Origin of the sequence: Pseudomonas ulcerans (genome assembly GCF_036324125.1) — a bacterium.
Lineage (GTDB): Bacteria > Pseudomonadota > Gammaproteobacteria > Pseudomonadales > Pseudomonadaceae > Aquipseudomonas > Aquipseudomonas ulcerans.
This window is the reverse complement of sequence record NZ_JAZDQN010000002.1, coordinates 226,545-341,887: the sequence shown is the minus strand read 5'-3', so window position 1 is coordinate 341,887 and position 115,343 is coordinate 226,545. Positions and strand designations below refer to the sequence as shown.

Sequence of the window (115,343 nt, the reverse complement as noted above, 5' to 3'; positions counted from 1 at the left end):
CTCAGTGCACCACCGGCACTGACCCAGCGCTGCGGCAGTGGCTCCGCCTGCACCGGGTTGAAGACAAGCCCGATACAGAGGGCGATCAGGCTGGCACATCGGCGCATAACGAAGCTTCCTGTTCATGACGGTATGTAGGGAGGCAACGGACAGGGTATAAAGACGCCCGGCGCCTTCTGAGCCCGCAATTTGATAATTATTTGCATTTGAGCGTCAAGCGATCTGCACCCCGCCACGGAATCCCTTCATGCACTTTCTTTGTCACTCCGCCGACCTGGGTGAAGGCCAGAGCCGTGGTTTCAATAGCCAGGGCATGGAGTTGCTCGGCGTCCGCCGCCAAGGCCAGGTCTACCTGTTCCGCAATCGCTGCCCGCACCGCGGTATCCCGCTGAACTGGCAACCAGATGCCTTTCTAGACAGCAGTGCCAGCCTGATCACCTGCGCCCATCACGGTGCGCTGTTCCTGATCGAAAGCGGAGAATGCGTCGCCGGCCCTTGCGAGGGCGACGCCTTGCAGGCCCTCGGCTGTCACGAGGACAGCCAAGGTATCTGGCTCACGGATTGAGCAGCACCGGCAACGCTCGATCGATGCGCACCTGCTCGTTGTCCAGCGTTACACCGTAGGCCAGCACCTCGACACCGTCGAGCACCGCCGCACGCAGGGCGATGGCGTAGCCTGGATCGATCTCCTCGGCCGGGCGCACAGCCTCGATGCCGCTCAGGTTCACGCAATACAGCTGCACCGCCCGAACGCCCTGGCGAGCCAGCGCGGCCAGCTCGCGCAGGTGCTTGGCGCCGCGCTGGGTGACCGCATCGGGAAAGGCGGCGATGCTGCTGCCGTCAAAGCCGAGGGTCACGCTTTTCACCTCGACATAGGCCAGGCCGCTTTCGAAGGTGAGCTGGAAGTCGATGCGGCTGTTTTCCTCGCCATAGGGCACTTCGCGGCGCAGTGTGGTGAACCCGGCCAGTTCGCTGATAACCCCGGCATGCAGTGCCTCCTCGACGATGGCATTGGCCCGCCCGGTGTTCACGCAGGCCAGGCGACCCTGCGGGGTCTCGCTGATTTCCCAGGTGCCCGGCAGCTTGCGCTTGGGGTCGTTGGAGCGACTGAACCAGACCTGACCGCCCTCCTTCATGCAGTTGAGCATCGACCCGGTGTTGGGGCAGTGGATGGTCAGTTGCTCGCCGTCGAGGGTCTCGATATCGGCGAGAAAACGTTTGTAGCGGCGCAGCAGGCGCGCCTCTTCGAGCAAGGGAGAAAACTGCATCAGCCTTGCCAGCTCCGCAGGCCACGGGCAATCCGCTCAACCGCTTCCTGCAGGCGCGGCAGGCTCTGGGTATAGGCGAAGCGCACGTGGTGGCTGGCCTGGTGCCGACCGAAGTCGATACCCGGAGTGAAGGCAAGATGCTCGGTTTCGAGGAAATGCCGGCAGAACGCGAAGGCGTCACCGCCGAACTGGCTGATATCGGCGTACAGATAGAAGGCGCCTTGCGGCTCCACGCTGATGCCGAAGCCCAGCTCCCGCAGCGCGGGCAGCAGGAAATCGCGACGACGGGCGAATTCGGCGCGGCGTTCCTCGAGGATTTCGATGGTGCGCGGTTCGAAACACGCCAGCGCGGCATACTGGGCCATGCTCGGAGCGCTGATGTAGAGGTTCTGCGCCAGCTTCTCCAGTTCCGGGATCGCCGCCGGCGGTGCCACCAGCCAGCCAAGGCGCCAGCCGGTCATGCCGAAATATTTTGAGAAACTATTCAGGATGAAGGCCTGGTCGTCGACTTCCAGGGCACTCGGCGCATCCATGCCGTAGGTCAGGCCATGGTAGATCTCGTCTACCACCAGGTGGCCGTTGTGCGCGCGGGTCGCCCGGGACAGGCCGGCCAGCGCCTCGCGATCGAGCACGGTGCCGGTAGGGTTGGCCGGCGAGGCGACCAGGGCACCGACGGTATCGTGATCCCAGTAACGCTCGACCAGGTCGGCGTTCAATTGATAGTTGACATCCGGCCCCACCGGCACCAGTTGCGCGCCGCCTTCCACCAGGCGCAGGAAGTGGCGATTGCAGGGATAGCCCGGATCGGCCAGCAGCCAGTGCTTGCCCGGATCCACGAGCAGGCTGCTGGCCAGCAGCAAGGCACCGGAGCCACCGGGGGTAACAAGGATGCGTTGCGGATCGATGTTCAGGCCGTATCGCGTGGCATAGAAGCCGGCGATCGCTTCGCGCAGCGCCGGCAGGCCGCGGGCCGCAGTGTAGCGGGTATGCCCGGCCGCCAGTGCAGCCTGGCCGGCCTCGACGATGGGGGTGGCCGTGGTGAAGTCCGGCTCGCCGATTTCCAGGTGGATCACATCGTGACCGGCCGCCTGCAATTCGTTGGCCCGCGCCAACAGTGCCATCACGTGAAAGGGTTCGATGGCGCGACTGCGCGCACTGTAAGGCTGAGCCATTGGCCTTCTCTCAATTGGGACTAGACTGATGATTCTACCCCTGCGCCGCAGCGAACGTATGGGTAAACCTCGCTGTCCTACCGGAGATAACCGGGAGTAGCGCACCCCGATCCTATCTGGTAAGTTCGGCGGCTCGCAGTCGCAGGGCCGGCGGTCGCCGGAGATGGAAGCAATCCTGCGCATTGGATCAGATGAGTGAGAGGCGGTCTATTCATGTCCACCGTAGAAAAGCAAAAAGCCGGTCATTCCATGTACGGTGTCGATGCCTATGTGGAGACCAAGGGCGAGGAGTACATGGGTGCCCCCATGAAGGCCCACTTCACCAAACTGCTCAACGCCTGGAAAGGCGACCTGATGCAGAGCGTGGACCGCACCGTGGACCACATGAAGGACGAAGCCGCCAACTTCCCCGACCCGGCCGACCGCGCCAGCCAGGAAGAAGAGTTCGCCCTGGAGCTGCGCAACCGTGACCGCGAGCGCAAGCTGATCAAGAAGATCGACAAGACCCTCGACAAGATCAAGGAAGACGAATACGGCTGGTGCGATGCCTGTGGCGTCGAGATCGGCCTGCGTCGCCTGGAAGCACGCCCGACCGCGGACCTGTGTTTCGACTGCAAGGAAATCGCGGAGAAGAAGGAAAAGACGATCGGCAAAGGCTGATTCTCACTCCGACAGAACGGGGCGCATCATGCGCCCCGTTTCATTTATACAGCCCGCACAGATCATGACCGACTCCCGCTATATTGGGCGCTTCGCCCCCACCCCCAGTGGTTTCCTGCACTTCGGTTCGCTGGTCGCGGCCCTCGCCTCCTGGCTCGATGCCCGTGCCGTCGGCGGGCGTTGGCTGCTGCGCATGGAAGACATCGACCCGCCACGGGAGGCTCCCGGCGCCCAGGCGGCGATCCTCAAGACCCTGGAAAGCTACGGTCTGGAGTGGGACGGCGAGGTGGTCTACCAGCATGACCGCCACGAGGCCTACGCCGAAGTGGTCGAGCGCCTGTTCCGCCAGGGCCTGGCCTATGCCTGCACCTGTTCGCGCAAGCAGCTGGAAGGCTACAACGGCCTCTACCCCGGCCTGTGCCGCAATCTCGGGCACAGCCAGGAAGACGCGGCGATCCGCATACGGGTACCGGAACTGACCTACACCTTCGACGACCGCGTCCAGGGCCGTTTCCAGCAGCATCTGGGGGGCGAGGTGGGCGATTTCATCATCCGCCGTCGCGACGGCCTGTATGCCTATCAACTGGCGGTGGTGCTCGACGACGCCTGGCAGGGCGTGACCGATATCGTCCGCGGTGCCGACCTGCTGGACAATACGCCGCGCCAGCTGTACCTGCAGGAGCTGCTGGGCCTGTCGCAACCGCGTTACCTGCATGTCCCGCTGATCATCCAGCCCGACGGCCACAAGCTGGGCAAGACCTACCGCTCCGCACCGCTGCCCGCCGAACAGGCCACGCCGCTGATCCTGCGAGCCCTGCGCGCGCTGGGCCAGGGCACCGACGCCAGCATGCTCGACGCCCGGCCCGGCGAAGTCCTGGCCCACGCCGCCCGACACTGGGATGCGAAAGCGATTCCGCAGCGCCTGACCGTCCCTGAAGCGGATCTGCACTGAATGCTTGCCGGGGAATAGAAAGGCCAATAGATTCAATCCCTTGGGCCATGAGCGCCAGCCCGTTTGCAGGCGCCGGCCCTTCCGTTACCATCAGCCGCGTTTTGCGCCAATAATAAATCCAGTTCGCAGCGCGCAATTCCAGTGAGGCCAGCATGTACATCTATCGTTTGGTCCTGCTTCTGGTCGTGGGGATCTACCTGTTCTCCCCGGCCATCATGGACTGGTGGATCGAGCCGACCGGTGCCTGGTATCGCCCCTACCTGCTCTGGCTGATCCTGATCGTCGTGACCTTTATCCTGCAGAGCCAACGTGATGCCGATGAGCTTTAGCCTGACCCAGATGATCCTGATCAGCGCCGCCTACCTGCTGGTGCTGTTCGGCGTGGCCTGGATCAGCGAACGCGGCATGATTCCGCGGGCGATCATCCGCCACCCGCTGACCTACACCCTGTCGCTCGGCGTCTACGCCAGCGCCTGGGCCTTCTATGGCACGGTAGGCCTGGCCTACCAGTACGGCTATGGTTTCCTTGCCTGCTACCTCGGTGTGTCCGGGGCCTTCCTGCTGGCGCCGGTGCTGCTCTATCCGATCCTCAAGATCACCCGCACCTACCAGCTTTCGTCACTTGCCGACCTGATCGCCTTCCGCTTCCGCAGCACCTGGGCCGGCGCCCTGACCACGGTGTTCATGCTGATCGGCGTGCTGCCGCTTCTGGCCCTGCAAATCCAGGCGGTGGCCGACTCCATCAGCATCCTCACCGGCGAGCCAGTGAAAAGCCGCGTGGCCCTGGCCTTCTGCGCGATGATCACGCTGTTCACCATCTTCTTCGGCTCGCGGCATATCGCCACCCGCGAGAAGCACGAAGGCCTGGTCTTCGCCATCGCCTTCGAGTCGGTGGTCAAGCTCCTCGCCCTGGGCGGGATCGGCCTGTATGCGCTGTACGGCGTGTTCGGTGGTCCGCACCAGCTGGAAGTCTGGCTGCTGCAGAACCAGACCGCCCTCGCCGCCCTGCACACGCCGCTGCAGGAAGGTCCGTGGCGCACCCTGCTGCTGGTGTTCTTCGCCTCGGCCATCGTCATGCCGCACATGTACCACATGGCCTTTACCGAGAACCTCAACCCGCGCTCGCTTGTCAGCGCCAGCTGGGGCCTGCCGTTGTTCCTGCTGCTGATGAGCCTGGCGGTACCGCTGATCCTCTGGGCCGGCCTGAAGCTCGGCGCCAGCACCAACCCGGAATTCTTCACCCTTGGCCTGGGCATCGCCGCCAACAACCAGGCACTGGCGTTGCTGGCCTATGTCGGCGGACTGTCCGCCGCCAGCGGCCTGATCATCGTCACCACCCTGGCCCTCTCCGGCATGGCGCTGAACCACCTGGTGCTGCCGCTGTACCAGCCGCCGGCCGAAGGCAACATCTACCGCTGGCTGAAGTGGACCCGCCGGGCGCTGATCGTCGCCATCATTGCCGCCGGCTTCGGCTTCTACCTGCTGCTGGGTGCGCAACAGGACCTGGCCAACCTCGGCATCGTCGCCTTCGTCGCCACCCTGCAGTTCCTTCCGGGCGTGCTCTCGGTGCTGTACTGGCCGACCGCCAACCGGCGCGGCTTCATCGCCGGCCTGCTGGCCGGCATCACCGTGTGGATGGTGACCATGCTGCTGCCGCTGGTCGGCAACCTGCAGGGCTTCTACATCCCGTTGCTGAACATGATCTACGTGCTCGACGACACCAGTTGGCACATGGCGGCAATTGCTTCGCTGGCGGCCAACGTGCTGCTGTTCACCCTGATCTCGCTGTTCACCAATGCCAGCACCGAGGAAGTTTCCGCCGCCGAAGCCTGCGCGGTGGACAACGTGCGCCGGCCACAACGCCGGGAACTGCACGCCGCCTCACCGCAGGAGTTCGCCACCCAACTGGCCAAGCCACTGGGGGCCAAGGCCGCACAGAAGGAAGTCGAGCAGGCCCTGCGCGACCTCTACCTGCCGTTCGACGAGCGCCGCCCTTATGCCCTGCGCCGCCTGCGCGACCGTATCGAGGCCAACCTGTCCGGTCTGATGGGCCCGAGCGTGGCCCAGGACATCGTGGAAACCTTCCTGCCCTACAAGTCCGGCAGCGAGAACTACGTCACCGAGGACATCCACTTCATCGAGAGCCGGCTGGAGGACTACCACTCGCGCCTCACCGGCCTTGCCGCCGAACTCGATGCCCTGCGCCGCTACCACCGGCAGACCTTGCAGGAGTTGCCGATGGGGGTCTGCTCGCTGGCCAAGGACCAGGAGATTCTCATGTGGAACAAGGCCATGGAGGAGCTCACCGGGATTCCCGCCAAGCGCGTGGTCGGCTCGCGCCTGACCACCATCGTCGAGCCCTGGCGCGGCCTGCTCTTGGGCTTCATCAACGTCCCCGACGAACACCTGCACAAGCAGCGCCTGGGCCTGGACGGCCAGACCCGCTGGCTGAACCTGCACAAGGCGGCTATCGACGAACCGCTGGCCCCCGGCAACAGCGGCCTTGTCCTGCTGGTGGAAGACCTCACCGAAACCCAGATGCTCGAAGACAAGCTGGTGCACTCCGAGCGTCTGGCCAGCATCGGCCGCCTGGCCGCAGGGGTCGCCCACGAGATCGGCAACCCGGTGACCGGCATAGCCTGCCTGGCGCAGAACCTGCGCGAGGAACGCGAGGAAGATGGCGAGATCACCGAATTGAGCAGCCAGATCCTCGAACAGACCAAGCGTATCTCGCGCATCGTCCAGTCGCTGATGAGCTTCGCCCACGCCGGCAGCCACCAGCACAGCGACGAGCCGGTGTGCCTGGCCGAAGTGGCGCAGGACGCCATCGGTCTGCTGGCATTGAACCGGCGCAATTTCGAAGTACAGTTCTTCAACCTGTGCGATCCCGAACACTGGGTCGAAGGCGATCCGCAGCGCCTCGCGCAAGTGCTGATCAACCTGCTCTCCAACGCCCGTGATGCCTCGCCCGCCGGTGCCGCCGTGCGGGTACGCAGCGAGGCCAGCGAACACACCGTCGACCTGATCGTCGAGGACGAAGGCAGCGGTATCCCGAAGAACATCATGGACCGCCTGTTCGAACCCTTCTTCACCACCAAGGACCCGGGCGAAGGAACGGGACTGGGGCTCGCTCTGGTCTATTCCATCGTGGAAGAGCATTATGGACAGATCACCATCGACAGCCCGGCCGATACCAAGAGCCAACGTGGCACGCGGATCCGTGTGACCCTGCCACGACATGTCGAAGCGACGTCCGCTGTGAACTGAGACCGTCGAGAGAATTGAATCAATGCCTCATATTCTGATCGTCGAAGACGAAACCATCATCCGTTCCGCCCTGCGCCGCCTGCTGGAGCGCAACCAGTACCAGGTCAGCGAAGCCGGTTCGGTGCAGGAAGCCCAGGAGCGATTCAGCATCGCCACCTTCGACCTGATCGTCAGCGACCTGCGCCTGCCCGGCGCGCCCGGCACCGAGCTGATCAAGCTGGGCCAGGGCACGCCGGTGCTGATCATGACCAGCTACGCCAGCCTGCGCTCGGCGGTCGACTCGATGAAGATGGGCGCGGTGGACTACATCGCCAAGCCGTTCGACCACGACGAAATGCTCCAGGCCGTCGCGCGCATCCTGCGTGACCGCCAGAACGCTCCGGCAGCCCCGGCCGAGCAGCGCACCAACGGCAAGGCACCGGCAGCCGACAAGGCCGCCGCCGGCAATGCCAACGGCGAGATCGGCATCATCGGCTCCTGCCCGCCGATGCAGGACCTCTACAGCAAGATCCGCAAGGTCGCACCCACCGATTCCAACGTGCTGATCCAGGGCGAGTCCGGGACCGGCAAGGAACTGGTGGCCCGAGCCCTGCACAACCTTTCGCGTCGGGCCAAGGCACCGATGATCTCGGTGAACTGCGCGGCGATTCCGGAAACCCTGATCGAATCCGAGCTGTTCGGTCACGAGAAAGGTGCGTTCACCGGTGCCAGTGCCGGTCGCGCCGGCCTGGTGGAAGCGGCGGACGGTGGCACGCTGTTCCTCGACGAGATCGGCGAACTGCCGCTGGAAGCTCAGGCCCGTCTGCTGCGTGTGCTGCAGGAAGGCGAGATCCGCCGGGTCGGTTCGGTGCAGTCGCAGAAGGTCGATGTGCGCCTGATCGCCGCGACCCACCGCGACCTGAAGAACCTGGCCAAGGTCGGCCAGTTCCGTGAAGACCTGTATTACCGACTGCACGTCATCGCCCTCAGGCTCCCGGCCCTGCGCGAGCGCGGCGCCGACGTCAACGAGATCGCCAACGCCTTCCTCGCTCGCCAGGCGGCGCGCATCGGACGCAACGACCTGAAGTTTGCCCACGACGCCGAACAAGCGATCCGCCATTACTCCTGGCCAGGTAACGTGCGCGAGCTGGAGAACGCCGTGGAGCGTGCGGTGATTCTCTGCGAGAGCCCGGAAATTTCCGCGGACCTGCTGGGCATCGATATCGAGCTGGGCGACCTGGAGGACGACGAGACCTTCGACAATCTGCCGGCCATCGCCGCACAGGCTAACGCGGCCAGCCACGAACCGACCGAGGACCTGTCGCTGGAGGACTACTTCCAGCACTTCGTCCTCGAACACCAGGACCACATGACCGAGACCGAGCTGGCACGCAAGCTCGGGGTCAGCCGCAAGTGCCTCTGGGAGCGCCGCCAGCGCCTGGGTATCCCGCGACGCAAGAGCGGAGCCACCAGCGAGAGCTGAACGAGGGGCTGCGACACGGTGTCACCCTCAAACGGGTAACACCGCGTTTCAGCCAAAAACTGTTACCTCACCGCGAGGTCGTAACAGAAACCGGGGTTATCGGTAACGAAATCCCGGTTTTTTTTCGTTCTCAAAACACCCCGAATCCCGCCTAACCCCTTGTTTTACTGGGCTTTGCAAAAGTTGGCACGGCACCTGCTATATGTTCGGTACAAGAACAATAACAAGCACTGCAAAACACAATAAAAATAAGACGAATCGGCTCACGCACAATAAGAACAAGACGGCGGAGGCGCAGCTAACTGATTCTTTTGGAGAGGAGTTGTGTTTGGGGCTCGCCCCACAACCAGGCAGAGAACAACAAAAACTGCACTCAAGCAGAGCCTGAACTGGTTGGATCGAAAGATCATCGCAACATCGGCGATCAAAGCAATCCGTTTGCTCTTGTACTCCCGGTTAGGGAGACAGTCCACCAGCCTCGCGGCATTTGGTGGCCAGGGCACTCAATAAAAACAAGAAGCCCGACAAAAAAACAATAAGAGCACGCAACTACTTCTTGGGGAGCTTCGGCTCCCCTTGTAGTTTCCGCCTCCCGGTGATCCCACCCGCGTCATTTCATCCCCCGTTTCTCGGGTGCCTACACCCTTTTCCGACTAAATGCTAGAATCCGTGCCCATCATGCGGCCTTTCTCTATTTCTGGCCGAAAATTCCTTCAAACAGTGCATCCCATGCTGAAGAAGCTGTTCCAGTCTTTCCGTCCCCCGGCGCGCGTCCAGCACCACATTCGCACCACGCCCGAGGTGATCAACCACTCGCAGCACTCGCTGCAGCGCCATCAGTTCAGCCGCCACGCGGTGAACATCGTCGAGCGCCTGCAAAGCGCCGGCTACCAGGCCTACCTGGTCGGTGGTTGCGTGCGTGACATGCTCCTGGGTATCACGCCCAAGGACTTCGACGTCGCCACCAGCGCCACGCCGGAGCAGATCCGTGCCGAGTTCCGCAATGCACGGGTCATCGGCCGGCGCTTCAAGCTGGTCCACGTGCATTTCGGTCGCGAGATCATCGAGGTCGCCACCTTCCGCGCCAACCATCCGGTCGACGAAGAAGAAAACAGTCACCAGTCGTCCCGCAACGAAAGCGGACGGATCCTGCGCGACAACGTCTACGGCACCTTGGAAGAAGACGCCCAGCGCCGTGACTTCACGATCAACGCGCTGTACTACGATCCGGTCAGCGAGCGCATCCTCGACTACGCCAACGGTGTGCACGACATCCGCAACCGTCTGATCCGCCTGATCGGCGACCCGACCCAGCGCTATCAGGAAGACCCGGTGCGCATGCTGCGCGCAGTGCGTTTCGCCGCCAAGCTCAACTTCGGCATCGAGAAGCACACCGTACTGCCGATCCGCGAGCTGGCGCCGATGCTCCGGGAAATCCCGGCGGCGCGGCTGTTCGAGGAGTCGCTGAAGCTGTTCCTGTCCGGGCACGCCGCCGACACCTTCGAGATGCTGGTCGACCTGCAACTGTTCGACCCGCTGTTCCCGGCCAGTGCCCAAGCCCTGGAAGAACACCCGACCTACACCCACACGCTGATCAGCCAGGCGCTGATCAACACCGATCTGCGGGTCAGGCAGGGCAAGCCGGTAACCCCGGCATTCCTCTTCGCCGCCCTGCTCTGGCCAGCCCTGCCGGGCCGCGCGCTGTACCTGCAGAGCCGCGGCATGCCACCGATCCCGGCGATGAACGAAGCGGCCCACGAGCTGATCTTCGAGCAGTGCCAGCGCATCGCCATTCCGAAGCGCTTCACCCTGCCGATCCGCGAGATCTGGGACATGCAGGAGCGCCTGCCACGGCGCAGCGGCAAACGCGCCGACCTGCTTCTGGACAACCCGCGCTTCCGCGCCGGCTACGACTTCCTGCTGTTGCGTGAAAGCGCCGGCGAGGAAACCGATGACCTCGGCCAGTGGTGGACCGACTACCAGGAGTGCAACGAAAGCGAGCGCCGCGAGATGATCCGCGAGCTGGGCGGTCGTGAAGAAGGTAGCAGCGCAGGTCCGCGCAAACGCAAGCGCAGCCCGGCCAAGCGCCGTCGCGCCGACGGCGGCGCAGGCGAGTGAGCCCGGTGCAGCGAGCCTATATCGGCCTTGGCAGCAACCTGGCCAACCCACGGGAACAACTGCGCAGTGCCCTCGACGCGCTGGCGCAGTTGCCGGGTACGCAACTGGCCGGCGTCTCTTCCTTCTATGCCAGCGATTCGCTGTCCCCGGGCCAGCCACGCTACACCAATGCCGTCGCCGCGCTGAATACCACGCTTGCGCCTATCGCCCTGCTCGACGCCCTGCAAGGCATCGAGGCCGACCAGGGCCGCGAACGCAAGGAGCGCTGGGGCCCGCGTACCCTGGACCTGGATATCCTGCTGTACGCCGACCAGGTGATCGACGAACCGCGCCTCAAGGTCCCGCACTACCACATGCAGGCCCGTCCTTTCGTGCTCTATCCTCTTGCCGAATTGGTGTCCGAGGACTTCTGCCTGGCGGACCAACGGCCCCTCGCACAACTGCTGGCAGACTGCCCGTTCGTCGGTCTTGAGCGCCTGTAGCCGGGCGCTTCCCCCCACGGTAACGCCCGTAACACCGCAGACGTAACAATGCGGTAACACGGTAATTGACTTCCCTCCCCGCCCTCACGACTATAGGCGTCCCGTGGCACGCCCGTGCCGTAAAACAAGGCGTAACCAGGACTGGAACGGGTCCAACCCAAACACCACGCTCGATGATGTGCCGTTCCAGAAGTTGAATACATGCGTTGTACGCAGTGATTGTTCACAGCGCCTGAACGAGGATTGCTTTTCATGCCAGACGTAACCCTGACCACCCTGCAGGCCCTCAAGGCCAAGGGTGAGAAAATCGCCATGCTGACCTGCTACGACGCGACCTTCGCCCAGGTCGCCGCCCGTGCCGGCGTCGAGATCCTGTTGGTAGGCGACTCCCTGGGGATGGTCCTGCAGGGCCATGACAGCACCCTGCCCGTGACCAATGCCGACATGGCCTACCACATCGCCAGCGTCAAGCGCGGCAACGAAGGTGCACTGATCCTCGCCGATGTGCCGTTCATGGCGTATGCCACCGCGGAACAGGCTTTCGCCAGCTGTGCCGAGCTGATGCGTGCCGGTGCGCACATGGTCAAGCTCGAAGGCGCCGCCTGGCTCGCCGATACCGTGCGCCAGCTGGCCGATCGCGGCGTGCCGACCTGTGTCCACCTCGGCCTGACCCCGCAGGCGGTCAATATCCTCGGTGGCTACAAGGTCCAGGGTCGTCAGGAAAACCAGGCACGGCAGATGCGCGCCGACGCCATCGCCCTGGAACAGGCCGGTGCGGCCATGCTCCTGCTCGAATGCGTGCCCAGCGAGCTTGCGGCGGAAATCACCCAGGCCGTGGGCATCCCGGTGATCGGCATCGGTGCCGGCAGTGCCACCGACGGTCAGGTACTGGTCATGCATGACATGCTCGGCCTGTCCCTGAGCGGTCGCGCGCCGAAGTTCGTAAAGAACTTCATGACCGGCCAGGCGGATATCGCCAGCGCCTTCCAGGCCTACGTCAAGGAAGTCAAGGACGTGACCTTCCCTGGCAGCGAACATGGGTTCAGCGCATGAATACCGTCAAGAGCGTTCTTGAGCTGCGCGCCGCGGTCGCACGCGCCCGTGGCGAGGGCAAGCGCATTGCCTTCGTGCCGACCATGGGCAACCTGCACAGCGGCCATGCCGCGCTGGTGACCAAGGCCGCGCAGCGTGCCGATTTCGTCGTGGCGAGCATCTTCGTCAACCCGCTGCAGTTCGGCCCAAGCGAAGACCTCGACAAATACCCCCGCACGCTCGCCGCCGACCAGGAGAAACTCCTCGAAGCCGGCTGCCACCTGCTGTTCGCCCCCACCGTCGAGGAAATGTATCCGGACGGCACGGGCGTGCAGACCCGGGTCAGCGTCCCGCAACTCTCCGAAGGCCTCTGCGGCGCCAGCCGTCCCGGGCATTTCGAAGGCGTGGCGACAGTGGTCAGCAAGCTGTTCAACATGGTCCAGCCGGACCTCGCCGTGTTCGGCCAGAAGGACTTCCAGCAACTGGCGGTGATCCGCGCCATGGTTCGCGACCTGAACATGCCGATCCAGATCATCGGCGAGCCGACCGTGCGTGCCGAGGACGGCCTGGCGCTGTCCTCGCGCAACGGCTATCTGACCGCCGAGCAGCGCGCCACCGCGCCCGTGGTGTACCGCACCCTGAGCCAACTGGCCGAAGCGATCCGCCAGGGTGGCCGTGACTACTCGGCGCTGATCGCCGAAGGCCAGCAAGCGCTGGTCGCCGCCGGTCTCAAGCCCGACTACCTGGAAGTCCGCCACGCCCTCAACCTGCGCCCCGCCAGCGCAGATGACCGTGACCTGGTGATCCTGGTCGCGGCCTACCTCGGCAACACCCGCCTGATCGACAACCTGCACCTGAATCTCGACGCCAGCTAAGCTGCAGGGATGCCCCGCTTCATCGGCGCGGGGCCAGGCTGTTAGCGAAATGACATATCTCAATGGCTTTTACCGGCCCGTCGCGAAATAATCCGCGACGGGCCGGTAACGGCTACGCGTTCCCCGTGTCCAAGGCAGTTCAAGCAATCAAGGATCCCTGCAGCGATGGCGTATTACCGTACTCCTCATGATGTCACCGCTCTGCCAACCTGGCAGGCACTCCAGCAACACCGCGAAGCCATGCAGGATTTCAGCATGCGCGAGGCGTTCAACGCCGACCCGCAACGTTTCAACCAGTTTTCCCTGAGCAGTTGCGGCCTGTTCCTCGACTACTCGAAAAACCTGATCAGCGCCGAAACCCGCGAAAAGCTGGTCGGCCTGGCCAATGAAGTCGGCTTGAAGGAAGCCATCCAGGCGCTGTTCGCCGGCGAGATCGTCAACGCCTCGGAAGGCCGCCCGGCGCTGCACACTGCGCTGCGTCGTCCGGTGGGCGACAAGCTCAGCGTCAACGGCGCCAACGTGATGCCGGAAGTGCACAAGGTGCTCAACCAGGTCACCGAGCTGGTCGGCAAGATCCACGACGGCCTGTGGCGCGGCTACAGCGAGAAGCCGATCACCGACGTGGTCAACATCGGCATCGGCGGCTCCTTCCTCGGCCCGGAACTGGTTTCCGAAGCGCTGCTGCCCTACGCCCAGCGCGGCGTGCGTTGCCACTACCTGGCGAACATCGATGGCAGCGAGTTCCACGAACTGGCGGCCAATATTCGCGCCGAGACCACCCTGTTCATCGTCTCGTCGAAGTCGTTCAACACCCTGGAAACCCTGAAGAACGCCCAGGCAGCCCGCGCCTGGTACCTGGCCCAGGGCGGCTCGGAAGCCGAGCTGTACCGGCACTTCATCGCCGTTTCCAGCAACAAGGCAGCAGCCGTCGCCTTCGGCATTCGCGAAGAGAACATCTTCCCCATGTGGGACTGGGTCGGCGGGCGCTATTCGCTGTGGTCGGCGATCGGCTTGCCAATCGCACTGGCCATCGGCACCGCCAACTTCAAGGAACTGCTGTCCGGTGCATACACCATGGACCAGCATTTCCAGAACGCCCCGTTCGAACAGAACATGCCGGTCCTGCTGGCCCTGCTCGGCGTCTGGTACGGCAACTTCTGGGGCGCGCAGAGCCACGCGATCCTGCCGTACGACCATTACCTGCGCAACATCACCAAGCACCTGCAGCAGCTGGACATGGAATCCAACGGCAAGCACGTACGTCAGGACGGCACGCCGGTCAACCATGACACCGGTCCGGTGATCTGGGGCGGCGTCGGCTGCAACGGTCAGCATGCCTACCACCAGTTGCTGCACCAGGGCACCCAGTTGATCCCGGCAGACTTCATCGTGCCGGTGGTGAGCTTCAACCCGGTCTCCGACCATCACCAATGGCTGTATGCCAACTGCCTGTCGCAGAGCCAGGCGCTGATGCTCGGCAAGACCCGCGCCGAGGCCGAGGCCGAGCTGCGCGACAAGGGCCTGAGCGAGGCGGACGTGCAGAAGCTGGCGCCGCACAAGGTGATCCCGGGCAACCGTCCGAGCAATACCCTGGTGGTGGAGCGGATCAGCCCGCGGCGTCTGGGTGCGCTGGTGGCGATGTACGAGCACAAGGTGTTCGTGCAGAGCGTGATCTGGGGCATCAACGCCTTCGACCAGTGGGGCGTGGAGCTGGGCAAGGAGCTCGGCAAGGGCGTCTACCAGCGCCTGACCGGCGGTATCGAGGAGCCCGCCGAGGATGCCTCGACCCAGGGTCTGATCAACTACTTCCGCGGCCGTCACCGCGGCTGACCCCCGGTCGCTGCCCCCGAACATGGCCGGGGGCAGCGACTACACTGTCCTGACCCGGCTACCCTCGAAGTCACGGCACAGGCTGCTTCGCCGTCGATGAAGGCACGCCGTCCCCATAACAACAGGACAGGTTGCGTGCCCATGTTCGATATCAGTCAATTCCCCAAAGCCGATGCCGTCAGCCGTGCCGCCGAACTGAGCCAGGGCGACTACGATCGGCTCTACCGCCAATCCATCGAGCAACCGGAGCAGTTCTGGAGCGAACAGGCGCGCCGCCTGGACTGGATCAGCCCATGGAGCATGATCCAGGATTGCGACATCCGCAGCGGCAAGGCCATCTGGTTCAAGAACGCCAGGCTCAACGTCAGCTACAACTGCCTCGACCGTCACCTGGAAGCCCGCGGCGACCAGCCGGCATTCATCTGGGAGGGCGACGACCCGAACCGTTCCGCCTCCCTCAGCTACCGCCAGGTGCATGAGCAGGTCTGTCGCCTGGCCAACGTGCTCAAGCAGCGCGGGGTCAAGAAAGGCGACCGGGTGTGCATCTATATGCCGATGATTCCCGAGGCCGCCTTCGCCATGCTCGCCTGCGCACGCATCGGCGCCATCCATTCCGTGGTGTTCGGCGGCTTCTCGCCGGATGCCCTGCGCGACCGCATCCTCGATGCCGACTGCCGCACCGTGATCACCGCCGACGAAGGCGTGCGCGGCGGCAAGACCATCGCCCTCAAGCAGAACGTCGACAAAGCCCTGGCCAGCTGTCCGAACGTCAGCAGCGTGGTGGTGGTGCGGCGTACCGGCGGCAAGGTGGAATGGAACGACGCCCGCGATCTCTGGTACCACGAGGCCATCGCCGCAGCCAGCGACGACTGCCCTCCCGAGCCGATGGACGCCGAAGACCCGCTGTTCATCCTCTATACCTCCGGCAGCACCGGCAAGCCCAAGGGTGTGCTGCATACCACAGCCGGCTACCTGCTGCAGGCGACCCTGACCTTCAAGGTGGTCTTCGACTACCGCGACGGCGAAGTATTCTGGTGCAGCGCCGACGTCGGCTGGGTCACCGGGCACAGTTACATCGTGTACGGCCCGCTGGCCAACGGCGCCACCAGCCTGATGTTCGAAGGCGTGCCGAACTACCCGGACGCCTCGCGCTTCTGGCAGGTGGTCGACAAGCACAAGGTGAATATCTTCTACACCGCGCCCACTGCCCTGCGTGCGCTGATGCGCGAGGGCGAAGGCCCCTTGAAAGGCACTTCGCGGCAGAGCCTGCGCCTGCTCGGCAGCGTGGGCGAGCCGATCAATCCGGAAGCCTGGGAGTGGTATTTCAACGCAGTCGGCGAGCAGCGCTGCCCCATCGTCGATACCTGGTGGCAGACCGAGACCGGCGGCATCATGCTCACTCCGCTGATCAGCAACCGGCATATCAAGCCCGGCTGCGCGACCCGACCGATGTTCGGGGTGCAGCCGGTATTGCTGGACGAAAAGGGCAAGGTCATCGAGGGTGCCGGGGCCGGGCTGCTGGCGATCAAGGCCAGCTGGCCGGCGCAGATCCGCAGCGTGTATGGTGATCACCAGCGGATGGTCGACACCTACTTCAAACCCTTCCCCGGCTATTACTTCACCGGCGACGGTGCGCGCCGCGACGAGCAGGGGGACCTGTGGATAACCGGCCGCATCGATGACGTGATCAACGTCTCCGGGCATCGCATCGGCACGGCGGAAGTGGAAAGCGCGCTGGTATTGCACGACAGCATCGCCGAGGCCGCGGTGGTGGGGTATCCCCACGATGTGAAAGGCCAGGGAATCTATGCCTTCGTCACGCCAATGAAAGGGGTCGAGCCGGACGAAGCGCTGCGCCAGGAATTGCTGGCGCTGGTCAGCAAGGAAATCGGCAGCTTCGCCAAGCCCGAGCTGATCCAGTGGGCACCGGCGTTGCCCAAGACACGCTCGGGCAAGATCATGCGGCGGATCCTGCGCAAGATTGCCTGCAACGAGCTGGACAACCTTGGGGATACCTCGACCCTGGCGGACCCGGGGGTCGTGCAGGGGTTGATCGATAAGCGCCTGAATACCTGATATACCGGCTGCTTTTGACCGTGGGAGCGAGCTTGCTCGCGAAGGACCGCAACGCGGTCCCCACTAGAACAAGGTATTCATGGAAATCCTACGCCGCCGCATCGAAACCCAATTGATGAGCCTCACCGGCCTCGCCCTCGGCCAGCTCGACCTGGAAAACCCCAAGGGCGATCCCGGCCTGTTCGGTCCGCAAAGCGTGTGCTGGCGCGTCCACGGCGATTTCCCCAGCATGCTGGTCGGCGGCATCAGCGCCCTGCTCCTGCAAGCCCTCCACCCGCTCGCCCTGGCCGGGGTCTGGGACCACTCCAATTTTCGCCAGGACATGCTCGGCCGCCTGCGCCGCACCAGCCAGTTCATCTCCGGCACCACCTTCGGTGCGACCGGTGACGCCAACTGGCTGATCGAACGGGTCAAGACCATCCACCTGCAGGTGGTTGGCAACACGCCGGACGGCCAGCCCTATGCCGCCAGCGACCCGGACCTGCTGACCTGGGTGCATGTCGCCGAGGTACGCAGCTTTCTCGCGGCGCACCTGCGTTACCGCAATCCACACCTCAGCGATGCGGCGCAGGATGCCTACTACAACGAGATCGCCCTGATCGCCGAGCGTCTCGGCGCGCGCAATGTACCGCGGTCACGCCAGGAGGTGGCGGATTACCTGCGCAACATGCGCCCACACTTGCGCTGCGACGAGCGCAGCCTGGAAGTGGTCCGGGTGCTGCTGGCGGCACCGGCGCCGAGCCGGCTGGCGCAGCCGGTTGGGAACCTGATGATGCAGGCGGGGATCGGGCTGTTGCCGAAGTGGGCCGGCAACATGCTTGGGCTCAGGCAGTCGGGTGTGAAGCAGGGGGTGATAGACATCGGCCTGCATTCGGTGGCCCCGGTGCTGCGCTGGGCCATGCGCGATGGTTCGGCACATCGCGCGCGACGGCGGATGGGGATCGCCTGACGGTTCTTCGGTGCTCTCAACGACACTGCTCCAAGTTCCCTTCATCTGTGCGACTATGCGCGAGCCCACCGCAGACTCAATGTCGAAACGAACAATACAGAGGACTAGAGCATGCAAGATGTCGTAATCGTCGCCGCCACCCGAACTGCGGTCGGAAGCTTCCAGGGCGCGCTGGCCAATATCCCCGCCGTAGACCTTGGCGCCGCCGTGATCCGCCAGCTTCTGACCCAGACCGGCCTGGATGGCGAACTGATCGATGAAGTGATCCTCGGCCAGGTACTCACCGCCGGCGCCGGGCAGAACCCCGCCCGCCAGGCCGCGATCAAGGCCGGCCTGCCCCACGCCGTACCCGCCATGACCCTGAACAAGGTCTGCGGCTCCGGCCTCAAGGCCCTGCATCTGGCGACCCAGGCCATTCGCTGTGGCGACGCCGAGATCATCATCGCCGGCGGCCAGGAGAACATGAGCCTGGCCAACTACGTCATGCCCGGCGCCCGCACCGGCCTGCGCATGGGCCACGCCAGCCTGATCGACAGCATGATCACCGATGGCCTGTGGGACGCCTTCAACGACTACCACATGGGCATTACCGCCGAGAACCTGGTGGAGAAGTACGGCATCAGCCGCGAGGAGCAGGACGCCTTCGCCGCTGCCTCCCAACAGAAAGCCGCCGCCGCCATCGAGGCACGGCGCTTCGTCGATGAAATCACCCCGATCCTGATCCCGCAGCGCAAGGGCGATCCGGTCGCCTTCGCCACCGACGAGCAACCCCGCGCCGGAACCACCGCCGAAGCGCTGGGCAAGCTCAAGCCAGCCTTCAAGAAAGACGGTACGGTCACCGCTGGCAACGCTTCGTCGCTCAACGATGGCGCCGCCGCAGTGCTGCTGATGAGTGCCGCCAAGGCCCAGGAACTGGAGCTGCCGGTCCTGGCGCGGATCAAGGCCTACGCCAATGCCGGCGTCGACCCTGCGATCATGGGCATCGGCCCGGTCAGCGCCACCCGCCGCTGCCTCGACAAGGCCGGCTGGACCCTCGACCAGCTCGACCTGATCGAAGCCAACGAAGCCTTCGCCGCCCAGGCCCTGTCGGTCGGCAAGGAGCTGGGCTGGGATGCGTCGAAGGTCAACGTCAACGGCGGCGCCATCGCCATCGGCCACCCGATCGGTGCTTCGGGCTGCCGCGTGCTGGTGACCCTGCTGCATGAAATGATCAAGCGCGACGCCAAGAAAGGCCTCGCCACCCTGTGCATCGGCGGTGGCCAGGGCGTGGCCCTGGCGATCGAACGCTGATCCCCGCGGGAGGGGCCGCCCTGGCCCCTCCCCGTCCTGTAGCTGGTAAACTGCACGCCCGCAACCAAGGCCACGTGCATGTCCTCCTTGAACCAGGCGCTGCGCGCCGCCCTCGACGCCCGCCACCCCCTTCTCGCCGAACTGCATGCCCAGGGCACCGATTGCTATCGCCTGTTCCATGGCAGCCAGGAAGGCGCCCCCGGCCTGACCGCAGACCGCTACGGCCCGCAACTGCTGGTGCAGAGCTTCCACCAGACCCTCGACCGTGACGCCCTGCTGGACCTGCACGGGAGCATCGAGCAGCACCTCGGCCAGCCCTTGCCGCTGGTCTACAACGATCGCTCCAAGGGCAACAGCCGGGTTGACCGGCATGACGCCGTGTACCAGGCCAACGACGAAGCACTGGTCGACATGGTCGGCCATGAATGGGGCCTGAACTACCGCGTCCGCGGCCGCCACGCGGGCCAGGACCCGCTGCTGTTCCTCGACCTGCGCAATGCCCGTGGCTGGGTCAAGCGCCACAGCGCCGGGAAAAGCGTGCTCAACCTGTTCGCCTATACCTGTGGCGTCGGCCTGGCGGCCGCAGCCGGCGGCGCCCGCGAGGTATGCAACCTGGACTTCGCCGAGGGCAACCTGGCCGTAGGCCGCGAGAACGGTACGCTGAACCCGCAGCTGGCGCCGATGGACTTCTTCCAGTCGGACTACTTCCCGGCGATCCGCCAACTGGCCGGGCTGCCGATCAGCCAGCGCCGCGGGCAGAAGCTGCCATCCTATCCACGCCTGGAAGCGCGCCAGTTCGACCTGGTGTTCCTCGATCCACCGGCCTGGGCCAAGAGCGCCTTCGGCACCGTCGACCTCCTGCGCGACTACCAGAGCCTGCTCAAGCCCGCCTTGTTGACCACAGCCGAAGAAGGCGTGCTGATCTGCAACAACAACCTGGCAAAGGTGGACATGGATGACTGGCGTGAGCTGGTTCTGCGCTGCGCGGAAAAAGCCGGGCGCCCGGTCCGCGAATGGCAGGTGATCACCCCTGCCGACGACTTCCCCTCCCAGGATAATCGTCCCCCCCTGAAGACCCTGGTATTGCACCTGTAGACCACGTGACACCCCTGGCTGTCGGCCCCGTCCGACAGCCATCGGAACTCGATTAACGTGCCATACTCTAAGCGTCCCGCTCTTCACGCAGATGCCGCACATGTCCAAGGGATTGACCCGCGCCCTCGGCGCCTTGCTGATTGCACTGGCCCTGTACAGCCTTCTCGGCTTTTTCATCCTTCCTGGCATTGCCCTTCGTATTGCCAACCAGCAACTGGCGCAGTACGCCACCGTTCCCGCGCAACTGCAGCGTATCGAACTCAACCCGTTCAGCCTTGAACTGAGCGTCTGGGGCCTGCAGATCGGCGAGCCGGGCAAGGAGCAGATCGCTTTCGAGAAGCTCTACGCCAACCTGCAAGTGGACAGCCTGTGGACCAAGGCCCTGCACCTGAAGCAGGTCGAACTGGTCAAGCCGCGCACCGAGGTGCTGTTCGCCAAGGACGGCCAGCTCAACCTGGTCAACCTGTTCAAGTTGCCGCCCAGCGAGCCCAAGCCCGAAGAGCCGGCCAGCGATCCCTTCCCCGTGCGCATCGACAGCATCAAGCTGGTCGGTGGCTATGTGCATTTCGAAGATGCCCGCCCCAGCGAGGCGATCGAGTTCCTATACGACGACATGAACCTGGAGCTGAAAAAACTCAGCACCCTGCCTGACGACAACACCGACATGACCCTGGTGGCCACTGGCCCCAACGGTGGTCAGATCGACTGGAAGGGCACGTTCAGCCTCTCGCCTATCGCTTCGAAAGGCTCGCTGAAGGTCAGCGACGCCAAGATGAAGGCCTTCTGGCCCTATGTCCGCGACGCGGTGCCACTGGTCCTGGAAGACGGCACCTACAACCTGCAGAGCGACTACAGCTTCAGCCTCGGCCAGCAGACCGAACTGCTGCTGGAGAACACCGCGCTGAGCGTGTCGGCTTTCGCCATCAAGGCTCCGGACGGGCGCCCGCTGGCGCGCCTGGCGAAGCTGGATGTCAGTGAGACCTCCATCGACCTGGCCAAGCAGCTGGTCACCGTCGGCAAGATCCGCAGCGAGCAGCTGGAAACCTGGGCCGCCCTGGAGTCCGACGGGCAACTGGACTGGCAGAAGCTCTTTGCCAGCCAGCCACCCAAGGCCACCCCGAAAGAAAAGGCCGAGCCGGCCACCGCCGAACCCACACCCAAGGAAAAGGCCGTCGAGGACAAGCCCTGGCAGGTGCTGCTGAAAGACACCCAGGTGCGCAACTACCAGGTCCACCTGGCCGATCGTACGCAGAAGGAGCCGGTCACCCTCGACGTCGGCCCGCTGAACGCCGACCTGCAGAATTTCGACAGCCTGAACAAGTCGCCCTTCACCTTGAAGCTGGACAGCGGCATCGGCAAGCAGGGCAAGCTGCAAGCCTCCGGAGAGGTCAACCTGGCACCGGTCACGGCGAAGCTCAAGGTCAGCACCCAGGACATCGACCTGCGTATCGCCCAGTCCTACATCAGCCCCTTCATCCGCCTCGAACTGCGCAGCGGCATGCTCGGCAGCGACCTCGGCATCGACCTGAAGAGCACCGCGCCACTGGCCTTCAACATCAGCGGCAAGGCACGGGTAACCCAGCTGCACACCCTCGACACCATCAAGGACCGTGATTTCGTCAAATGGCAGCAGCTCGACCTGGACGCCATCGAGTACCGCCATGGCGACGCCCTGAGCATCGGCAAGGTCAGCCTGCTACAGCCCTATGCGCGCTTCATGATCAATGAAGACCGCACCACCAACGTCGACGACCTGCTGATCCCTCAACCTGCGGGTAGCAGCAGCAAGCCCCAGGCCAAGGCTGCCCCGGGCAACGACAAGCCCCTGGGCATCCATATCGGCCAGATCGACATCAACGACGGCTCGGCCAACTTCGCCGACTTCAGCCTGACGCCGAACTTCGCCACTGCGGTCCAGCAACTCAACGGGCAGATCGGTACCATCGACAACCGCCAGCCAAAACCGGCCAAGGTGGATGTGAAAGGCAAGGTCGACCGTTATGCCCCGGTCACCATCAAGGGCGCGCTCAACCCGTTCAACCCGCTGGCCAGCCTGGACATCGCCACCAGTTTCCGCCGCGTCGAACTGACCACCCTGACCCCCTACTCCGGCAAGTTCGCCGGCTTCCGCATCCGCAAGGGCCGGCTCAACCTCGACCTGCACTACCTGATCACCAACGGCCAGCTCAAGGCCGAGAACAAGGTGGTGGTGGAACAGCTGCAACTGGGCGAGAAAGTCGACAGCCCGGACGCCGTGGACCTGCCGATCCGCCTGGCGGTGGCCTTGCTCAAGGACACCGAGGGCAAGATCTCCATCGAGCTGCCGGTCAGCGGCGACCTCAACAACCCGCAGTTCAGCGTGATGCCGATCGTCTGGCAGACCCTGCGCAACCTGGTGCTGCGCGCGGCGCAGGCACCCTTCAAGTTCATCGGCGGGCTGATCGCCGGCGGTGGTGCCGAAGACCTTGGCAATGTCGCCTTCGCACCTGGCTCAAGCGACCTGGGTACAGACGCCCAGGGCGCCCTCGACAAGCTGGCGGCGGCGCTCAAGGAACGCCCGGCCCTGCGCCTGGAGATCGAGGGCACCAGCGCCCAGAGCAGCGACGGCCCATTGATCGCCGCCCAGCGCCTGGAGCGGGAATACCAGAGCACGTACTACAAGATGCTCCAGCGCCGCGGCGACAAGGTGCCAGCACAGGCGTCGATGCTGCAGGTGCCGGAAGACGACAAGCCGGCCATGCTTGAAGGCATCTACCGCACCCGCCTGAAACAGCAGCCGCCAAAGGAATGGGAGCAACTGGACAGCAAGCAGCGCATCGCCAACATGCGTGATGCGGTGCTCAAGACCTGGGCGGAAAGCGCCGTGCTTCTGCGCCAGCTGGGGCAGGCACGGGCCAGCAGCATCAAGGACTACCTGGTGGACAAGGGCCAGTTGGAGGACGACCGGGTGTACTTCGTCGACGCTACCCTGGGTCAGGCCGAGTCCGATGGCCGGGTGATTTCCCCGCTGCACCTGGACGCCGAATAAGCGTTACCGGAAAAAGGTGAGCCCCGGCGCATGGCCGGGGCTCGGGTCGCCCAAGTCCTTTTGGGCTGTCGCATGAACCGTCAGGATCAGCGAGCGGGACAAACCATCAGTTGGTTTTCAGGCCATCAGCCGAGACGGCCTGTACGCCTTTGATTTTCTTGGCGATGGCGACTGCAGTGTCTTTCTGCGCCGAGCTCACGGCGACATCGGAAGACAGGGAGACCACGCCTTTGTTGGTTTCGACCTTGATGTCGGTACCAGGAATGCCTTTCTCGGTAACCAGATCAGCTTTGACCTTGGTGGTGATCCAGGTGTCGGAAGTGGCTTCCTTGGCCTTGGTCACTTCACCCGCGGCAACCATCAGCGGCGCCTGGGTAGATTGTTGAGCGAACGCTACGTTGGCCATGGTCAGGGTCAGGGCGGTAGCGGTGGCAGCAGCAATAGCGAACTTCTTCATACGAGACACTCCTGTTTTTCGAAAAGTCTGCGCCAAGGTTTCTGGCAGCAGGGGTACTCTGATCATTGCGAAGGCTGTGCCAATTTTTCCTTCAAATAAAATCATTTAAAAACAACTACTTATAAAATCACGTCGTTAACTTGATCGTGCAATTTGCAAAGTAGCCTGCCGTTTCGCTTGCAAGTTGCAAGTTGCGTCGGGACGAGGCAACGCATAAAAAAAGGGCCCCGAAGGGCCCTTTCTTTCAACTCAAGTCGGCGAGGACTCAGACGCCCGAAGCCTTGGCTGCGGCAACGTCCTTGATCGACAGCTTGATACGGCCGCGGTTGTCCACGTCCAGTACCAGCACTTCGACCTCCTGACCTTCCTTTAGCACGTCGGTGACTTTCTCGACGCGGGAATCGCTCAGCATCGAAATGTGCACCAGACCGTCCTTGCCCGGCAGGATGTTGACGAAGGCACCGAAGTCGACGATGCGCTCGACCTTGCCGACGTAGATCTTGCCGATCTCGGCCTCGGCGGTGATGCCCAGGACGCGCTGACGAGCAGCTTCAGCGGCTTCCTTGGTTTCGCCGAAGATCTTGATCGAGCCATCGTCTTCGATGTCGATCGAAGCCTTGGTCTCTTCGCAGATGGCGCGAATGGTGGCGCCGCCCTTGCCGATGACGTCGCGGATCTTGTCGGTGTCGATCTTCATCGCGATCATGGTCGGAGCATTTTCCGACAGTTCGCTGCGGGACTGGGCGATGATCTGGTTCATTTGGCCGAGGATGTTCAGGCGCGCTTCCAGGGCCTGGCCCAGGGCGATTTCCATGATCTCTTCGGTGATGCCGTTGATCTTGATGTCCATCTGCAGCGCGGTAACGCCTTTGGCGGTACCGGCAACCTTGAAGTCCATGTCGCCCAGGTGGTCTTCGTCACCGAGGATGTCGGTCAGGATGGCGAACTTCTCGCCTTCCTTGACCAGACCCATGGCGATACCGGCAACCGGCGCCTTCATTGGCACACCGGCGTCCATCAGGGCCAGGGAAGCGCCGCAGACCGAAGCCATGGAGCTGGAACCGTTGGATTCGGTGATTTCCGATACGACGCGGATGGTGTACGGGAATTCGTCAGCAGCTGGCAGCATGGCCTGGACCGAACGACGGGCCAGGCGGCCGTGACCGATTTCGCGACGACCAGCACCGCCCATGCGACCACACTCGCCCACCGAGAACGGAGGGAAGTTGTAGTGCAGCATGAAGGGATCTTTCTTCTCGCCTTCCAGGGTGTCCAGCAGTTGCGCGTCACGGGCAGTACCGAGGGTCGCAACGACCAGGGCCTGGGTTTCGCCGCGGGTGAACAGTGCAGAACCGTGGGTCTTCGGCAGAACACCGACTTCGATGTTCAGCGGACGAACGGTGCGGGTGTCGCGGCCGTCGATACGTGGCTTGCCGTTGACGATGTTTTCGCGAACGGTGCGGTATTCGATCTCGCCGAAGATGTCCTTCACTTCACCAGCACTTGGCTGGCCTTCTTCACCGGAGAACTTGGCAACCGCCTGGTCGCGCAGCTCGCCCAGGCGAGCGTAGCGGTCGGCCTTGACGGTGATGGTGTAGCCCTGGGAAACAGCCTCGCCGAATTCGGCACGAACAGCGTTCAGCAGTTCGGTGTTGGCAACCGCTGGTTTCCAGTCCCAGGTCGGCTTGGCGGCTTCGGCGGCGAATTCCTTGACGGCCTGAATGACGGCCTGGAACTCGTCGTGAGCGAACAGCACGGCGCCCAGCATCTGGTCTTCGGTCAGCTCTTTGGCTTCCGATTCAACCATCAGCACGGCATCGGAAGTACCGGCGACGACCATGTCCAGGCTGGAGGCAGCCAGTTGCTCGTAGGTCGGGTTCAGCAGGTAGCCGGTGCTTTCGTGGAAGGCAACGCGGGCGGCGCCGATCGGGCCTTCGAACGGAATGCCGGAAACGGCCAGGGCAGCCGAGGTACCGATCATCGCAGCGATGTCCGGATCGGTCTTCTTGCTGGTGGAGACGACGGTGCAGACGACCTGCACTTCGTTCATGAAACCTTCAGGGAACAGCGGGCGGATCGGACGGTCGATCAGGCGCGAGGTCAGGGTCTCTTTCTCGGAAGGACGGCCTTCACGCTTGAAGAAGCCACCAGGGATCTTGCCGGCAGCGTAGGTCTTTTCCTGATAGTGCACGGACAGCGGGAAGAAGCCCTTGCCCGGATCTGCTTGCTTGGCACCGACGACGGTGACCAGCACGGTGACATCATTGTCGACGGTGACCAGGACGGCACCGGACGCCTGACGGGCAATGCGGCCCGTTTCGAGGGTTACGGTCGATTGACCGAACTGGAATTTCTTGATTACCGGGTTCACGGTTTCCTACCTTCTCTTCAGTTGCACTTGGGGGAACTGGTTTCTTGCGAATTCTTGGGCAGCACGGGGAATCGGCCCCATTGACCGTCCAGATAAAACTAGAGGTTGGGAGCCTGCCCCGCCATTGCGCAAAGCGCTCCGGCGAAACAGCCAACCAACCTCTCGGATACGCGGGGTGCGTTCGCCTGCCGAGAAACCGAAGCCCCCGGCTGACGACCGCAGCACGCCGCGCACACCACTGGTCGGGCCGCTATTAGCGACGCAGACCCAGACGACCGATCAGGGCGCTGTAACGGGTGGTGTCTTTGCCTTTCAGGTAGTCCAGCAGCTTGCGGCGCTGGTTAACCATGCGGATCAGACCACGACGGGAGTGGTGGTCCTTGCCGTTGGCCTTGAAGTGGCCTTGCAGCTTGTTGATGTTGGCGGTCAGCAGGGCAACCTGCACTTCCGGGCTACCGGTGTCACCGGCGGCTTGTTGGTAGTCGGCAACGATCTGAGCTTTTTCTTCGACGCTGAGTGCCATTTGGCTTTCTCCAATAAACGGAAACCCGAAGGTTTCCAACAGGCCAGGGACAAGCCCTGTATTAAGAAAATGAGATGTGACCGTGCCTGTTGACAGCCACCCTCGTATCCACCAGTACCGGGCCGTGGCCCTGCACTGATGGGTTCGATCATTCCGACCGAATCAGTCGACGCGGCGCAATACGCCCGTCTTCGCTCACTTCACCGATACCGATGAAGCGACCGTTGTGATCCTGTACGCGGACCATGCCGAATTTCGGCGCGTCCGGCGAACGTACCGGCTGACCATGCAGCCAGTAGAAAGCACTGTGCTCGGAGAACTGCAGCAGAGGCCAGTCCTGCAGACCGCTGTCGGACGGCATCAGGAAGCGATCGATCGCTTCGTTGCCACCTTCGGCGTGGGCCGCCTCGAGCTCCTCGAGGGTCACGGTCTGGGCCAGTTCGAACGGGCCGGCCTGGGTCCGGCGCAGCTCGGCAACGTACGCGCCACAGCCCAGAGCCTCGCCGATGTCCTCGACCAGGGTACGGATGTAGGTGCCTTTGCTGCAGCCTACCGACAGGCGAACCCGGGTGCCTTCGCACTCCAGCAGTTCCAAGCGGCCAATAGTAACAGAACGCGCTTCACGCTCCACTACTTCCCCTGCACGGGCTAGCTTGTACAGTGGCTGGCCATCACGCTTGAGAGCCGAGTACATCGGCGGTATCTGGCTGATTTCACCACGGAATCGTGGCAGAACCGCTTCAATCTCGGCGCGACCAACGGTCACCTCGCGGGTGCGCAGGATCTCGCCTTCGGCGTCCGCGGTGCTGGTGGTCTGCCCCAACTGCATGACCGTCTCGTAGCCCTTGTCGGAATCGAGCAGGTACTGCGAGAACTTGGTGGCTTCGCCGAAGCACAGCGGCAGCACGCCACTGGCCAGCGGGTCGAGGCTACCGGTGTGTCCGGCCTTCTCGGCGTTGAGCAGCCAGCGGACCTTCTGCAGTGCCGCGTTGGAGGTAAACCCCAGCGGCTTGTCGAGCAGGATGATGCCGCTGACATTACGGCGGATGCGTTTGACCTGGGCCACCGCTTACTCCTTGTCGCTGTTCGGAGCGTCGGCGCTCTGGTGCAGGCTGTCCTCGGCAACGGCGCGTTCGATCAGCGCCGACAGGTGGGCACCGCGGCTGACGCTCTCGTCATAGTGGAAATGCAGTTGCGGCACGCTGCGCAGCTTCATTTCACGGCCGAGCTGCATGCGCAGGAAACCGGCGGCCGAGTTCAGGACCTTGAGACTTTGCTGGATCTCGTCGCCACCTTCCTGGCCCATGACGGTGATGAACACCTTGGCATGGCCAACGTCGCGGCTGACGTCGACGGCGGTGATGGTCACCAGGCCGACGCGGGGATCTTTGACTTCACGACGGATCAGCTGGGCCAGCTCGCGCTGCATCTGATCGCCGATGCGTTGGGTACGGCTATATTCTTTTGCCATGTCTTGCTACCTGTAACTAAAGCGGCAAACGCCCGGCCAGGCATGAAGCCGGACCGGGCGTTGCGTTCAGAGCATCCAGCGGGGCCTCGCAGCCACCTGCCCGGTGCTTCCAAGCTCGCGCATCAGAGCGTACGAGCCACCTGGACTTTCTCGAAGACCTCGATCTTGTCGCCGATCTTGACGTCGTTGTAGCTCTTCACGCCAATACCGCACTCCATGCCGTTACGGACTTCGGAGGCATCGTCCTTGAAGCGACGCAGCGATTCCAGCTCGCCTTCGAAGATCACCACGTCTTCGCGCAGTACGCGGATCGGGCGGTTACGGTAGACCGTACCTTCCACGACCATGCAACCGGCGATGGCGCCGAACTTCGGCGAACGGAACACGTCACGCACTTCGGCGATACCCAGGATGTTCTCGCGAACATCGCTGCCGAGCATGCCGGTCAGGGCCTTCTTGACGTCTTCGATGATGTCGTAGATCACGTTGTAGTAACGCATATCCAGACCTTCCTGCTCGACGATCTTGCGCGCGCCGGCATCGGCACGGACGTTGAAGCCGAACAGGACCGCATTCGAAGCCAGCGCCAGGTTGGCGTCGCTCTCGGTGATACCACCGACACCGCCGGCGACCACGCGAACCTGTACTTCGTCGTTGCCCAGGCCACCAAGGGAGCCTTGCAGGGCTTCGAGAGAACCACGAACGTCGGCCTTGAGGACGATGTTGAGGGTCTTCTTCTCTTCCTGGCCCATGCTTTCGAAGATGTTTTCCAGCTTGCCGGCGTGGGCGCGAGCCAGTTTGACTTCGCGGAACTTGCCTTGACGGAACAGCGCGACTTCACGTGCCTTCTTCTCGTCAGCGACAACGCTCAGCTCGTCGCCAGCGTCCGGAGTGCCGTCCAGGCCGAGGATCTCGACCGGGATCGACGGGCCGGCTTCCTTAACAGGCTTGCCGTTCTCGTCGAGCATGGCGCGCACGCGGCCGTAGTTCGAACCGCACAGGACCATGTCGCCCTGACGCAGGGTACCGTCCTGAACCAGCACGGTAGCAACCGGGCCACGGCCCTTGTCCAGACGCGACTCGACCACCACACCACGACCTGGAGCGGTCGGCATGGCCTTGAGCTCGAGGATCTCGGCCTGCAGCAGCACGGCTTCGAGCAGCTCGTCGACACCCGTACCCATCTTCGCCGAAACCTTGACGAATGGAGTGTCGCCACCCCAGTCCTCGGAGGTTACGCCGTGAACAGACAGTTCGTTGCGGATACGATCGAGGTCGGCACCCGGCTTGTCGATCTTGTTCACCGCGACCACCAGCGGAACGCCAGCAGCCTGGGCGTGCTGGACGGCTTCGACGGTCTGCGGCATCACGCCGTCGTCCGCCGCGACCACCAGGATCACGATGTCGGTAGCCTTGGCACCACGGGCACGCATGGCGGTAAACGCGGCGTGACCCGGGGTATCGAGGAAGGTGACCATGCCGCGGTCGGTTTCCACGTGGTAGGCACCGATGTGCTGGGTGATGCCACCGGCTTCGCCAGCAGCAACCTTGGCACGACGGATATAGTCGAGCAGCGAGGTCTTGCCGTGGTCGACATGACCCATGACGGTCACTACCGGTGCACGGGAGACGCTCTCGCCTTCGAACTTCAGCGATTCAGCCAGGGAGTCTTCCAGGGCGGTGTCGCTGATCAGGGTGACCTTGTGACCCAGCTCTTCGGCGACCAGTTGAGCGGTCTCCTGGTCGAGCACCTGGTTGATGGTCACTGGAGTGCCCAGCTTGAACATGAACTTGACGACTTCAGCGGCCTTGACCGACATCTGTTGCGCCAGTTCGGAAACCGTGATGGTCTCGCCGATGGTCACGTCGCGGATAACCGGACCGGTCGGGTTCTGGAAACCATGGGCATTGCGCTTCTTCGGCTTGCCCTTGCCACCACGACCGCCACGACGGAAGCCATCGCTTTCTTCGTCGGTGGTGCGTGGCGCGGCACGTGGAGTCGGAGCCTTTTCCTTCTCCTTGACCTTGACCGAAACGCGCGGTGCTTCGTTGCGACGTTCGCCACCGCGACGGTCGTCGTCACGGCTGCGATCGTTGCGACGGGCGTCGTCTTTCTTGCGTTCGGCGGCAGGAGCCGGAGCGGCTGCGGGCTCGACGGCAGCCGGGGCTGGCGCCGGAGCAGCGGCCGGGGCAACTGGCGCCGAGACAGCAGCAGCCTTCTCGGCAGCAGCCTGGCGACGCGCTTCTTCGTCGGCACGCTGACGTGCTTCGGCTTCGCTCTTCTCGCGTACAGCGTTTTCGGCGGCGCGGCGCTCTTCCAGCTCGCGCTTCTGCTCAGCCTGGATCTCTTCAGGGCTGCGCTGAACGAAAACTTTCTTCTTGCGTACTTCTACGCTGATGCTCTTGCTGCCGGCAACACGCAGGGTGCTGGTGGTCTTGCGCTGCAAGGTGATCTTGCGCGGTTCTTCCACTTTCGCCTTGTGGCTGCTCTTCAAATGGGTCAGCAGAGCCTGCTTTTCACTATCGCTCACCAGCTGACCGGCGTCGGTGTGCGGCAGACCTGCCTCACGCATCTGCTGCAGCAGGCGCTCTACCGGTGCAGCGACCTCTTGGGCCAGTTCTTTCACCGTGACTTGCGTCATGCACTTCTCTCCTCAGGCCAGCCTGCTTACTCGAACCAATGGGCTCGGGCGGCCATGATCAACTTGCCGGCACGTTCTTCGTCGATGCCGTCGATGTCGAGCAGATCGTCAATCGACTGCTCGGCCAGGTCTTCGCGGTTAACCACGCCGCGCACCGCCAGTTCCGCTGCCAGGTCCTTGTCCATGCCCTCAAGGGAGAGCAGGTCTTCGGCCGGGTGGGCGTCTGCCAGTTTTTCCTCGGTAGCGATGGCTTTGGTCAACAGGCGGTCCTTGGCACGAGCGCGGAGCTCGTTGACGATCTCCTCGTCGAAGCCATCGATGTTGAGCATTTCTTCCAGCGGTACGTAGGCAATTTCTTCGAGGCTGGTAAAGCCCTCGTCAACCAGCACCTGAGCCAGTTCTTCGTCGACTTCCAGCTCTTCGATGAAGTTGCGCAGGATGTCGCCGGTTTCGGCTTGCTGCTTGGCCTGGATGTCCGATTCGGTCATCACGTTCAAGGTCCAGCCGGTCAGCTGGCTCGCCAGGCGCACGTTCTGGCCACCACGGCCAATGGCCTGGGCCAGGTTGTCGGCGGCCACGGCGATGTCCATCGCGTGGGCGTCTTCGTCAACGATGATCGCTGCCACTTCGGCAGGCGACATGGCGTTGATGACGAACTGTGCCGGGTTATCGTCCCACAGCACGATGTCGACGCGCTCGCCGCCCAGTTCGCCGGACACCGCTTGGACACGCGAGCCGCGCATGCCGATGCAGGCGCCTTGCGGGTCGATGCGCTTGTCCTTGGAGCGGACGGCGATCTTGGCGCGCGAACCCGGATCACGGGACGCGGCCATCACTTCGATGAGGCCTTCGGCGATTTCCGGCACTTCGATGCGGAACAGCTCGATCAGCATCTGTGGCGCGGTGCGCGACAGGATCAGTTGCGGACCGCGGTTCTCGGTGCGGATTTCCTTGAGCAGCGCGCGAACACGCACACCAACGCGGAAGGTCTCGCGGGAGATGATGTCTTCGCGGGCCAGCAGTGCCTCGGCGTTGTTGCCCAGGTCGACGATGACGTTGTCGCGGGTGACCTTCTTGACGGTGCCGGAAATGATCTCGCCCAGGCGCTCGCGATAAGCATCGACCACCTGCGCGCGCTCGGCTTCGCGCACTTTCTGCACGATGACCTGCTTGGCGGTCTGGGCAGCGATACGGCCGAACTCGATGGACTCGATCTTCTCTTCGATGATCTCGCCAGCGACCGCGCCCGGCTTCTTGGCCTGGGCCTGGTCTACTGCCAGCTCGATCGCCGGGTCGTCCAGGTCTTCGTCTTCGACCACGGTCCAGCGACGGAAGGTCTCGTAGCTACCGGTGTGGCGGTTGATTTCCACACGCAGGTCAACTTCGTCTTCAAAACGTTTCTTGGTTGCAGTGGCCAGGGCCACTTCCAGCGCTTCGAAAATCACGCCAGCCGGTACGCCCTTTTCATTGGATACCGACTCAACAACCAGCAGTACTTCTTTGCTCATCGTACGCCTCGCCTTTCGCAAGCCATTGGAACCGCGTCAACCGCAGCTCCGGCATGTCTCAGTCAAAACTGGGAATAATGTTGGCCTTGTCGATCGAGTCGATCGGCAACAGGAACTCGTGATTGTCCACCTGGACCACGACGTCCTGCTCCTCTACACCGCGGAGCAGGCCTTGAAAGTTACGACGACCTTCGAAGGGCGTACGCAGCTTGATCTTCACTTGTTCACCGGCATGCGAAGCGAACTGTTCAATCGTGAACAGTGGGCGATCCATGCCAGGAGAGGAGACTTCAAGGGCGTATTCGGTGCTGATGGGATCTTCAACGTCCAGAATGCCGCTGACCTGGCGACTGACGATTTCGCAATCGTCCACCAGGATGCCGTCCTCTTTGTCGATATAGATACGCAGTACCGAATGCTTGCCCTGAGAGATGAACTCGATCCCCCAGCATTGATAGCCAAGCGCTTCGACCACCGGGGCCAGCAAGGCCTGCAACTGTTCTAGCTTGCTCGACACCTGAACCCCCTCGTGCATGCTGTGCAAATAAAAAATGGGCAAAGCGCCCATCCATGAAATGCGCCGTTGAACATCGGCGCTGAGAACTGTTTAGCTAACAAAAAGCCCCTGAAAAGGGGCTCCGCTAAAACTGGTTGCGGGGGCTGGATTTGAACCAACGACCTTCGGGTTATGAGCCCGACGAGCTACCAGACTGCTCCACCCCGCGACAAAGCTGGGGCGAAAGTATACGACCGAACCCTCAGGAGGGTCAATCAACCTCCACCTGCAAGAAAGCCCGCTATTGCGGGCTCTCATGCTTCAAATGGTACCGAGAAGGGGACTCGAACCCCTACACCCTATGGGCACAACCACCTCAAGGTTGCGTGTCTACCAATTCCACCACCTCGGCAAAACTTCTTTGAAACCCGTTACTTCTGCTCTGGAACCTGAGGAACATCAGCGTTGTTGCCAGCTGCGTTCTTTTGCTCCTGGAGCACCGGTACATCATCTGTTGCCGGTTTGGTTTGTTGCACTTCCATTACTGCTGGATCTGGCAAACCTGCTTGAGTCAGCTGGTGAGCTTTCTCCTTAGCAAAGTATCCTAACCCAAGAGCAGTTAAGAAGAAAGAGGCAGCTAGTATAGCAGTAAACTTACTCAGAAAGGTAGCAGAACCTTGGCTTCCGAACACAGTATTTGAAGCACCTGCGCCGAAAGATGCACCCGCTTCCGCACCTTTACCCTGTTGCAGCAGAACCAGCACTACCAAACCCAGTGCGCCCAACAGATGAAGAACGACAATAACTGTTTCCAGCATTTTTCAGTTTCCTGCGGCGCGACAAATTGCACCGAATTCGTCTGCGTTCAGGGAGGCCCCACCAATCAGCCCCCCATCGATATCCGGCATGCCGAACAGCTCGGCCGCATTGGCCGCCTTCACGCTGCCGCCGTATAGAAGCCGCGTGTTTAGCGCAACTTCTGGATCCTTCGCCGCCAACTGTGCGCGAATGGCTTTATGCACATCCTGTGCCTGTTGCGGTGTGGCCGTAAGGCCGGTGCCGATGGCCCATACAGGCTCATAGGCGATAATCGCATCTGCAAAAGCAGTTATACCCAGCTGGTCGATGATGCTACCCAACTGACGCCCAACAACTTCGAGCGTTTTATTCGCTTCGCGCTCTTCGAGGGTCTCCCCCACACAGAACACCGGCTTCAAGCCACAGGACTGTGCAGCCGCGAACTTCTTGATCAGGGTCGAGTCTTGCTCACCCAGGATCTGACGTCGCTCCGAGTGCCCGATCAGTACCAGCTCACAACCGGCATCGACCAGCTGACTCGCTGCCACTTCTCCGGTCAGAGCCCCTTGCTGAGGCTCCACCGCAGAGTTCTGTGCACCTACCGCAATCGACTTGCCTTCAAGGCCTTCGATCACCTGGCTGATGAACAGACTGGGTGGGAACACCGCGACATCAACACCGCTCGGCAGAACCTGATGACTCAGGCCCTTGATCAGCTCAGCGACGCTGGCGCGGGTACCGTGCATTTTCCAGTTACCAGCTACCATAGGGCGACGCATGCTGTACCTCGTCGGTCAAAGTGGGCGCAGATGTTACCCAACCAATTCGCCACTGGCAAGCGTAAATCAGACGCAAATTTCACTTACCAGTTTTGCCAGGGTTTCGGCATGGCCGCGAACCTGACTTTCGTCGTCGCCTTCGACCATGACACGCACCAGAGGCTCTGTTCCGGACTTGCGCAGCAAGACCCGGCCGCGACCGGCCATTTCCTCGGTGATTCGTTCGCACTCGGCCTTGACCGACGGATGCTCCAACGGGTCGACCTTGCTTGCGCCGAAACGCACGTTGATCAATACCTGGGGGCACTTGCGCACGGCCTGGCGAGCCTGGGCGAGCGTCTCACCACGACGCTTGAGGGCCATCAGCACCTGCAGCGCGGCGATGATCGCGTCGCCAGTGGTGGTGTGATTGCAGCAGACGACGTGACCGGAGTTCTCGCCACCGATGATCCAGTCGCGCTCCAGCAGTTCGGCCATCACGTAGCGGTCGCCGACCTTGGCGCGCACGAACGGGATGTCCAGGTCCTTCAGCGCCAGCTCCAGCCCGAGATTGCTCATCAGGGTGCCAACAACGCCACCTTGCAACTTGCCTCGCTCATGGAGGTCGCGAGCGATGATGAACAGCAACTCATCACCGTCGACGATAGCGCCGGTGTGGTCGACCATCAGCACGCGATCACCGTCGCCATCGAAGGCGATACCCAGGTCGGCATGCCCGACAAGAACCGCAGCCTGCAACGACTCGATATGGGTGGAACCACAGTTTTCGTTGATGTTCAGGCCATCCGGCTGCGCCGAAAGCACCGTCACATCGGCACCCAGCTCGCGGAACACGCTCGGAGCCACCTTGTAGGTCGCGCCATGAGCACAGTCGATCGCCAGCTTGAGGCCCGCAAAACTGGTGCTACCCGGCACGCTGCTCTTGCAGAACTCGATGTAGCGGCCCGCTGCGTCATTGATCCGCGACACCTTGCCCAGCGCACTGGACTCGACCACGGTCATCGGCTGATCGAGCAGTTCCTCGATCATCAGCTCGATGTCATCGGGCAGCTTGGTACCCTCTCCGGAGAAGAACTTGATTCCATTGTCGTGATGCGGATTGTGCGATGCACTGATCACGATGCCCGCTTCAGCGTGGAAGGTGCGTGTCAGGTAGGCGATGGCCGGTGTCGGCATCGGCCCCAACAGCATCACGTCAGCACCCGCAGCGGCAAGCCCGGCCTCAAGCGCCGACTCGAACATGTACCCCGAAATGCGGGTGTCCTTCCCCACCAGTACACGGCAGCGGCCCTGCTTGCGAAAGGCCATGCCGGCAGCCCAGCCGAGCCTGAGCATGAAATCAGGCGTGATCGGGAATTCGCCGACACGGCCACGAATGCCGTCGGTACCAAAATATTTTCTGCTCATAAATGCTCCGTCACTCTTTATTCGGCGGCTTGTACCGCGGCGATCATCCGTACGATATCGACCGTCTCGGCGACGTCGTGAACACGAAGAATGCTCGCCCCCTTGGTCATCGCCAGGGCAGCCAGCGCCAGACTGCCGTACAACCGCTCGTTTACCGGCCGATCGAGGGTCAGGCCGATCATGCTCTTGCGCGAGACACCCACCAGCAGTGGCCGCCCCAGGCGCCGCAAGTTGTCCATATGCTTGAACAGGCTGAGATTATGCTCCAGGGTCTTGGCAAAGCCGAAACCTGGATCAAGAATGATGCGTTCAGCGTCGATTCCGACCGCCGCACAGGCAGCCATACGCTCCTCGAGATAGCTCCCGACCTCGCGAGTGACATCCTCGTAGTGCGGGTCATCCTGCATGTTCCCAGGCTCGCCGCGCATGTGCATCAGGCACACCGGCAAGCCAGTGGCCGCCGCCGCATCCAGCGCACCATCGCGCGACAGCGAACGTACGTCGTTGATCAGCCCTGCCCCCAGGCGCGCCGACTCGCGAATCACCGCAGGCGTCGAGGTATCAACCGAGATGACCACGTCCAGTTCGCGATTCAGCGCCTCGACAATGGGCGCCACGCGCTCAAGCTCTTCCAGCGCGGTGACGACCCTGGCACCGGGCCGGGTGGATTCGCCCCCGACGTCGATCAGCGTGGCACCAGCAGCAGCCATCTGCTCGGCATGGCGCAAGGCCGAATCACGCTGGGTGAATCGACCGCCATCAGAGAAGGAATCCGGGGTGATATTGAGGATACCCATGACATGGGTACGTGAAAGGTCAAGAACCCGGTTGCCGCAAGGCAACCGGGTCGGGTATTGCTGTGAGGTCATGTCAGCCCTTAGTGTTGCGCAGCCGGACCACCGATCGGGGACTCGGGACGGTCACCCTGGGAAGCAGTGGTGCCCGAAGTACCGGAATCGTTGTCCCAGTCACGCGGCTCACGCGGAGTACGACCTGCCATGATGTCGTCGATCTGCTCGGCGTCAATGGTCTCGTACTTCATCAGCGCATCGGCCATGGCGTCGAGCTTGTCACGGTTGTCAGTGAGGATCTGCTTGGCGGTGGCATAGCACTGGTCGATGATGCTGCGCACCTCGGAGTCGATCAGCTTCGCGGTTTCACCGGAGACGTTGGTGTGCTGCCCGCCCGAGCCGCGGCCCAGGAATACTTCACCCTCTTCCTCGGCGTACATCAGCGGGCCGAGCTTCTCCGAAAGGCCCCACTTGGTCACCATGTTCCGCGCGATCTGGCTGGCACGCATGATGTCATTGGAAGCACCAGTGGTCACGCCATCGAAGCCCAGGGTCATTTCCTCGGCAATACGGCCGCCGTACAGCGAACAGATCTGACTGATCAGCGCGCGCTTGGAGAGGCTGTAGCGATCTTCTTCCGGGAGGAACATGGTCACGCCCAGCGCACGACCACGCGGGATGATCGAGACCTTGTACACCGGGTCGTGCTCCGGAACGATGCGACCGACGATGGCGTGGCCCGCCTCGTGGTACGCAGTGTTCTGTTTCTCTTTCTCCGACATGACCATGGTCTTGCGCTCGGCGCCCATCATGATCTTGTCCTTGGCCAGCTCGAATTCCTTCATCTCGACCACGCGCTTGCCGCCACGTGCCGCGAAGAGGGACGCCTCGTTGACCAGGTTGGCCAGGTCGGCACCGGAGAAGCCTGGGGTACCACGGGCGATGACGGCCGGATTGACGTTTTCGCCAACCGGTACCTTGCGCATGTGTACCTTGAGGATCTGTTCACGCCCGCGGATATCCGGCAGACCAACCACCACCTGGCGGTCGAAGCGACCAGGACGCAGCAGCGCAGGGTCGAGCACGTCGGGACGGTTGGTGGCGGCGATGACGATGATGCCGTCGTTCATTTCGAAGCCGTCCATCTCCACCAGCAACTGGTTGAGGGTCTGCTCGCGCTCGTCGTGACCGCCACCCATGCCGGCGCCACGGTGGCGACCCACGGCGTCGATCTCGTCGATGAAGATGATGCAAGGTGCGTGTTTCTTGGCCTGCTCGAACATGTCACGGACACGGCTGGCACCGACACCAACGAACATTTCCACGAAGTCGGAGCCGGAAATGGTGAAGAACGGAACCTTGGCTTCGCCTGCGATGGCCTTGGCCAGCAGGGTCTTGCCAGTACCGGGCGGGCCAACCATCAGCACGCCGCGAGGGATACGACCACCCAGGCGCTGGAACTTGCCCGGGTCACGCAAGAACTCGACCAGCTCGCCAACTTCTTCCTTGGCTTCGTCACAGCCGGCCACGTCGGCCAACGTGGTCTTGACCTGGTCTTCCGACAGAAGGCGCGCCTTGCTCTTGCCGAAGCTCATCGGGCCGCCCTTGCCGCCGGCACCGCCCTGCATCTGGCGCATGAAGAACATGAACACCGCGATGATCACCAGGATCGGGAAGCTGGCGACCAGCAACTGGGTCCAGATGCTCTGTTGCTCAGGCTGCTTGCCTTCGATGACGACATGGTTGTCGACCAGGTCGCCGATCAGGCCGTTGTCCTGAATCGCCGGACGAATGGTCTTGAAGGTGTCGCCGTCGTTGCGCTTACCGGTAATGACGTAGCCATCGACCGCGACTCGCTCGACCTTGCCATCCTTGACTTGCTGGATGAAGTCGGAATAGTTGAGGGTCTGCGGCTCATTCGGGCTGGAGAAGTTGTTCATCACCGTCACCAGGACGGCCGCGATGATCAACCACAGGATCAAATTCTTTGCCATATCGTTCAATTCGCTACCCTCTGAAGCAGGTTTAGGCGCAACCGTGCCTCGCATGATAATCAGCGGCTTAACTTACTACATTACCTACAACGGCTGCTGGCACCGTCTGTAACCCTTTGTGAATCTAGACTACACGATGTTCAGCCGATTCAGGCAGGGCCGCCGATTGGAAAATACTATCGGAGGCCTCGCAAGCTGCCGCGCTGACGCCTTTACTCGCCGCGGTATCCCCTGGCCAAAAGGTACTGCTCCCGGGAGCGGTCGCGGGACGACGAGGGCTTGCGCATCTGCACCTTGTCGAATTTCTGGCGAACATCCTTCAGGTACGTGTCGAACCCTTCGCCCTGGAAGATCTTGATCAGAAAATCACCACCCGGGCGCAACACCCGGCTAGCCAGATCAAGGGCCAGTTCGCAGAGAAACATCGCCCGGGGCATGTCCACGGCAGGCGTACCACTCATGTTGGGGGCCATATCGGAAATCACAAGGTCTACCTGCGAATTACCTACCGCTTCGAGAATCTGCGCGAGCACGTCGTCCCGGGTGAAATCGCCCTGGATGAAGGTCACGTCAGGGATGCTGTCCATTTCCAGAATGTCGGAGGCGATCAGACGGCCCTGGCCGCCAATCAGACGACTGGTTACCTGCGACCAGCCTCCCGGCGCCGCGCCGAGGTCGATCACACTCATACCCGGGCGGATCAGACGGTCCTTTTCCTGGATCTCCAGCAGTTTGTAGCTCGCGCGCGAGCGATAGCCATCCTTCTGCGCCTGTTTGACGAAAGGATCGTTGAAATGCTCTCTCAGCCAGTTATGGCTGCTCTTGGAACGCTGCGCCACTGGGCACCTCGATGATTAAGCGTCGTGATTAACTGGGCGGAGCCACGGGCCCTCGGGTAAAATGGCCGCCATTTTTACAGAGTCCAGACGAAAGGGTCAGATTATGCCGCTCAATAACGAGCAGAAGAAACAGTACAAATCCATTGGTCACGACCTGAAACCGGTCCTGATCGTGGCTGGCAATGGCTTGACCGAAGGTGTCCTCGGCGAACTGGAACGCGCACTGGTAGATCATGAACTGATCAAGGTGCAGGTCAAGCTCGAAGACCGCGAGGAGCGTCGCGCTGTAATGGACGAACTGAGCAAGATCGGCCGCGCCGAGCAAGTACAGATCATTGGCAAGATGGTCCTGCTGTATCGCCGCAATCCGCAGCCGAACAAGCAGTTGTCCAACATCCACCGCTACAAGTAAGGGTGGCTCCGGTCAGCGGCGCGGCCTGCGCGCCCTGGCCGGGACGGGCTGGGCCACCAGCACGATGCCGCTGAGCCCCAGCACGACGAAACAGAACACCTGCCAGCGCTCCCCGACGGAAACACCGTAGCGCAGGGTGTAGTAACTGAAGCAGGCGGCAAAGCCGACCAGCAGCAGCTGCCCGCTGAACATCCGCCACCAGGCGGACACCCCGCGCAACCGCGCCAACACCCCCAACTGGGTCATCAGGCCCAACGCCGCCACGCCGATCAACCAGCGGTCGATCTGCACGGAGATGTCCTGCACCAGCAACGGTGCCAGACCGCTGACCTTCAGTGCCGGCACCAGGCCGACATGAAACACCCACAGGCCGCCAACCCAGAAAACCTGGGCCAGCTGCCAGAGGATGGCTTCGAGGGTATGCGCGCGAAGGCCGGCGTCAGATGTGCTTGACTTCGACAATCTCGTACTCGACCGTGCCGCTCGGGGTCTTCACGACAACCACGTCACCTTCTTCCTTGCCAATGATGGCACGGGCGATCGGTGCGCTCGCCGAGAGCTTGCCCTTCTTGATGTCAGCCTCGTCCTCGCCAACGATCTGGTAGGTCACCTGATCGCCGGTCTCGGTGTTTTCCAGCTCGACGGTGGTGCCGAAGATCACCTTGCCCGTGTGGGCGATGGTGGTGACATCGATCACCACCGAGTTCTGCAGACGACCTTCGATATCGCGGATCCGCGCCTCGACCATGCCCTGCTCTTCACGAGCGGCATGGTATTCGGCGTTTTCCTTGAGATCGCCCAGTTCGCGAGCCTCACCGATCGCCTGGCTCAGGCGCGGGCGCTCGGTCTTGCTGAGGAAGGTCAGTTCGTCTTCCAGGGCGCGAGCGCCCTGGACGGTCATCGGGTACTTGGTAATGCTCATGCTTTGAGTCCTGCATGCAGATCCTGCAAGCGGCGAACGGTCTTTTCCGGACCGAACTTCAGCGCTTCGCAGATAGCTTCACCGGCCGCAATGGTGGTGGTGCAGTAGATCTTGTGCTGCAACGCATTGCGGCGAATCGAGTAGGAATCGGCGATCGACTGACGACCTTCGGTGGTGTTGATGATCAGCGACACTTCGTCGTTCTTGATCATGTCGACCACGTGCGGACGACCTTCGGTCACCTTGTTCACGCGACGCACTTTCAGGCCAGCCGCTTCGATGATCTTCGCGGTGCCGGCGGTTGCGACCACTTCGAAGCCCAGGGCGATCAGGTCGCGGGCAACGCCAGCCACTTGTGGCTTGTCGTCGTCGCGCACGCTGATGAACGCGGTGCCGCCCGTTGGCAGGCGCTCACTGGCGCCCATCTGGGCCTTGGCGAAGGCTTCACCGAAGCTGTCGCCGACACCCATGACTTCACCGGTGGATTTCATCTCAGGGCCGAGGATCGGGTCAACCCCCGGGAACTTGGCGAACGGGAACACCGCTTCCTTGACGCTGTAGAAGTTAGGAATGATTTCCTTGGTGAAGCCCAGCTCCTTGAGCGTCTTGCCGGCCATGACACGGGCCGCGATCATCGCCAGCGAAGTGCCGATGCACTTGGAGACGAACGGCACGGTACGGGAGGCGCGCGGGTTGACCTCGATCACGTAGATCTTGTCGCCCTGCAGGGCCAGCTGCACGTTCATCAAGCCGACGACGCCCAGCTCCAGGGCCATCTTCTTGACCTGCTCGCGGACTTCGTCCTGCACGTGGGCAGGCAGCGAGTACGGTGGCAGCGAGCACGCGGAGTCACCGGAGTGAACGCCGGCCTGCTCGATGTGCTGCATGATTGCGCCGATCACCACGTCGGTGCCGTCGCAGACCGCATCCACGTCCATCTCGATGGCGCAGTTGAGGAAATGGTCGAGCAGCACCGGGCTGTCGTTGGAAACCTGTACCGCTTCGCGCAGGTAGCGTTTCAGCTCGTCCAGTTCGTAGACGATTTCCATGGCACGGCCGCCCAGTACGTAGGACGGACGAACCACCAGCGGGTAACCGATATCGCCAGCAGCACGAATCGCTTCGTCCTCGCTGCGCACGGTGGCGTTTGGCGGCTGCAGCAGGCTCAGGCGCTGGACCATCTGCTGGAAGCGCTCGCGGTCTTCGGCACGGTCGATGGCATCAGGGCTGGTACCGATGATCGGTACACCGGCTTCTTCCAGGGCGCGAGCCAGTTTCAGCGGGGTCTGGCCGCCGTAGTGAACGATGACGCCCTTCGGCTTCTCGACACGCACCACTTCCAGCACGTCTTCCAGGGTCAGCGGCTCGAAGTACAGACGGTCGGAGGTGTCGTAGTCGGTGGAGACGGTTTCCGGGTTGCAGTTGACCATGATGGTCTCGTAACCGTCGTCACGCAGGGCCAGTGCCGCGTGCACGCAGCAGTAGTCGAACTCGATGCCCTGGCCGATACGGTTCGGACCGCCGCCCAGGATCATGATCTTCTCGCGATCCGACGGGTTGGCCTCGCACTCTTCCTCGTAGGTCGAGTACAGGTAGGCGGTGTCGGTGGCGAACTCGGCGGCGCAGGTGTCGACGCGCTTGTACACCGGGAACACTTCCAGCTTGTGGCGGTGACGGCGCAGGTTCTTGTCGGTGATGCCGAGCAGCTTGGCCAGACGCTGATCGGAGAAGCCCTTGCGCTTCAGGCTCAGCATCAGTTGCTTGTCGATGGCGGCCAGGCCCAGGGTCTTGACCTTCTCTTCTTCCTTGATCAGGTCTTCGATCTGGATCAGGAACCAGTGGTCGATGCTGGTCAGGGCGAAGATTTCGTCACGGGTCATGCCGGCACGGAAGGCGTCGGCCACGTACCAGATACGCTCGGCGCCCGGTACGGTCAGCTCGCGCTTGAGGATGCTCGGGGTTTCCGGGTTGGCCAGGTCGACTTTGGGGTCGAGGCCGCAAACACCGACTTCCAGGCCGCGCAGGGCTTTCTGCAGGGACTCCTGGAAGGTCCGGCCGATGGCCATGACTTCACCCACGGACTTCATCTGGGTGGTCAGGCGGGCGTCGGCTTTCGGGAATTTCTCGAAGGCGAAGCGCGGCAGCTTGGTGACGACGTAGTCGATCGACGGTTCGAAGGACGCCGGGGTACGACCGCCGGTGATGTCGTTCTGCAGTTCGTCGAGGGTGTAGCCGACGGCCAGCTTGGCGGCGATCTTGGCGATCGGGAAGCCGGTGGCCTTCGAAGCCAGGGCAGAGGAACGGGATACCCGCGGGTTCATCTCGATCACGACCATGCGACCGGTGTCCGGGCAGATGCCGAACTGGACGTTGGAACCGCCGGTCTCGACCCCGATCTCGCGCAGCACCGCCAGGGAGGCGTTGCGCATGATCTGGTATTCCTTGTCGGTCAGGGTCTGTGCCGGTGCGACGGTGATCGAGTCACCGGTGTGCACGCCCATCGGGTCGAAGTTCTCGATGGAGCAGACGATGATGCAGTTGTCCTTTTTGTCGCGGACCACTTCCATCTCGTACTCTTTCCAGCCGATCAGCGATTCGTCGATCAGCAGTTCCTTGGTCGGCGACAGGTCCAGACCACGGGCGCAGATCTCTTCGAACTCTTCACGGTTGTAGGCGATGCCGCCGCCGGTGCCGCCCATGGTGAAGGACGGACGGATGATGCACGGGAAGCCCAGCTTCTCGAGGACCGCGTTGGCCTCTTCCATGCTGTGGGCGATACCGGAACGCGGGCATTCCAGGCCGATGGCCTTCATTGCCTTGTCGAAGCGCGAGCGGTCTTCAGCCTTGTCGATGGTGTCGGCGTTGGCGCCGATCATTTCCACGCCGAACTTCTCCAGAACGCCTTCGCGCTCCAGGTCCAGGGCGCAGTTCAGTGCGGTCTGGCCGCCCATGGTCGGCAGCAGTGCGTCCGGACGCTCTTTCTCGATGATCTTGGCTACCGACTGCCACTTGATCGGCTCGATGTAGGTGGCGTCGGCCATGGCCGGGTCGGTCATGATGGTGGCCGGGTTGGAGTTCACCAGGATGACGCGGAAACCTTCCTCACGCAGGGCCTTGCAGGCCTGGGCGCCGGAGTAGTCGAATTCGCAGGCCTGGCCGATCACGATCGGGCCGGCGCCGAGAATCAGGATGCTTTTAATGTCTGTACGTTTTGGCATGGTTGTCACTCAAATCCGCAGGTCAGTCGGCAAGCCGTCTTGAACAATCTTGGTCAGGCGCGCCTGAACCGGGTGGTACCGGCTCAGGGCCTTCTCGCAGGGATGCTTAGCGGCGCTTGGCCATGGCATCGATGAAGCGATCGAACAGTGGCGCGACATCGGTCGGGCCAGGGCTGGCTTCAGGGTGGCCCTGGAAGCTGAACGCGCTCTTGTCGGTGCGCTCGATGCCCTGCAGGGTACCGTCGAACAGCGACTTGTGTATGGCGCGGACGTTGCTCGGCAAGGTCGCTTCGTCGACGGCGAAACCGTGGTTCTGGCTGGTGATCACCACCACGCCGGTATCCAGGTCCTGGACCGGGTGGTTGGCACCGTGGTGGCCGTGGCCCATCTTCACGGTCTTGGCGCCGGAGGCCAGGGCCAGCAGTTGGTGACCGAGGCAGATGCCGAAGACCGGGATCTCGGTTTCGAGGATGTCCTTGATCGCCTGGATCGCGTAGTCGCAAGGCTCCGGGTCGCCAGGGCCGTTGGACAGGAACACGCCGTCAGGATTGAGGGCGAGGACTTCGCTGGCCGGGGTCTGCGCCGGCACCACGGTCAGGCGGCAGCCACGGGCGACCAGCATGCGCAGGATGTTCAGCTTGACGCCGTAGTCGTAGGCGACGACGTGGTACGGCAGGTCGGCGGCTTCGATGGTCGGATGGCTGTCGGTCTTCAGTTCCCAGACGCTGGAGCGCCATTCGTAGGAAGTCTTGGTGCTGACCACCTTAGCCAGGTCCATGCCCTTCAGGCCCGGGAAACCGCGGGCGGCGGCGATGGCGGCTTCTTCGCTGATGTCGTCACCGGCAAGGATGCAGCCGTTCTGCGCGCCCTTTTCACGCAGGATGCGGGTCAGGCGACGGGTATCGATACCGGCGATCGCCACGACATTGTTGGCTTTCAGGTAGTCGCTCAGGGACAGGGTGTTACGCCAGTTGCTGGCAATCAGCGGCAGGTCGCGGATGACCAGGCCGGCCGACCAGACGCGGTCGGATTCGGCATCTTCCGGAGTGGTACCGGTGTTGCCGATGTGTGGGTAAGTCAGGGTAACGATCTGTTGCGAGTACGAAGGGTCAGTCAGGATTTCCTGATAGCCGGTCATTGCGGTGTTGAACACCACCTCACCAACGGTCTGACCGTCGGCTCCAATGGCTTCACCGCGAAAAATGCTGCCATCGGCAAGGGCGAGTATGGCTGGCTTAGTCAAGAAGACCTCCCGTAAATCAAGCCTGAAGGGGCGATCGCAGGTTGCAAAAAAGCGGAATGACGTATAGACACGTCACCCCGCTTTCTTCGTCGAATTATCTGCGCGCTTTTAGTGGACACACTAAAGCTGTAGCTTACAGAAAAACGCTTTTTTGGTCTACCACTGATGTGTCTGAAAGGCGCAGGAATGCGACAGGGCGCATCTTGAGGCGGGATTGCAGAAAGGAGCAGGTCTCGCGACCGGCCCCTTCTGCTTGTGGATCAATGCAGTTCGAGCACGTCCTGCATATCGTACAGGCCAGCGTCGCGACCATCCAGCCACATTGCCGCGCGCACCGCGCCCTTGGCAAAGGTCATGCGGCTCGACGCCTTGTGGGTGATCTCGACCCGCTCGCCCTCGGCGGCGAACAGCACGGTATGGTCGCCGACCACGTCACCGGCACGCACGGTGGCGAAACCAATGGTCTGGCGATCACGGGCGCCAGTCTGGCCCTCGCGACCGTAGACGGCCACTTCGCGCAGATCACGCCCCAGCGCCGAGGCAACCACCTCGCCCATGCGCAGGGCAGTACCGGACGGCGCATCGACCTTGTGCCGGTGGTGGGCCTCGATGATCTCGATGTCCACATCGTCAGCCAGCACGCGGGCGGCGGTATCCAGCAGCTTCAGACAGAGGTTGACGCCAACACTGAAGTTGGCAGCGAAGACGATCGGGATTTCCTTGCCCGCCTCCACCAGCAACTGCTTCTCCTCGGGAGAGAAGCCGGTAGTGCCAATGACCATGGCCTTGCCCGCCTTGCGGCAGAACGCCAGGTTCTTCAGGGTCACCGACGGATGGGTGAAGTCGATCAGCACGTCGAACTCTTCCGCCACTTTCGCCAGATCGTCCGAAATCGGTACGCCGATCCGGCCCAGTGCGGCCAGCTCACCAGCGTCAGCACCTACCAGGGTGCTGTCGGGACGATCCACCGCCGCCGTCAGGCCTGCACCCGGTGCTTGCTGGATCGCCTCGACCAGCGTCTTGCCCATGCGCCCTGCCGCGCCCATTACCGCAATACGTCGCATGTCCCGTTCCTTTTACAGATCGCCGAAGAAGCGTTTCACACCCTCGAACCAACCACTGGCCTTGGGCGAATGGGAACTGTCGCCTTCCAGGGAAGCACGCAGTTCTTCGAGCAGCTCGCGCTGGCGACGACTCAGGTTGACCGGAGTCTCCACCGCAACGCGGCACATCAGGTCGCCAGCACCGCCGCCACGCACCGGAGCAACGCCCTTGCCGCGCAGACGGAACTGCTTGCCGGTCTGGGTGCCTTCCGGAATCTTCAGCTTGACCCGGCCATCGAGGGTCGGCACTTCCAGCTCGCCACCCAGGGCAGCGTCGGTGTAGCTGATCGGTACTTCGCAGTACAGGTGCTTGCCGTCGCGCTGGAAGATCGGGTGCTCGCGCACGTTGATCACCACGTACAGGTCGCCGGTCGGACCTCCCTGGGTGCCAGCCTCGCCCTCGCCGGAAAGGCGGATGCGGTCGCCGGTATCGACGCCAGCCGGCACCTTCACCGACAGCGTCTTGTACTCTTCGATGCGGCCTTCGCCGTGGCAGGAGTCGCATGGGTCGGTGATGATCTTGCCTTGCCCCTGGCAACGCGGGCAGGTCTGCTGCACCGAGAAGAAACCTTGCTGCATGCGAACCTGGCCGATGCCGCCGCAGGTCGGGCAGGTCGCCGGCGAGGAGCCTTTCTTCGCACCCGAGCCATCACACGGCTTGCAGTTGACCAGCGTCGGCACACGGATGTTGACCGTGGTGCCGCGCACTGCTTCTTCCAGGTTCAGCTCCAGGGTGTAGCGCAGATCGCTGCCACGCTGGGCACCGCCGCGGGAACCGCCACGACCGCCACCGAAGAAATCGCTGAACACATCACCGAAGATATCGGAGAAGTTGGCGCCGCCGAACCCGGCACCGCCGCCACCCATGCTCGGGTCGACGCCGGCATGGCCGTACTGGTCGTACGCCGTGCGCTTGCTGGTATCGGAGAGCACTTCGTAAGCCTCGTTGGCTTCCTTGAACAGCTCTTCCGACTCTTTGTTGTCGGGGTTACGGTCCGGGTGATGCTTCATCGCCAGACGACGATAGGCCTTCTTCAGGTCGGCCTCGCTCGCGCCTCGCTCGACTCCCAGAACCTCGTAGTAGTCACGCTTCGCCATGGTTCTTTGCACTCTTGAGGACGTTCGGCAAACCTCTGCGCATCCGCGCTGTGCCGTCAGCACCGGCAACAGGACCAGTGCTGGAAAAAATTCGGGTATTCCAGACACGCCAACGCGGGAGCAAGCCCCCGCGCGGCGACATCCTACCAGTCAACGTCAAACATCAGTCAACCGGCCGACAACGAGCAACAATTACTTGTTGTCTTTGACTTCTTCGAACTCGGCATCGACGACGTCGTCGTGCTTGGCATCGTCAGCCTGCTGCGCCTGGGCGCCCGCTTCCGGCTTCTCGGCCTGCTCGGCGTACATCTTCTGGGCAACCGGAGCGGAGACCTTGGACAGCTCTTCGATCTTCGCTTCGATGGCAGCCTTGTCGTCGCCCTTGACCGCGGCTTCCAGTGCGGTAACGGCGGCTTCGATGGCGGTCTTCTCGTCAGCGGTCACCTTGTCACCCGCGTCGGCGACCATCTTGCGAGTCGAGTGGACCAGCGCGTCACCCTGGTTGCGGGCAGCGGCCAGCTCTTCGAACTTGCGGTCTTCCTCGGCGTTGACTTCCGCGTCGCGGACCATCTGCTGGATTTCTTCCTCGGACAGACCGGAGTTGGCCTTGATCACGATGGACTGCTGCTTGCCAGTGGCCTTGTCCTTCGCGCCGACGTGCAGGATGCCGTTGGCGTCGATGTCGAAGGTAACCTCGATCTGTGGAACACCACGTGGCGCTGGTGGAATCTCGGCCAGGTCGAACTTGCCCAGGGACTTGTTCTGCGCGGCTTGCTTGCGCTCGCCCTGCAGCACGTGAATGGTCACGGCGCTCTGGTTGTCGTCGGCGGTCGAGAACACTTGCGACTTCTTGGTCGGGATGGTGGTGTTCTTCTCGATCAGCGCGGTCATCACACCACCCATCGTTTCGATACCCAGGGTCAGCGGGCTGACGTCGAGCAGCAGCACGTCCTTCACGTCACCGGCCAGAACGGCGCCCTGGATGGCAGCACCCATGGCCACGGCTTCGTCCGGGTTGACGTCCTTGCGCGCTTCCTTGCCGAAGAAGTCGGCAACGGTTTTCTGTACCAGCGGCATACGGGTCTGGCCACCGACCAGGATCACGTCGTCGATCTTGCTGACGTCGATACCGGCGTCCTTCATGGCGATACGGCAAGGCTCGATGGTGCGCTGAACCAGGTCTTCTACCAGCGACTCCAGCTTGGCGCGGGAGATCTTCACGTTCAGGTGCTTCGGACCGGTTGCATCAGCAGTGATGTACGGCAGGTTGACGTCGGTCTGCTGACTGGAGGACAGCTCGATCTTGGCTTTTTCAGCGGCTTCTTTCAGACGCTGCATGGCCAGGGGATCGCCCTTCAGGTTCATGCCGGTTTCTTTCTTGAATTCGTCGACGAGGTAGTCGATCAGGCGAATGTCGAAGTCCTCGCCACCGAGGAAGGTGTCACCGTTGGTGGCCAGTACTTCGAACTGGTGCTCGCCATCGACTTCGGCGATCTCGATCACGGAGACGTCGAAAGTACCACCACCCAGGTCATAGACGATCACGGTGTGGTCGCCCTTGGCCTTGTCCATGCCGTAGGCCAGTGCAGCGGCGGTCGGCTCGTTGATGATGCGCTTGACGTCCAGACCGGCGATACGACCGGCGTCCTTGGTCGCCTGGCGCTGGCTGTCGTTGAAGTACGCAGGTACGGTGATGACCGCTTCGGTCACCGCTTCGCCGAGGTAGTCTTCGGCAGTTTTCTTCATTTTCTTCAGGACTTCGGCGCTGATTTGCGGCGGAGCCATTTTCTGGCCGTTGACTTCGACCCAGGCGTCGCTGTTGTCAGCCTTGACGATCTTGTACGGAACCATCTGGATGTCTTTCTGCACGACATCTTCTTCGAAGCGACGGCCGATCAGACGTTTTACCGCGTACAGGGTGTTGTGCGGGTTGGTGACGGCCTGGCGCTTGGCCGACTGGCCAACCAGGATCTCGCCGTCGTTGGCGTAGGCGATGATCGATGGCGTGGTGCGAGCGCCTTCGGCGTTCTCGATCACCTTGACGTTGCCGTTTTCCAGAATGGAGACGCAGGAGTTGGTGGTCCCCAGGTCGATACCGATGATTTTGCCCATGTTAACTCTCCCGAAACTTTGGATTTGGTTGCCGCAGCGGTGGTTGCCAACTGCGGTAGCACTTAAACGCTTGACACCTAGATGGGGGTCAGCCGGCTAATTTCAAGCCTTCTCGTCGATCGAAGGCGAAACAGGAGCTGGCGACTTGCTGACCACGACCATGGCCGGGCGCAGCAGGCGCCCGTTGAGCTGGTAGCCCTTCTGGAACACCTTGAGCACGCTGTTCGGCTCGACCTCGGCGCTTTCCTGCATGGCCATCGCCTGGTGCAGTTCGGCGTTGAACGGTTCGCCGTGCGGATCGATGGCTTCGAGATTGAAGCGCTTGAGGGTGTCCTGGAACATTTTCAGTGTCAGTTCGATGCCTTCGCGCATCGGGCGAATGCTTTCATCGTCCGCGCTGGACAGCTCCAGGCCGCGCTCCAGGCTGTCGATGACCGGGAGAAGATCGCCAGCGAACTTCTCCAGGGCGAATTTGTGCGCCTTTTCCACGTCCTGTTCGGCGCGACGGCGCACGTTCTGCAGGTCGGCTGCGGTACGCAGGGCCTGGTCCTGGGCGGCGGCCACCTGCTCTTCGAGCAGTTGCACGCGTGCTACCAGTTCCTCAGTGCCGGCTTCGGCGGTTTTCTCGACGTTCGGATTCTGTTCGTCCAGCTTCTGCTCATCAGCCATGAATTATCTCCTCTCAATGTCGTCAGCGAGCTCGACTCGCGCATCTGCCGGCCTATATGGGGGCGCAAACAGAGGCTTCAAGGGCGATTGAACATCAATGTGCGCCAGACATAACTGTCCGCGATCAAAAACCGATCTCGCCGAGCGAATCGGACTAAGGGCGGGCATTGTCAGAAAAAAGCAAAACACTGTATAAATAACCAGACCTTTTTTCTGGGAGCCGCCCGCATGCTGGTGCACCTGTCCATCCACAACTACGCCATCGTCGAGCACCTCGATCTCGAACTCGCCCGCGGCATGAGCGTGATCACCGGAGAAACCGGGGCCGGCAAGTCGATCATGCTCGACGCTCTCGGCCTGACCCTTGGCGATCGTGCCGATAGCGGCGTGGTGCGCCCCGGCGCGGACAAGGCGGACATCCTCGCCACCTTCGACCTCGGCGATATTCCCGAGGCCCGTACCTGGCTGGCCGAACGCGACCTGGACAGTGACGGCCCGTGCATCCTGCGCCGGGTGATTACCGCCGAAGGTCGCAGCCGCGGCTATATCAACGGCACGCCCTGCCCGCTTGGCGACCTCAAGGCAGTCGGCGAACTGCTGATCGACATCCACAGCCAGCACGAGCACCAGTCGCTACTGAAGACCGACACCCACCGCCGCCTGCTCGACGAATACGCCGGCGCCACCGACCTCGCGCGTCAAGTACAACTGGCCGCGCAACGCTGGCGGCAGATTCGGACCGAGCTGGACCGGCTGTACAACTCCGGCGACGAACAACGCGCACGCCACCAGCTACTCAGCTATCAGCTGGAAGAACTGGACAACCTCGGTCTGGGCGAGAACGAGCTTGAGCAACTGGAACAGGAACACAAGAACCTGACCAATGCCGAGGCACTGTTCGGCATCTGCCGTCAGGTGATCGACCATTGCAGCGAGAGCGATTCGGGCAACGTACTCAGTGCCCTGACCGCCAGCCTAAACCGCCTGACCGCGGTCCAGAACGCACCACGCGCCCTGGGCGAAGCAGTAAATCTGATCGCCAGCGCGCAGATCCAGGTCGAGGAAGCCGTGGGCGAACTCAACCGCTTCCTCGACAACTTCGATGCCGACCCGATGCGCCTGCAGCAACTGGAAGAACGCCTCGACACCCTGTACACCCTGGCTCGCAAGCACCGTGTCCACCCCAGCGAACTGACTCCACTGCAACAGCGCCTAGGCGAGGAGCTGGAAAGCCTGAACGCCAACGACGAATCCATCGAACGCCTGGAAGAAGAACTCAAGGCCTACGCCCGTCATTATCAGGAGAAGGCCAGCGAGCTCAGTGCCCTGCGCCAGACCGCGGCGACCCAACTGGCCGCTGCAGTGGAGCAGGAAATCCAGCGCCTGGGCATGCCGGGCGGGCGCTTCTGCATCGAACTGCGCCCCGTCAGCGACAAGGAGCTGCATCCCAATGGTCTGGAGCACGTGGAACTGCTGGTCAGCGCCAACCCGGGCCAGCCGCTGAAAGGGCTGGCGAAAGTAGCCTCGGGCGGCGAGCTGTCACGGATCAGCCTGGCGATCCAGGTGATCACCGCGCAGACCTCGCGCATCCCGACCCTGGTCTTCGACGAGGTGGACGTAGGCATCGGCGGCCCCACTGCGGAAATCGTTGGCCAGTTGCTGCGCCGCCTCGGCGAACGCGGGCAGGTCCTGACCGTTACTCACCTGCCACAAGTTGCGGCGCAGGGTCACCACCACCTGTTCGTGCACAAGGTGCGCAACAGCGATGCGACCCACACGGCAGTCGCCAGCCTGGGCAAGCGCGAGCGGGTCGAAGAAGTGGCGCGGATGCTCGGCGGCATCGACCTGACCAAGGAATCCCTGGCCCATGCGAAAAAGATGGTGGTGACGAGCAAGGGTTGATTACCCGGAAACAAAGAAGGCGACCCGAGGGTCGCCTTCTTTGTTTCTACCGCAAGTTGTTACTTCTTCTTGCGGACGTACAGCACCAGATTGTGATCGACCAGCTCGTAACCGTGCTGGGCGACGATTTCCTTCTGGCGCTTCTCGATTTCGGGATCGAAGAACTCGATCACCTCACCGGAATCCACGTTGACCATATGGTCGTGGTGGCCGCCGTCGGCCAGCTCGAAGACCGCATGACCGCCGTCGAAGTTATGACGCACGACCAGGCCAGCCGCCTCGAACTGGGTCAGGACACGGTAGACCGTGGCCAGGCCGACATCTTCTCCAGCTTCCATCAATGCCTTGTAGACATCTTCAGCGCTCATGTGGCGCTGCTCGGTGGAGTCGAGCATCTGTAGGATCTTGACTCGAGGCAGGGTTACCTTGAGACCGGCTTTGCGCAGTTCGCTATTTTCAACCATGGTCAGCTTTCTCGCCGATGCTGCTTCGCAGCTTCTCTGAATACGGGTATGATCGGGGTTTACGTTGTCCAGCCAAGATAGTGGAAGTCGCCCACCGATGCAAAACACCAAGCTCTTGCTAACCAGCCTCACCCTCGTGGGACTGCTCGCACTCGCCGGTTGCTCGTTTCCCGGGGTTTACAAAATCGACATCCAGCAGGGCAATGTCGTAACGCAAGACATGATAGACCAATTGCGCCCCGGAATGACCCGCCGGCAAGTAAGGTTTATCATGGGCAACCCGCTGATCCAGGATACTTTCCACACCAATCGCTGGGACTATCTGTACAGCCTGCAGCCCGGTGGCGGTGAGCGTCAGCAGGAACGCATCAGCATCTTCTTCAACGAGAACGACCAACTGGCCAGCCTCTCTGGCGACTTCATGCCGGGCGTAAGCCGCGACCAGGAAATTCTTGGTAACGAAAGCGGCACCACCGTCAGCCAGCCAGAGCAAAAACAGGCCCAGCCGTTCAAGCAAGACAAGCCTGCCCGCCCGGGCTCGCTGGAAGACAAGATCCAGCGCGACGTCGATACCATCGAAGTCATGCCGGTCCCGGTCCAGGAACCACTGCGCACCGAGTAACTTCGCTGCACGCAATAAAAAGCCCGAACATGTTCGGGCTTTTTTGTGCCTGTCGCCAAGTCACCCGTTGAGCTGCTTGGCCCGCTGGCAAAACGCGTCGACCAAGGTATTCGCAGCCTGATTGAACAACGGCCCCAAGGTCGCCTTCACCAAGGCACCGGAATACTCGAACGACAGGTCCAGGCTGATCTTGCAGGCCTTCGCGCCCAGCGGCTTGAATACCCACAGGCCATGCAACTGGCTGAACGGGCCTTCCTCAAGATTCATCTCGATCGACTGTCCCGGCACCAGCACGTTGCGCGTGACGAAATGCTGGCTGATGCCGCCCTTCGCCACTTCCACCTTGGCACGCATGTGAGTCCCGCTCTCTTCCAGCACCGTGCTGCCCGAGCACCACGGCAGGAATTCCGGATAGCGCTTTACGTCGTTGACCAGATCGTAGAGTGCCTGAGCGGGATAAGGCAGCAGGGCCGACCGTTGAATATGGGTAGTCATCCAGGCGTCATGTCCAAAACTGAGCGAAAAAATGAAGCGGCGACACTAGAACAAAGAATAGGACGCCTAGCAACTGGCCGATTGCCACATAGCAAGCGACAACAGGTTCACTGTGAAAAATCCGCGCATTGTCCGGGATTCATCTCGATGGCTCAAGCACACAGGACCCCGTAGCCGCCGACGCGACGACTGCCTATAATGCCGCCCCTATGGCCAAACAAAAGAAACATCCGACAGGGACCATCGCGCAGAACAAGAAAGCGCGACACGATTACTTCATCGAACACAAATTCGAGGCCGGACTGGTCCTGTCCGGTTGGGAAGTAAAAAGCCTGCGTGCCGGCAAGGCCCACCTGGTGGACAGCTACGTGCTGCTCAAGGACGGTGAAGCCTGGCTGATGGGCAGCCACATCACTCCGCTGACGACCGCCAGTACCCACGTCATCGCCGACCCGACCCGCACCCGCAAGCTGCTGCTCAATCGCCGCGAGCTGGAGCGCCTGTTCGTTGGCGTGCAGCAGAAGGGTTATACCTGCGTCGCGTTGTCCATGTACTGGAGCAAGCACTTGATCAAGTGCGAAATCGCTTTGGGCAAGGGCAAGAAGGAATACGACAAGCGCGATACCGAGCGTGAGCGGGATTCCAATCGCGAACTGCAACGTGCTGTGCGCAACAAGGGCCGGGAAGACTAGTTCTTTCTGTATCCTCGATGGCCTTCCCACAAGGAACGCATGCGCCGCGAACCCTGTGGGAGCTGGCTTGCCAGCGATGAGGCCATCAGCAGCAACACAAGCTCAGCGCCCCTTGCGCCGCTCCGCCCGTGCCACCCGCTGCACTTCCTGCCGTACCTCCTCCAGCACCTCCTGCACATACAGAATGTGCCGGCTCGACACCTCCCGCGCATCCTGCGCACGCCCTTCGACGATCGCCAGATAAAGATCACGGTGCTGACTGATCAGCATGTCGCGGGTTTCCGCACGCTGCTTGTACATGCCGCCGATATTGGTCACCACGTTGCGCTTGAGCAGATCGAACAGCCCACGGATGGTATGCAGCAACACCGCGTTATGACTGGCCTCGGCAATCGCCAGGTGGAAGCGCGCATCAGCAGCGCCCTCCTCGGCCCGGCTCACTTCGTCGTTGCGGGTGTAGCAGTCCTGCAGCGTGTCGAACGCCGCCTTGAGCCGCTCGCGATCGACATCCGTCGCGCGCATCGCCGCGTAATAGGCGCATGACGCCTCCAGGGTGTGGCGAAACTCCAGCAGGTCGCGCTGGGCCTCCGGATTGCTTTCGAGCAGTTGCAGCAACGGATCGCTGAAGGTCGTACCCAGCGCCTCGGCCACGTAGTTGCCGCCGCCCTGGCGACTGACCAGCATGCCCTTGGCCACCAGCTTCTGGATCGCCTCGCGCAGCGATGGCCGCGAAACGCCGAACTGTTCAGCCAGCGCCCGCTCCGCCGGCAGACGTTCGCCAGCGGTCAAGGTGCCCTCAAGAATCATCCCTTCCAGCCGCTCGACGATGTCGTCGGACAAACGGCGCTGGCGGACCTGATCGAAAACCATCACGTGCTCTCCACAATCCCGAGTCAGTTCGGGGCCGCCTATTCTGGCGCATCCAGCCCCTCGCCACACCCATCAGTTGGCAAGTTTCCTGACCACTCAGTTACAGCCGTCCCACACCCTTCGACGAAAGTTTTGCGGGGACAAATTGACACACCCACAGGGAGGCTTTTAACCTAGCGCCTCGACATTGTAAATTGGTCTTACCAATTAACCAATGCCAGTGCCTTACCAACAACAATTAGGGGCCATCCCACATGCAAACCTGGCAACAACTCTATAGTCCGCTTGGTAGTCTTGGCCTGTCCGCCCTGGCGGCGGTCATTCCAATCGTCTTCTTCTTCCTGGCGCTGGCCGTGTTCCGACTCAAGGGACACATCGCGGGCAGCATCACCCTGGCCCTGTCGATCCTGGTGGCGATCTTCGCCTTCCAGATGCCTGCCGACATGGCCTTCGCCGCTGCCGGCTACGGTTTTGCCTATGGCCTGTGGCCCATCGCCTGGATCATCGTCGCTGCGGTATTCCTCTACAAACTGACGGTCAAGAGCGGCCAGTTCGAAGTGATCCGCAGCTCGGTGCTGTCGATCACCGACGACCAGCGCCTGCAGGTCCTGCTGATCGGCTTCTGCTTCGGTGCCTTCCTCGAAGGTGCGGCCGGTTTCGGTGCGCCTGTCGCCATTACCGCCGCCCTGCTCGTCGGCCTGGGCTTCAACCCGCTGTACGCCGCCGGCCTGTGCCTGATCGCCAATACCGCGCCGGTCGCCTTCGGCGCGCTGGGCATCCCGATCATCGTGGCCGGCCAGGTCACCGGCATCGACGCCTTCCACATCGGCGCCATGACCGGTCGCCAGCTGCCGCTGCTGTCTCTGTTCGTACCGTTCTGGCTGGTGTTCATGATGGACGGCCTGAAAGGCGTGAAGGAGACCTGGCCTGCCGCGCTGGTCGCCGGCCTGAGCTTCGCCGTCACCCAGTACTTCACCTCGAACTTCATCGGCCCTGAACTGCCGGACATCACCTCGGCCCTGGCCTCGCTGATTTCCCTGACCCTGTTCCTCAAGGTCTGGCAGCCGAAGAACTCCTTCACCACCGCGACCGCCAGCGTCGGCGCCGCCGTGGTCAAGGGTGGCAGCCAGCCGACCCCGTACAGCTTCGGCGAGATCTTCAAAGCCTGGTCGCCATTCCTGGTCCTCACCGTGCTGGTCACCATCTGGACCCTGAAACCGTTCAAGGCCGCGTTCGCCAGCGGCGGTGCCATGTACAACTGGGTGTTCAACTTCGCCATCCCGCACCTGGACCAACTGGTGATCAAGAGCGCGCCGATCGTCGCCAACCCGACGCCGATTCCGGCGGTGTTCAAGCTCGACCCGATTTCCGCCACCGGCACCGCGATCTTCCTGTCCGCGCTGATCTCGATGGTGGTCCTGAAGATCAACCTCAAAACTGGTCTGACCACTTTGAAAGAGACCTTCTACGAGCTGCGCTGGCCGATCCTGTCCATCGGCATGGTCCTGGCGTTCGCCTTCGTCACCAACTACTCGGGCATGTCGTCGACCATGGCCCTGGTCCTGGCCGGCACCGGCGCCGCGTTCCCGTTCTTCTCGCCGTTCCTCGGCTGGCTGGGCGTGTTCCTGACCGGCTCGGACACCTCGTCCAATGCCCTGTTCAGCTCGCTGCAGGCCACCACCGCCCACCAGATCGGGGTCAACGACACCCTGCTGGTCGCAGCCAACACCAGCGGCGGCGTGACCGGCAAGATGATCTCGCCACAATCCATCGCCGTGGCCTGCGCCGCCACTGGCCTGGTCGGCAAGGAATCGGACCTGTTCCGCTTCACCCTCAAGCACAGCCTGTTCTTCGCCACCATCGTCGGCCTGATCACCCTGATCCAGGCGTATTGGCTGACCGGCATGCTGGTTCACTAAAGTGACAGGGGCCGGGCGCTTTTCCGAAGCGCCCGGCAGTTGCCTTCTCACACAAATAGCTGCGAGATCCCATGATCATTTCTGCCTCCACCGACTATCGCGCTGCGGCCCAACGCAAGCTGCCGCCGTTCCTGTTCCACTATGCCGACGGTGGCGCCTACGCCGAGCACACCCTGCGCCACAACGTCGAAGACCTGGCCGGGATCGCCCTGCGCCAGCGCGTGTTGAAGAACATGTCCGAGCTGAGCCTCGAAACGAAGTTGTTCAACGAAACCCTGAGCATGCCCGTGGCCCTGGCCCCGGTCGGCCTGACCGGCATGTACGCCCGGCGCGGCGAAGTGCAGGCCGCGCGTGCGGCGGCGGCGAAAGGCATTCCGTTCACCCTGTCCACGGTGTCGGTGTGCCCGATCGAGGAAGTCGCGCCGGCCATCGACCGGCCGATGTGGTTCCAGCTCTACGTCCTGAAAGACCGCGGTTTCATGCGCAACGCCCTGGAACGGGCCAAGGCCGCCGGCGTCACCACCCTGGTGTTCACCGTCGACATGCCGGTACCCGGCGCCCGCTACCGCGACGCCCACTCCGGCATGAGCGGCCCGAACGCGCCGCTGCGTCGCGTCTGGCAAGCCATGACCCACCCGCAATGGGCCCTGGACGTCGGCCTTCTGGGCCGTCCCCACGACCTCGGCAACATTTCCAAATACCGCGGCAACCCCACCGGCCTGGCCGACTACATCGGCTGGCTGGGGGCCAACTTCGACCCGTCCATCTCCTGGAAAGACCTGGAATGGATTCGTGAATTCTGGGATGGCCCGATGGTCATCAAGGGCATCCTCGATCCCGAGGATGCGAAGGACGCCGTGAAGTTCGGCGCCGACGGCATCGTCGTCTCCAACCACGGCGGCCGCCAGCTCGACGGCGTGCTGTCCAGCGCCCGCGCCCTGCCGGCGATCGCCGACGCGGTGAAGGGCGACCTGAAGATCCTCGCCGACTCCGGCATCCGCAGCGGCCTCGACGTGGTGCGCATGATCGCCCTCGGCGCCGACACCGTGCTGATCGGCCGCGCCTTCCTCTACGCCCTGGCGACCCACGGCGAAGCCGGGGTGAAGAACCTGCTGGAGCTGTTCGAAAAGGAAATGCGCGTCGCCATGGTGCTCACCGGCGCCAAGTCGATCAGCGAGATCACTCGCGATTCGCTGGTCCGCGAACTGGGCGCCTGAGCGCGCCCGCCTCACCCTACCGCCTGATTGACCGGGGCACGCGGCGCGCCAGACGCCGCGACCCCGCGAGGAGCCTGCATGAGCCTGCCCGCCGCATTCCTCCGCGATGCCGAGCGCCTGATCCCCGCCGACCGCCGCTTCGACGATCCCACCTCGACCCTGGCCTTCGGCACCGACGCCAGCTTCTACCGGCTGATTCCCAAGCTGGTGGTGCGCGTCGAATCCGAAGACGAAGTGGTCGGCCTGATCCAGCTCGCCCAACGCGAGCGCGTCCCGGTGACCTTCCGCGCCGCCGGCACCAGCCTGTCCGGCCAGGCCATCAGCGACTCGGTACTGATCGTCCTCGGCGACAACTGGAACGGCCGCGAGATCCGCGGCCAAGGCGAGCAGATTCGCCTGCAGCCCGGCGTGATCGGCGCCCAGGCCAACGCCTGGCTGGCGCCGTTCGGACGCAAGATCGGCCCCGACCCGGCCTCGATCAACGCCTGCAAGATCGGCGGCATCGTCGCCAACAACGCCAGCGGCATGTGCTGCGGCACCGCGCAGAACACCTACCACACCCTGGCCGGCCTGCGCCTGGTGCTGGCCGATGGCACGCGCCTGGACAGTGAAGATCCGGCTAGCGTGAGCGCCTTCGAAAGCAGCCACACCGGCCTGCTGGAAGAACTCGCCCGACTCGGTCGCGAGACCCGCGCCAACACCGCGCTGGCTGAGCGCATCCGGCACAAGTACCGACTGAAGAACACCACCGGCCTGTCCTTGAATGCACTGGTGGACTACGACCAGCCGCTCGACATCCTGCAACACCTGCTGGTCGGCTCCGAAGGCACCCTCGGTTTTATCAGTGCAGTGACCTACGACACCGTCCCCGACCACCCGCACAAGGCCTCGGCGCTGATCGTCTTCCCCACGGTGGAAAGCTGCTGCCGCGCGGTGACCGTGCTCAAGCAGCAACCGGTGTCCGCCGTGGAGCTGCTGGACCGCCGCAGCCTGCGCTCGGTGCAGGACAAGCCGGGCATGCCGGAATGGGTGAAAGGCCTGTCGGACAATGCCTGCGCCCTGCTCATCGAATCCCGCGCCGCCAGCCAGACGCTGCTGCACGAACAACTGGCGCAGATCATGGCGTCCATCGCCGAGTTCCCGCTGGAGCAGAAGGTCGATTTCAGCGAGGACCCGGCGGTATACAACCTGCTGTGGAAAATTCGCAAGGACACCTTCCCCGCCGTCGGCGCGGTACGTCAGACCGGGACCACGGTGATTATCGAAGACGTCACCTTCCCGGTCGAGCAACTGGCCGAGGGCGTCAACCGCCTGATCCAGCTGTTCGACAAGCACCGCTACGACGAAGCGATCATTTTCGGCCATGCGCTGGAAGGCAACCTGCACTTCGTCTTCACCCAGGGCTTCAACAGCGCCACCGAAGTTGCGCGCTACCAGGCCTTCATGGATGACGTGGCGCAATTGGTCGCGGTGGAATTCGGCGGTTCCCTGAAGGCCGAGCACGGCACCGGGCGCAACATGGCGCCGTTCGTCGAGCTGGAATGGGGCCGGGATGCCTACGAGCTGATGTGGAAGCTCAAGCGCCTGCTCGACCCCAACGGCATCCTCAACCCGGATGTGGTGCTCAGCGAAGACCCGGATATCCATCTGAAGAATCTGAAACCGCTGCCGGCAGCAGACGAGATCGTCGACAAGTGCATCGAGTGCGGTTTCTGCGAGCCGGTGTGCCCGTCCAAGGGACTGACCCTGAGCCCGCGCCAGCGCATCGTCATGTGGCGGGATATCCAGGCGAAAAAACGCGCCGGCGAAGACACCTCGGCACTGGAGCGCGACTATCAGTACCAGGGCATCGACACCTGCGCCGCCACCGGGCTGTGCGCGCAACGCTGCCCGGTGGGTATCAACACCGGCGAGCTGGTGAAGAAGCTGCGCGGCCAGGCAGCCCACCACGGCAAGACCGCCGACTGGCTGGCCGAAAATTTCCATACCGCATTGAGTGGTGCGCGCCTGACCCTGCGGGTCGCCAACGGGGCGCACCGCCTGCTTGGCGCAACGCGCCTGGGGCAGATCAGTCGCTCGCTGAGCAAGGCCAGCAACGGTCGTTTGCCGCAGTGGACGCCGGCCATGCCGCAACCGCTGAAGAACCCGGTCGCCAGCATCGCAGCCAACGACGCGCGGCCGCGAGTGGTCTACCTGGCCGCCTGCGTGTCGCGGGTGATGGGCCCCGCGGCGGGTGATCGCGAGCAGACCTCGCTGCTGGACAAGACCCGCGGCCTGCTGGAAAAGGCCGGCTACCAGGTGGTATTCCCGGATAACCAGGACAGCCTCTGCTGTGGCCAGCCGTTCGCCTCCAAGGGCTACGCCGAACAGGCCGAGCACAAGCGCCAGGAACTGATCGGCGCCCTGCTCCACGCCAGCCGCGGCGGCCTCGACCCGATCTACTGCGACACCAGCCCCTGCACCTTGCGCCTGGTCCAGGACCTGGCAGAAACCCGTCTCGACCTGTACGACCCGGTGCGTTTCATCCGCACGCACCTGCTGGACAAGCTGGAGTTCACCGCGCAGGACGCACCGATCGCCGTGCACGTGACCTGCAGCACCCAGCACCTCGGCGAAAGCCAGGCACTGATCGACCTGGCGCGCCTGTGCAGCAAACAGGTGGTGATCCCGGAAGGCATCCACTGCTGCGGCTTCGCCGGCGACAAGGGTTTCACCACGCCGGAGCTCAACGCCCACTCGCTGCGCAGCCTGAAGGACGCGGTGCAGTACTGCGAGGAAGGCATCTCCACCAGCCGCACCTGCGAGATCGGCCTGTCGACCCATGCCGGGATCGACTACCACGGGCTGGTCTACCTGGTGGATCGGGTGACCCGTCCGCGGGCAATCTGAGACGCGCCCGACGACCGGTTGGGAAGCAAGCCAACCGGTCGCAACATTCCTCTGAACTCCCTGGCGAACGGTGCAGTCCACCCATCAGGCCCGATGTTCCCCGGGCCATCCTCTCAGCCAAGGAGATTCACATGAAGCGTACTGCGATTACCGGACTGTTCATGGCCGCCACATTGCTTGCCTCCCCTGTGTTCGCGGCGGATGACCTGTGCACCGCCAACCTGCAGAAGATCGACGATCAGCTGGCCAGCCTCGGAGCCACCTCGGAAGACCTGGTCAAGTCGGTCAAGGAACAGGCCGAAGATGCGCGGGCCGCAAAAACCGCCGGCAACGACAAGGACTGCATTGCCCTTACCACCAAGGCCCTGCAGGACCTGCAGAACACCACCAAGGGTGGCGGCAGCGAGTGAGCCAGAGCATCCGGGCGACGGTATACGCCGCCCGGATGATGGCGTATACTCCGCCCTACGCGCCTGAAAAGGCGTCAGCTTAGAGTTGAAAAATTGGGGCCGATTAGGATTCGACGCCGGTAGTGAAACTTTAGGTGCATGCCGAGTTGGTAACAGAACTCGTAAATCCACTGTTGCAACTTTCTATAGTTGCCAATGACGAAAACTACGAGGGCTACGCTCTCGCTGCGTAAGCAGCCGAGCCCGCTCTTCTGGTAGCTTCGGCTCCAGCAATCATCAGGGGATGCCTGTAAACCCGAAATGATTGTCATACAGAACAGGATCGCCGTGCAGTACGTTGTGGACGAAGCGGCTAAAACTTACACAACTCGTCCAAAGCACCCTGCCCGTCGGGCGGCTGCGGATTAACTCAATAGACACGGCTAAGCATGTAGTACCGACAGCGGAGCACTGGCGGACGGGGGTTCAAATCCCCCCGGTTCCACCAAACACCCCACAAAGCCCCAGCAATGGGGCTTTGTGCTATCTGGACGTCACGCAGGATGTCCTGGCCAGTCAGGCGCAGGAAGCCTTCCGCCCATCACCGGAGACCACCGGCTCCATCACCGGTTGGGAGCCGCGGGCATAACTGCCCAACGCCTGCACCAGCACGATCGCTGCCAGTACATAAGCTCCAGCACTGACCACCAGCGCCCAGCGCAAGGCATCGCTACCGAGGGTTGGAGTCAGGGCATCGCTGATCATGCCGGTGACCAGCGGGCCAAGCCCGGCACCCAGGGCCATGATGCCGAAGTTGTAGAACGCCAGCAGGGTCGCGCGGCGCCCCGGCGCAACCATCTGCGCCACGGCGGTGTAGGTGGGCGCCATCCACCACATGCCGAATACCGACATGCCGAAGATGAACGGTGCCGCACGTGGCACCACCAGGCTGCCCAGGGTCCAGGGATCCGTCGCGGGGAGCAGCACCGAGGCGATCGCCAGCGGCATCGCCAGCAACGCGCCAATGACCGGAATGCCCAACTGCCAGCGCACGTCGCGGCGGGCCAGGTGCGCAGTCAGCCAGCCGCTGGACAGCGAGCCGATGATTGCCCCCGGCCCAGCCGCCAGCCCCATCACGGCACCGGCATCCTTGATCGACAGGCCGTGACTGCGCACCAGGAACGCCGAGCTCCAGATACCGAAGGCGTATCCGGCAAACGCCAGCAAGGCACCCGCCAGGACAATGCTGATATACGGCTTCGAACGACAGGCATTCCCGATGACCTTCCAGATGCTTTCGCCCTGACCACTCTCGACGCCGCCGTGAAACGCCTCCCAATGCCCACGCTGCGGCTCGCTGCCGCTCAGGCGCAGGAGCACGGCAGCCACCAGGCCCGGGATCGCCATCCACAGGAATGCTTCGCGCCAGCCGTAGTAGTAGGTGATCCAGGCGCCGACGCTAAGGCCGAGCAAGGTGCCGACCGGCGGGGCCAGCATGAACACGCTGATGGCCTTGGGACGCTGGGCGGGACGATAGAGGTCTGCGATAACCGACATCGATGCCGCACTACTGCCTGACTCGCCGACGGCAACGCCCAGTCGGGCCAGCGCGAGGGTCCAGAAGCCAGTGGCCATGCCACACATGGCAGTCATCACGCTCCATACCGCACAGCAGCCGGCAATCAGGTTGCGCCGATTGTTGCGGTCGGCATAACGCCCCATGCCAAGGGAGCACACGCAGTAGACGACGGCAAACGCCAGGCCTGTGAGCAGGCCCATCTGCGTATCGGTGGCGTGGAACTCCTGTTTGATCGGCTCGATCACCACCCCCATGATCTGGCGGTCGACAAGGTTGACAGCGGAAACAACGAACAACAGGAACAAGGTGTAGTGCCGGCGGAACGATCCGAGTGGCGTATTCATCGGTGCAATCTCGCAAGAATTTTTCTGGCGCAACAAGCATCGTCCTCCGTGGACGATGCCTGCCACGGACTCACAACGACGCGCGCAAATGCGCCCAGGGCCGGGACACTTCCAATTGCCGTGCCAGGCTCAATAGCAGCCCCTCTCGACAAAGCCCGGCGGTAAACATCATGCCGATGGGCAGGTTCTCCCGACCGAAACCTGACGGCACCGACATCGATGGCTGCCCGGTGACGTTCGCCAGCACGGTGTAGGCCACGCTGCCGACGATGTCCCGGGTGTAATCCTCGTAGCGATTCTGCAGGCTCAGCACTTCAAGCCTTGGCGTCAGGCTGGCGGTGACCGGCGATAGCAGCAGGTCGAAACGCCCCAGCATCAGCTCCATCTGCTGGCCGATACGCTCGAACGCACGTCGGGCACGGAACAGTGTTTCCGCCGAGGTGTTGCGAGCGTTGGCCAGAATGTGACGGCTGATCGGCTCCAGGTGGTCTTCGTCCATGCTGCGGCCCATCGCTGTCTCACGATCCGTCACCGCAGCCAGCAGCGCGGTCGAGGTCACCGCGCCGTGGGCACTGAACAGTTGGCCGGCATCGACCGGCAGTGCTACGGACTCCACCTCATGGCCCAGCTTGCACAGCAAGGCCACGGTTTCATCGAGGACCCGCTGAATGTCAGGATCCAGAGGCACGCCCGTCAGATTGCCGCTGACCAGGCCGATACGCAGACGTCCCGGGTCCCGGTTCATCTGCTCGACGAAGCTGCTGTGTTCAGGTGCCAGCCAGTAGGGGCTGCCCGTCTCGTGGCCGTGGCTGACATCCATCAACAACGCCGAGTCGCGTACCGTGCGCGACACCACATGCCCACAGCTGGCGCCGAACCAGCCTTCGAAGCTGCCGGGGCCTTGAGGGATGCGATAGCGGGTGGGCTTGAGGCCGAATACCCCGCAGTACGACGCAGGGATGCGGATCGAGCCGCCACCGTCGGTGGCATGGGCAACTGGCACGATACCCGCCGCTACGGCCGCAGCTGCGCCACCGGACGAGCCGCCAACGCTGTAGGCGAGGTTCCACGGGTTGCGGGTCGGCCCCCACTGCGCCGATTCGGTCGTCGTGGTCAGGCCGAACTCCGGACTGGCCGTCTTGCCAAAGATCAGCATGCCGGCCTGCTCGTAGCGCTGGGTCACCGTGCTGCTGTGGTCTGCCACCGCGTCGGCCAGCAGACGCGAGCCGTTGGTGGTGACGGTGCCTGCCAGATAGGTGTTGAGATCCTTGAGCAGCATCGGCACACCAGCCAGGACACCCTCCCGCGCAGCACCGGACTCGACCCGTGCCATCAGCCGTTCGACGGCCAGTTCGCCGTGGTCCAGGACCACCGCGTTGACCTGCTCGTTGACCGCCCGGCAACGCGCCAGTGCAGCACCGAGCAAAGCCCCGGGCGGCAGCCCATCGTCACGCATCCGGTGGGCCATTTCGGTCGCATCGAGGGCCAGGTAGTCGTCACCAGGCAGTGCATCCAGCGCAGCGTCGGTCGAGTTGATTTCCATTGTGTTGTTCATTGCACGCTCACAAGCAGGGCCCCGCACGCCTTGGCGATTCGAGGCACGAAGACGGTCGAAGGAATCAGAACAGAAGGTTCAGCGAGGTCTGCAGCAGCAGCGCATCCGGATGGTCCGGGGAGAACACCGGGTTCTTGGTCCAGGTCAGGCCGTTGACCAGGTAGACACCCGGCAGCAGCCGCGCCGCGTAGGAACCGGTCACCGCCATGGTGTAGGGCACGCTCTCCATGCGGTAGCTGTCGTACACCTCGCGCAGGTCCTTGCTGTAATAACTCTTGCTGAACCCCAGCGAGACCATGTCGAACGGCCGGCTGGCAATCGGACCGATATTGAAGGCACTGAACTGGACCGCCTTGTTGAGCGCGTTCACCGACTCCGGTGAATAGTCGAGCTTGGTCTCCAGGTACCAGCCACGAGCATCGCCATAGGGTTTGCTGATCTGGTGCGTGTCCGCCAGGTAGATCCCCCAGTTGTTGTCCGACTCTTCGCCCGTCTTGAACTCGGTGTAGTGGCTGGTGTTGTACATCATGCCGAAGCGCGACCACACCGCGTTCTCGCTGGCCGAAGCGTTGCGCTTGTAGCCGAACTCGTCGATCAGCATCGGGTTGGCACCGTCGACTTTCCAATGCAGGCCATTGGGGTTGCGGTTGACGTCTTCGAGGATGCCTTGCGGGCTGACGCTGCGGGTGATGGCCGCGCTGTTGTACCAGCGCAGGGACTTGTCCCGGGTGATGACGTTGAAGGTCGGGGTCGGCACCGTGGCCGACATGCCGACCTGGAACGGCACCACGCTGCTCGGACCAAGGGCTGCGGTAGAGGCGTTGCCCCCCAGGGAGACGCCATAGAACAGCTTCACCCCGGCGATAAAGCCGTACTCGATTTCCAGCTGGTGATCGAAGAACGACTGGTTAACGGCAAACACGCTGACCTGCGATACCTCCGGATTGGCGGGCTCGTAGGTCGAACGGACCACCTGGCCCGCCAGGGTGAGCTGGGCGTCGTTGGCAAAGCCCAGGCGGGTCAGGTCGTACGTGGTGTAGAGGTTGAGCGAGGCGTTGTAGCTTGGATTCTGCCCGTTGTAGAGCTGAGTCTTGGCGTTGTGCCCACCCAGGTCATAGGCATAACCGTTATAGGAGGTGATGGTGACACCCAGTCCATACTCGTTCAGCGCCTTGCGCAGCCCGCCCAGTTCCGGCGCGATGCGCGCGCAGACCGGAGCCGATCGGTTGGCAGGCTCGGCGCGGGTCAGGGTTTTCTCATAGGCGGCGCAGGCCGGCGCCTCCCTGGGTGCCTCTTTTGGCGTTTCGGCGGCAACGGCAAGGTTCATCAGGCTCAGCGCGAACAGGCCGGTGGCCCATCGGCCTGGTGTAAGTAACGATTCCAAAGCTCCCCTCCTCAACTTGGGTTGTGTCTGTCGCCAGGACTTCTTGATCCGGACGATCGGGAGCATTCGTGCAGTTTTTCCTCCAGCCTATGGCGCCAACGCCAACAGTTGATAGAGCCAGTTAACCTATTGATAAATATATCTTTTGTTTGTTTTTAGAAATCATGATTCCCGCCCGCTGACGCTCGTCGCAAGCAAGTGTTGCCAGGTGAACAGTGATGGTGCAACCAGCGCTGTTTTCGTGCACTTGCGCGATGTCAGCGACGGTGGCTGCGAATGTGTCCTGCCACGACCTGCGCCAACGCACGCACACCTGGCGCGATTCGCTCGACAGGAATGGTGCCGAAACCCATGCGCACGAAATAGTGCTGCTCCCCTTGGGGATCGATGAAGAACGCACTGCCAGGATCGAGCAGCACACCCTGCTCCAGCGCTGCGTAGTAGAACGCCAGCGAATCGTGGCACCAGGGCAACTTCAACCAGAGGGTGGCACCACCGCGGGGATCCGAGAACTGCGCATCGGGCAATTCTCGACGCAATGCCTCCACCACCAGCGCCGCTCGATGGGCCAGGCTGTCGCGGGTTTTCTGCAACAGGCGATCATAATGGCCCTGCTGGATGAACAGCGCCGTGGCGATCTGGTTGTTACCGGGAATCTGCCGGATCATCAGCCGCTGCAAGGCACGCAGGCGGGCAATGACCGGGGCCGGGGCGACGATGAAGCCGATGCCCAGCCCGGGAGACAACAGCTTCGACAGACTGCTCAGGTAGATGACCCGGCCATCCTGATCCTCGGCCTTGAGCGCCGATTGGCCCTGGCCGTCGTACTGGGTTTCCGGGTCATCGTCGTCTTCGAAAATCACCAGGTCACGCTCCCGCGCCAAGCGCAGCAGATCGCGACGGCGGCCGGCACTCATGGTGATGCCGGTCGGACACTGATACCCGGGCGTGCAATACAGGTAGTCACATTCCGCCAGTTCGCGGCTGATCACCACGCCCTCGTCGTCCAGCGCAATCGGCACCACCTCCGCCCCTTCATGGCCGAAGACATTGCGCGGATCCATGAACCCCGGATCTTCCACGGCCACCCGCCGTCCCTCACGGGCGAACAGACGGGCCAGCAAGTAGAAGCTTTGCTGCCGCCCCAGGGTCAACAGCACCTCGTCCTCATTGGCGGCGATACCCCGGCGTGGCAGCACGCGGCGGATCAACTGGCTGATCAGCTGGGTGGAGTCGATCTCCTCTCCTTCCTGCCACCAACGGTCCACGGCACGCAGCTCCAGGGCCTGGCGGCTGCATTGGCGCCACTGGTGGATAGGGAACAGGCGATGGTCGAACTGACCGTAGATGAACGGGTAGCGTACGTCGCGCCATACGTTCGGGCGGTCGGCCCACTGAATGTCCGGGCGCACTGGCGGCAAGTGTCGCGACCAGTCCGGACCGCATCCCGTCACCGTCGGTTGAGCGGTCACGCTGTCAGTTGGTCTTATCTGCGAACAAACGAAATAGCCGTCCCGTGGCCGCGCATCCACATAGCCTTCGGCGATCAGTCGCTCATAGGCCAGCATCGCCGTGTTGCGCGACACCCCGGTGAGACGTGCCAGGTCACGACCGGACGGCAGGCGGGTGCCGGCCAGCAGGCGCCCGTCAAGGATGGCGTTGACGAACGCGGTGCTCAACTGCACTTGCAACGGCTCATCACTGCGCCGGGTCTCCGGCAGCAGCTGCTTCCACATCAGGTCGTGACGGCTGTTGCGCATCTTCGGTCCTATTCGCTCTGCCAGCCCAGGCCGAGGCTTTTCTGCAGGGTCACATAGCTGGCCAGCAACTCGGCCTCGCCGGTGATCCTTTGCTGTTCGGCTTCATTGCGGGTGCGCTCGGCATCCAGCCAATCGAGGGCCGAACGACTGCCGCCGCGATAACGCTGCTCGCTGATGCCAGCACTCTGGATCGCCGATGCCTCGGCCTGCCGCAGCACCTCGACGCGCTGCCGCTCGTGACCAAAACGGCTCAGCGCCACGTTGGCATCACGCAACGCGCCGAGAACGCTTGAGGAGTATTGCGCCAGTGCCTCGTCGTAGCGGGCTTGCGCCTGTTCAACCATGTGCCGGTTCCGAGCAAAATCCAGGAAGTTCCACTGCAGGTACGGCACCCCGATCCAGCCGAGGTTGCCCTTGCGCCACAAGTCTCCCGCGCTGTCACCGGCAAGACTCAGGCTGCCGAACAACGACACCTTCGGGAAGGCCGCCGCGCGCTGCTCGCCGATCTGCGCACTGCTTGCCGCCAGTCGCCGCTCGGCAGCACGGATATCCGGGCGCTGACGCAACAGCGCGGCGGGACTCTCCACCACCGGCGCCTGGACCCGAGGCAATGGCGCGCTGATCGTCAGGCCGGCGTCCAAGCTACCGGGTGTCTGGCCACATAACAACGCCAGTTGATCCAGGGACTCGTCGACCTGCCCCTGCAACGCGATCAGACCGGCCTCGGTCTGGCGCACCTGGGTGCGCAAACGCTCGACGTCTCCGGCGCCAGCAGTCCCGCCTTCGTAGCGTGCCTCGGTCAGTTGCAGCAGGCGCTGCTCCAGCGCCAACGCCTGGTCGGTCTTCTGCGCACGAAGTTGCCGACTGCGCAATTCCAGCCAGGCCTGGGCGACCTGCGCCGTCAGTTGCAGGCGAGCATCGGCCAGCTCGGCGTCGCTAGCCTGGGCCTGGGCCTCGGCGCCTTCGCTGGCTCGGCGGCCAGCGCCGAACAGATCCAGCTCCCAGCTTGCCGTCAGCCCACTGAGGTAATACCGCGAGACCGGCTCGCTATCGCTGCCGCGCAGCAGCTCTGCCGCGTTCGCGTCCACCTTTGGCAGATTGTCGCTGCTCTTGAATTCGAACCCGGCGTAGGCCTGGCGCACCCGGGCGCGGGCCGCGGCCAGGCTGGGGCTGTTCGCCAGCGCCAGGTCCATCAGTGAATCCAGCTGGGCGTCCTCGAAGGCCAGCCACCAGTGCGCCAGGCCAGGCTGCACACCTATCGCATCATCGGCGCGGTGCAGCCGGGAGGCCTGCACGGCGCTCGCTGCGATGACGGGAGGCCCCTGGTAGTCCGGGCCGACGCTGCAACCTGGCAATGCCAGGGCCATTGCGCACGGCAGCACGACGTTGCGCAGGTGAATGGAGTTCATATCAATGTCCTGTGACAGGGGCGCCGGGCAGCGCCTTGCGAAGCAGAAGGGTCAGCGGTACGCAGAGCAACAACGTCAGCGCCAGTACCTGGAAGGTATCGATGTAGGTCAAAACCACCGCCTGCAGGCGAATCTGCTCGGCAAACTGGCTCATGGCCTGAAGGTGGGCGGTAACAGCGTCCAGGTGCTGGCTGAAGAACAACGCCTGCAACGAATCGATATGTGCCTGTCCAGTCTCCGACGCCGCCGTGACCGACTCACGCAAGGTGTCATCGTGGAACGCGGTACGCCTGTCGAGAAAGGTGCCGAACAGGGCCAGGCCTATCGAGCCACCAAGATTCCGGGCCATGTTGAACAACCCTGCGGCATCGCCCGCCTGCTCCTGCGGCACCGAGCTCATGGAAAGCTGGTTCAGCGGCATCATTGCCAGCAATTGCCCCACCCCAAGCAGCAACTGCGAGTAGATGAAGTCATGCCCTGCGCTCCGCGAGGTGATACCGGTGGCCAGCCAGCAACTCAGCGACAGGGTGACGATGCCGACCACCACCAGCCAGCGGGCGTCATAGCGGGCGAGCAAGCGTGGCAACAAGGGCACTACCAGGAAAGCCGGCAGGCCTGACATCAACATCACCGAGCCGGATTGCTGGGCGTTATAGCCCGCCACCCCGGCAAGAAACTGCGGCAGCAGGTAAGCGACGCCGTACAAGCCGGCCCCCACCAGGAAGACGATGACGATTACCGCCGCGTAATGCCGGTTGGCCAACAAGCGCAAGCGCACGACCGGCTCGCGCGCGGTGACCTGGGCGATCCCCAGAAGCACCGCTCCCACCAGCGTCGCCAGGCTCAAGGTGACGATCAGCGACGATTCGAACCAGCGCTCGCGCTGGCCCTCCTCCAGCGCCACCGTCAACGCGCTGAGCGCCAGGGTCAGGCCCGCGATGCCCAGCCAGTCCGCCTTGAAAAAACGCGACCACTCCGGGCGCGAGGACGGCAGCCCGACAGCCAGCATCACCACCAGCACCACGCACACCGGCAGGTTGAGGAAGAAACACCAGCGCCAGTCGAGGTTCTCGGTCAGCCAGCCGCCGATCACCGGCCCCAGCAACGGACCAAGCAGCACGGTGAGACCAAAGACGGTGATGCCGATCGGCATCTGGTGCCGGGGCAAGCGGGTCGCCACCAGCACATGCGCGGTGGGGATCATCGCGCCACCGGCGAAGCCCTGGCCAAGGCGACCGATGATCATCTCGGTCATGTTGTCGGCGAAGCCGCAAATCATGGAGAAGAACACGAACAGCAGCGAGTTGCCGATCAGGAAGGTGCGCAAGCCAAAGACCCGGGTCAGCCAGGCGGTGAGCGGAATCATGACGATCTCGGCCATGAGGTAGGCAGTGGATATCCACGTCCCCTCGCTACCGCTGGCACCCACCTGTCCCTGGATCTGCGGCAAGGCCGAGTTGGTGATGGAAATATCCAGCGTCGCCATGAACGCGCCGAGCGCACCGGCGCAGACCGCGACCCAGTCCGCGCGGCTGGCGTTGCGCGGTGCGATCGGAGGAAGTGTGGATTCAGCCACGGGTATCGACCTCGACATGCACCGACAGGCCAGGCACCAGGGTTCCCGGCGGCAGGCTCGACTCAAGCAGGCGAATGCGCACCGGCACGCGCTGGACGATCTTGGTGAAGTTTCCCGTTGCGTTATCCGGTGGCAGCAAGGCGAATTGCGCTCCGGTCCCGGGGGCCAGGCTTTCCAGGCGCCCGGTCACCTTGGACTGGGGATAGGCATCGACATGGATCTGAACCTTCTGCCCCGGCAAAAGACGGTCTAGCTGGGTCTCCTTGAAGTTGGCCGTGATGTACGCCTGCTCTACCGGTACCACGGTCATCAACCGCGAACCGGCCTGCACGTACTGCCCGACCCGCACACCGCGATCGCCGACCCGGCCGGCCACCGCGCTGCAGACCAGGCTGTCCTCGACATCGAGTTGTGCCTTGGCGGCAGCGGCCTCGGCGGAGGACAACTGCGCACGTGCCTGGCTGATCGATGCCTGCAAGGTGGTCAACTGCCGCTGCGCCACTTCCACTGCCGCGGCTTGGGCGGCCTGGGCGCTCTGCGCCTGCTTCGCAGCGTTGCGCAACTCCTCCAGGCGCTCCCGAGGCTCGGCACCGCTGTTCACCAGTGGTTCATAGCGACGGACCTGGCCATCGCTGTACACGACATTGGCTTGCTCGCCCTTCAGTCGCGCCTGGGCCTGGGTCACTGCGGCCCTGCGCTCCGCCAGTTGGGCCTCACCGTTGGCGATCTCGGCACGACGCGCAACGATCAGCGCCGACTGCTGATCGTATTCGGCGCGGTAGCGTCGGTCATCGAGGCGTACCAGGGGCTGGCCAGCTTCGATGTGCTGGTTGTCCTCGACGAGTATCTGGACCACGGTGCCGCCCACCCGGGGCGATGCCGCGACGCTGTCCGCCTGCAAGTAGGCGTTGTCCGTTTCGACGATGAAGCGCGTCACCGTCCACCAGTGAATCCCATAGCCAATGGCGGCGCCGACAACCAGGACCAGCGCGGCAAGCCGGAGCCTGCGTTTGCCGGGGGCAACGCGTTCGGGATTCGAGATCGATACATCAGGAGATTGCAGCACGGTCATGGCGTAGAGGGCTCGCAGGTTGATTTATTACATTCGTTATATTTATTACGACCGTAAGAATTGTGTCAATCGGTATAATTTTCAGGGTCGCTTGGGCATAATCGGCCGCATGCAGCCGACAGGGGATTGATGTGAAAGCGACGACGCGACGACGCCAGGACAGCAGCAGTGGCTACCAATGCGGTGACGAAAGCAGCGCCCGCCTGCTGGCCGTGGCCCTGGAGCGCTTTGGCGAACAGGGATTCGAAGGCGCGTCCACGCGTGATATCGCCGAGCGTGCGGGCCTGAATGCGCCAGCGCTGAACTACTACTTTCGCAACAAGCACGGGCTTTACCTGGCCTGCGTGGAGTACATGACCCAGCGCGTCAGCGAAGCGTTGAGCCCGGCCATCGAGCAGGCAGAAGCGACCGTTGCAGGCGGTGCTGATCGGGAAACCCTGATCGAAGCGTTCTGTGCGCTTCACCGCAGCATTGCCCAGCTCATGCTGCGTTCGCCGGAGACCGCCGGATGGCGCAAGTTCTACGCCCGCGAACAGGCAGGCCTGGGCCCAGGAGATGGCGAGCAGCAGATGCACGCCGTGGTCGGCCAACGCCTGCTTGCGGTGACTTGCACACTGGTTGCCCGTTTGCGCGGCCAGACGGAGGTCGACCAGGCCAGCACCTTGCGGGCAATCACGCTGCACGGCCAACTGCTGCCGTTCCACCTGACCCCAGGCGTAACCCTGGCTGCCCTCGGCTGGCAGGACTTCGCGGGCGAGCGCTTCGAGCAGGTCATCGAGATGGTCTGTGAGCAGACCCGTACGTTGCTGCTGGGGATTGCCCCGCTCTCGATCAACTAGCCCTCCACGACCAGAACCTGGCCGATTTCACATCAGCCAGGCCTGCTGGCGCTCGCCACGACATCGTACAACATACCCATCACCCGTCAGAACAACGCCAGAATCAAGGTAATATCCTGCAAATAATGTTGTACGACGACACACAACGTGACATCCTTTTCGTGGAAACAATTTGTCTCAATTAGCCATGCCAGCACCGAGACAACACCGCACCGCTAAAAATAACTCCAGGTGAACCATGAAAATAAAAGGCATCCGTTGGTGGATGGTCAGCCTTGTCACGGCTGGTCTCGTCGTCAACTACCTCGCTCGCAACACCCTCTCGGTGGCTGCCCCCACCCTGATGACCGACCTCTCCATCTCCACCGCTGAATACGCCAAGATCGTCGCCGCCTGGCAGTTCTGCTATGCGCTGATGCAGCCGATCGCCGGCTGGCTGATCGACTTTATCGGCACCAAGCTCGGCTTCGCCGTGTTCGCCCTGGCCTGGTCCGCCGCCTGCGCCGGCGCTGCCCTGGCAAGCGGCTGGCAAAGCATGGCGTTCATGCGCGGGCTGCTGGGCATGACCGAAGCCGCCGGCCTGCCCGCCGGGGTCAAGGCCACCACCGAGTGGTTCCCGGCCAAGGAACGTTCGGTGGCGATCGGCTGGTTCAATATCGGTTCGTCGTTCGGCGCCCTGCTCGCCCCGCCGCTGGTGGTCTGGGCGATCCTGCACAGTGGCTGGCAACTGGCCTTTGTCCTGGTCGGCGTCGCCGGGATCATCTGGACCCTGCTGTGGATGCTGCTCTACAAGCACCCACGGGACCAGAAACGCCTGAGCGACGAAGAGCGCGAGCACATCCTCTCCGGCCAGGAAGCCCACTTCAAACAGGAAAAGCGCGAGCCCGGCGCCTGGAAAAAGATTTTCAAGACCCGCAACTTCTACGCCATCGCCTCCGCGCGCATCCTCTCGGAACCGGCCTGGCAGACCTTCAACGCCTGGATCCCGCTGTACCTGATGACCGAGCGGCACATGAACATCAAGGAAGTCGCGATGTTCGCCTGGCTGCCGTTCCTCGCCGCGGATATCGGCTGCGTGCTCGGCGGCTACCTGAGCCCGTGGTTCCACCGCTACTTCAAGGTGTCGCTGTTCACCTCGCGCAAGATGGTCCTGGTGTTCGGCGCCAGCTGCATGATCGGCCCGGCCTGCATCGGCCTGGTGGAAAGCCCGTACACCGCGATCCTGCTCCTGTGCATCGGCGGCTTCGCCCACCAGACCCTGTCCGGCGCGCTGTACTCGATCACCTCCGACTCGTTCACCCGTGACCAGGTCGCCACCGCCACCGGCATGGGCGGGATGTGCGGCTACCTCGGGGCAACGGTGTTCACCCTGGCGTTCGGCATCCTGGTCACCCAGATCGGCTACAGCCCGCTGTTCGTGGTGCTGGCGGCGTTCGATATCGTTGCCGCGCTGCTGGTATGGAAGGTGGCGAAGGAAGTGACTGCAACTCCTATTCCGCACCCGGCAACTACCAGCGCAAGCAACCAGGCCATCGCCTGACATCCGCAAAAGACAAGTGCCGCAATCGCGGCCCTTTTTTATGTGTGGAAGCGTCAAACTGGCTGGTATTGCAACCTGAATCCCAGGCTCGCCTCCTCGCCCTGCTCTAGCAAGCGCAACCCCGGCCGCCCCGGCAAGTGATGGGCATTGACCGGATGGCTCACCGGCTCGACGCAGAAGAACGGCTTGTCCTGCGGACAGAACAACAGGAAGTAATCCGCTCCCGTGGCCTGGCACTCCAACCGATAACCCGGCTGCTCGATCACACAATCGCCCGCCCAGCCACTGAACGCATGATCCACCTGTCGCTCAGGCAACGCAGCAAGCTCCGGGAAATGCCAGTCCCCGGGAATCTCAGCCTCGTAAGACGGCAGCCTACCCTCCTCCGCCAGCCACACCCGACGCGCCGCCGCCCGCAAGCGGGTCTGCGGATAGCGGGGAAAGTACGGGTGCAGTCCCAACCCATACCAGTTGGCCTTCTCGTCCAGATGGGTCACATGCAGATCCAGGTTCAGGCAGCCCTCGTGCAGATGAATATCCAGCGTCGCCTGATAGGCGAACGGCCATTCGCTGTCGAGGGTCAGGCGCACCCGCCGCTCGCTGTGATGATCGACCTGCCAGGCCTGTTGCCAGGCACTGCCGTGGATCGGGTAAGGGTCGTGATCGGTATTCGGTGCCAGCGTCTGCCAGCCATCGGGACGCTCGAAGCCGCCGCCAGCGATGCGGTTGGACCAAGGCAGCAATGGATAGCAGCCCAGCCGCCGCGGCGTTCCCGCCGCCTTGGCCTCTTCGTCGGCATGACGCAGCAGCGCCTCCCCGGTCGCCCTCACCTCCCAGTTGACCAGGCTGCCGCCCAGCTCGGGGGCGATACTCAGGCGGGTCAGGCGGTCTTGCAGATACAACTCGGATAAGGCCATCGAAGGCTCCTGTGGATAAAGGTCTCAGCCGCTCCTGCGCCAGGTAAGCAGGACGATGCCCGCCACCACCACCGCGCCGCCGAGCAGTTGCAGGCCACTCAGGTGCTGGTCGAGCAAGGCCCAGCCCAGCAGCAAGGTGGCGATGGGTTCGATATTCATCACCGGTGCGTTCTGCGCCATGTTCAGCCTTGGCACGCAGACGAACAGCAGCGTGAAGGCCACACCGTAGAGCACCACCAGGCTCGCCAGCGCCAACCAGCCGGTGCCGCTGCCGGGCGCCGACAAGCCGGCCGGCATCACCCCACTCATGCCAGCGAGCAGCATGCTGGAGAAAACGATGACCAGGGTCAGCAGGCTGCGCACCGGTCCACGCAGGGCGGCCAGCTTGTGATCGGTGATCCACAGCGCGCAGGCGAATGCGCACGCGGCGCAAAAGGCCAGGCTGACGCCGAGGGTCCAGTGCGGATTGGCCGAGCTGCTGTCGGCCAGGCGCGCCGGGACATCCAGGGCCAGCACCAGCCCGCAGAGAATCAGGCCCATGAACAGCACCGTGCGGCCCGTGGGACGCGGCCCGCCCAAGGCCCAGCTCAACAGCGCCAGCAGCATCGGAAAGGTATTGCCCACCAGCAAGGCCAGCGCCACCGGAATCCGCGCCACGGCCGAATACAAGCAAAGGCTCTGGGTGGCGATCAGCAAGCCGAGCAGCAGTTGCCAGCGCAGGGTTCCGGCCGGCAGTGCCAGCGGCTGGCGTTGCCAGGCCAGCAACCCGGCCAGTACCAGCAAGGTGATGCCGGAGCGACAGAGAATCGCCAGCAACACCCCGGTACCGTCATCGAAGGCAAAGCGGGCGGCGATATGGTTGCCGGCGAAGGAACAGGCCAGCAGCGCGAGAAGCGCGATCGCCAGCTTGCGGGGAAAGGGAGCGGGAACAGCCATGTGCAGGATCCATGTGCGAAAGGCTCGGCGGTTGTTGGGGCTGCTTTGCAGCCCTTCGCGAGCAAGCTCGCTCCCACGGAGGCATCGCGGCACCTGTGGGAGCGAGCTTGCTCGCGAAGGGCCGCAAAGCGGCCCCAGGCTTACAGCACGACGCTAGGCAGCCAGAGAGAGATTGCAGGAATGTAGGTCACCGCCATCAGCACCATGAACAGCGCCAGGTAGAACGGCAGCAGCGCCTTCACCGTGGACTCGATCGACACCTTGCCGATGGCCGAGCCGACGAACAGCACTGCCCCCACCGGTGGCGTGATCAGGCCGATGCCCAGGTTCACCAGCATGATCATGCCGAAGTGCACCGGGTCGACGCCGATGCCGTTGATCACCGGCAACAGGATCGGCGTGAGGATCAGGATCAGCGGCGCCATGTCCATCACCGTGCCCAGCAGCAGCAACATGAAGTTGATGCACATCAGGATCACGTAGCGGTTATCCGACAGGGTCAGGAACGCCGTGGTGATCTTCGACGGGATCTGCATCAGGGTCATGACATAGCCGAAGCTCGCCGCGAAGCCGATCAGGATCATTACGATGGAGATGGTCCGCACGGTGCGGTGCATCAGCTTGGGCAGGTCGCGCCACTTGTAGTCGCGGTAGATGAACATGGTCACGAAGAACGACCAGACCACCGCCACCGCCGCCGACTCGGTCGCGGTGAACACGCCCGAGAGGATGCCGCCGAGGATGATGACCATGGCCATCAGGCCCCAGAGTGCCTCGCCGGCAATCTTCAGCGCCTGGCGCAGCGGAATCACCTCGCCCTTGGGGTAGTTGCGCTTCTTCGCGAAGATCAGGCACAGGCCCATCATCACGGCGCTGAGCAGCAACCCGGGCATGACTCCAGCCATGAACAGCGAAGCGATGGACACCGTACCGCCGGCTGCCAACGAGTAGAGCACCGAGTTGTGGCTGGGCGGGGTCAGCAGGGCCTGTACCGAACCACTGACGGTCACCGCGGTGGAGAACTCGCGGGGATAACCCTTGCGCTCCATCTCGGGAATCAGCACGGAACCCACCGACGCGGTGTCGGCCACCGACGAGCCGGAGATCGCGCCGAAGAAGGTCGAGGCCATGATGTTGACCAGCGACAGCCCGCCACGGACGAAGCCCACCAGCACCCCGGCGAACGCCACCAGGCGCCGCGACATGCCGCCCTCGGCCATGATCGCGCCGGCCAGGACGAAGAACGGAATGGCCAGCAGGGAGAACTTGTTCACGCCGCTGGCGACCTGGATCATCATCGCCTGCAGCGGGATGTCGATCCACCAGGCGCCGATCAGCGCCGCCAGGCCCAGGGCATAGGCCACCGGCATGCCGATAAGGATGAGCAGGATGAAGCTGCCCAACAGAATGAAGGCATCCATTTATGCAGCTCCTTCGTTTTCTTCCACCAGGTCGAAGCGCACCACCTTGCGGTGGCTCTGGTCGCCCAGCATGAGTTTTTCCAGCACGAAGCTCAGGGTCAGCAGGCCGCCGATGGGAATCGGCGCGTAGGTCATGCCCACGCGCACGCCGGGCAGCGAGGCGAGAAACTGGTTCCAGGTGGTGATGCACAGCTTGGCGCCGTACCAGGTCATGAACAGGCAGACCAGGATCATCAGCACCTGCACCAGCACCGACACCCCGGCGCGCAGCGGCGGCGGCAGGCGATCGGTCGCCATCGACACCGCCATGTGCGCCCCGGCGCGATAGCTCGCGGCGGCGCCGACGAAGGTGAACACCACCATCAGCAGGATCGCCACCGGCTCCGGCCAACTGGAGCCGGTGCCGAGGATGTAGCGGGCGAAGATGCCCCAGGGGATGATCAGGGTCATGGCCAGGACCGACAGGCCCGCCACCCAGATGCAGCCGCGGTAAAGCGTGTCGTTCACGCGCAGGAAGAGCGATTTCATAAGCATCACCAAGGCAGCCGTGCGGCACTGGCCGCACGGCGGGGTCGATGTGGAAAAGGGATTACTCGACGGCGTCGATGCGCTTCATCAGGTCGGCGTATTGCGCGCCGTACTTCTCGCGCACCGGGGCGGTCGCGTCATAGAACGGCTTCTTGTCGACGACGATGAACTCGACCCCGGCAGCCTTGAGCTTCTCTTCGCTGGCGGCCGACTTGGCGTCCCACAGCGCGCGCTCCTCGAACTGCGCCTCGCGGGCGACCTTCTTCACCAGGGCCTGCTGGTCCGGGGTCAGCTTGTTCCAGGTGGTCTTCGACATCACTACCGGCTCCGGCAGGATCAGATGGCTGGTGAGGGTGAAGTACTTGGCGTTCTGGAAGTGGTTGTGTTCGAGCAGGGTCGGCGGATTGTTCTCGGCGCCGTCTATCACGCCGGTCTGCAGGGCGCTGAAGATCTCGCCGGTGTCCATGGCGATGCCGTTGCCACCCATGGCGTTCATCATGTCGATGAACAGCGGGTTGCCCTGCACGCGGATCTTCATGCCCTTGAGGTCTTCCAGCGAGCGCACCGGCTTCTTGGTGTAGAGGCTGCGGGTGCCGCCATCCATCCAGGCCAGGGCGACCAGGTTGAATTCGGAGTTGGTGATCTTGTCGAGGATTTCCTGGCCGATCTCGCCGTCGATGACCTTGCGCATGTGCTCATGGTCGCGGAACACGAACGGCATGTTGAACACGTTCACGTCCGGTACCACCGGGCCGACGATCCCCAGGCTGACCCGGGCCATCTGTACCGCGCCGATCTGCGCCTGCTCGATCACCTCCTTTTCGGAGCCGAGCACGCCACCGGCGAACATCTTGAACTTGATTTCGCCGTTGCTGGCCTCTTCAAGCTTCTTGCCCATGTTCTGCTCGGCGACCACGGTCGGGTAGCCGGCCGGATGCACGTCGGCGAACTTGATGTCCAGGGCAAAAGCGGACGCGGAAAAGACGAAAGGAAGTGCGGCAAGAAGCAGCTTGCGTTTGAAGGTCATGGTGAAGCTCCGTGTTTTGTTGTTATCCGGTTTGGCTTGTATGACGGCAGGTTGTGCGGTGCAGCGGTCAGTAGCGAGCGGCGGGTTCCTCCAGGCCTTTGGTGCCAGGGTCCAGGGCGAACACACCGCCGGCCAGGGGCTGGTCGGAGAGGTCGACGCCCCCGGGGCGGATCGAGGTGACGAACAGGGTGTCGAGGTTGGCGCCACCGAAAGCGCACATGGCCGGTTTCTTCACCGGCACTTCCAGCGAGCGATCAAGGCGACCGTCCGGGGTGAAACGGTGGATCAGGCCGGCATCGTTGCCGCAGATCCAGTAGCAACCGTCCTGGTCGATGGCGGCGCCATCGGGGCGGCCGGGATGGTCGTGCATATCGACGAAGACCCGCTGGTTGCGCGGCGTGCCAGTGTCGGTGTCATAGTCGAAGACCCACACCGTCTGCACGCTCGGGTGCGAATCGGAGAGGTACATCAGCCTGCCATCGGGGCTGAACGCCAGGCCATTGGGCACCAGCATGCCGTCGAGCTGACGGTGCAGGCGGCCTTCGCCGTCATGCCGGTACAGCGCGCCGGCCGGCACGCCTTGCTGCATGTCCATGACCATGGTGCCGGCCCAGAAACGACCCTGGCGGTCGCAACGGCCATCGTTGAAGCGCATGCCGTCACGGGCATGGGTCACCGGGCTGAGCAGGCGGCTGTCGAGACGGCCATCGGCCGTGGCGGTCACCTGGAAGATCCCGCTTTCCATGCCCGCCACCCAGCCGTCGCCGGAGCGGGCGATGCAGGCCAGCATTTCATCGCCCTGCCAGACCTGGTGCGCGCCATCCGCCGCACGCCAGCGATGCAACTGGCGCGCCGGGATATCGGCCCAGTACAGGGCCTGTTCGCCGGCGTGCCACACCGGGCTTTCGCCGGTCGCGTTGCGGGCGTCGACGATCAGTTCGCAATTCATGGGCAGGCCTCCTGGCGCGCGGGGATCAGTTGAAGGGGCCGGCCGCGACGAAGGCGCCGCCCTGGTAGACCATCGAAGGATCGTCGGCGGCCAGCGCCGGCTGGGCCTCCACTTGCGCGCGGAACACCTCGGAGCTGTCCTTGGGCACGTAGCCCAGGTGCTCGGCGTAGCGGTTGTCCCACCATACGGTGCGGTTGTCGGAGGTGCCGTAGACGATGGTGTGGCCGACGTTGGCGGTGGTCAGGCCGCGCTGGATCAGCTGGGTCAGGTCGTCGTAGCTCAGCCAGGTGCAGAGCATGCGCGGGTTCTGTGGCTGGTCGAAAGACGAGCCGATGCGGATGCTCACGGTCTCGATGCCGTAGCGGTCGAAGTAGAAACTGGCAACGTCCTCGCCGTAGCACTTGGACAGGCCGTAGTAGCTGTCCGGACGGCGCGGCGAACGGGCGTCGATGCGCTCATCCTGACGATAGAAGCCGATGGTGTGGTTGGAGCTGGCGAAGATGATGCGCTTGACCCCGTGCTTGCGTGCCGCCTCGTAGATGTGGAACACGCCGCAGATGTTGGGGCCGAGGATGTCTTCGAAGGAATGCTCGGTGGACACGCCGCCGAAGTGGAGGATGGCGTCGACGCCTTCCACCAGGGCATGCACCGCGGCCTTGTCGGCGAGATCGCAGGTCACGACTTCTTCGTGGGGGCCGGCAGCGGGGGCCATGGGACTGATATCGGACAGGCGCAGAACCTCGGTAAAGCCTTGCAGGCGCTCGCGGAGGATCTTGCCCAGGCCGCCTGCGGCTCCGGTGAGCAGCAGGCGATTGAACGGAGTTGTGGTCATGGCCGGCTCTGTCTTGTTATTGATTGTTGTAGGTTGTCGTACGACTAAACCGATTATCGACAGCGATTCCCGCGCTTGTCAACGTAAAACCCACTCGGCGGCGAGGCCGATGCGCGACCTCGCCGCCGAGTGCGGTGTTACAGCAGCGATAGCGGGTAGTTGAAGATCAGGCGGTTCTCGTCGAATTCGTTGTTGCTGTAGTCGCGACGGATGCTGGAGTTGCGCCAGCGGATGCTCAGGTTCTTGAAGGTGCCGCTCTGGATCACATAGGCCAGTTCGGATTCGCGCACCCATTCCTTGCCGTCGGTGATGGCGCCGACGTGCACGTCCTGGCCGCTGATGTAGCGGTTCATCAGGGTCAGGCCGGGTACGCCGACACCGGCGAAGTTGAAGTCGTGACGCACCTGCCAGGAACGTTCCTCGGCATTGTCGAAGCTGGAGTTGTAGCTGTCGTTGGCCAGAGTGCCGCCGCTGGTGCCGTTGACCCGCATCCAGGTGTTGCCGTCGACGCGCTGCAGGCCCAGGTAGAAGGTGCTGCTGCCGTACTTGGCGGAGAACATGCCCGACCAGGTCTTGTTGTCGAGCTTGCCGGCGCGGGCGGCGCCATCATCGTCGCCATGGAAGTAGCCGAGGTTGGCACCGAGGGTCCAGTCGCCCAGCGGCTGCAGATGGCTGACCTGCAGGTACTGCTGCTCGTAGACATCCTTGAGCACTGCGTTCCACAGGCCGAACAGGGTGCGGTCCTGGTTGAACTTGTATTCGCCGCCGACGAAGTTGAAGCGGTCCGACACCCCGGCGCCGTAGCTCATGTCTTCCATGCTCGCGTCGTTGCGCGGGCTGTTGCCGCGGAACTGGCCGCCGTACAGCGTCAGCCCGGCAATCTCGTTGGAAGTGACCTGGCCGCCGCGGAAAGTCTGCGGCAGCGAGCGACCGTCGTCCGAGCGCAGGATCGGCAGCACCGGCATCCACTCACCGACCTTCAGCTCGGTCTTGGAAATGCGCATCTTCCCCGCCACCGCCAGGCGCCCGTAGTCATCGGCCGGGCGACCGTCGTCATGCCGCGGCAGCAGTGCCGTGCCATAGGTGCCGCCACCGCCATCCAGCTTGACCGACCACAACCCCAGCACATCGGCACCGAACCCCACCGTGCCCTCGGTAAACCCGGAGCGGGCATCGAGGATGAAGCTCTGGGTCCACTCCTCGGCCTTGCTCTGCGGGTTGGCAGGGTTGGTGAAGTTGCGGTTGATGTAGAAGTTGCGCAGGCCGAGGGTGGCCTTCGAGTCATCGATGAAACCGGCGGCAGTGCTGGTGCCTGGCAGGCTGGCGAGCAGGCCGGTGCCGATCAGGGTGAAAGGAAGGGTGTGGCGGATTTTCATTATTGTTGTGCTCCCTGAGGGTGTGGCAGTCCGTCCACCGGGCGCGCGTGGGCGGCCTGCGGCATAGGGCGGGTGGCTTGGGGTGAAACCTGGAGTTCGCGGTGGGTCAGATGCCCACGGAGATACACGGCGAGCCGAATGGGCTGGCCGGGGAAATCGGGAGATGGGAGACGTGCTGGTGGAACGAAGGTGATGTCGACATGGGCAGGTTCACTGTTTTTAATTTTTGTTGTGTGTTGTCGTACAACATGCCGAATTATTAACAAGGGATGGAAGGAGTGTCAACGGTTTGGGCGAACGCTGTGGGGCGTTTGATTTATTCAGGTATGTCGATGTACTGGGCCTGTGCTTAAGTCGATAGCTCTAGCTCGGGGATTCTTAAGACAGCCAAGACATACGATGACGAGATGAAGATCGGGATTCACAGAGACTGTTTGATCGTGTTCATCCAGCCCCCCGGAGCGGCAGGTCTCGGGACCGCTAGCGCGGTCCATCGCTGGCAAGCCAGCTCCCACAGGGACATATGGTGCGCCATCATCAGGCTGTAACCACCCTCCCCTATCCTGCTTTTCCCCAGAATCCCCTCGAAGACCAACAATGAATCTGGACCCAGCCAGCCCCCGCCAGTCCTTCATGATCCGCTCCGACAACATGAGCACCGACGATTTCGGCGCGCTGTTCACGCGCATGTTCGGCAACCTCTACGCCGGCATGCCGCGCCCCGATCGCCAGGTGGCCATCGCCGGGGTCTACGGCCGCTACGACGGCGTGAGCTTTCGCAACCTGAGTTTCCGTGGCGACCTGCTTACCGGCCTGCCCGACGCCGAGGACGAGATCACCTTCGTCTTCCCCACCGCCGGACGCATCGTCTTCAGCCATTCCAGCGAGATCATCGGCACCCCGCAGATCGGCCTTGCCGTGGAAAAGACCTCGGTCAAGTCAGTGAGCTTCATCGATGGCCATTCGCAGTACGGCATGTCGATCCGCCGCTCGGTGTTCGCCCGCCGTCTGTCACTCCTGCTGGGCAAGCCGATCCTCCAGCCCATTCGTTTCCGTCCCATGGTCGACCTCGCTTCGGACACCTTCCAGGGCATCAAGGCCATCGTCGGCATGGCCACCGGCAACGAATTCGACCAGTTGATGACCGCCAGCTCGCTGATGCCCAGCCGCCTTCAGGAAATGCTGGTGGATTCGGTGCTGGAGGTCTGGCCGCACAACTACAGCGAGGCGCTGAAACGCCCTCAGAAAGTGATCGCTCCGCGCCATGTGAAGCTGGCCGTGGAATACCTCCACGAGCACCCGGACGCCCTGGTCAGCGGCAGCGAACTGGCCGGGCTGAGCAATGTCAGCCTGCGCGCCCTGCAGGATGGTTTCCGCCGTTTCGTCGGAACCTCCATCGTCAGCTACCAACGCCAGGTGCGCCTGCAACGAGCCTACGACGTGCTCAAGCAGGGCACCTCGCAATCCATCAGCGAAATTGCCCTGGCCCTGGGCTTCAGCAATGTCGGGCGGTTCTGTCAGTACTTCCAGAGTGCCTACGGCATCAGTCCGGCGGAGCTGCGTAGGGGGCATTGAACTTGGGGCTGCTTTGCAGCCCTTCGTGAGCAAGCAAACTCCCACAGCTCACATTCCCGTGGGAGCGAGCTCGTCGGGGCGCCGAACCGTCGCGAAGGGCCGCAAAGCGGCCCCAATAGCATCAAAACTGATAGCTGGCCTTGAGGTTGCCGCTGACACCATGGCTGTCACCGCCACCGATCACCCCGACCTCCGCTCCCACGCTGAAGTCCCCCAGGCCTGCATTCAGGCTGAACGCACCATTGAACTGGTCGCGCCCATCGAAGGCCGCACGCTGCTCGATATCCAGCCCCAGCAGGTGGCCCTGGCTGTCGACCTTGTTGTCGCCCAACCCATGCTCGTAACCAACCTCGACCGCCGGCGTCAGTTGCCAGCCCGCGCCCAGCGCCCGCGGCGCGAAAGATGCCTTGAGATTGGCGACCGCACTGCGACGGGTTTCCTTGATCCCGTCCACCTTCAGCGCCAGCTCGCTGCCCTTTTCCTGGAAGCCATCCAGATCGACACGGCTGACCCGCACGCCCAGGCTCGGCTCCAGGGTCACGCCAGACAACGGCAGGCGATACCCCAGGGCCAGGCTCGCACCGACCAGCGAGCCGTCGGTCTCGCCCTTCGCGCTGCCGAGGCCGCCACCGAGTTCACGCTTGCTGTCGTAGTCGAGACGGCCGCCATTCACACCGGCATCAAGGTAAAGGCCACGCTCCAGCGTCTCGAAGGCGAAGCGAGCGCCACCCTTGATGAAGGTCAGGTCGGTATCCACCTCACCACCGGCCGCACCGACGTTGCCACGGCTGTAGCCGATGCCGGCGTGGGCGCTGAGCTGTTCGCTGAAACGCTGGGTCAGGCCGACCATCATGCCCTGGGTGTGCTCGTTGCTGCTCGCCGCGCGGGACGAGCCGTCGTTGCCCTGGTAGCCCGCCAGCGCAGTAGTCCACAGGCGGTACTGGCCGATCTTCAGGTCGGTGCCGCTGGCGAACGGAGCACCAGCCTTGTCCAGCAGCGCGCCCTGGCGCAGCAGGTAGCTGGCGGCATCGGCATGCACCTGACCGCCGACGCGGGCTTCGACGCCGCCCAGGCTGCCGGCGTCGATGGCCGATTGCAGGTAGTAGTTGTACGCCGTGTAGTCGCCGGACAGGCTGCTGTTCTGCAACTGCGAGAGCAACTGCGCACCGGCCGCCGAATTGCCCTCAAGGCCGGCGGTGCCCGGCAGGCTGTTGTAGAACACCATCTTGCCGCGCAGCACATAGATCGTTTCCTGGGACAACCCCAGGCCTTCCTTGAGGTAGTTGTCCATGCTGCCGTATTCGGCGGTGACTTCATCCAGGCCGGCCTGCAGGTAGCTGGCCTGCACGCCGAGCAACGGCGCGTAGATCGCCGCCATGCTCGCCGGCATCGCGGCCAGGGTCGCAGCGACACGGGTGGCGGTGTAGTCGTTGGTGGCCAGGTAGTTCTGCATGATGGTGGCGCTGTCGACACCGGCGATGCTCAGCAACACGGCGGCGGTCCAGCCGGTGCGGTCCTTGCCGGCGGTGCAGTGGAACAGCGCGGCGCCATCGGCGGCGGCCAGCTCGTTGAACAGCACGCTGAACTGGCTGCGCATGCCGCTATCGCTGACGAAGGCGCGGTTGGTCTCTTCCATCATCGCCACGGCCTGGGCGGCGCTGGTGAAGGAGATATTGGTGATGTTGGAACCTGAGGTGGTGCTGCCAATGATGTCGATGTTCTGGTAGACGGCGCCGGTCGGCAGGGTGTCCGGGGTCGCGGCGATCTCGCTCGGCGTGCGCAGGTCGTAGACGTTGCTGATGCCCAGGCTGTTCAGCACCGCCAGGTCGGTGCCTCGCGGCGTCAGGGCGTTGGAGCGGTAGAACACACCCGAACGCATGGTGCCGTCGTTGGCGGTGGTGTAGGCCGTGGTGGTCCCGGCGAGATCGCGGAAGTTGTCGATACCGGCCAGGCGCGGTGTGTCGAGTTCGTAGGTCTCGGCGGCATGGGCGGCGATGGACAGGCTGAGGGCAGACAGGGAGAACAGAACACGGAGCAGCACGGCGTAGCCTCTTTGAGCGAAGTGAGGCGGCTACTATCTTCAGGGCTCTGTGACTGAATATTACAAAACGCCGCGAGGGAAAAATCCCCGCGCGATCTGGCCGTATCCTGCGTTTTCTGTCCGTACCGCCTAGCGAAACTGGGCGATCAACCAGTCCTTCAGACGACGACAGGCCGGGTCGTCCGCCACTTCCTCCTTGCAGATCAGGTAATGCACGGTTTCCGCGAACACCAGTTCATCGCTGACCGGTCGCACCAGGCGCCCTTCCCGCAGCAGGTCGCCGACCAGGTGTTCCCAGCCCAAGGCCAGGCCCTGCCCGTCCAGGGCCATTTGCATCAACAGGACGAAGTCGTTGCTGCTGAAGCGCTGCGGCGTCTCGTTCAAAGGCAGGGATGCGCCGTGGGACTGCAGCGCGAACCACACATCCCAGTCGACCTGCTCCGACAACTGCGAGCGACCATAGGGGTTGAGGTCCAGCAGCACGCCGCGATGCAGGCCTTCGAGACTGTCCAGCCCCGGGTTCTCCTGCAGGTATCCCGGCGAGCACACCGGGTAGATGACCTCGTGGAACAACGGAATCTGCCGGTAGCCGGGACGGGGCTCGAAGATCTTGGTGATGAAGATATCCGGCTCGATCCCCGGCTCCATGGCGAGGAAATGCTGGGTGGTGATGACATTCACATCGAGGTCGGGGTTGGCGCTGAAGAAGTCCTTCATCCGTCGCGCCAGCCACAAGCCGGAAAAGGCTGGCGAACAGCACAGGGTCAGGCTGCGCTTGTCGCTCTTCTCCCGGCGAATCCGCTCGGTGGCCTGGAAGATGTTCAGCAAGGACAACTGCGCCGCATCGAACAGCGTCGCGCCGGCCGCCGTGAGGGTGACTTCGCGCCCCGTGCGGGTGAAGAGTTCGGTGCCCAGGTACAGCTCCAGGTCGCGGATCTGCCGGCTGATCGCCGCCTGGGTCACGCACAGCGCCTCGGCGGCCCGGGTGAAGTTACGGTACTTGGCCGCCGCCACGAATGAGCGCATGGCCTTGAACGACGGCATGGCGATCAGCGACTGATCGGGCGATGAGCTTTTAGCCATAACAAAAACTGCCTGGTTTTCCGGAAAAAAAGTCGATTCAGGGCGACGGCACCCAAGCCCTACACTTTATCCCACGATGCGGACGGATGCGTCTGTCATACAAAACCAAGAACCAGGAGGCGACATGCCTTTTTCCTCCGGCCGTGCCGCCTTTGCTCAGGGCGTTCGTGCCTTGCTGCCGCTGACCCCTGGCGTCATCCCCTTCGGCCTGGTGACCGGCGTGATGGCGATCAAGATGGGCATGACCCCGACCATGGCCATCGGCATGACCCTGCTGTTCTATTCCGGCTCGGCGCAGATGGTTGCCCTGCAACTTATCCACAGCGGCGTACTGCCGGTGGCGATCGTGGTTACGGCGCTGATCATCAACCTGCGCTTCATCATGTACAGCGCCTCGCTGGCGCCCCACCTGCACCAACGGCCACGGCGCTGGACCTGGCCGATGTCCTACATGCTGTCCGACCAGTCCTATGCGCTCTGCGCCTTGAGGATGTCATCCGGAGAACTGGGACGCTTCGCCCCCCAGTACTATGCAGGGACAGCGGTAACGATGTGGCTGGCGTGGAACCTGTCGGTACTGGCCGGGGTGTTTCTCGGGGGCAGCATTCCGGAAAGCTGGTCGCTGGGCTTTGCCATCCCGCTGTCATTCCTCGCCCTGCTGGTGCCGGGAATACGCAATCTGCCGGCCTTGGTCGCGGCCATCGTCGGTGGCGGGATTGCCGTGGCGGCGGTGGACCTGCCCTACAACCTCGGCCTGGTCACGGCATCGATCGGCGGGGTCATTGCCGGGGTAACGGCGGAAGGCCTGCGCAGGAAGCCGTCAGAACCGACCTACCAGGCTGAAGGAGAAAGCCAATGAGCGATCTCGCCCTGTGGTGCCTGTTCCTCGTGGTGGGGCTGGGTACCTTTGCCCTGCGCCTGTCGTTCATCGAGCTTTACGGCAACCTGAGGGTGCCGCCGCTGGTGAGCCGGGCGCTGGCCTACGTGCCGGCCAGCGTGCTGGCGGCGCTGGTCTTGCCGGCAGTGGTGTATCCGGAGGGGCATGGTGATTTCGTGCTGGGCAACCCGCAGATCCCGGCAGCTCTTCTCGCCGCCGTGGTGGCCTGGAAGACCCGCAACACCGTGCTGACCCTGGCGGTGGGGATGGGGGCGTTGTGGGGCTTGAAGATGCTTTTGCACTGAATCATCAGGTACCTGCTCTGGCCTCATCGCGGGTAAACCCGCTCCCACAGGGTGGCGAAACCTGTGGGAGCGGGTTCACCCGCGATGAGGCCGGAGAGGCCAACCAGCATCACCCAGACCCGCACCAGTTTGATGCCTCCACCCGCCCCAAAACCAACCACCCTCCCTTCAATCCCCACCAAAACCTCCGTCCTGCAACCCCCCAACCCCTTTACCACGGGCCCTCGGGAAATAATCTGACCACTTGGCCATGTTTTTGCTTTGCAAGCTGCTCAACATACTGATCCCCGAGCAGTCCCATGTCCGAATCCCCCCTGCGCCTGGAACTACGCGCCATCACCAAGCGCTACCCCGGCACCCTGGCCAACGATCGCGTCGACCTGCGCATCGCCGCCGGTGAAATCCATGCCCTGCTCGGCGAGAACGGCGCGGGCAAGAGCACCCTGATGAAGATCATCTACGGCGTCACCGCGCCCGATTCCGGCCAGGTGCTGTGGGAGGGCCGCGCGGTCCGGGTCGAGGACCCGGCCCAGGCCCGCGCCCTGGGCGTCGGCATGGTGTTCCAGCACTTCTCGCTGTTCGAGACCCTGACCGTGGCCGAGAACATCGCCCTGGCCCTGGGCCGCGAGGCCGGTACGCCCAAGCAGCTGGCGCCACGTATCCGCGAGGTGTCGCAACGCTACGGCATGGGCCTGGAACCGGAGCGCCTGGTGCACAGCCTGTCCATCGGCGAGCGCCAGCGCGTGGAGATCGTACGCTGCCTGATGCAGGACATCCGCCTGCTGATCCTCGACGAGCCGACCTCGGTGCTCACCCCGCAGGAAGTCGACGAACTCTTCGTCACCCTGCGTGCCCTCGCCGCCGAGGGCTGCAGCATCCTGTTCATCAGCCACAAGCTCAACGAGGTGCGCGCGCTCTGCCATGGCGCCACGGTGCTGCGCGGCGGCAGGGTATCCGGGGCCTGCGTGCCGGCCGAGTGCAGCGACCTGCAACTGGCGCGGCTGATGGTCGGCGACGCCGAAGGCCTGGAGGCCAGCTATCCGAAGAGCGCCGGCGGCCTGCCACGGCTGCGCGTCGACGACCTGAGCTGGCGCAACAAGGACCCGTTCGGCACCTCCTTCGAGCACCTGCGTCTGGAAGTGCGCAGCGGCGAGATCGTCGGCATCGCCGGGGTCGCCGGCAATGGCCAGGACGAACTGCTGGCCCTGCTCAGCGGCGAGACCCGCCTGCCCGCCAGCGAACGCGAGCGCATCACCCTCGACACCCAGCCCATGGCCCACCTCTACCCCGACGCCCGCCGCGCCCTCGGCCTGGCCTTCGTGCCGGCCGAACGCCTGGGCCACGGCGCGGTGCCGGACATGAGCCTGGCCGACAACGCCCTGCTCACCGCCTTCCAGCAGGGCCTGGTCAGCCGTGGCCTGATCCGCTCCGGCGAAGTGCTGGCACTGGCCGAGCGGATCATCCAGCGCTTCGCGGTGAAGACCCCGGACGCCCAGGCCAGGGCCCGCAGCCTGTCGGGCGGCAACCTGCAGAAGTTCATCCTCGGCCGCGAGATCCTGCAGAACCCGAAACTGCTGGTCGCCGCCCACCCCACCTGGGGCGTCGACGTCGGTGCGGCGGCGGCGATCCATCGCGCGCTGATCGCCCTGCGCGATGCCGGCGCGGCGATCCTGGTGATCTCCGAAGACCTCGACGAACTCTTCCAGATCAGCGACCGCATCGGCGCCCTGTGCAGCGGGCGCCTGTCGCCGCTCAAGGCCACCGCCCAGACCCATACCGTGGAGGTCGGCCGCTGGATGGCCGGCCAGTTCGACACCGCGCAAGACGCCGCCTGACGAGAAGCCATCATGCTGTTATCCCTCGAACCCCGTACCCAGCAGTCCCGCGCCATGCTCCTGCTGTCGCCGCTGCTCGCCGGCCTGCTGACGCTGATCAGTGGCGCGCTGCTGTTCGCCGCCCTCGGTCACGATCCGCTGCAGACCTTCCACACCCTGCTGATCGAGCCGGTCAGCGATTTCTACGGGGTCTCCGAGCTGCTGCTCAAGGCCCTGCCGATCCTGCTCTGCGCCCTCGGCCTGGCGGTGGCCTACCAGGCACGGATCTGGAACATCGGCGCCGAAGGCCAGTTGCTGATGGGCGCGCTGGCCGGCAGCGCCGTGGCCATCGCCCTGATCGACTGGGAGAGCCGCTGGGCGCTGGCCTGGGTGCTGCTCGCCGGCACCCTCGCGGGCGCGCTCTGGGGAGCACTGGCGGCGTGGTTGCGCACGCGCTTCAACGCCAACGAGATCCTCACCACCATCATGCTCAACTACATCGCCCTGAACCTGTTGCTGTACTTCGTCCACGGCCCGCTCAAGGACCCGGACGGCTTCAGCTTCCCGCAATCGGCGATGTTCGGTGACGCCAGCCGCCTGCCGGCGCTGTTCGAGGACGGCCGCGTGCATGTCGGCCTGTACTTCGTGCTGTTCGCATTGGTGGCGGTGTGGGTGCTGCTGCACAAGAGCTTCCTCGGCTTCCAGATCAAGGTGCTCGGCCTCGACCAGCGCGCCGCCGGCTTCGTCGGTTTTCGCGAGAAACGCCTGGTCTGGCTGGCCCTGCTGCTGAGTGGCGGCCTGGCAGGACTGGCCGGGGTCAGCGAGGTCAGCGGGCCGATCGGCCAGCTGGTGCCGCAGGTGTCGCCGGGCTACGGCTACGCGGCGATCACCGTGGCCTTTCTCGGGCGCCTGAATCCACTCGGCATCCTCGCCGCGGGACTGTTGATGTCGCTGCTCTACCTGGGCGGCGAGAACGCGCAGATGAACCTCAACCTGCCGCAGTCGCTGACCCAGCTGTTCCAGGGAATGATGCTGTTCTACCTGCTCGCCTGCGACGTGCTGATCCTCTACCGGCCCCGCCTGAACCTGAACTGGCGGCGCCGCGCCGTGCTGCCTGAAACGGCCAGCGCCTGATGCGGCCGCTGAACTTCCCTTCGTTGACCTGCCGCCACCGGCGCGCAGTCTGAGGCTTCGACCATGGATCTCGATCTGCTGAGCAATATCCTCTACGCCATGGTGCGCTGCGGCACCCCGTTGTTGCTGGTCGCCCTGGGCGAACTGGTGTGCGAGAAGAGCGGCGTACTCAACCTCGGCCAGGAAGGCATGATGCTGTTCGGCGCGGCGGTGGGCTTCATCACCGCCTTCGCCACCGGCAGCCTGTGGCTCGGCGTGCTGCTGGCCTGCCTGGCGGGCATGCTGCTGGCCGCGCTGTTCGCCCTGGCGGCGCTCGGCTGCCAGGCCAACCAGGTCGCCACCGGCCTGGCCCTGACCATCTTCGGCGTGGGGCTGTCGTCGTTCGTCGGCGCGGCCTGGGTCGGCAAGCCGCTGAGCGGCTTCGAGCCGGTGGCGATCCCGCTGCTGAGCGAACTGCCGATCATCGGCCACATGCTGTTCAACCAGGATGTGCTGGTCTACCTGTCCTTCGCCCTGTTCGGGCTGATTGCCTGGGTGCTGCTGAAAAGCCGCGTCGGCCTGATCCTCCAGGCCGTCGGCGAAAACCCCGACGCGGCCAGCGCCATGGGCCTGCCGGTGCTGCGGGTGCGCACCCTGGCCGTGCTGTTCGGCGGCGCGATGGCGGGGTTGGCGGGCAGCTACCTGTCGCTGGCCTACACGCCGATGTGGGCGGAAAACATGACCGCCGGCCGCGGCTGGATCGCCCTGGCGCTGGTGGTGTTCGCCAGCTGGCGGGTGTTCCGCGTATTGCTCGGCGCCTGGCTGTTCGGCCTGGCCAGCATCCTGCACCTGGTGGCCCAGGGCATCGGCATCAGCTTCCCGGCCAACCTGCTGGCGATGCTGCCGTATGTGGCGACCATCCTGGTGCTGGTGGTGTTGTCGCGGGATGCGATCAAGACCCGGCTGTATGCACCGGTATCGCTGGGGCAGCCGTGGAAGGCGGGGCACTGACGCACCAGCAGGAAGCCAGCGAATGCCGACTTGCACCACACCGATTCGCCCCCGGTAGCTAAAAGCCAACAAAGACGATTATTTGCCCACCTGGTCAACTTTTTGCAGTAACCGAAACGCCCGACACGGCCATTACAAAAGACCTACAGGAGCTTTCCCCAGATGCACCAGAAGAAAAGCAAGAACCTGCTCCGCGCCCTCGCCGCCGCCATCGGCCTGAGCAGCGTACTGTCCGCCTCCGCCGCCGATCCGCTGAAGGTCGGCTTCGTCTACATCGGCCCCATCGGCGACCACGGCTGGACCTACCAGCACGAGCAGGGACGCCAGGCGCTGATCAAGCAGTTCGGCGACAAGGTCGACACCAGCTTTGTCGAGAACGTGCCGGAAGGCGCCGATGCCGAGCGGGTCATCCGCAACATGGCCAAGGGCGGCTACGACCTGGTGTTTGCCACCTCCTTCGGCTACATGAACCCGACGGCCAAGGTCGCCAAGCAGTTTCCCAAGGTGACCTTCGAACACGCCACCGGCTACAAGCAGGACAAGAACCTCGGCACCTACCTGGCGACCTCCTATGAAGGTCGCTACGTCGGCGGCTACCTCGCGGCGAAGATGACCAAGAGCAAGAAGATCGGCTATGTCGCCTCCTTCCCGATCCCGGAAGTGATCCGCGACATCAACGCCATCCAACTGGCCCTCGACAAGTACAACCCCGGCACCGAGATCAAGGTGGTGTGGGTCAACTCCTGGTTCGACCCGGGCAAGGAAGCCGATGCCGCCAACGCCCTGATCGACCAGGGCGTCGACGTGATCTTCCAGCACACCGACAGCCCGGCGCCGATCCAGACCGCCGAGCGCCGTGGCGTCTACGCCGTCGGCTATGCCTCGGACATGGCCCACTTCGGTCCGAAGGCGGTGCTGACCTCCATCGTCAACAACTGGGGCCCGCACTACATCAAGAGCACCCAGGCGGTCATGGACGGCACCTGGAAATCCCAGGACTACTGGGGCGGCCTGGCCGAAGGCACCGTCGAACTGCCGATCAGCGACCTGGTGCCTGCCGACGTGAAGAGCGGCGCCGAACAGATCATCGCCAGCATCAAGGACGGCTCGTTCCATCCGTTCACCGGGCCGATCACGGACAAGGACGGCACCGTCAGGATCGCCGCCGGCGCCGTGGCCAGCAATGCCGAACTGGCGGGCATGAACTACTACGTCAAGGGCATCACCGCCGAGTTGCCGAAATAAGCCAGGGCCGGGAGCGCCCGTCGCTCCCGGCCCCTGCGGATATCGTGTCGCCGTCCCTCCCGCCGGAGAACCGCGCACAGGATCGGCACCGCCGATCTTTTCGCTGCCAGGGTACGAGAAGACTCGCAGCCATGCGGACCACCTGGTGGTCCGCCCTTTGGAGCCTTTCATGAACTCCTTGCCCATCATCGATATCGCCCCCCTCTACCGCGACGACCCCGCCGCCCGCCAGGCCGTAGCCCGGCAGATCGACAGCGCCTGCCGCGAATGGGGTTTCTACTACATCACCGGGTATCCGATCCCGGCCACGCGGATCGCCGCGCTGAAGACTGCCGCCGAGGACTTCTTCGCCCGTCCGGCGGAGGAAAAGCTGCGCATCGACATCACCCGCAGCGCCCACCATCGCGGCTATGGCGCGGTGGCCACCGAGCAGCTCGACCCGAACCGGCCGAGCGACCTCAAGGAGACCTTCGACATGGGTTTCCACATGGACGCCGGACACCCCGACGTGCTCGCGGGAAAACCCCTGCGCGGGCCGAATCGCCACCCCGACCTGCCCGGCTGGGAAGCGCTGCTGCAGCAGCACTACGAAGACATGCACGCCCTGTCGCTGACCCTGCTGCGGGCCATGGCCGTGGCCCTGGGCATCGAGGAAGATTTCTTCGACCGGCGCTTCGCCGATCCGATCAGCGTGTTCCGCATGATCCACTACCCCCCTCGGCAGACCGCCAGCAGCGCCGAGCAACAAGGGGCCGGCGCGCACACCGACTATGGCTGCGTGACCCTGCTCTACCAGGACAGCGCGGGCGGCTTGCAGGTGCGCAGCCTGGATGGCGAATGGATCGATGCACCGCCGATCGAAGGCAGCTACGTGGTGAACATCGGCGACATGATGGCGCGCTGGAGCAACGACCGTTACAAGTCCACGCCGCACCGGGTTATCAGCCCGCTGGGCCGGGACCGCTACTCGATGCCGTTCTTCGCCGAGCCGCACCCGGACACCGAGATCAGTTGCCTGCCCAACTGCTCCGGCCCGGACAACCCGCCGCAATACCCGCCGGTGTCGTGCAGTGACTACATGCTGTCGCGGTTTGCCGAGACCTATGCGTACCGACGGGAGGCGGAACAAGCCTGATTGATTTGAAACGCGGACCTTGTGGGAGCGGGTTCACCCGCGATGACGATGCCGGGTTCACCGCCGTCATCGCGGGTGAACCCGCTCCTACAAGGTCCGCGTTGCCTTGTCGGTTCCGATATTCAGGCCGGAACGAGATGGGGAGATGTCATCCCTCTTTTCCTCAACCTTTCACGCACACCACCTGCCGCAACGTGTGCACCACCTCCACCAGTTCCCGCTGCGCCCGCATCACCGCGTCGATGTCCTTGTAGGCCATCGGGATCTCGTCAATCACATCCTTGTCCTTGCGGCACTCCACATGGGCCGTGGCACGCACCTGGTCCTGCACGGTGAACTGCTTCTTCGCCTCGGTCCGGCTCAGGATGCGGCCAGCGCCATGGCTGCAGGAACAGAAAGATTCCTCGTTGCCCAGGCCACGGACGATGAAACTCTTCGCCCCCATGGAGCCCGGGATGATGCCGAGCTGGCCCTTCTGCGCCGACACCGCACCCTTGCGGGTAACCAGGATGTCTTCGCCGAAATGCCGCTCCTTCTGCACGTAGTTGTGGTGACAGTTCACCGCTTCGAGGCTGGCCTCGAACGGCTTGCGGATCACCGTCCGCGTCGCCGCGATCACCGCGCCCATCATCAGCTCGCGGTTCTGCCGGGCGAAGTCCTGGGCCCAGCCCACCGCCTCGACGTAGTCGTCGTAGTGGCGGCTGCCTTCCTCGAAATAGGCCAGGTTGCGGTCCGGCAGGTTGGCCAGGTGCTGGCGCATGTCGGCCTGGGCCAGTTCGATGAACAGACTGCCGATGGCATTGCCCACGCCGCGCGAGCCACTGTGCAGCATGAACCAGACCCGGTCCGCTTCATCCAGGCAGACCTCGACGAAGTGGTTGCCGCCACCCAGCGTGCCGAGGTGCACGCGGTTGTTGGTCTTCTCCAGCGCGGGGTACTTGTCGGTGATCGCCTTGAAGCGCCCCGCCATCGACGCCCATGCCTGGTCGGCCTGCGCCGGCACATCCTGCCAGGCACCCCGGTCGTGGCGGCCATGGGTCTTGCCATGGGGCACGGCCTTTTCGATGGCGCTGCGCAGGCCGAACAGGTTGTCCGGCAGGTCCGCTGCCACCAGCGACGTGCGCGCGGCGAGCATGCCGCAGCCGATATCCACGCCGACCGCCGCCGGAATGATCGCGCCCTGGGTCGGGATCACGCTGCCAATGGTCGAGCCCCGCCCCAGGTGCACATCTGGCATCACCGCCAGGTGCTTGAAGATGAACGGCAGGCGTGCTGTGTTCAACAGTTGCTCGCGAGCGCCCGCATCCAGCGGCACGCCTTCGATCCAGGCCTTCACCGGCTTGCCGTTGGCCACTTCCAGCACTGTGTAGTTCGTGTCTTTCATGTCCGTTTCCGAGGGGTTCATCGCAGGTCTCCCAGATTTCTTCACAGCGGCAACGGCCGATCCTGGATCACCTGCTTCATCACCAGCGTCGAACTCAGCCGCTGCACATTGGGCAACCGCGCCAGGTGCTCGTCGTACAGTTGCTGGAATGCCGGCAGATCACGGGTGACGACCCGCAGCATGTAGTCCGGATCGCCGAACAAGCGCTGCGCGTCGAGGATCTGCGGAATCTCCGGCAGCGCCTCTTCGAAGGCCTGCACCGCCTGCTGGTGCCCTTCGCGCAGGGTGACGAAGACGATGGCGGCAAAGTTCAGCCCCAGCTCTGTGGGCGACAGGTAGGCGCGGTAGCCCTGGATCACCCCGGACTCCTCCATCGCCCGCACCCGGCGGTGGCACGGCGAGAGGCTGAGACCGACACGCTCGGCAAGGTCGGTCAACGATTGCCGGCCATCGCGTTGCAGCTCGGCAAGAATCTTTCGGTCGATACGGTCCATCTGGAAGAATCTTCCACCTGACTGGCAAAACGTCAGGATATACGAAAGATAATCCTCGCGATGCTTGCGTACTCTTCTGGAGAACCTTCAGTGGAATTTCGGGAGTTTCCAAGTGACTGTCAGCGTACTGGCCGCGTTCTGGGCGGTGTCCTTTCTCTTCGTGATCACCCCCGGGGTGGACTGGGCCTACGTGATTTCCGCGGGGATCCGTGGGCGCTGGGTGGTGCCGGCGGTGGCCGGTCTGCTGTCCGGGCACCTGCTGGCGACCCTGATCGTCGCCGCCGGTGCCGGCGCGTTGCTGGCGAACAATCCGGCGGCGATGGCAGTGATGACGGTGGTTGGTGCGCTGTACCTGTTGTGGATGGGCATCAACATGCTGTGGAAACCGGCGGCGCCGGCGGCCAGCGAGCAGAAGTCGGAGTCCTGGGCGAGCTGGGCGATCCGCGGGTTCTGCGTCAGCGGCCTGAATCCCAAGGTGTTCCTGCTGTTCCTCGCCCTGCTGCCGCAGTTCACCGACCCGCTGTCGAGCTGGCCGGTGGCGACGCAGATCATCGCCCTCGGCCTGCTCCACGCGGTGAGCTGCGCGATCATCTACCTGCTGGTCGGCTACAGCGCCCGCAGCGTGCTGCAGACCCGCCCGGCAGCGGCGAAGAATGTCAGCCGCCTGTCCGGCCTGGCGATGATCGCCATCGCCGTGGTCCTGCTGGCAGAGCGGCTGCTGGCCTGAATCAGCCTTCCTTGGAAAGCGGCACGCCGGGCCGCGACCTGGGTCCGGCGAAACCCCACGCCAGCAGGCCGAGTACCGGCACGAAGACCACGAAAACGATCCACATCATCTTGCTTTCGGCCCGCGCGGGGCTACCGATGATGCGCTTGATCGCCCATACCTCCAGCAGCGCCAGCAGCACCGCCAGGGTGATCCACAGGTATCCGTGTTCCATAGGCTGTCTCCCGTAAGCATGTTTGCGTTAGGTGTGCGAGGAGCGCCGGGGTTCAGTCGGATTGCCAGGAGCACCTGGATGCACAGCAAACCAAGACTCTCGGCAAATAGCCATCACGTTGCCGGCCTGTTCCTGGAATTTGGATCCAAATCAACAGCATAAAAAGAAATGTAAATTACTTGTAAATGTGAAAATTTCGTAATTAGAATCGCGCCAATTTTAAAAGTGAACGATTCTCATGAACAACAACAGCATCGCCGCCTTGCCCCAACGTCGCCTGCTCGCCTCGGCCATCGGCCTGGCCGTCGCCTCCTCCGCCACTGGCGCATTGGCCGAGCAGAACAAGCCTGTCGAACTCGACAGCCTCAAGGTCCAGGCCCAGCAGGACCAAGGCTCGCGCACCGAGCAGTCGGCATCGGCGAAGTACGCCAAGCCACTGGTGGACGTGCCACAGACCATCACCGTGGTGCCGCCCAAGCTCATCGAGGAGCAACAGGCACTGAGCCTGCGCCAGGTACTGTCGAACGTTTCCGGGATCACCTTCAACGCCGGTGAAGGCGGTGGCGGCTCCGGTGACAGCATCAACATCCGCGGCTTCTCGGCCAACAGCAACATCCAGATCGACGGCCTGCGCGACAGCGCCCAGACCACCCGCAGCGACACCTTCAACATCGAGCAGGTCGAGGTGATCAAGGGCCCCAACTCGGTATTCGGCGGCGCCGGCACCACCGGTGGCAGCATCAACGTGATCAGCAAGCAGCCCAAGGACCAGGCCTTCACCCGCCTGGGCGGCAGCATCGGCACCGACAGCTACTACCGCATGACCCTGGACAGCAACCAGCCGCTGGAAGGCCTGGGGCATGACAGCGCGTTCCGCATCAACCTCATGGGCCACCAGAACGACGTGGCCGGCCGCGACGAGATCGACCGCGAGCGCTGGGGCATCGCGCCGTCCCTGCGCCTGGGCCTGAGCGAAGACACGCGCCTGACCCTGAGCGCCTTCCACCAGAAGGACGACAACCTGCCGGACTACGGCGTCCCGGCCCTGGACGGCAAGAAACTGGCTGGCGTCGACCGCGAGAGCTACTTCGGCTGGAAGAACCTGGACAAGGAAGAGATCGAGCAAAGTTCGTTCACCGCCAACCTGGAACACGACTTCAACGACAACCTGCGCCTGCAGAACCTCACCCGCTACAGCCAGGTGGCGCGCGACACCGTGGTGTCGGCGTCCCACGTCAACACCGTCGGCGTGCCTGCCGGCCGTTACCTGCCCGCCGGGCCACAAGCCTACGGCCGCGATGCCACCACCGAGATGTGGATCAACCAGACCAACCTGATCGGCAACTTCGATGTGCTGGGCATGCGCCATGACCTGGTGACAGGCGTGGAAATCTCCCGCGAGACCCTCGACCTCAAGACCTACAACCACGGCCTGGGCACCGCGCTGTACCCGAGCACCGGCTATGACCTGAGCAATCCGCCAGGCCACTGGAGCGGTCCGGCGCCGAAGACCGTCAGCGGCTATACCGAGACCGAGCTGACCAACCAGGCCCTCTACGTCTTCGACACCATCGCCCTGCATGAACAGTGGGACCTCAACCTCGGCCTGCGCTACGACCGCTTCGAAGGCGAAGGCCACGGCTACTCGGCAAGCCACGTGCGCACCAGCACCTTCGAGTCGAATGACGACAAGATCAGCGGTCGTGCCGGCCTGGTCTACAAGCCGGCCGAGAACGGCCGTATCTACCTGGCCTGGGGCAACTCGTTCAACCCGTCCGCGGAAAGCCTGGCCTCCAGCGGTGGCGGCCTGAGCGCAGCCACCGAGAACCTGGAGCCGGAGAAGAACGAGACCTGGGAACTGGGCACCAAGTGGGAGCTGCTGGACAAGCGCCTGGAGCTGGACGCGGCGATCTTCCGCGTGACCAAGGACAACGCGCGGGAAACCATGGCCGACGGCTCGACCCAACTGGCCGGCAAGCAGCGCGTGCAGGGCGTGGAAGTCGGCGTGACCGGCCATATCACGCAGCAGTGGGACGTGTTCGCCAACTACACCTTCCTCGACAGCGAGACCCTCAAGGCCGCCAACACCGCCGCCGGCATCGCCCGCGAAGGCCAGGCCCTGGGCAACACGCCGCCACGCTCGCTGAACCTCTGGACCACCTACCAGTTGCCGGCCGGCTGGACCCTGGGCTATGGCGCGCGTTACGTGAGCGAGCGCAATGTCAGCTCCAGCACTACCGCCAAGCTGCCGGACTACTGGGTGCACAACGCGATGGTGGCCTACAAGGTCAACGAGAACCTGGACCTGCAGTTGAACGTGAACAACCTGTTCGACAAGGACTATGTCGAGCGCGTGCGCCAGCAGAACGGCACCGCAGCACGGTCCTCGGCGATCGAGTACGGGGATGCGCGTTCGGCGATCCTGTCGGCGACCTACGCGTTCTGATCGAGGGCCTCAACGCCGGCTCCCGCCTTGGGAGCTGGCTTGCCGGCGATAGCCATGGATATCTGCACATCTAGTCCCGAGCTGAACAACGGGGCCGACAAGGCAACGCGGGCCTTGTGGGAGCGGGTTCACCCGCGATGACGATGCTGGGTTCACCGCCGTCATCGCGGGTAAACCCGCTCCCACAGGGTCCGTGTTTCACTTGCCCGAGACGTGGACATACTCGTGCAGCGATAGCGCTCTAGAACCCCAGGCAGATCTTGCCGAAGTGCCGGTTGCTTTCCTGGTAGCGGAACGCCTCGACGATCTGCTCCAGCTCGAACACCTTGTCCACCACCGGGCGCAGGCCATTGGCATCGATGGCGCGGATCATCGCCTGCTGCTGCGCCCGGCTGCCCACCAGCACGCCCTGCAGGCGGATCTGCCGTACCAGCGCCTGGACCAACGGCAACTGCCCGGCGACGCCGGTGAGGATGCCGATCATCGACACATGCCCACCAATCCGCACGGCAGTCATCGACTGCTCCAGCGTCTGCGGCCCTCCCACCTCGATCACATGATCCACACCACGGTTGCCGGTCAGGGCGCGAACCTTCTCGCCCCAGTTCGGCGTACTGCGGTAGTTGATCACTTCGTCGGCGCCGAGGGTCTTCAGGCGTTCCAGCTTCTCGTCGCTGGACGAGGTGGCGATCACCGTGGCGCCCGCCGCCTTGGCGAACTGCAAGGCGAAGATCGACACCCCGCCGGTGCCCTGCACCAGCACCGAATCACCGGGCTTGAGCGAGTCGTCGGCCATCAGCGCGCGCCAGGCGGTCAGGCCGGCGGTGGTCAGGGTCGCGGCTTCGACATGGCTGTAGCCCTTCGGCGCCAGGGTGAACGAGGTCGCCCGGGCCGTCACCACTTCGCGGGCGTAGCCGTCGATGCCATCCCCCGGCACCGTGGCGAACCCCTCCACCAGCGGCTGGCCGTCGAGCCAGTCGGGGAAGAAGGTACTGACCACCGCATCGCCCACGACGAACTCGCTGACGCCCTCGCCCACCGCGATCACCTCGCCGGCACCGTCGGCCATGGGGATGCGCGGCTCGCTGGGGCCCCACATGCCGCTGACCACGGCGAAGTCGTGGTAGTTGAGGGAGTTGGCGCGCAGGCGCACGGTGATTTCGCCGGCCGCCGGGGCCGCCGCTTCGCTGTTGCCCACCGTGACCTTGTCGTAGCCGCCGCCGGGTTGCACGTAGATGGCCTTGCTCATGCTGTTCCCTCATCGATCCGTTGCGAATGTCGGTGAATTCTTGGTTCGTCGTCAGAAAGGGTCAAGTACAGCCGCTTGCAGAATCGACCAAGAGCTCACAATATTGCGACTAATTATCAATTACCTCTCGACCCGCCCATGTCCACTTCCGAAAACGCCGCCCTGCATATCCTCTACAGCGAGCACCACGGCTGGCTGAAGAACTGGCTGCGCGCCCGCCTGGGCAATGCCAGCGATGCCGCCGACCTGGCCCAGGACACCTTCATCCGCGTGCTCAATGCCCGCAACGCGCAGACCATCCGCGAGCCGCGCAGCTACCTGGGCTCGATCGCCCATGCGCTGATGGTCGACCGCTTCCGTCGGCGGGCGGTGGAACAGGCCTACCTCGCCGAACTGGCGCTGCGTCCGGAGCAGACCGTCGATTCGCCGGAAACCCGCCTGCTGATCCTGGAAACCCTGGTGGCCGTGGACACTTTGCTGGACGGGCTCGGCGAACGCACGCGCAGCATCTTCCTCGCGGTGCAGCTCGAAGGCCTGACCTACACCGCCGCCGCCGAGCGCCTGGGCGTTTCGCTGAACACGGTGAAGAAGCACCTGGCCCGGGCCATGACCCATTGCCTGCTGCTGACGGACGACTGACATGGCCCCGCCACTCGACCTGCACGTCCTCGAAGCCGCCGCGCACTGGTATGTCCGCCTCAACGCCGGCAACCCCGACCCGCGCCTGCTGCAGGCCTGGCAACACTGGCTGGAGCAGAACCCGGCCCATGCCCGCGCCTGGGCGCGGGTGGAAAAGGTCCAGGCGCAGATGGGCCAGTTGCCGGCGGAGGTCGCCCTGCCGACCCTGGCCGGCCTGCGTGCACGGCGCCGCGCAGTGCTCAAGACCCTGGCCCTGCTGCTGGCGGCCGGCACCGGCAACTGGGGGCTGCGCCAGAGCGACACCGGCCAGACCCTGCTGGCCGACGTGCGCACGAGCAAGGGCGAGCTGCGCCGCCTCACCCTCGCCGATGGCAGCCAGTTGCAGGTCAACACCGACAGCGCCCTGGACATCCGCTACGACGCCAGCCAGCGCCTGCTGGTCCTGCACCGTGGTGAAATCAGCGTGCAGACCGGCAGCGATTCGCAGGCCAGGCCCTTCGTGGTGGAGACCGCAGAGGGCCGGGTGCGCGCCCTCGGCACGCGCTTCTGCGTGTACAGCGCCGACGGTTGCAGCCGCGTCAGCGTGCAGCAGCACGCGGTGGAGATCCGCCCCAAGGCCAGGCCCGGCGCACTTTTGCGACTGGACGCCGGACACAGCGTGCAGTTCGATCGCCAGGGCTTCGCCACGGTTGGCGCCATCGCCCCCGGTGCCGATGCCTGGACTCAGGGCATGCTCAGCGTGATCGACTGGCGCCTGGCCGACTTCGTCGTCGAGCTGCGGCGCTACCGGCCCGGCATCGTCCGCTGTGACGAGCGCGTGGCCGACCTGCGCCTCACCGGTGCCTTCCCCATCGCCGACACCGACACGCTGCTGCACAACCTCAGCACCTCCCTGCCGGTCCGCGTGCGCTTCATGACCCGCTACTGGGTGAGCATCGAGGCGGCCTGAAAATATTTTCGCCACAGGGGTGGCCATTTTTCCCCGGCAGAACGGCTACGGAAGTAACCCCGGCCCTGAGCGCCGTCTTCCGTCCCGTCACCGAAAGGAAACACCGCATGCCCCCGTTCCTCCCGCGCGCGCCTCGCTCCCTGCTGCATGCCACCCGCCTGGCGCTGTTCGGCCTGCCGCTGGGCGCCAGCCTGCTGGTCGCCCTGCCCGCCCAGGTCATGGCGCAGAGCGCGAGCCAGCAGTTCCAGATCGCCGCGGGTCCGCTGGGCACGGTATTGAGCCTGTTCGCCACCCGCGCCGGCATCACCCTGTCGTTCGATGCACGGCAGACCCAGGGCCAGCAGTCGCCGGGGCTGCAAGGCAACTACAGCGTCGAGGAAGGCCTGGCGCGCCTGCTCGTTGGCAGCGGACTGCGGGTCCAGCGCCAGTCCAACGGCGGCTACGTGCTGGTGACCGGCGGCGACGGCAGCACGGTCGAACTCGACGCGACCAGCATCGACGGCCGCTCGCTCGGCGAGACCACCGAACATTCCGGCAGCTACACCACTGGCGCAACCCGCACCGCCACCAAGCTGCCGCTGTCGATCCGCGAGACGCCGCAGTCGGTGACCGTGGTCACCCGCCAGCAGATGGACGATCAGGGCGCCCGCAGCATTGCCGACGTCCTGCGCAACACCCCGGGGGTTTCCGAGCAGGCCTATGACAGCGACCGCACCGAGTATTCCAGCCGTGGCCTGGTCATCACCAACTACCAGTTCGACGGGGTGAACACGGTCTACGACGGCGTCTACAACGAAGGCGTGACCCATGTCGACATGGCTACCTACGACCGCGTCGAAGTACTCAAGGGCGCCACTGGCCTGATGACCGGCTCGGGCGATCCGTCGGCCACGGTCAACCTGATCCGCAAGAAACCCACCGCGCAGTTCCAGGCCTCGCTGACCGGCAGCGCCGGCTCGTGGGACAACTACCGCGGCGAAGGCGATATCTCCGGCCCGCTGACCGCCAGTGGCAACCTGCGCGGCCGCTTCGTCGGCGCCAAGCAGGAGGGCAACGGCTACCAGGACCACTACCGGCAGAAGAAGGACGTCTGGTACGGCATCCTCGAAGCCGACCTCAGCCCGGATACCCTGCTCACCGTGGGCATCGACCAGCAGACCACCACCCCGCGGGGCACGTCCTGGACCGGCAATCCGGTGTTCTTCGCCGATGGCTCGCGCACCGATTTCTCGCGTTCGTTCAACCCCGGCGCCGACTGGAGCCGTCGCGACTTCCAGAGCCGTACGTACTTCGCCAGCCTGGAACAGGCCCTGGCCAACGACTGGACGCTCAAGCTCAGCCTCAGCCAGATGCAGTCCGACCACGACACCCGCCTCGCCTCCGCCGGCGGCGGCAATCCCGACCGCGCCACGGGCGAGGGCATGTTCTTCTACTGGGGGCGCTGGGAAGGCCACCGGGTGCAGAACAACGCCGACCTGAACCTCTCCGGCCCATTCACCCTGCTGGGTCGCGAGCATGACCTGGTGGTGGGTTTCAACAGTTCGACCTCCCGCCAGACCGGCGCCACCTACGACACCAGCCTGTTCGCCATGGTCCCGGGGAGCATCTACGACTGGCGCGGCGACATCGAGGTGCCGACGTTCCCGAAGAACGGCAAGTACGAGCAGAACAAACGGCAGAACGGCGCCTACGTGGCGACGCGGCTGAAGCCGGTGGACGACCTGTCGGTGATCCTCGGGACCCGGGTCAGTACCTTCAAGTACGACGATGACTACGACTACGACGGCCTCAGCCCGAGCTTCCCGGACAGCCAGGCCGGCTACAAGCAGCATGGCGTGGTCACGCCCTATGCCGGCGTGGTCTACGACCTCGACGACACCTGGTCGGTGTACGCCAGCTACACCACGATCTTCCAGCCGCAGACCTACAAGGACAGCAACGGCGCGACGCTGGATCCGGTGGAAGGCAAGAGCTACGAGACCGGCCTCAAGGCGGCCTTCCTGGGCGGCAAGGTGAATGCCAGCCTGGCGCTGTTCCGCATCGAGCAGGACAACGTCGCGCAGTCGATCGGCACCAATCCGGTCACCAACGAAGGCATCTACGAAGCGATCGAAGGGGCGACCACCAAGGGCGTGGAGCTGGAGGTCGCCGGCGAGCCGCTGGAAGGCTGGAATGTCGGTGCCGGCTACACCTACGCGCGCACCCGCGATGCCGACGAGCAGCGCATGTTCGGCTTCCCGATGAGCACCACCAAGCCCGAGCACCTGGTGCGGCTGTTCAGCACCTACCGCCTGCCCGGCGCGCTGGAGCGGGTCACCGTGGGCGGTGGGCTGAACTGGCAGAGTGCGTTCTACGGCAAGATCTGGAGCCCTGTGGCCAACGACTACACGCTGATCAAGCAGGGCGGCTATACCCTGGTGGACCTGATGGCGCGCTATCAGCACAACGAGCACCTGAGCGTCGCACTCAATGCCAACAACGTGTTCGACAAGCGCTACCTGAGCGGGCTGGGGAACTTCGACACGACCTGGTACGGCGAGCCGCGCAACCTGACGCTCACCACGCGCTGGGATTTCTAGACCCGCTCCCACAAGGTCCCCGTCAGGACAGCAAATCCCTTAACGCCCGGCAATCCGCCGCATGCCAGTCCGCCAGCTCCGGCCACGGGTTGTCCGGCAGGTTCACCAGCACCGTGCGCGTCCCCGCCGCACGGCCGCAATCCAGGTCGAAGCGGTAATCCCCCACCATCACCATCTGCGCCGGATCCACCGCCCACGCCTCGGCCAGCTTCAACAGCCCACCCGGGTGCGGCTTGGGCGGCGCTTCATCACGCCCGAGAATGCTGTCCACCGGGAAACAATCCGCCAGGCCGATGGCTTCGAGGGTGACATGCGCCAGCTCGCGGGCATTGCGGGTCAGGATGCCCAGTTGCACACCCCGCCCCGCCAGCTCGCGCACCAGCTCCACCGCGCCCTCCGCCGGCTGCGAGGCGATCGCCAGGTCGCGCTCGTGCTCCAGCAGCCAGGCGTGCTTGGCCTGTGCTTCTGCCGCCGGCAAGGCGGCCAGGTGCGTGAGGATGTCGTCCTCGGGCGGAATGTTCAGCGCCACGCGGATCGCAGCGAAATCGTGCACGGCCACGGTCAGGGTGCCGTCCATGTCGAACACCCAGTGGCGAATCCCGGCGAGGCTCATGACCAGTCCTTGCGGTGACGGATCAGGCCTTCCTGGCAGGTCGAGGCCACCAGTTGCCCGGCGCGGTTGAAGATGCTGCCGCGGGAGAAGCCGCGACCATTGCCGGCCCACGGGCTGTCCATCGCGTACAGCAGCCACTCGTCGGTGCGCAGGTTGCCGTGGAACCACAGGGCGTGGTCGAGGCTGGCGACCTGCATGTCCTTGTGCCACACCGACTTGCCGTGGGGCAGCAGCGAAGTGGTCAGCAAGCCGAAGTCCGAGGCGTAGGCGAGCATGTACTTGTGCAGCGCCTGGACGTCCGGCAGGGTGCCGTCAGCGCGGAACCAGGCGTACTTCACCGGGTCGCCGGGCTTGGGGTTGAACGGGTCCTTCTCGGTTACCGGGCGTACTTCGATGGGCTTGGCGCAGAGCATCTTCTCGCGGATGTGCTCAGGCAGCTTGTCGGCCATGGCCTGCACCAGCTCCACTTCCGACGGCAGGTTTTCCGGACCGACCACCTCGGGCATCTGCCCCTGGTGCTCGAAACCTTCCTCGTCGTACTGGAACGAGGCGCTGCAGGTAAAGATCGGGTTGCCCTTCTGGATCGCCGTGACGCGGCGGGTGCTGAAGCTGCCGCCATCGCGCACGCGGTCCACCGAGTAGACCACCGGCATGCTGGCATCGCCCGGACGCAGGAAGTAGCCATGCAGGGAGTGCACGTGACGCGCCTCCTCGACCGTCTGGCTGGCCGCCGACAGCGACTGGCCGAGCACCTGGCCACCGTAGAGCTGGCGGAAGCCCAGGTCCTGGCTACGGCCGCGGAAGAGGTTTTCCTCGATCGCTTCCAGACTCAACAGATCGACCAGATCGTCCAACACGTGGCTCATTCGAGATTCTCCAAAGCAGGGCCCAGGCGGCAAATGATACAGGGTTTGTCATTACTGGCCCGTATGTTCGCTGATTCAGCCGCGCAGGGTGGCCTGCCACTGGGCACGATCGATGCGGTAGAGCACGTGGGGACGCAGCGGGTGGCCGGGCTCCAGTTTCGGGTGCTCGAAGTCGCCGGCGGGGTCGGCCTGCATGCCGATGGCCTGCATCACCTTCTGCGAAGGCAGGTTGTCGCGGGTGGTGAAGGACACCACCTCCTGCAGACCGAGCTGGGCGAAGGCACAGCGCAGGCTGGTCCAGGCCGCCTCGCTGGCGAAGCCCAGGCCCCAGTGGCGGCGGGCCAGGCGCCAGCCGATCTCCACCGCCGGGGTGAAGTCGGCGTCGAAACCGACGTGCAGCAGGCCGGTCATGCCGATGAAGGCACCGGTGTCCTTGCGCTCCAGGGCCCACAGGCCGAAACCGTATTCGGCGAAATGCCCGCGGATGCGACCGATCAGGGCAGCACTCTCCAGCCGGCTCAGCGGCGCGGGAAAGTAGCGCATCACCTGCGGATCGGCGCACAGCGCGGCGAACTCCTTCAGGTCGTCGTCCTGCCATTGGCGCATTACCAGGCGCGCACTTTCCAGTTCCAGTATCGGCGTCATCGACAGCTCCAGGGTTCCTTGGTCTCGCAGTCTACAGCGTAGGCAGGCAATGCTGGCGCTGCCCGCCGGGCAACTGGCAAGATCCCCCGGTGCCCACCGCCGGACCCGCCATGCGCCTGCCTCTTGTTTATCACGACGACTACAGCCCGGAGTTTCCCCCCGAGCACCGCTTTCCGATGGACAAGTTCCGCCTGCTCCACGATCACCTGATCGCCAGCGGCCTGACCACCGATGCCGAGTTGCAGCGCCCGGAGATCTGCCCCAACGACATCCTCGCCCTGGCCCATGACCGCGCCTATATCGAGCGCTACATGAACGGCGACCTGTCCCGCGAGGACCAGCGCCGCCTCGGCCTGCCCTGGAGCGAAGCCCTGGCCCGGCGCACCGTGCGCGCGGTGGGCGGCTCGCTGCTGACCGCCGAACTGGCCCTGCAGCACGGCATCGCCTGCCACCTGGCCGGCGGCACCCACCATGCCCACTACGATCACCCGGCGGGCTTCTGCATCTTCAACGACCTGGCGGTAATCAGCCGCTACCTGCTGGAGGCCGGGCGGGTCCATCGCGTGCTGATCTTCGACTGCGACGTGCACCAGGGCGACGGCACCGCGCGGATCCTCGAACACACCCCCGACGCCATCACTGTATCGCTGCACTGCGAGCAGAACTTCCCCGCGCGCAAGGCCCGCAGCGACTGGGATATCCCGCTGCACCGGGGCATGGGCGACGGCGAGTACCTGAAGATCGTCGACGACGCCCTGAACTACCTGTTGCCGCTGTACCAGCCGGACCTGGTGCTGTACGACGCCGGGGTCGACGTGCACAAGGACGACGCCCTCGGCTACCTGCAACTCACCGACGAAGGCGTCGCCGCCCGCGATACCTGCGTGCTGCGCCATTGCCTGGGCCGCGATATCCCGGTGGTCGGGGTGATCGGTGGCGGCTACAGCAAGGACCGCGAAGCCCTGGCGCGGCGCCACGGCATCCTCCATCACTGCGCGCAACAGGTGCTGGATTACCCACAATGACTGTGGAACCGCTTGTGGATAACCTGCGGGAAAGCCCTTTTCCCCTCGTGAATCCGGGGCTGCGCGGAAACTGAGCGTTTTTTGTACAGTGCCCTGCCCGCATCGCCTCGGGTAGAATGGCCGGCTCACTTATCCCCAGCCTGCCGCCGCCATGACCGATTCCCGTACCAGCCTCCCCGCCCACGTCGCCATCATCGGAGGCGGTCCTGCCGGCCTGATGGCGGCCGAAGTCCTCAGCCTGGCCGGGGTGAAGGTCGACCTCTACGACGCCATGCCCTCGGTGGGACGCAAGTTCCTCCTGGCCGGGGTCGGCGGCATGAACATCACCCATTCCGAGCCCAAGCCCGCGTTCATTTCCCGCTACGCCGAGCGTGCTGGCGAAATCGCCGCGCTGCTCGCGGATTTCGACGCCGATAACCTGCGCGAATGGATTCACGGCCTGGGGATAAGTACCTTCGTGGGCACCTCGGGGCGGGTGTTCCCGACAGACATGAAGGCCGCGCCGCTGCTGCGTGCCTGGCTCAAGCGCCTGCGCGACGCCGGGGTGGTTATCCACACCCGGCATCGCTGGCTGGGCTGGAATGCCGACGGCAGCGCGCGGATCGGTTATCCACAGGGTGAGCTGGCGGTGAAAACCGATGCAGTGGTACTCGCCCTCGGCGGCGGCAGTTGGACCCGCCTCGGCTCGGATGGCGCCTGGCTGCCGTGGCTGGCCGAACGGGCTGTGGATATCGCCCCGTTGCAGGCGTCCAACAGCGGTTTCGAGGTGGCAGCGTGGAGCGACCTGCTCAAGCAGAAGTTCGCCGGGGCGCCCTTGAAGAACATCGCCCTGAGTCTGCCGGGGCATGAGCCACGACCCGGCGAGTTCGTGCTGACCGAGACCGGGGTGGAGGGCAGCCTGGTGTATGCCTGGTCGGCGCTGATTCGCGAAACCATCAATCGCCAGGGCCGCGCCACGCTGCTGCTGGACCTGCTGCCGAACAACCCTGTGGACAAGATTGCTGCCGCGCTGGCCAGGCCGCGCGGGTCGCGCTCGATGGCCAAGCACCTGCACGGGCAACTGGGGCTGGACGGGGTGAAGGCTTCGCTGCTGCGCGAACTGACCGGCCCGGACGTGTTCGCCGATCCGCAGAAGCTGGCGAAGGCGATCAAGGCGCTGCCCATCGAACTGGTGCGAGCACGGCCGCTGGACGAGGCGATCAGCAGTGCTGGCGGCGTGAAGTTCGAGGCGCTGGATGAGGGCTTGATGCTGAAGCAGGTGCCGGGGGTGTTCTGTGCCGGGGAGATGCTCGACTGGGAAGCGCCGACCGGGGGCTATCTGCTGACGGCGTGCTTTGCCAGTGGCAGGAAGGCGGGGTTGGGGGTGCTGGAGTGGCTTGCCCGCAAGTGATGCCCTGTCTGGACCGGCCTCATCGCGGGTGAACCCGCTCCCACAAGGATTGCACCGAAACTGTGGGAGCGGGTTCACCCGCGATGAGGCCAGCTGAGGCAACCACTATCTCAAGGCTTGCGCTTCTTCGGCCCGGTATTGAACGCTGGCACCTTGCGCACCGGCTTGGCCGCCACCGGCGCATCACCGCTGTCCACCCAACGCCCCAGGTTGCCCTTGGCGCCACCCTGCTTCGGCTTCTTGGGTTTCTTCGGCTTCTTCAGGATCTGCCCGCTGGCATCGGTCACCGGCACCCGATGGTCCGGCTCGAAGCCCGGCTCGTCATGACGTGGCAGGGTCTTGCGGGTCAGCGTCTCGATCGCCGAGAGCAACTGCACTTCATCCGCGCAGACCAGCGACAGCGCCTCACCGGTATTCCCCGCCCGCCCCGTACGACCGATGCGGTGCACATAGTCCTCGGCCACGATCGGCAGGTCGAAGTTCACCACCAGCGGCAAGTCATCGATGTCCAGCCCCCGCGCGGCCACATCGGTCGCCACGAGGATCTGCACTTCCCGCGCCTTGAAGCTGTCCAGCGCCCGCTGGCGGGTCGCCTGCGGACGGTCACCGTGGATGCCGTCGGCGTTGATGCCCATGCCCACCAGGCGCTCCACCAGTTGGTCGACGCCATTGCGGGTCTTGGCGAACACCAGCACCTGGCCCCAGCGCTGCTTGCGCAGCAGGTGGCAGAACAGCTCGGTCTTGCGCTTCTTGTCCACCGTGACGATCCACTGCTTCACCGTGCTGGCGGTGACGTTGCGCGGGCTGACCTCGACGCTCAGCGGCTCCTTGAGCATCTGCCCGGCCATCAGGCGGATCTCGTCGGAGAAGGTGGCGGAGAACAGCAGGGTCTGGCGCTTGACCGGCAACGCTGCGTAGATCGCCCGCAGTTCTTCGGCGAAACCGAGGTCGAGCATGCGGTCGGCCTCGTCCAGTACCAGGGCCTGGAGCTGGTTGAACTTCACCGCGTTCTGGCGGAACAGGTCGAGCAGGCGGCCCGGGGTCGCCACCAGCAGGTCGATGCCCTTGCGCAGCTTCATCATCTGCGGGTTGATGCTGACCCCGCCGTACACCGCGTAGGTGCGCAGCGGCAGGTGCTCGGCGTACTCGCGGATGTTGCCGTGGACCTGCTCGGCCAGTTCGCGGGTCGGCACCAGCACCAGGGCGCGTACCGAGTTGCTGGCGACCTGGGCGCCTTCAAGGGTCAGGCGTTGCAGCAGCGGCAAGGCGAAGCCGGCAGTCTTGCCGGTGCCGGTCTGGGCCGCGGCCATCAGGTCGCGACCGGCCAGGACGGCGGGGATTGCCTGGGCCTGGACCGGCGTTGGCGTGGTGTAGTTCAGGCTGTCGAGGGCGCGCAGCAGCGGTTCGATCAGGCCGAGTTTGGCGAATGTCATGGCAATACCGTCAGGGGAAATCGTGCAATGGCGCGGAGTTTACCCTGTTCGCCGACGATCACCGAGTGCCGGACATCTCGCCCTCGATCACCGGGGCTTGCGGCGCCTTGCGCCACTGCGGGATGCCGATCAGCACCACCGCGCCGATGATCACCGCCATCGCCAGGCATTCCTCCGTGCCAATCTGCTCGCCGGCGAAGAGAATCCCCAGCAACACCGCCACCGCCGGGTTGACGTAGGCATAGCTGGTGGCCGCCGCCGGACGCACGTGCTTGAGCAGGTACATGTAGGCGCTGAAGGCGAGGATCGAGCCGAACACCACCAGGTAGGCCAGCGCGCCCCAGCCGGCGGCGGTGGGCATCTGGGTCAGGCGTTCGCCACTGAAGAAGCTGCCGGCCAGCAGGGCCACACCGCCCACCAGCATTTCCGCGGCACTGGCCATCGGCCCCTGGGGCAGCGGCAAGCTCTTGCTCCAGACCGAACCGAACGCCCAGGATGCCGCCGCGAACAGGATCAGCGCCGCGCCCAGCGGGCTGGCCTGCAGGTTCGAACCGAGGTTGAGCAGCGCGATACCGGCCAGGCCCATGAAGATCCCGGCCCATTCAAGACGGGTATTGCGATGGCCCCAGAGCAGGCCGAACAACAAGGTGAACAGCGGCACCGTGGCCACCGCCAGCGCTGCCACGCCCGAGGCAACCCCAGCATGCTCGGCCACCGTCACCCCGCCGTTGCCGCAGCTGAGCAGCAGGAAACCGATGGCACCCGCCGCCTTCCATTGTTGCCAGGTCGGCGCCGGCACCCCGCGCCAGCGCAGGAAGCCATACAACAGTCCCCCGGCGACCAGGAAGCGCACTCCGGCCATGAGCATCGGCGGCCAGGACTCGACACCGATGCGAATGGCCAGGTAGGTAGAACCCCACACCAGGTACAACGCGAGGAAGGCACCGATCAACAACCAGGGAAAGCGACGGGAGGCAGGCATGGGGGGCTCGAATTTGAGTAGTTGTGGCGTTAGTTTAGAAAGCTTGATCGGTAAAATTAAGTTTCAAAAAACGCTTATCTGGCACCTGGACTTTCGAAAGAACGGATCTTTCAACCCTTTCCCTTTGTTTTAACGAGACCTCGATGGACAAGTACGATCGCATGCTCCTCGCCGCCCTTCTGGAAAACGGCCGCGCCTCCTTCGCCCAGCTGGCACGCACGGTGAACCTGTCGGCTCCGGCGGTGGCGGAACGGGTGGCGAAGCTGGAGGCCAGTGGAGTGATCACCGGCTACCAGGCCAAGGTCGACATGAGCAAGATCGGCCTGCCGATCCAGTGCGTGATCGAGTTGCGCCTGGCCAGCCACGGCAACCAACAGGCCTACGAAGCCCTGACGCAGATTCCCCAGCTCACCGAATGCCACCGGGTCACCGGCGACCCCTGCGTGATCATGCAGGCGGCGGTGGGCTCGATGCCGGAGCTGGAAGAGCTGATCAACCGCGTGGCGCAGTTCGGCTTCAGCAAGACCTCGATCATTCTTTCCAGCGCTGTCGAGCGGCGGGTACCGCTGGGGCAACTGGAGAAGAAAGCTAACGGAGCTTGAGCAAGGCCTCGCGGACCTTGGCGGCGGGGACTTTCTGCAGTTTGCACAGGAAGGCATGGTCGAGGCGCTGCACGCCGTGGGTGCCGCGCAACTCGCCGACCAGGTGCTGGAGCAGGTTGGCGGCCATTTCCGCATCGGCCATGGCCCGGTGCGCGGTGCCGGTGTCGGGCAGCCCGGCCCAACGGGTCAGGGTGCCGAGCTTGTGGTTCGGCGCCGCCGGCAGCAGGCGCCGCGACAACAGCAGCGAACAGGCGAAGGACTGGCTGCGGCTGCGGCCGATGCGGCTGAGTTCGTAGTCCCAGAACTTCTGGTCGAAGGCGGCGTTGTGCGCCAGCAACGGCGTGTCGCCGACGAACTCGGCGACTTCGTTCATCACCCGGTCGACCGGTGGTGCGCTGCGCAGCATCGCCGTGGTGATGCCGGTGAGCCCGGCGACGAAGGCCGGTACCGGTACGCCAGCGTTCATCAGGCTCTGGTAGCGCTCGACGATGCGCCCCTGTTCCAGCATGACCACCGCCACTTCGGTGGCGCGGCAACCGGCGCCGGGGGTGATGCCGGTGGTTTCGAAGTCGATGACGGCGATACGTTCCAAGAAAAACCTCAATGCTTGAGCAAAAGCGCGCCTTCGATGGGCACGTAGCGACTGGCGGCGCGGATCAGCGAGTTGGCGGTCAGGCCCGGCACGCCGTAGGCGACGGCCTCGACGCCGTGGCGCTGGATCACCCGCTCCAGGAGCAGGTCGAAATCACCGTCGCCGGAGGCCAGGACCACCTGGTCGACCCGGGCGGCGGCGTCGACCACGTCGAGGGTGATACCCACGTCCCAGTCGCCCTTGGCCGAGCCGTCGCTGCGCTGGATATAGGGCTTGAGCTTCACGGTGAAGCCGAGGTTGCGCAGGATCTGCTGGAACTGCTGCTGCTTGCTGTCACCACGGTCGATGGCATAGGCGAAGGCCTCGACGATCTCGCCGTCGCGGCTGACGGCCGACCAGAAGGCGGCGTAGTTGAAATGGCAGCCATAGGCCTGGCGTACGGTGTAGTAGAGGTTCTGGACGTCGACGAATACGGCGATTTTCTTCACTGACCCCTCCTCTGGATGCCAGGCCTTGGGTGGCAAAGAGGGCCAGTATGCCAGTTAACCGCTCGAAGGTCCGCCGCGGAGACCTGTGGGAGCGGGTTTACCCGCGATTACGGTAGTGAATCCACTGACGCAATCGCGGGTGAACCCGCTCCCACAGGGTCCGCGTCGAGCTCTCGACTTGCATTCTCTGCACAACAACAACGGATCAGACGTAATCATCGTCCGAGAAGAACCCGCCACCGTCATCGCCATAGCTGCTGTCATCCGCCACATAGCGCTGGCTGTCATCGTTCCAGCCACCCTGGTCGCTGACCTGGGCCGGCTCTTCCTTGATCACCTCGACGACTTCCTCGGGTTGCGAATTGTGATGGAACAGGCTGCTGATGCCTTGCGCCAGCATCACCCCACCCGCCACACCGGCGGCGGTCTGCAGGGCACCGCCGAGGAAACTGCTGGCGCCGCTGCGTGCCGGGGCGGCCTGGGCTTGAGGCGGCGGCGCGCCCCAATTGGATTGCGGCGCGACACCGCCACCGCTGCCCGGACCATCACGCCAGCCGCCCGACGACGAAGGTGGCGCAACCGCCGCTTGCTGGCTCGGTGCCGGACGGGCACTGGAACCGAAGATGCTGGAGAGGAAACCACCACCGCCCTGCTGCGCCGGTGCGGGGTTCGCCACCCTGGCCTTGGCCTCGGCCAGTTCGGCCTGGAGCTGGCGGTTCTGTTCGTCGAGTCGCTTGAGCGCCGCTTCCTGGACCAGGATCGCCTGGGCCATGTAGTAAGGCGCGGCAGCATGCTGCTGAACGAGTCCGGCGATATGCCCCTGGGCCTCGGCATCGCGTGGGGCGCCTTCGGCTTCGGCCTGGCGCAGCCGGGTGAACAGGCCATCGATCAGGTTCCGTTCTTCGTTATTCATGA

At 63.8% G+C, this 115,343-nt stretch carries 99 protein-coding genes, 2 tRNA genes and 1 other RNA gene (1 of these 102 only partly in view); 43 read left to right on the top strand and 59 right to left on the bottom strand.

The genetic code is table 11. The features are described 5' to 3' along the window. A protein-coding gene (locus V0R59_RS03500) for a heme/hemin ABC transporter substrate-binding protein (protein WP_330073032.1) crosses the window boundary here: on the bottom strand, window positions 1–107 show its 5' end (the start). Its footprint begins 772 nt before the window's first position; the window shows 107 of its 879 coding nt (coding positions 1–107); its start codon is at window positions 105–107; the stop codon falls past the left edge of the window. 140 nt (window positions 108–247) lie between these two features. Here V0R59_RS03500 and V0R59_RS03495 point away from each other — a divergent pair, with 140 nt between their 5' ends. Continuing rightward, complete coding sequence (locus V0R59_RS03495; RefSeq protein WP_330073033.1) at window positions 248–565, top strand: Rieske (2Fe-2S) protein; 318 nt, start codon at window positions 248–250, stop codon at window positions 563–565. On the opposite strand, the gene sfsA is transcribed toward V0R59_RS03495, so the two are convergent. Together sfsA and V0R59_RS03485 are read right to left on the bottom strand one after the other, a co-directional pair. Beyond that, on the bottom strand, window positions 555–1,268 hold the full coding sequence (sfsA, locus tag V0R59_RS03490; protein WP_330073034.1) for a DNA/RNA nuclease SfsA: 714 nt from the start codon (window positions 1,266–1,268) through the stop codon (window positions 555–557). The genes V0R59_RS03495 and sfsA overlap by 11 nt on opposite strands. Beyond that, on the bottom strand, window positions 1,268–2,440 hold the full coding sequence (locus tag V0R59_RS03485) for a pyridoxal phosphate-dependent aminotransferase (protein ID WP_330073035.1): 1,173 nt from the start codon (window positions 2,438–2,440) through the stop codon (window positions 1,268–1,270). The genes sfsA and V0R59_RS03485 overlap by 1 nt, the downstream gene beginning before the upstream one ends. A 213-nt stretch (window positions 2,441–2,653) precedes the next feature. Between V0R59_RS03485 and dksA the strand changes: the two genes are divergently transcribed. From dksA to V0R59_RS03410, 15 genes are all read left to right on the top strand, one after another. Further along, window positions 2,654–3,100: an RNA polymerase-binding protein DksA gene (gene dksA, locus V0R59_RS03480; RefSeq protein ID WP_330073036.1), complete on the top strand. Its 447-nt coding sequence runs from the start codon at window positions 2,654–2,656 to the stop codon at window positions 3,098–3,100. Window positions 3,101–3,164: 64 nt separating this feature from the next. After that, the gene (gluQRS, locus tag V0R59_RS03475) at window positions 3,165–4,052 is read left to right on the top strand and encodes a tRNA glutamyl-Q(34) synthetase GluQRS (protein WP_330073037.1); all 888 of its coding nucleotides are present in this window, start codon (window positions 3,165–3,167) and stop codon (window positions 4,050–4,052) included. 152 nt (window positions 4,053–4,204) lie between these two features. Further along, window positions 4,205–4,381 carry a hypothetical protein gene (locus tag V0R59_RS03470; RefSeq protein WP_003250005.1) on the top strand — a complete coding sequence of 59 codons (177 nt, stop codon included), beginning with the start codon at window positions 4,205–4,207 and terminating at the stop codon, window positions 4,379–4,381. Further along, window positions 4,365–7,319 (top strand): sensor histidine kinase, encoded by a 2,955-nt coding sequence (locus tag V0R59_RS03465; protein ID WP_330073038.1) that lies wholly within the window; start codon window positions 4,365–4,367, stop codon window positions 7,317–7,319. The genes V0R59_RS03470 and V0R59_RS03465 overlap by 17 nt, the downstream gene beginning before the upstream one ends. 22 nt (window positions 7,320–7,341) lie before the next feature. Further along, window positions 7,342–8,781, top strand: a complete 1,440-nt coding sequence (locus V0R59_RS03460) for a sigma-54-dependent transcriptional regulator (protein WP_330073039.1) — start codon at window positions 7,342–7,344, stop codon at window positions 8,779–8,781. Window positions 8,782–9,510: 729 nt separating this feature from the next. Next, entirely contained in the window at window positions 9,511–10,899 is a 1,389-nt protein-coding gene (locus tag V0R59_RS03455) for a polynucleotide adenylyltransferase PcnB (RefSeq protein ID WP_330073040.1), read from the top strand. A gap of 5 nt (window positions 10,900–10,904) precedes the next feature. After that, the gene (gene folK, locus V0R59_RS03450; RefSeq protein WP_330073041.1) at window positions 10,905–11,381 is read left to right on the top strand and encodes a 2-amino-4-hydroxy-6-hydroxymethyldihydropteridine diphosphokinase; all 477 of its coding nucleotides are present in this window, start codon (window positions 10,905–10,907) and stop codon (window positions 11,379–11,381) included. A gap of 252 nt (window positions 11,382–11,633) precedes the next feature. Beyond that, window positions 11,634–12,434: a 3-methyl-2-oxobutanoate hydroxymethyltransferase gene (gene panB / locus V0R59_RS03445; RefSeq protein WP_330073042.1), complete on the top strand. Its 801-nt coding sequence runs from the start codon at window positions 11,634–11,636 to the stop codon at window positions 12,432–12,434. Next, complete coding sequence (panC, locus tag V0R59_RS03440; RefSeq protein WP_330073043.1) at window positions 12,431–13,288, top strand: pantoate--beta-alanine ligase; 858 nt, start codon at window positions 12,431–12,433, stop codon at window positions 13,286–13,288. The genes panB and panC overlap by 4 nt, the downstream gene beginning before the upstream one ends. Before the next feature lie 165 nt (window positions 13,289–13,453). Next, entirely contained in the window at window positions 13,454–15,118 is a 1,665-nt protein-coding gene (gene pgi, locus V0R59_RS03435) for a glucose-6-phosphate isomerase (protein WP_330073044.1), read from the top strand. 141 nt (window positions 15,119–15,259) lie between these two features. Further along, entirely contained in the window at window positions 15,260–17,194 is a 1,935-nt protein-coding gene (gene acs / locus V0R59_RS03430) for an acetate--CoA ligase (RefSeq protein ID WP_330073045.1), read from the top strand. 79 nt (window positions 17,195–17,273) lie between these two features. Beyond that, window positions 17,274–18,143, top strand: a complete 870-nt coding sequence (locus tag V0R59_RS03425; protein WP_330073046.1) for an oxygenase MpaB family protein — start codon at window positions 17,274–17,276, stop codon at window positions 18,141–18,143. 111 nt (window positions 18,144–18,254) lie between these two features. Then, entirely contained in the window at window positions 18,255–19,433 is a 1,179-nt protein-coding gene (locus V0R59_RS03420; RefSeq protein WP_330073047.1) for an acetyl-CoA C-acetyltransferase, read from the top strand. Between the two features lie 78 nt (window positions 19,434–19,511). Continuing rightward, a complete protein-coding gene (locus tag V0R59_RS03415) occupies window positions 19,512–20,528 on the top strand; it encodes a class I SAM-dependent rRNA methyltransferase (protein WP_330073048.1) in 1,017 nt (338 codons plus the stop codon). A 100-nt stretch (window positions 20,529–20,628) separates the two neighbouring features. Further along, a complete protein-coding gene (locus V0R59_RS03410) occupies window positions 20,629–23,556 on the top strand; it encodes a DUF748 domain-containing protein (protein ID WP_330073049.1) in 2,928 nt (975 codons plus the stop codon). Between the two features lie 106 nt (window positions 23,557–23,662). Here V0R59_RS03410 and V0R59_RS03405 read toward each other — a convergent pair whose 3' ends face one another. The 16 genes from V0R59_RS03405 to rlmE all read right to left on the bottom strand — a co-directional run bounded on the left by V0R59_RS03405 (window position 23,663) and on the right by rlmE (window position 39,632). Continuing rightward, window positions 23,663–24,013, bottom strand: a complete 351-nt coding sequence (locus V0R59_RS03405; protein ID WP_330073310.1) for a BON domain-containing protein — start codon at window positions 24,011–24,013, stop codon at window positions 23,663–23,665. A gap of 265 nt (window positions 24,014–24,278) precedes the next feature. Beyond that, window positions 24,279–26,384 carry a polyribonucleotide nucleotidyltransferase gene (pnp, locus tag V0R59_RS03400; protein ID WP_330073050.1) on the bottom strand — a complete coding sequence of 702 codons (2,106 nt, stop codon included), beginning with the start codon at window positions 26,382–26,384 and terminating at the stop codon, window positions 24,279–24,281. 253 nt (window positions 26,385–26,637) lie between these two features. Then, window positions 26,638–26,907: a 30S ribosomal protein S15 gene (gene rpsO / locus V0R59_RS03395; RefSeq protein ID WP_009404303.1), complete on the bottom strand. Its 270-nt coding sequence runs from the start codon at window positions 26,905–26,907 to the stop codon at window positions 26,638–26,640. A 148-nt stretch (window positions 26,908–27,055) separates the two neighbouring features. After that, the gene (truB, locus tag V0R59_RS03390; protein ID WP_330073051.1) at window positions 27,056–27,973 is read right to left on the bottom strand and encodes a tRNA pseudouridine(55) synthase TruB; all 918 of its coding nucleotides are present in this window, start codon (window positions 27,971–27,973) and stop codon (window positions 27,056–27,058) included. A 3-nt stretch (window positions 27,974–27,976) separates the two neighbouring features. Beyond that, window positions 27,977–28,378, bottom strand: a complete 402-nt coding sequence (rbfA, locus tag V0R59_RS03385; protein ID WP_330073052.1) for a 30S ribosome-binding factor RbfA — start codon at window positions 28,376–28,378, stop codon at window positions 27,977–27,979. A 122-nt stretch (window positions 28,379–28,500) separates the two neighbouring features. After that, on the bottom strand, window positions 28,501–31,020 hold the full coding sequence (infB, locus tag V0R59_RS03380) for a translation initiation factor IF-2 (protein WP_330073053.1): 2,520 nt from the start codon (window positions 31,018–31,020) through the stop codon (window positions 28,501–28,503). A 26-nt stretch (window positions 31,021–31,046) separates the two neighbouring features. Continuing rightward, the gene (gene nusA, locus V0R59_RS03375) at window positions 31,047–32,528 is read right to left on the bottom strand and encodes a transcription termination factor NusA (protein WP_330073054.1); all 1,482 of its coding nucleotides are present in this window, start codon (window positions 32,526–32,528) and stop codon (window positions 31,047–31,049) included. A gap of 58 nt (window positions 32,529–32,586) precedes the next feature. Further along, a complete protein-coding gene (rimP, locus tag V0R59_RS03370) occupies window positions 32,587–33,045 on the bottom strand; it encodes a ribosome maturation factor RimP (RefSeq protein WP_330073311.1) in 459 nt (152 codons plus the stop codon). A gap of 131 nt (window positions 33,046–33,176) precedes the next feature. Continuing rightward, window positions 33,177–33,253, bottom strand: a tRNA-Met gene (locus tag V0R59_RS03365). Window positions 33,254–33,350: 97 nt separating this feature from the next. Then, window positions 33,351–33,436 (bottom strand) — tRNA-Leu (locus tag V0R59_RS03360). Between the two features lie 19 nt (window positions 33,437–33,455). Then, window positions 33,456–33,842, bottom strand: coding sequence for a preprotein translocase subunit SecG (gene secG / locus V0R59_RS03355; protein WP_330073055.1), 387 nt, complete (start codon window positions 33,840–33,842; stop codon window positions 33,456–33,458). A 3-nt stretch (window positions 33,843–33,845) separates the two neighbouring features. Further along, window positions 33,846–34,601 carry a triose-phosphate isomerase gene (tpiA, locus tag V0R59_RS03350; RefSeq protein ID WP_330073056.1) on the bottom strand — a complete coding sequence of 252 codons (756 nt, stop codon included), beginning with the start codon at window positions 34,599–34,601 and terminating at the stop codon, window positions 33,846–33,848. 66 nt (window positions 34,602–34,667) lie between these two features. After that, window positions 34,668–36,008: a phosphoglucosamine mutase gene (glmM, locus tag V0R59_RS03345; RefSeq protein WP_330073057.1), complete on the bottom strand. Its 1,341-nt coding sequence runs from the start codon at window positions 36,006–36,008 to the stop codon at window positions 34,668–34,670. 17 nt (window positions 36,009–36,025) lie between these two features. Continuing rightward, window positions 36,026–36,877 (bottom strand): dihydropteroate synthase, encoded by an 852-nt coding sequence (gene folP / locus V0R59_RS03340; RefSeq protein ID WP_330073058.1) that lies wholly within the window; start codon window positions 36,875–36,877, stop codon window positions 36,026–36,028. An 8-nt stretch (window positions 36,878–36,885) separates the two neighbouring features. Next, complete coding sequence (gene ftsH, locus V0R59_RS03335) at window positions 36,886–38,793, bottom strand: ATP-dependent zinc metalloprotease FtsH (protein ID WP_330073059.1); 1,908 nt, start codon at window positions 38,791–38,793, stop codon at window positions 36,886–36,888. 212 nt (window positions 38,794–39,005) lie between these two features. Further along, entirely contained in the window at window positions 39,006–39,632 is a 627-nt protein-coding gene (rlmE, locus tag V0R59_RS03330; RefSeq protein WP_330073060.1) for a 23S rRNA (uridine(2552)-2'-O)-methyltransferase RlmE, read from the bottom strand. A 103-nt stretch (window positions 39,633–39,735) separates the two neighbouring features. Between rlmE and yhbY the strand changes: the two genes are divergently transcribed. Continuing rightward, on the top strand, window positions 39,736–40,044 hold the full coding sequence (gene yhbY, locus V0R59_RS03325) for a ribosome assembly RNA-binding protein YhbY (protein ID WP_330073061.1): 309 nt from the start codon (window positions 39,736–39,738) through the stop codon (window positions 40,042–40,044). Between the two features lie 12 nt (window positions 40,045–40,056). On the opposite strand, the gene V0R59_RS03320 is transcribed toward yhbY, so the two are convergent. From V0R59_RS03320 to grpE, 8 genes are all read right to left on the bottom strand, one after another. After that, window positions 40,057–40,506 (bottom strand): MFS transporter, encoded by a 450-nt coding sequence (locus tag V0R59_RS03320; protein ID WP_330073062.1) that lies wholly within the window; start codon window positions 40,504–40,506, stop codon window positions 40,057–40,059. Further along, on the bottom strand, window positions 40,484–40,966 hold the full coding sequence (gene greA / locus V0R59_RS03315) for a transcription elongation factor GreA (RefSeq protein WP_330073063.1): 483 nt from the start codon (window positions 40,964–40,966) through the stop codon (window positions 40,484–40,486). The genes V0R59_RS03320 and greA overlap by 23 nt, the downstream gene beginning before the upstream one ends. Further along, window positions 40,963–44,184 carry a carbamoyl-phosphate synthase large subunit gene (gene carB, locus V0R59_RS03310; RefSeq protein WP_330073064.1) on the bottom strand — a complete coding sequence of 1,074 codons (3,222 nt, stop codon included), beginning with the start codon at window positions 44,182–44,184 and terminating at the stop codon, window positions 40,963–40,965. Before carB ends, greA begins: the two co-directional genes overlap by 4 nt. Before the next feature lie 106 nt (window positions 44,185–44,290). After that, the gene (gene carA, locus V0R59_RS03305; RefSeq protein WP_330073065.1) at window positions 44,291–45,427 is read right to left on the bottom strand and encodes a glutamine-hydrolyzing carbamoyl-phosphate synthase small subunit; all 1,137 of its coding nucleotides are present in this window, start codon (window positions 45,425–45,427) and stop codon (window positions 44,291–44,293) included. A 260-nt stretch (window positions 45,428–45,687) separates the two neighbouring features. Then, window positions 45,688–46,491 carry a 4-hydroxy-tetrahydrodipicolinate reductase gene (gene dapB / locus V0R59_RS03300; RefSeq protein ID WP_330073066.1) on the bottom strand — a complete coding sequence of 268 codons (804 nt, stop codon included), beginning with the start codon at window positions 46,489–46,491 and terminating at the stop codon, window positions 45,688–45,690. A 12-nt stretch (window positions 46,492–46,503) separates the two neighbouring features. Beyond that, entirely contained in the window at window positions 46,504–47,628 is a 1,125-nt protein-coding gene (dnaJ, locus tag V0R59_RS03295) for a molecular chaperone DnaJ (protein ID WP_330073067.1), read from the bottom strand. 192 nt (window positions 47,629–47,820) lie between these two features. Continuing rightward, on the bottom strand, window positions 47,821–49,740 hold the full coding sequence (gene dnaK / locus V0R59_RS03290) for a molecular chaperone DnaK (RefSeq protein ID WP_330073068.1): 1,920 nt from the start codon (window positions 49,738–49,740) through the stop codon (window positions 47,821–47,823). Window positions 49,741–49,842: 102 nt separating this feature from the next. Beyond that, on the bottom strand, window positions 49,843–50,409 hold the full coding sequence (gene grpE / locus V0R59_RS03285; RefSeq protein ID WP_330073069.1) for a nucleotide exchange factor GrpE: 567 nt from the start codon (window positions 50,407–50,409) through the stop codon (window positions 49,843–49,845). Between the two features lie 228 nt (window positions 50,410–50,637). Between grpE and recN the strand changes: the two genes are divergently transcribed. Continuing rightward, entirely contained in the window at window positions 50,638–52,311 is a 1,674-nt protein-coding gene (recN, locus tag V0R59_RS03280; protein WP_330073070.1) for a DNA repair protein RecN, read from the top strand. A gap of 59 nt (window positions 52,312–52,370) precedes the next feature. Here the strand turns inward: recN and fur are convergent, their stop codons facing one another. Further along, window positions 52,371–52,775 (bottom strand): ferric iron uptake transcriptional regulator, encoded by a 405-nt coding sequence (gene fur, locus V0R59_RS03275; protein ID WP_042125706.1) that lies wholly within the window; start codon window positions 52,773–52,775, stop codon window positions 52,371–52,373. Between the two features lie 97 nt (window positions 52,776–52,872). Here fur and V0R59_RS03270 point away from each other — a divergent pair, with 97 nt between their 5' ends. Further along, window positions 52,873–53,397, top strand: a complete 525-nt coding sequence (locus tag V0R59_RS03270; protein ID WP_330073071.1) for an outer membrane protein assembly factor BamE — start codon at window positions 52,873–52,875, stop codon at window positions 53,395–53,397. Between the two features lie 60 nt (window positions 53,398–53,457). On the opposite strand, the gene V0R59_RS03265 is transcribed toward V0R59_RS03270, so the two are convergent. Next, complete coding sequence (locus V0R59_RS03265; protein ID WP_330073072.1) at window positions 53,458–53,892, bottom strand: type II toxin-antitoxin system RatA family toxin; 435 nt, start codon at window positions 53,890–53,892, stop codon at window positions 53,458–53,460. 209 nt (window positions 53,893–54,101) lie between these two features. Here V0R59_RS03265 and smpB point away from each other — a divergent pair, with 209 nt between their 5' ends. Next, window positions 54,102–54,584 (top strand): SsrA-binding protein SmpB, encoded by a 483-nt coding sequence (smpB, locus tag V0R59_RS03260; RefSeq protein ID WP_330073073.1) that lies wholly within the window; start codon window positions 54,102–54,104, stop codon window positions 54,582–54,584. Between the two features lie 102 nt (window positions 54,585–54,686). Here the strand turns inward: smpB and V0R59_RS03255 are convergent, their stop codons facing one another. Next, window positions 54,687–55,454 (bottom strand): GntR family transcriptional regulator, encoded by a 768-nt coding sequence (locus tag V0R59_RS03255; RefSeq protein WP_330073074.1) that lies wholly within the window; start codon window positions 55,452–55,454, stop codon window positions 54,687–54,689. A gap of 254 nt (window positions 55,455–55,708) precedes the next feature. On the opposite strand from V0R59_RS03255, the gene V0R59_RS03250 reads away from it, so the two are divergent. The 5 genes from V0R59_RS03250 to ssrA all read left to right on the top strand — a co-directional run bounded on the left by V0R59_RS03250 (window position 55,709) and on the right by ssrA (window position 62,376). Continuing rightward, the gene (locus tag V0R59_RS03250; protein ID WP_330073075.1) at window positions 55,709–57,373 is read left to right on the top strand and encodes a lactate permease LctP family transporter; all 1,665 of its coding nucleotides are present in this window, start codon (window positions 55,709–55,711) and stop codon (window positions 57,371–57,373) included. A gap of 71 nt (window positions 57,374–57,444) precedes the next feature. Next, a complete protein-coding gene (gene lldD / locus V0R59_RS03245; protein ID WP_330073076.1) occupies window positions 57,445–58,590 on the top strand; it encodes an FMN-dependent L-lactate dehydrogenase LldD in 1,146 nt (381 codons plus the stop codon). A gap of 78 nt (window positions 58,591–58,668) precedes the next feature. Next, window positions 58,669–61,479 (top strand): FAD-binding and (Fe-S)-binding domain-containing protein, encoded by a 2,811-nt coding sequence (locus V0R59_RS03240; protein WP_330073077.1) that lies wholly within the window; start codon window positions 58,669–58,671, stop codon window positions 61,477–61,479. 131 nt (window positions 61,480–61,610) lie between these two features. Beyond that, window positions 61,611–61,889, top strand: coding sequence for a hypothetical protein (locus V0R59_RS03235; protein ID WP_330073078.1), 279 nt, complete (start codon window positions 61,611–61,613; stop codon window positions 61,887–61,889). Window positions 61,890–61,984: 95 nt separating this feature from the next. Then, window positions 61,985–62,376: a transfer-messenger RNA gene (gene ssrA / locus V0R59_RS03230) on the top strand. A 68-nt stretch (window positions 62,377–62,444) separates the two neighbouring features. On the opposite strand, the gene V0R59_RS03225 is transcribed toward ssrA, so the two are convergent. From V0R59_RS03225 to V0R59_RS03195, 7 genes are all read right to left on the bottom strand, one after another. Continuing rightward, window positions 62,445–63,791 (bottom strand): spinster family MFS transporter, encoded by a 1,347-nt coding sequence (locus V0R59_RS03225; RefSeq protein ID WP_330073079.1) that lies wholly within the window; start codon window positions 63,789–63,791, stop codon window positions 62,445–62,447. A 70-nt stretch (window positions 63,792–63,861) separates the two neighbouring features. Then, window positions 63,862–65,346 carry an amidase gene (locus V0R59_RS03220; protein ID WP_330073080.1) on the bottom strand — a complete coding sequence of 495 codons (1,485 nt, stop codon included), beginning with the start codon at window positions 65,344–65,346 and terminating at the stop codon, window positions 63,862–63,864. Between the two features lie 64 nt (window positions 65,347–65,410). Further along, a complete protein-coding gene (locus tag V0R59_RS03215) occupies window positions 65,411–66,730 on the bottom strand; it encodes a carbohydrate porin (protein ID WP_330073081.1) in 1,320 nt (439 codons plus the stop codon). A 257-nt stretch (window positions 66,731–66,987) separates the two neighbouring features. After that, the gene (pdxR, locus tag V0R59_RS03210) at window positions 66,988–68,490 is read right to left on the bottom strand and encodes a MocR-like pyridoxine biosynthesis transcription factor PdxR (RefSeq protein ID WP_330073082.1); all 1,503 of its coding nucleotides are present in this window, start codon (window positions 68,488–68,490) and stop codon (window positions 66,988–66,990) included. Between the two features lie 8 nt (window positions 68,491–68,498). Beyond that, complete coding sequence (locus V0R59_RS03205; RefSeq protein ID WP_330073083.1) at window positions 68,499–69,899, bottom strand: efflux transporter outer membrane subunit; 1,401 nt, start codon at window positions 69,897–69,899, stop codon at window positions 68,499–68,501. Between the two features lies 1 nt (window position 69,900). Then, window positions 69,901–71,475 carry a DHA2 family efflux MFS transporter permease subunit gene (locus tag V0R59_RS03200; protein ID WP_330073084.1) on the bottom strand — a complete coding sequence of 525 codons (1,575 nt, stop codon included), beginning with the start codon at window positions 71,473–71,475 and terminating at the stop codon, window positions 69,901–69,903. Further along, window positions 71,468–72,547 carry an HlyD family secretion protein gene (locus V0R59_RS03195; RefSeq protein ID WP_330073085.1) on the bottom strand — a complete coding sequence of 360 codons (1,080 nt, stop codon included), beginning with the start codon at window positions 72,545–72,547 and terminating at the stop codon, window positions 71,468–71,470. The genes V0R59_RS03200 and V0R59_RS03195 overlap by 8 nt, the downstream gene beginning before the upstream one ends. Window positions 72,548–72,678: 131 nt before the next feature. Between V0R59_RS03195 and V0R59_RS03190 the strand changes: the two genes are divergently transcribed. After that, window positions 72,679–73,386, top strand: a complete 708-nt coding sequence (locus V0R59_RS03190; RefSeq protein WP_330073086.1) for a CerR family C-terminal domain-containing protein — start codon at window positions 72,679–72,681, stop codon at window positions 73,384–73,386. Between the two features lie 238 nt (window positions 73,387–73,624). Continuing rightward, window positions 73,625–74,926, top strand: a complete 1,302-nt coding sequence (locus V0R59_RS03185) for an MFS transporter (RefSeq protein WP_330073087.1) — start codon at window positions 73,625–73,627, stop codon at window positions 74,924–74,926. A gap of 53 nt (window positions 74,927–74,979) precedes the next feature. On the opposite strand, the gene V0R59_RS03180 is transcribed toward V0R59_RS03185, so the two are convergent. The 8 genes from V0R59_RS03180 to V0R59_RS03145 form a co-directional block, all read right to left on the bottom strand. Continuing rightward, complete coding sequence (locus tag V0R59_RS03180; protein WP_330073088.1) at window positions 74,980–75,843, bottom strand: aldose 1-epimerase; 864 nt, start codon at window positions 75,841–75,843, stop codon at window positions 74,980–74,982. Window positions 75,844–75,867: 24 nt separating this feature from the next. Next, a complete protein-coding gene (locus V0R59_RS03175) occupies window positions 75,868–76,779 on the bottom strand; it encodes a DMT family transporter (RefSeq protein WP_330073089.1) in 912 nt (303 codons plus the stop codon). A gap of 140 nt (window positions 76,780–76,919) precedes the next feature. Then, window positions 76,920–78,200 (bottom strand): TRAP transporter large permease, encoded by a 1,281-nt coding sequence (locus V0R59_RS03170; protein ID WP_075803555.1) that lies wholly within the window; start codon window positions 78,198–78,200, stop codon window positions 76,920–76,922. Next, window positions 78,201–78,728 (bottom strand): TRAP transporter small permease, encoded by a 528-nt coding sequence (locus V0R59_RS03165; RefSeq protein ID WP_330073090.1) that lies wholly within the window; start codon window positions 78,726–78,728, stop codon window positions 78,201–78,203. A gap of 61 nt (window positions 78,729–78,789) precedes the next feature. Next, window positions 78,790–79,755 carry a TRAP transporter substrate-binding protein gene (locus tag V0R59_RS03160; RefSeq protein WP_330073091.1) on the bottom strand — a complete coding sequence of 322 codons (966 nt, stop codon included), beginning with the start codon at window positions 79,753–79,755 and terminating at the stop codon, window positions 78,790–78,792. 67 nt (window positions 79,756–79,822) lie between these two features. Continuing rightward, entirely contained in the window at window positions 79,823–80,704 is an 882-nt protein-coding gene (locus V0R59_RS03155) for a glucurono-1,5-lactonase (protein WP_330073092.1), read from the bottom strand. Window positions 80,705–80,729: 25 nt separating this feature from the next. Then, window positions 80,730–81,536 (bottom strand): NAD-dependent epimerase/dehydratase family protein, encoded by an 807-nt coding sequence (locus V0R59_RS03150; RefSeq protein WP_330073093.1) that lies wholly within the window; start codon window positions 81,534–81,536, stop codon window positions 80,730–80,732. Between the two features lie 137 nt (window positions 81,537–81,673). Beyond that, window positions 81,674–82,912, bottom strand: coding sequence for an OprD family porin (locus tag V0R59_RS03145; protein WP_330073094.1), 1,239 nt, complete (start codon window positions 82,910–82,912; stop codon window positions 81,674–81,676). 597 nt (window positions 82,913–83,509) lie between these two features. Between V0R59_RS03145 and V0R59_RS03140 the strand changes: the two genes are divergently transcribed. Beyond that, the gene (locus V0R59_RS03140) at window positions 83,510–84,487 is read left to right on the top strand and encodes a helix-turn-helix domain-containing protein (protein ID WP_330073095.1); all 978 of its coding nucleotides are present in this window, start codon (window positions 83,510–83,512) and stop codon (window positions 84,485–84,487) included. A 121-nt stretch (window positions 84,488–84,608) separates the two neighbouring features. Here V0R59_RS03140 and V0R59_RS03135 read toward each other — a convergent pair whose 3' ends face one another. Beyond that, entirely contained in the window at window positions 84,609–86,528 is a 1,920-nt protein-coding gene (locus tag V0R59_RS03135) for a tyrosine-protein phosphatase (RefSeq protein WP_330073096.1), read from the bottom strand. A 129-nt stretch (window positions 86,529–86,657) separates the two neighbouring features. After that, window positions 86,658–87,611 carry a LysR substrate-binding domain-containing protein gene (locus V0R59_RS03130; protein ID WP_330073097.1) on the bottom strand — a complete coding sequence of 318 codons (954 nt, stop codon included), beginning with the start codon at window positions 87,609–87,611 and terminating at the stop codon, window positions 86,658–86,660. Window positions 87,612–87,735: 124 nt separating this feature from the next. Between V0R59_RS03130 and V0R59_RS03125 the strand changes: the two genes are divergently transcribed. The 7 genes from V0R59_RS03125 (at window position 87,736) to V0R59_RS03095 (ending at window position 95,111) form a co-directional block, all read left to right on the top strand. Then, window positions 87,736–88,470 carry an AzlC family ABC transporter permease gene (locus V0R59_RS03125; RefSeq protein WP_330073098.1) on the top strand — a complete coding sequence of 245 codons (735 nt, stop codon included), beginning with the start codon at window positions 87,736–87,738 and terminating at the stop codon, window positions 88,468–88,470. Beyond that, complete coding sequence (locus tag V0R59_RS03120) at window positions 88,467–88,793, top strand: AzlD domain-containing protein (protein ID WP_330073099.1); 327 nt, start codon at window positions 88,467–88,469, stop codon at window positions 88,791–88,793. The genes V0R59_RS03125 and V0R59_RS03120 overlap by 4 nt, the downstream gene beginning before the upstream one ends. A gap of 299 nt (window positions 88,794–89,092) precedes the next feature. Continuing rightward, entirely contained in the window at window positions 89,093–90,628 is a 1,536-nt protein-coding gene (locus tag V0R59_RS03115; RefSeq protein WP_330073100.1) for an ABC transporter ATP-binding protein, read from the top strand. Between the two features lie 12 nt (window positions 90,629–90,640). Beyond that, the gene (locus tag V0R59_RS03110; RefSeq protein ID WP_330073101.1) at window positions 90,641–91,741 is read left to right on the top strand and encodes an ABC transporter permease; all 1,101 of its coding nucleotides are present in this window, start codon (window positions 90,641–90,643) and stop codon (window positions 91,739–91,741) included. Window positions 91,742–91,804: 63 nt separating this feature from the next. Beyond that, window positions 91,805–92,731 carry an ABC transporter permease gene (locus V0R59_RS03105; protein WP_330073102.1) on the top strand — a complete coding sequence of 309 codons (927 nt, stop codon included), beginning with the start codon at window positions 91,805–91,807 and terminating at the stop codon, window positions 92,729–92,731. Window positions 92,732–92,893: 162 nt separating this feature from the next. Further along, the gene (locus V0R59_RS03100) at window positions 92,894–93,976 is read left to right on the top strand and encodes a BMP family ABC transporter substrate-binding protein (RefSeq protein ID WP_330073103.1); all 1,083 of its coding nucleotides are present in this window, start codon (window positions 92,894–92,896) and stop codon (window positions 93,974–93,976) included. Window positions 93,977–94,145: 169 nt separating this feature from the next. Next, window positions 94,146–95,111, top strand: a complete 966-nt coding sequence (locus tag V0R59_RS03095; protein ID WP_330073104.1) for a 2-oxoglutarate and iron-dependent oxygenase domain-containing protein — start codon at window positions 94,146–94,148, stop codon at window positions 95,109–95,111. Between the two features lie 163 nt (window positions 95,112–95,274). On the opposite strand, the gene V0R59_RS03090 is transcribed toward V0R59_RS03095, so the two are convergent. Together V0R59_RS03090 and V0R59_RS03085 are read right to left on the bottom strand one after the other, a co-directional pair. After that, complete coding sequence (locus tag V0R59_RS03090) at window positions 95,275–96,495, bottom strand: RtcB family protein (protein ID WP_330073105.1); 1,221 nt, start codon at window positions 96,493–96,495, stop codon at window positions 95,275–95,277. 41 nt (window positions 96,496–96,536) lie between these two features. Next, window positions 96,537–96,989, bottom strand: a complete 453-nt coding sequence (locus V0R59_RS03085; RefSeq protein ID WP_330073106.1) for an Lrp/AsnC family transcriptional regulator — start codon at window positions 96,987–96,989, stop codon at window positions 96,537–96,539. Between the two features lie 112 nt (window positions 96,990–97,101). Between V0R59_RS03085 and V0R59_RS03080 the strand changes: the two genes are divergently transcribed. Further along, window positions 97,102–97,716 (top strand): LysE family translocator, encoded by a 615-nt coding sequence (locus V0R59_RS03080; RefSeq protein WP_330073107.1) that lies wholly within the window; start codon window positions 97,102–97,104, stop codon window positions 97,714–97,716. A 1-nt stretch (window position 97,717) separates the two neighbouring features. Here V0R59_RS03080 and V0R59_RS03075 read toward each other — a convergent pair whose 3' ends face one another. Then, window positions 97,718–97,930 (bottom strand): PLD nuclease N-terminal domain-containing protein, encoded by a 213-nt coding sequence (locus V0R59_RS03075; RefSeq protein ID WP_330073108.1) that lies wholly within the window; start codon window positions 97,928–97,930, stop codon window positions 97,718–97,720. 238 nt (window positions 97,931–98,168) lie between these two features. Here V0R59_RS03075 and V0R59_RS03070 point away from each other — a divergent pair, with 238 nt between their 5' ends. Further along, on the top strand, window positions 98,169–100,376 hold the full coding sequence (locus V0R59_RS03070; RefSeq protein WP_330073109.1) for a TonB-dependent receptor: 2,208 nt from the start codon (window positions 98,169–98,171) through the stop codon (window positions 100,374–100,376). Window positions 100,377–100,617: 241 nt separating this feature from the next. Here V0R59_RS03070 and V0R59_RS03065 read toward each other — a convergent pair whose 3' ends face one another. Then, on the bottom strand, window positions 100,618–101,625 hold the full coding sequence (locus V0R59_RS03065; RefSeq protein WP_330073110.1) for a zinc-dependent alcohol dehydrogenase family protein: 1,008 nt from the start codon (window positions 101,623–101,625) through the stop codon (window positions 100,618–100,620). A gap of 138 nt (window positions 101,626–101,763) precedes the next feature. Between V0R59_RS03065 and V0R59_RS03060 the strand changes: the two genes are divergently transcribed. From V0R59_RS03060 to V0R59_RS03050, 3 genes are all read left to right on the top strand, one after another. Then, window positions 101,764–102,264 carry a sigma-70 family RNA polymerase sigma factor gene (locus V0R59_RS03060; protein ID WP_330073111.1) on the top strand — a complete coding sequence of 167 codons (501 nt, stop codon included), beginning with the start codon at window positions 101,764–101,766 and terminating at the stop codon, window positions 102,262–102,264. Between the two features lies 1 nt (window position 102,265). Next, complete coding sequence (locus V0R59_RS03055; protein WP_330073112.1) at window positions 102,266–103,213, top strand: FecR domain-containing protein; 948 nt, start codon at window positions 102,266–102,268, stop codon at window positions 103,211–103,213. Between the two features lie 107 nt (window positions 103,214–103,320). Then, window positions 103,321–105,792, top strand: a complete 2,472-nt coding sequence (locus tag V0R59_RS03050; protein ID WP_330073113.1) for a TonB-dependent siderophore receptor — start codon at window positions 103,321–103,323, stop codon at window positions 105,790–105,792. Between the two features lie 22 nt (window positions 105,793–105,814). Here the strand turns inward: V0R59_RS03050 and V0R59_RS03045 are convergent, their stop codons facing one another. The 3 genes from V0R59_RS03045 to V0R59_RS03035 all read right to left on the bottom strand — a co-directional run bounded on the left by V0R59_RS03045 (window position 105,815) and on the right by V0R59_RS03035 (window position 107,916). Continuing rightward, window positions 105,815–106,405: an HAD family hydrolase gene (locus V0R59_RS03045; RefSeq protein ID WP_330073114.1), complete on the bottom strand. Its 591-nt coding sequence runs from the start codon at window positions 106,403–106,405 to the stop codon at window positions 105,815–105,817. Beyond that, window positions 106,402–107,271 carry an acyl-CoA thioesterase II gene (tesB, locus tag V0R59_RS03040; protein ID WP_330073115.1) on the bottom strand — a complete coding sequence of 290 codons (870 nt, stop codon included), beginning with the start codon at window positions 107,269–107,271 and terminating at the stop codon, window positions 106,402–106,404. The genes V0R59_RS03045 and tesB overlap by 4 nt, the downstream gene beginning before the upstream one ends. A gap of 75 nt (window positions 107,272–107,346) precedes the next feature. Further along, window positions 107,347–107,916, bottom strand: coding sequence for a GNAT family N-acetyltransferase (locus V0R59_RS03035; RefSeq protein ID WP_330073116.1), 570 nt, complete (start codon window positions 107,914–107,916; stop codon window positions 107,347–107,349). A gap of 110 nt (window positions 107,917–108,026) precedes the next feature. Here V0R59_RS03035 and V0R59_RS03030 point away from each other — a divergent pair, with 110 nt between their 5' ends. Next, window positions 108,027–108,941, top strand: a complete 915-nt coding sequence (locus V0R59_RS03030; RefSeq protein WP_330073117.1) for a histone deacetylase family protein — start codon at window positions 108,027–108,029, stop codon at window positions 108,939–108,941. Between the two features lie 151 nt (window positions 108,942–109,092). Further along, window positions 109,093–110,331: a TIGR03862 family flavoprotein gene (locus tag V0R59_RS03025; protein WP_330073118.1), complete on the top strand. Its 1,239-nt coding sequence runs from the start codon at window positions 109,093–109,095 to the stop codon at window positions 110,329–110,331. 110 nt (window positions 110,332–110,441) lie between these two features. Here V0R59_RS03025 and V0R59_RS03020 read toward each other — a convergent pair whose 3' ends face one another. Both V0R59_RS03020 and yedA read right to left on the bottom strand, forming a co-directional pair. After that, window positions 110,442–111,764, bottom strand: a complete 1,323-nt coding sequence (locus V0R59_RS03020; protein WP_330073119.1) for a DEAD/DEAH box helicase — start codon at window positions 111,762–111,764, stop codon at window positions 110,442–110,444. 58 nt (window positions 111,765–111,822) lie between these two features. Beyond that, window positions 111,823–112,746 carry a drug/metabolite exporter YedA gene (yedA, locus tag V0R59_RS03015; protein ID WP_330073120.1) on the bottom strand — a complete coding sequence of 308 codons (924 nt, stop codon included), beginning with the start codon at window positions 112,744–112,746 and terminating at the stop codon, window positions 111,823–111,825. A gap of 143 nt (window positions 112,747–112,889) precedes the next feature. Here yedA and V0R59_RS03010 point away from each other — a divergent pair, with 143 nt between their 5' ends. Next, a complete protein-coding gene (locus V0R59_RS03010; RefSeq protein ID WP_042123797.1) occupies window positions 112,890–113,348 on the top strand; it encodes an Lrp/AsnC family transcriptional regulator in 459 nt (152 codons plus the stop codon). On the opposite strand, the gene V0R59_RS03005 is transcribed toward V0R59_RS03010, so the two are convergent. The 3 genes from V0R59_RS03005 to V0R59_RS02995 all read right to left on the bottom strand — a co-directional run bounded on the left by V0R59_RS03005 (window position 113,335) and on the right by V0R59_RS02995 (window position 115,341). Continuing rightward, window positions 113,335–113,940, bottom strand: a complete 606-nt coding sequence (locus tag V0R59_RS03005; RefSeq protein WP_330073121.1) for a 3'-5' exonuclease — start codon at window positions 113,938–113,940, stop codon at window positions 113,335–113,337. The genes V0R59_RS03010 and V0R59_RS03005 overlap by 14 nt on opposite strands. Before the next feature lie 8 nt (window positions 113,941–113,948). After that, complete coding sequence (locus tag V0R59_RS03000; protein ID WP_330073122.1) at window positions 113,949–114,428, bottom strand: LabA-like NYN domain-containing protein; 480 nt, start codon at window positions 114,426–114,428, stop codon at window positions 113,949–113,951. A gap of 205 nt (window positions 114,429–114,633) precedes the next feature. Further along, complete coding sequence (locus tag V0R59_RS02995; protein ID WP_330073123.1) at window positions 114,634–115,341, bottom strand: DUF2076 domain-containing protein; 708 nt, start codon at window positions 115,339–115,341, stop codon at window positions 114,634–114,636. Window positions 115,342–115,343 lie beyond the last annotated feature (2 nt).

What these genes read in the sequence shown, in the direction of transcription:
- V0R59_RS03495 (WP_330073033.1), top strand. Translation starts at nt 248, where the DNA reads ATGCACTTTCTTTGTCACTCCGCCGACCTGGGTGAAGGCCAGAGCCGT.
- sfsA (WP_330073034.1), bottom strand. Translation starts at nt 1,268, where the DNA reads ATGCAGTTTTCTCCCTTGCTCGAAGAGGCGCGCCTGCTGCGCCGCTAC.
- V0R59_RS03485 (WP_330073035.1), bottom strand. Translation starts at nt 2,440, where the DNA reads ATGGCTCAGCCTTACAGTGCGCGCAGTCGCGCCATCGAACCCTTTCAC.
- dksA (WP_330073036.1), top strand. Translation starts at nt 2,654, where the DNA reads ATGTCCACCGTAGAAAAGCAAAAAGCCGGTCATTCCATGTACGGTGTC.
- gluQRS (WP_330073037.1), top strand. Translation starts at nt 3,165, where the DNA reads ATGACCGACTCCCGCTATATTGGGCGCTTCGCCCCCACCCCCAGTGGT.
- V0R59_RS03470 (WP_003250005.1), top strand. Translation starts at nt 4,205, where the DNA reads ATGTACATCTATCGTTTGGTCCTGCTTCTGGTCGTGGGGATCTACCTG.
- V0R59_RS03465 (WP_330073038.1), top strand. Translation starts at nt 4,365, where the DNA reads ATGCCGATGAGCTTTAGCCTGACCCAGATGATCCTGATCAGCGCCGCC.
- V0R59_RS03460 (WP_330073039.1), top strand. Translation starts at nt 7,342, where the DNA reads ATGCCTCATATTCTGATCGTCGAAGACGAAACCATCATCCGTTCCGCC.
- V0R59_RS03455 (WP_330073040.1), top strand. Translation starts at nt 9,511, where the DNA reads ATGCTGAAGAAGCTGTTCCAGTCTTTCCGTCCCCCGGCGCGCGTCCAG.
- panB (WP_330073042.1), top strand. Translation starts at nt 11,634, where the DNA reads ATGCCAGACGTAACCCTGACCACCCTGCAGGCCCTCAAGGCCAAGGGT.
- panC (WP_330073043.1), top strand. Translation starts at nt 12,431, where the DNA reads ATGAATACCGTCAAGAGCGTTCTTGAGCTGCGCGCCGCGGTCGCACGC.
- pgi (WP_330073044.1), top strand. Translation starts at nt 13,454, where the DNA reads ATGGCGTATTACCGTACTCCTCATGATGTCACCGCTCTGCCAACCTGG.
- acs (WP_330073045.1), top strand. Translation starts at nt 15,260, where the DNA reads ATGTTCGATATCAGTCAATTCCCCAAAGCCGATGCCGTCAGCCGTGCC.
- V0R59_RS03425 (WP_330073046.1), top strand. Translation starts at nt 17,274, where the DNA reads ATGGAAATCCTACGCCGCCGCATCGAAACCCAATTGATGAGCCTCACC.
- V0R59_RS03420 (WP_330073047.1), top strand. Translation starts at nt 18,255, where the DNA reads ATGCAAGATGTCGTAATCGTCGCCGCCACCCGAACTGCGGTCGGAAGC.
- V0R59_RS03415 (WP_330073048.1), top strand. Translation starts at nt 19,512, where the DNA reads ATGTCCTCCTTGAACCAGGCGCTGCGCGCCGCCCTCGACGCCCGCCAC.
- V0R59_RS03410 (WP_330073049.1), top strand. Translation starts at nt 20,629, where the DNA reads ATGTCCAAGGGATTGACCCGCGCCCTCGGCGCCTTGCTGATTGCACTG.
- V0R59_RS03405 (WP_330073310.1), bottom strand. Translation starts at nt 24,013, where the DNA reads ATGAAGAAGTTCGCTATTGCTGCTGCCACCGCTACCGCCCTGACCCTG.
- rpsO (WP_009404303.1), bottom strand. Translation starts at nt 26,907, where the DNA reads ATGGCACTCAGCGTCGAAGAAAAAGCTCAGATCGTTGCCGACTACCAA.
- rbfA (WP_330073052.1), bottom strand. Translation starts at nt 28,378, where the DNA reads ATGGCAAAAGAATATAGCCGTACCCAACGCATCGGCGATCAGATGCAG.
- infB (WP_330073053.1), bottom strand. Translation starts at nt 31,020, where the DNA reads ATGACGCAAGTCACGGTGAAAGAACTGGCCCAAGAGGTCGCTGCACCG.
- nusA (WP_330073054.1), bottom strand. Translation starts at nt 32,528, where the DNA reads ATGAGCAAAGAAGTACTGCTGGTTGTTGAGTCGGTATCCAATGAAAAG.
- secG (WP_330073055.1), bottom strand. Translation starts at nt 33,842, where the DNA reads ATGCTGGAAACAGTTATTGTCGTTCTTCATCTGTTGGGCGCACTGGGT.
- tpiA (WP_330073056.1), bottom strand. Translation starts at nt 34,601, where the DNA reads ATGCGTCGCCCTATGGTAGCTGGTAACTGGAAAATGCACGGTACCCGC.
- glmM (WP_330073057.1), bottom strand. Translation starts at nt 36,008, where the DNA reads ATGAGCAGAAAATATTTTGGTACCGACGGCATTCGTGGCCGTGTCGGC.
- folP (WP_330073058.1), bottom strand. Translation starts at nt 36,877, where the DNA reads ATGACCTCACAGCAATACCCGACCCGGTTGCCTTGCGGCAACCGGGTT.
- ftsH (WP_330073059.1), bottom strand. Translation starts at nt 38,793, where the DNA reads ATGGCAAAGAATTTGATCCTGTGGTTGATCATCGCGGCCGTCCTGGTG.
- yhbY (WP_330073061.1), top strand. Translation starts at nt 39,736, where the DNA reads ATGCCGCTCAATAACGAGCAGAAGAAACAGTACAAATCCATTGGTCAC.
- greA (WP_330073063.1), bottom strand. Translation starts at nt 40,966, where the DNA reads ATGAGCATTACCAAGTACCCGATGACCGTCCAGGGCGCTCGCGCCCTG.
- carB (WP_330073064.1), bottom strand. Translation starts at nt 44,184, where the DNA reads ATGCCAAAACGTACAGACATTAAAAGCATCCTGATTCTCGGCGCCGGC.
- dapB (WP_330073066.1), bottom strand. Translation starts at nt 46,491, where the DNA reads ATGCGACGTATTGCGGTAATGGGCGCGGCAGGGCGCATGGGCAAGACG.
- dnaJ (WP_330073067.1), bottom strand. Translation starts at nt 47,628, where the DNA reads ATGGCGAAGCGTGACTACTACGAGGTTCTGGGAGTCGAGCGAGGCGCG.
- dnaK (WP_330073068.1), bottom strand. Translation starts at nt 49,740, where the DNA reads ATGGGCAAAATCATCGGTATCGACCTGGGGACCACCAACTCCTGCGTC.
- grpE (WP_330073069.1), bottom strand. Translation starts at nt 50,409, where the DNA reads ATGGCTGATGAGCAGAAGCTGGACGAACAGAATCCGAACGTCGAGAAA.
- recN (WP_330073070.1), top strand. Translation starts at nt 50,638, where the DNA reads ATGCTGGTGCACCTGTCCATCCACAACTACGCCATCGTCGAGCACCTC.
- fur (WP_042125706.1), bottom strand. Translation starts at nt 52,775, where the DNA reads ATGGTTGAAAATAGCGAACTGCGCAAAGCCGGTCTCAAGGTAACCCTG.
- V0R59_RS03270 (WP_330073071.1), top strand. Translation starts at nt 52,873, where the DNA reads ATGCAAAACACCAAGCTCTTGCTAACCAGCCTCACCCTCGTGGGACTG.
- V0R59_RS03265 (WP_330073072.1), bottom strand. Translation starts at nt 53,892, where the DNA reads ATGACTACCCATATTCAACGGTCGGCCCTGCTGCCTTATCCCGCTCAG.
- smpB (WP_330073073.1), top strand. Translation starts at nt 54,102, where the DNA reads ATGGCCAAACAAAAGAAACATCCGACAGGGACCATCGCGCAGAACAAG.
- V0R59_RS03255 (WP_330073074.1), bottom strand. Translation starts at nt 55,454, where the DNA reads ATGGTTTTCGATCAGGTCCGCCAGCGCCGTTTGTCCGACGACATCGTC.
- V0R59_RS03250 (WP_330073075.1), top strand. Translation starts at nt 55,709, where the DNA reads ATGCAAACCTGGCAACAACTCTATAGTCCGCTTGGTAGTCTTGGCCTG.
- lldD (WP_330073076.1), top strand. Translation starts at nt 57,445, where the DNA reads ATGATCATTTCTGCCTCCACCGACTATCGCGCTGCGGCCCAACGCAAG.
- V0R59_RS03240 (WP_330073077.1), top strand. Translation starts at nt 58,669, where the DNA reads ATGAGCCTGCCCGCCGCATTCCTCCGCGATGCCGAGCGCCTGATCCCC.
- V0R59_RS03235 (WP_330073078.1), top strand. Translation starts at nt 61,611, where the DNA reads ATGAAGCGTACTGCGATTACCGGACTGTTCATGGCCGCCACATTGCTT.
- V0R59_RS03225 (WP_330073079.1), bottom strand. Translation starts at nt 63,791, where the DNA reads ATGAATACGCCACTCGGATCGTTCCGCCGGCACTACACCTTGTTCCTG.
- V0R59_RS03220 (WP_330073080.1), bottom strand. Translation starts at nt 65,346, where the DNA reads ATGAACAACACAATGGAAATCAACTCGACCGACGCTGCGCTGGATGCA.
- pdxR (WP_330073082.1), bottom strand. Translation starts at nt 68,490, where the DNA reads ATGCGCAACAGCCGTCACGACCTGATGTGGAAGCAGCTGCTGCCGGAG.
- V0R59_RS03205 (WP_330073083.1), bottom strand. Translation starts at nt 69,899, where the DNA reads ATGAACTCCATTCACCTGCGCAACGTCGTGCTGCCGTGCGCAATGGCC.
- V0R59_RS03195 (WP_330073085.1), bottom strand. Translation starts at nt 72,547, where the DNA reads ATGACCGTGCTGCAATCTCCTGATGTATCGATCTCGAATCCCGAACGC.
- V0R59_RS03185 (WP_330073087.1), top strand. Translation starts at nt 73,625, where the DNA reads ATGAAAATAAAAGGCATCCGTTGGTGGATGGTCAGCCTTGTCACGGCT.
- V0R59_RS03180 (WP_330073088.1), bottom strand. Translation starts at nt 75,843, where the DNA reads ATGGCCTTATCCGAGTTGTATCTGCAAGACCGCCTGACCCGCCTGAGT.
- V0R59_RS03175 (WP_330073089.1), bottom strand. Translation starts at nt 76,779, where the DNA reads ATGGCTGTTCCCGCTCCCTTTCCCCGCAAGCTGGCGATCGCGCTTCTC.
- V0R59_RS03170 (WP_075803555.1), bottom strand. Translation starts at nt 78,200, where the DNA reads ATGGATGCCTTCATTCTGTTGGGCAGCTTCATCCTGCTCATCCTTATC.
- V0R59_RS03165 (WP_330073090.1), bottom strand. Translation starts at nt 78,728, where the DNA reads ATGAAATCGCTCTTCCTGCGCGTGAACGACACGCTTTACCGCGGCTGC.
- V0R59_RS03160 (WP_330073091.1), bottom strand. Translation starts at nt 79,755, where the DNA reads ATGACCTTCAAACGCAAGCTGCTTCTTGCCGCACTTCCTTTCGTCTTT.
- V0R59_RS03155 (WP_330073092.1), bottom strand. Translation starts at nt 80,704, where the DNA reads ATGAATTGCGAACTGATCGTCGACGCCCGCAACGCGACCGGCGAAAGC.
- V0R59_RS03150 (WP_330073093.1), bottom strand. Translation starts at nt 81,536, where the DNA reads ATGACCACAACTCCGTTCAATCGCCTGCTGCTCACCGGAGCCGCAGGC.
- V0R59_RS03145 (WP_330073094.1), bottom strand. Translation starts at nt 82,912, where the DNA reads ATGAAAATCCGCCACACCCTTCCTTTCACCCTGATCGGCACCGGCCTG.
- V0R59_RS03140 (WP_330073095.1), top strand. Translation starts at nt 83,510, where the DNA reads ATGAATCTGGACCCAGCCAGCCCCCGCCAGTCCTTCATGATCCGCTCC.
- V0R59_RS03130 (WP_330073097.1), bottom strand. Translation starts at nt 87,611, where the DNA reads ATGGCTAAAAGCTCATCGCCCGATCAGTCGCTGATCGCCATGCCGTCG.
- V0R59_RS03125 (WP_330073098.1), top strand. Translation starts at nt 87,736, where the DNA reads ATGCCTTTTTCCTCCGGCCGTGCCGCCTTTGCTCAGGGCGTTCGTGCC.
- V0R59_RS03120 (WP_330073099.1), top strand. Translation starts at nt 88,467, where the DNA reads ATGAGCGATCTCGCCCTGTGGTGCCTGTTCCTCGTGGTGGGGCTGGGT.
- V0R59_RS03115 (WP_330073100.1), top strand. Translation starts at nt 89,093, where the DNA reads ATGTCCGAATCCCCCCTGCGCCTGGAACTACGCGCCATCACCAAGCGC.
- V0R59_RS03110 (WP_330073101.1), top strand. Translation starts at nt 90,641, where the DNA reads ATGCTGTTATCCCTCGAACCCCGTACCCAGCAGTCCCGCGCCATGCTC.
- V0R59_RS03105 (WP_330073102.1), top strand. Translation starts at nt 91,805, where the DNA reads ATGGATCTCGATCTGCTGAGCAATATCCTCTACGCCATGGTGCGCTGC.
- V0R59_RS03100 (WP_330073103.1), top strand. Translation starts at nt 92,894, where the DNA reads ATGCACCAGAAGAAAAGCAAGAACCTGCTCCGCGCCCTCGCCGCCGCC.
- V0R59_RS03095 (WP_330073104.1), top strand. Translation starts at nt 94,146, where the DNA reads ATGAACTCCTTGCCCATCATCGATATCGCCCCCCTCTACCGCGACGAC.
- V0R59_RS03090 (WP_330073105.1), bottom strand. Translation starts at nt 96,495, where the DNA reads ATGAAAGACACGAACTACACAGTGCTGGAAGTGGCCAACGGCAAGCCG.
- V0R59_RS03085 (WP_330073106.1), bottom strand. Translation starts at nt 96,989, where the DNA reads ATGGACCGTATCGACCGAAAGATTCTTGCCGAGCTGCAACGCGATGGC.
- V0R59_RS03075 (WP_330073108.1), bottom strand. Translation starts at nt 97,930, where the DNA reads ATGGAACACGGATACCTGTGGATCACCCTGGCGGTGCTGCTGGCGCTG.
- V0R59_RS03070 (WP_330073109.1), top strand. Translation starts at nt 98,169, where the DNA reads ATGAACAACAACAGCATCGCCGCCTTGCCCCAACGTCGCCTGCTCGCC.
- V0R59_RS03065 (WP_330073110.1), bottom strand. Translation starts at nt 101,625, where the DNA reads ATGAGCAAGGCCATCTACGTGCAACCCGGCGGCGGCTACGACAAGGTC.
- V0R59_RS03060 (WP_330073111.1), top strand. Translation starts at nt 101,764, where the DNA reads ATGTCCACTTCCGAAAACGCCGCCCTGCATATCCTCTACAGCGAGCAC.
- V0R59_RS03055 (WP_330073112.1), top strand. Translation starts at nt 102,266, where the DNA reads ATGGCCCCGCCACTCGACCTGCACGTCCTCGAAGCCGCCGCGCACTGG.
- V0R59_RS03050 (WP_330073113.1), top strand. Translation starts at nt 103,321, where the DNA reads ATGCCCCCGTTCCTCCCGCGCGCGCCTCGCTCCCTGCTGCATGCCACC.
- V0R59_RS03045 (WP_330073114.1), bottom strand. Translation starts at nt 106,405, where the DNA reads ATGAGCCTCGCCGGGATTCGCCACTGGGTGTTCGACATGGACGGCACC.
- tesB (WP_330073115.1), bottom strand. Translation starts at nt 107,271, where the DNA reads ATGAGCCACGTGTTGGACGATCTGGTCGATCTGTTGAGTCTGGAAGCG.
- V0R59_RS03035 (WP_330073116.1), bottom strand. Translation starts at nt 107,916, where the DNA reads ATGACGCCGATACTGGAACTGGAAAGTGCGCGCCTGGTAATGCGCCAA.
- V0R59_RS03030 (WP_330073117.1), top strand. Translation starts at nt 108,027, where the DNA reads ATGCGCCTGCCTCTTGTTTATCACGACGACTACAGCCCGGAGTTTCCC.
- V0R59_RS03025 (WP_330073118.1), top strand. Translation starts at nt 109,093, where the DNA reads ATGACCGATTCCCGTACCAGCCTCCCCGCCCACGTCGCCATCATCGGA.
- V0R59_RS03020 (WP_330073119.1), bottom strand. Translation starts at nt 111,764, where the DNA reads ATGACATTCGCCAAACTCGGCCTGATCGAACCGCTGCTGCGCGCCCTC.
- yedA (WP_330073120.1), bottom strand. Translation starts at nt 112,746, where the DNA reads ATGCCTGCCTCCCGTCGCTTTCCCTGGTTGTTGATCGGTGCCTTCCTC.
- V0R59_RS03010 (WP_042123797.1), top strand. Translation starts at nt 112,890, where the DNA reads ATGGACAAGTACGATCGCATGCTCCTCGCCGCCCTTCTGGAAAACGGC.
- V0R59_RS02995 (WP_330073123.1), bottom strand. Translation starts at nt 115,341, where the DNA reads ATGAATAACGAAGAACGGAACCTGATCGATGGCCTGTTCACCCGGCTG.